This window comes from Parahaliea maris (assembly GCF_008064665.1).
GTDB classification, from domain to species: Bacteria; Pseudomonadota; Gammaproteobacteria; order Pseudomonadales; family Halieaceae; genus Parahaliea; species Parahaliea maris.
The window spans coordinates 573,615-688,957 of sequence record NZ_VRZA01000001.1 but is presented as its reverse complement, the minus strand read 5'-3'; the positions used below and the strand labels follow the sequence as shown (position 1 = coordinate 688,957).

100 protein-coding genes and 2 tRNA genes (2 of these 102 cut by a window edge) are annotated in these 115,343 nt (G+C 59.3%); 60 read left to right on the top strand and 42 right to left on the bottom strand.

Annotated features, from left to right (window positions below; genetic code table 11):
- The 10 genes from FV139_RS03060 to FV139_RS03015 all read left to right on the top strand — a co-directional run.
- Positions 1–144, top strand: partial view of a fumarylacetoacetate hydrolase family protein gene (locus tag FV139_RS03060; protein WP_148066749.1) — the 3' portion only. 852 nt of this gene lie to the left of the window's left edge; the window shows 144 of its 996 coding nt (coding positions 853–996); its start codon lies off the left edge, out of view; it ends in the stop codon at positions 142–144.
- A gap of 137 nt (positions 145–281) precedes the next feature.
- Positions 282–358 (top strand) — tRNA-Met (locus tag FV139_RS03055).
- A 110-nt stretch (positions 359–468) separates the two neighbouring features.
- Entirely contained in the window at positions 469–951 is a 483-nt protein-coding gene (gene rimP / locus FV139_RS03050) for a ribosome maturation factor RimP (protein ID WP_148066748.1), read from the top strand.
- Position 952: 1 nt separating this feature from the next.
- Positions 953–2,446 (top strand): transcription termination factor NusA, encoded by a 1,494-nt coding sequence (gene nusA / locus FV139_RS03045; protein ID WP_148066747.1) that lies wholly within the window; start codon positions 953–955, stop codon positions 2,444–2,446.
- A 63-nt stretch (positions 2,447–2,509) separates the two neighbouring features.
- Positions 2,510–5,248: a translation initiation factor IF-2 gene (gene infB / locus FV139_RS03040; RefSeq protein WP_148066746.1), complete on the top strand. Its 2,739-nt coding sequence runs from the start codon at positions 2,510–2,512 to the stop codon at positions 5,246–5,248.
- Between the two features lie 21 nt (positions 5,249–5,269).
- Positions 5,270–5,716 carry a 30S ribosome-binding factor RbfA gene (gene rbfA, locus FV139_RS03035; protein WP_148066745.1) on the top strand — a complete coding sequence of 149 codons (447 nt, stop codon included), beginning with the start codon at positions 5,270–5,272 and terminating at the stop codon, positions 5,714–5,716.
- On the top strand, positions 5,716–6,645 hold the full coding sequence (gene truB, locus FV139_RS03030; RefSeq protein WP_148066744.1) for a tRNA pseudouridine(55) synthase TruB: 930 nt from the start codon (positions 5,716–5,718) through the stop codon (positions 6,643–6,645). Before rbfA ends, truB begins: the two co-directional genes overlap by 1 nt.
- Before the next feature lie 101 nt (positions 6,646–6,746).
- Entirely contained in the window at positions 6,747–7,016 is a 270-nt protein-coding gene (rpsO, locus tag FV139_RS03025; RefSeq protein WP_148066743.1) for a 30S ribosomal protein S15, read from the top strand.
- Between the two features lie 63 nt (positions 7,017–7,079).
- A complete protein-coding gene (gene pnp, locus FV139_RS03020; protein WP_148066742.1) occupies positions 7,080–9,203 on the top strand; it encodes a polyribonucleotide nucleotidyltransferase in 2,124 nt (707 codons plus the stop codon).
- Between the two features lie 605 nt (positions 9,204–9,808).
- Entirely contained in the window at positions 9,809–10,444 is a 636-nt protein-coding gene (locus tag FV139_RS03015; RefSeq protein WP_187276373.1) for a TIGR04219 family outer membrane beta-barrel protein, read from the top strand.
- Positions 10,445–10,760: 316 nt separating this feature from the next.
- Here the strand turns inward: FV139_RS03015 and FV139_RS03010 are convergent, their stop codons facing one another.
- The 6 genes from FV139_RS03010 to FV139_RS02985 form a co-directional block, all read right to left on the bottom strand.
- Positions 10,761–11,948 (bottom strand): MFS transporter, encoded by a 1,188-nt coding sequence (locus FV139_RS03010; RefSeq protein WP_148066740.1) that lies wholly within the window; start codon positions 11,946–11,948, stop codon positions 10,761–10,763.
- 253 nt (positions 11,949–12,201) lie between these two features.
- Positions 12,202–14,376: a PQQ-dependent dehydrogenase, methanol/ethanol family gene (locus FV139_RS03005; protein ID WP_148066739.1), complete on the bottom strand. Its 2,175-nt coding sequence runs from the start codon at positions 14,374–14,376 to the stop codon at positions 12,202–12,204.
- Positions 14,377–14,816: 440 nt separating this feature from the next.
- The gene (locus tag FV139_RS03000; RefSeq protein ID WP_213004006.1) at positions 14,817–15,557 is read right to left on the bottom strand and encodes an SDR family NAD(P)-dependent oxidoreductase; all 741 of its coding nucleotides are present in this window, start codon (positions 15,555–15,557) and stop codon (positions 14,817–14,819) included.
- A gap of 78 nt (positions 15,558–15,635) precedes the next feature.
- Complete coding sequence (locus FV139_RS21360; RefSeq protein WP_148066738.1) at positions 15,636–15,956, bottom strand: YciI family protein; 321 nt, start codon at positions 15,954–15,956, stop codon at positions 15,636–15,638.
- A gap of 140 nt (positions 15,957–16,096) precedes the next feature.
- A complete protein-coding gene (locus tag FV139_RS02990; protein ID WP_213004005.1) occupies positions 16,097–16,870 on the bottom strand; it encodes an SDR family NAD(P)-dependent oxidoreductase in 774 nt (257 codons plus the stop codon).
- Between the two features lie 102 nt (positions 16,871–16,972).
- Positions 16,973–17,407 (bottom strand): SRPBCC family protein, encoded by a 435-nt coding sequence (locus FV139_RS02985; protein ID WP_148066737.1) that lies wholly within the window; start codon positions 17,405–17,407, stop codon positions 16,973–16,975.
- A gap of 267 nt (positions 17,408–17,674) precedes the next feature.
- On the opposite strand from FV139_RS02985, the gene FV139_RS02980 reads away from it, so the two are divergent.
- The 7 genes from FV139_RS02980 (at position 17,675) to FV139_RS02950 (ending at position 23,794) form a co-directional block, all read left to right on the top strand.
- A complete protein-coding gene (locus FV139_RS02980; protein ID WP_148066736.1) occupies positions 17,675–18,433 on the top strand; it encodes an SDR family NAD(P)-dependent oxidoreductase in 759 nt (252 codons plus the stop codon).
- A 245-nt stretch (positions 18,434–18,678) separates the two neighbouring features.
- Positions 18,679–19,338, top strand: a complete 660-nt coding sequence (locus tag FV139_RS02975; RefSeq protein WP_148066735.1) for a hypothetical protein — start codon at positions 18,679–18,681, stop codon at positions 19,336–19,338.
- 25 nt (positions 19,339–19,363) lie between these two features.
- Entirely contained in the window at positions 19,364–19,951 is a 588-nt protein-coding gene (locus FV139_RS02970; protein WP_187276372.1) for a TetR/AcrR family transcriptional regulator, read from the top strand.
- A 300-nt stretch (positions 19,952–20,251) separates the two neighbouring features.
- Positions 20,252–21,469 (top strand): acyl-CoA dehydrogenase family protein, encoded by a 1,218-nt coding sequence (locus tag FV139_RS02965; RefSeq protein WP_328592269.1) that lies wholly within the window; start codon positions 20,252–20,254, stop codon positions 21,467–21,469.
- A gap of 11 nt (positions 21,470–21,480) precedes the next feature.
- The gene (locus tag FV139_RS02960) at positions 21,481–22,521 is read left to right on the top strand and encodes a phosphotransferase family protein (RefSeq protein WP_148066733.1); all 1,041 of its coding nucleotides are present in this window, start codon (positions 21,481–21,483) and stop codon (positions 22,519–22,521) included.
- Between the two features lie 21 nt (positions 22,522–22,542).
- Positions 22,543–23,313, top strand: coding sequence for an SDR family NAD(P)-dependent oxidoreductase (locus FV139_RS02955; RefSeq protein ID WP_148066732.1), 771 nt, complete (start codon positions 22,543–22,545; stop codon positions 23,311–23,313).
- A 34-nt stretch (positions 23,314–23,347) separates the two neighbouring features.
- A complete protein-coding gene (locus tag FV139_RS02950; protein WP_148066731.1) occupies positions 23,348–23,794 on the top strand; it encodes a hypothetical protein in 447 nt (148 codons plus the stop codon).
- A 261-nt stretch (positions 23,795–24,055) separates the two neighbouring features.
- Here FV139_RS02950 and FV139_RS02940 read toward each other — a convergent pair whose 3' ends face one another.
- A complete protein-coding gene (locus FV139_RS02940) occupies positions 24,056–24,640 on the bottom strand; it encodes a TetR/AcrR family transcriptional regulator (RefSeq protein ID WP_148066729.1) in 585 nt (194 codons plus the stop codon).
- Between the two features lie 234 nt (positions 24,641–24,874).
- Here FV139_RS02940 and FV139_RS02935 point away from each other — a divergent pair, with 234 nt between their 5' ends.
- From FV139_RS02935 to FV139_RS02915, 5 genes are all read left to right on the top strand, one after another.
- Positions 24,875–25,672, top strand: coding sequence for an enoyl-CoA hydratase/isomerase family protein (locus FV139_RS02935; protein ID WP_148066728.1), 798 nt, complete (start codon positions 24,875–24,877; stop codon positions 25,670–25,672).
- A 48-nt stretch (positions 25,673–25,720) separates the two neighbouring features.
- Positions 25,721–26,539: an SDR family NAD(P)-dependent oxidoreductase gene (locus tag FV139_RS02930; RefSeq protein WP_213004004.1), complete on the top strand. Its 819-nt coding sequence runs from the start codon at positions 25,721–25,723 to the stop codon at positions 26,537–26,539.
- 130 nt (positions 26,540–26,669) lie between these two features.
- Positions 26,670–28,283 carry a class I adenylate-forming enzyme family protein gene (locus FV139_RS02925; RefSeq protein WP_187276371.1) on the top strand — a complete coding sequence of 538 codons (1,614 nt, stop codon included), beginning with the start codon at positions 26,670–26,672 and terminating at the stop codon, positions 28,281–28,283.
- A gap of 15 nt (positions 28,284–28,298) precedes the next feature.
- Positions 28,299–29,066, top strand: a complete 768-nt coding sequence (locus FV139_RS02920; RefSeq protein ID WP_148066726.1) for an SDR family NAD(P)-dependent oxidoreductase — start codon at positions 28,299–28,301, stop codon at positions 29,064–29,066.
- Between the two features lie 50 nt (positions 29,067–29,116).
- Positions 29,117–30,136, top strand: coding sequence for an NADP-dependent oxidoreductase (locus FV139_RS02915; RefSeq protein ID WP_148066725.1), 1,020 nt, complete (start codon positions 29,117–29,119; stop codon positions 30,134–30,136).
- Positions 30,137–30,491: 355 nt separating this feature from the next.
- On the opposite strand, the gene FV139_RS02910 is transcribed toward FV139_RS02915, so the two are convergent.
- The gene (locus tag FV139_RS02910) at positions 30,492–31,679 is read right to left on the bottom strand and encodes an acetyl-CoA C-acyltransferase (RefSeq protein WP_148066724.1); all 1,188 of its coding nucleotides are present in this window, start codon (positions 31,677–31,679) and stop codon (positions 30,492–30,494) included.
- Positions 31,680–32,662: 983 nt separating this feature from the next.
- Here FV139_RS02910 and FV139_RS02905 point away from each other — a divergent pair.
- From FV139_RS02905 to FV139_RS02895, 3 genes are all read left to right on the top strand, one after another.
- Entirely contained in the window at positions 32,663–34,894 is a 2,232-nt protein-coding gene (locus tag FV139_RS02905) for a TonB-dependent receptor (protein ID WP_148066723.1), read from the top strand.
- Between the two features lie 197 nt (positions 34,895–35,091).
- Entirely contained in the window at positions 35,092–35,442 is a 351-nt protein-coding gene (locus FV139_RS02900) for an EthD domain-containing protein (protein WP_148066722.1), read from the top strand.
- A gap of 23 nt (positions 35,443–35,465) precedes the next feature.
- A complete protein-coding gene (locus tag FV139_RS02895) occupies positions 35,466–35,837 on the top strand; it encodes a hypothetical protein (protein WP_148066721.1) in 372 nt (123 codons plus the stop codon).
- A gap of 533 nt (positions 35,838–36,370) precedes the next feature.
- Here the strand turns inward: FV139_RS02895 and FV139_RS02890 are convergent.
- Positions 36,371–37,390, bottom strand: a complete 1,020-nt coding sequence (locus tag FV139_RS02890; RefSeq protein WP_148066720.1) for an MDR family NADP-dependent oxidoreductase — start codon at positions 37,388–37,390, stop codon at positions 36,371–36,373.
- Between the two features lie 415 nt (positions 37,391–37,805).
- Here FV139_RS02890 and FV139_RS02885 point away from each other — a divergent pair, with 415 nt between their 5' ends.
- The 3 genes from FV139_RS02885 to FV139_RS02875 all read left to right on the top strand — a co-directional run bounded on the left by FV139_RS02885 (position 37,806) and on the right by FV139_RS02875 (position 42,323).
- Entirely contained in the window at positions 37,806–39,695 is a 1,890-nt protein-coding gene (locus FV139_RS02885; RefSeq protein ID WP_235898503.1) for a DUF3604 domain-containing protein, read from the top strand.
- A gap of 422 nt (positions 39,696–40,117) precedes the next feature.
- The gene (locus FV139_RS02880; RefSeq protein WP_213004003.1) at positions 40,118–41,773 is read left to right on the top strand and encodes an aldehyde dehydrogenase; all 1,656 of its coding nucleotides are present in this window, start codon (positions 40,118–40,120) and stop codon (positions 41,771–41,773) included.
- A gap of 52 nt (positions 41,774–41,825) precedes the next feature.
- Positions 41,826–42,323, top strand: a complete 498-nt coding sequence (locus FV139_RS02875; RefSeq protein ID WP_148066719.1) for a nuclear transport factor 2 family protein — start codon at positions 41,826–41,828, stop codon at positions 42,321–42,323.
- Positions 42,324–42,518: 195 nt separating this feature from the next.
- Here the strand turns inward: FV139_RS02875 and FV139_RS02870 are convergent, their stop codons facing one another.
- From FV139_RS02870 to dksA, 11 genes are all read right to left on the bottom strand, one after another.
- A complete protein-coding gene (locus FV139_RS02870; RefSeq protein WP_213004002.1) occupies positions 42,519–42,938 on the bottom strand; it encodes a PGPGW domain-containing protein in 420 nt (139 codons plus the stop codon).
- A gap of 65 nt (positions 42,939–43,003) precedes the next feature.
- The gene (panC, locus tag FV139_RS02865) at positions 43,004–43,888 is read right to left on the bottom strand and encodes a pantoate--beta-alanine ligase (protein ID WP_148066718.1); all 885 of its coding nucleotides are present in this window, start codon (positions 43,886–43,888) and stop codon (positions 43,004–43,006) included.
- 259 nt (positions 43,889–44,147) lie between these two features.
- Entirely contained in the window at positions 44,148–44,939 is a 792-nt protein-coding gene (gene panB, locus FV139_RS02860; protein WP_148066717.1) for a 3-methyl-2-oxobutanoate hydroxymethyltransferase, read from the bottom strand.
- A 7-nt stretch (positions 44,940–44,946) separates the two neighbouring features.
- Complete coding sequence (locus FV139_RS02855) at positions 44,947–45,630, bottom strand: deoxynucleoside kinase (RefSeq protein WP_187276370.1); 684 nt, start codon at positions 45,628–45,630, stop codon at positions 44,947–44,949.
- A 24-nt stretch (positions 45,631–45,654) separates the two neighbouring features.
- Entirely contained in the window at positions 45,655–46,155 is a 501-nt protein-coding gene (gene folK / locus FV139_RS02850; protein WP_148066716.1) for a 2-amino-4-hydroxy-6-hydroxymethyldihydropteridine diphosphokinase, read from the bottom strand.
- Positions 46,152–47,447: a polynucleotide adenylyltransferase PcnB gene (pcnB, locus tag FV139_RS02845; RefSeq protein ID WP_148066715.1), complete on the bottom strand. Its 1,296-nt coding sequence runs from the start codon at positions 47,445–47,447 to the stop codon at positions 46,152–46,154. The genes folK and pcnB overlap by 4 nt, the downstream gene beginning before the upstream one ends.
- A 560-nt stretch (positions 47,448–48,007) precedes the next feature.
- The gene (locus tag FV139_RS02840) at positions 48,008–49,453 is read right to left on the bottom strand and encodes a sigma-54-dependent transcriptional regulator (protein WP_148066714.1); all 1,446 of its coding nucleotides are present in this window, start codon (positions 49,451–49,453) and stop codon (positions 48,008–48,010) included.
- Between the two features lie 89 nt (positions 49,454–49,542).
- A complete protein-coding gene (locus FV139_RS02835) occupies positions 49,543–52,527 on the bottom strand; it encodes an ATP-binding protein (RefSeq protein WP_213004001.1) in 2,985 nt (994 codons plus the stop codon).
- Positions 52,517–52,693, bottom strand: a complete 177-nt coding sequence (locus FV139_RS21010; protein WP_187276369.1) for a hypothetical protein — start codon at positions 52,691–52,693, stop codon at positions 52,517–52,519. The genes FV139_RS02835 and FV139_RS21010 overlap by 11 nt, the downstream gene beginning before the upstream one ends.
- A gap of 65 nt (positions 52,694–52,758) precedes the next feature.
- Positions 52,759–53,667, bottom strand: coding sequence for a tRNA glutamyl-Q(34) synthetase GluQRS (gene gluQRS, locus FV139_RS02830; protein WP_148066713.1), 909 nt, complete (start codon positions 53,665–53,667; stop codon positions 52,759–52,761).
- Between the two features lie 39 nt (positions 53,668–53,706).
- The gene (gene dksA, locus FV139_RS02825) at positions 53,707–54,165 is read right to left on the bottom strand and encodes an RNA polymerase-binding protein DksA (RefSeq protein WP_148066712.1); all 459 of its coding nucleotides are present in this window, start codon (positions 54,163–54,165) and stop codon (positions 53,707–53,709) included.
- A gap of 201 nt (positions 54,166–54,366) precedes the next feature.
- On the opposite strand from dksA, the gene FV139_RS02820 reads away from it, so the two are divergent.
- Both FV139_RS02820 and sfsA read left to right on the top strand, forming a co-directional pair.
- The gene (locus tag FV139_RS02820) at positions 54,367–55,542 is read left to right on the top strand and encodes a pyridoxal phosphate-dependent aminotransferase (RefSeq protein WP_148066711.1); all 1,176 of its coding nucleotides are present in this window, start codon (positions 54,367–54,369) and stop codon (positions 55,540–55,542) included.
- Positions 55,542–56,246 carry a DNA/RNA nuclease SfsA gene (sfsA, locus tag FV139_RS02815; RefSeq protein WP_148066710.1) on the top strand — a complete coding sequence of 235 codons (705 nt, stop codon included), beginning with the start codon at positions 55,542–55,544 and terminating at the stop codon, positions 56,244–56,246. The genes FV139_RS02820 and sfsA overlap by 1 nt, the downstream gene beginning before the upstream one ends.
- A 10-nt stretch (positions 56,247–56,256) precedes the next feature.
- On the opposite strand, the gene FV139_RS02810 is transcribed toward sfsA, so the two are convergent.
- Positions 56,257–56,571, bottom strand: coding sequence for a Rieske (2Fe-2S) protein (locus tag FV139_RS02810; RefSeq protein WP_148066709.1), 315 nt, complete (start codon positions 56,569–56,571; stop codon positions 56,257–56,259).
- Between the two features lie 101 nt (positions 56,572–56,672).
- On the opposite strand from FV139_RS02810, the gene FV139_RS02805 reads away from it, so the two are divergent.
- A complete protein-coding gene (locus FV139_RS02805; RefSeq protein ID WP_148066708.1) occupies positions 56,673–57,380 on the top strand; it encodes a M15 family metallopeptidase in 708 nt (235 codons plus the stop codon).
- A gap of 119 nt (positions 57,381–57,499) precedes the next feature.
- Here the strand turns inward: FV139_RS02805 and ppa are convergent, their stop codons facing one another.
- Together ppa and FV139_RS02795 are read right to left on the bottom strand one after the other, a co-directional pair.
- Positions 57,500–58,039: an inorganic diphosphatase gene (ppa, locus tag FV139_RS02800; protein WP_148066707.1), complete on the bottom strand. Its 540-nt coding sequence runs from the start codon at positions 58,037–58,039 to the stop codon at positions 57,500–57,502.
- Between the two features lie 63 nt (positions 58,040–58,102).
- The gene (locus tag FV139_RS02795) at positions 58,103–59,365 is read right to left on the bottom strand and encodes a 6-phosphofructokinase (RefSeq protein WP_148066706.1); all 1,263 of its coding nucleotides are present in this window, start codon (positions 59,363–59,365) and stop codon (positions 58,103–58,105) included.
- A gap of 222 nt (positions 59,366–59,587) precedes the next feature.
- On the opposite strand from FV139_RS02795, the gene mpl reads away from it, so the two are divergent.
- From mpl to FV139_RS02775, 4 genes are read left to right on the top strand one after another with little or no spacing between them, the layout of a single operon-like run.
- Entirely contained in the window at positions 59,588–60,979 is a 1,392-nt protein-coding gene (mpl, locus tag FV139_RS02790; protein WP_148066705.1) for a UDP-N-acetylmuramate:L-alanyl-gamma-D-glutamyl-meso-diaminopimelate ligase, read from the top strand.
- Positions 60,980–60,987: 8 nt separating this feature from the next.
- The gene (locus FV139_RS02785; protein WP_235898502.1) at positions 60,988–63,636 is read left to right on the top strand and encodes an efflux RND transporter permease subunit; all 2,649 of its coding nucleotides are present in this window, start codon (positions 60,988–60,990) and stop codon (positions 63,634–63,636) included.
- A 1-nt stretch (position 63,637) separates the two neighbouring features.
- Entirely contained in the window at positions 63,638–63,895 is a 258-nt protein-coding gene (locus FV139_RS02780; protein WP_148066703.1) for a YkgJ family cysteine cluster protein, read from the top strand.
- A 5-nt stretch (positions 63,896–63,900) separates the two neighbouring features.
- Positions 63,901–64,506 carry an LON peptidase substrate-binding domain-containing protein gene (locus tag FV139_RS02775; protein WP_148066702.1) on the top strand — a complete coding sequence of 202 codons (606 nt, stop codon included), beginning with the start codon at positions 63,901–63,903 and terminating at the stop codon, positions 64,504–64,506.
- On the opposite strand, the gene rnt is transcribed toward FV139_RS02775, so the two are convergent.
- Together rnt and pyrC are read right to left on the bottom strand one after the other, a co-directional pair.
- Positions 64,503–65,138, bottom strand: a complete 636-nt coding sequence (rnt, locus tag FV139_RS02770; protein ID WP_148066701.1) for a ribonuclease T — start codon at positions 65,136–65,138, stop codon at positions 64,503–64,505. The genes FV139_RS02775 and rnt overlap by 4 nt on opposite strands.
- Positions 65,139–65,140: 2 nt before the next feature.
- Entirely contained in the window at positions 65,141–66,181 is a 1,041-nt protein-coding gene (pyrC, locus tag FV139_RS02765) for a dihydroorotase (protein ID WP_213004000.1), read from the bottom strand.
- Positions 66,182–66,485: 304 nt separating this feature from the next.
- Between pyrC and FV139_RS02760 the strand changes: the two genes are divergently transcribed.
- Entirely contained in the window at positions 66,486–67,706 is a 1,221-nt protein-coding gene (locus tag FV139_RS02760) for an argininosuccinate synthase (protein WP_148066699.1), read from the top strand.
- A gap of 55 nt (positions 67,707–67,761) precedes the next feature.
- Here the strand turns inward: FV139_RS02760 and FV139_RS02755 are convergent, their stop codons facing one another.
- A complete protein-coding gene (locus FV139_RS02755) occupies positions 67,762–68,223 on the bottom strand; it encodes a VOC family protein (RefSeq protein ID WP_148066698.1) in 462 nt (153 codons plus the stop codon).
- Positions 68,224–68,448: 225 nt separating this feature from the next.
- On the opposite strand from FV139_RS02755, the gene FV139_RS02750 reads away from it, so the two are divergent.
- Positions 68,449–70,143, top strand: a complete 1,695-nt coding sequence (locus tag FV139_RS02750; RefSeq protein ID WP_148066697.1) for a mechanosensitive ion channel family protein — start codon at positions 68,449–68,451, stop codon at positions 70,141–70,143.
- An 85-nt stretch (positions 70,144–70,228) separates the two neighbouring features.
- Positions 70,229–71,224, top strand: a complete 996-nt coding sequence (locus FV139_RS02745; protein WP_148066696.1) for an alpha/beta hydrolase family esterase — start codon at positions 70,229–70,231, stop codon at positions 71,222–71,224.
- Positions 71,225–71,248: 24 nt separating this feature from the next.
- On the opposite strand, the gene FV139_RS02740 is transcribed toward FV139_RS02745, so the two are convergent.
- The 4 genes from FV139_RS02740 to FV139_RS02725 all read right to left on the bottom strand — a co-directional run bounded on the left by FV139_RS02740 (position 71,249) and on the right by FV139_RS02725 (position 77,922).
- Positions 71,249–72,589, bottom strand: a complete 1,341-nt coding sequence (locus FV139_RS02740; protein ID WP_148066695.1) for a metal-dependent hydrolase family protein — start codon at positions 72,587–72,589, stop codon at positions 71,249–71,251.
- A 95-nt stretch (positions 72,590–72,684) separates the two neighbouring features.
- Complete coding sequence (locus FV139_RS02735) at positions 72,685–73,434, bottom strand: protein-L-isoaspartate(D-aspartate) O-methyltransferase (RefSeq protein WP_213003999.1); 750 nt, start codon at positions 73,432–73,434, stop codon at positions 72,685–72,687.
- 102 nt (positions 73,435–73,536) lie between these two features.
- Positions 73,537–74,760: an MFS transporter gene (locus tag FV139_RS02730; protein ID WP_213003998.1), complete on the bottom strand. Its 1,224-nt coding sequence runs from the start codon at positions 74,758–74,760 to the stop codon at positions 73,537–73,539.
- Between the two features lie 69 nt (positions 74,761–74,829).
- Complete coding sequence (locus FV139_RS02725; RefSeq protein WP_148066694.1) at positions 74,830–77,922, bottom strand: error-prone DNA polymerase; 3,093 nt, start codon at positions 77,920–77,922, stop codon at positions 74,830–74,832.
- Between the two features lie 139 nt (positions 77,923–78,061).
- On the opposite strand from FV139_RS02725, the gene FV139_RS02720 reads away from it, so the two are divergent.
- The 4 genes from FV139_RS02720 (at position 78,062) to FV139_RS02705 (ending at position 81,547) form a co-directional block, all read left to right on the top strand.
- Positions 78,062–78,517, top strand: a complete 456-nt coding sequence (locus FV139_RS02720; protein ID WP_148066693.1) for a GNAT family N-acetyltransferase — start codon at positions 78,062–78,064, stop codon at positions 78,515–78,517.
- A gap of 62 nt (positions 78,518–78,579) precedes the next feature.
- A complete protein-coding gene (locus FV139_RS02715) occupies positions 78,580–79,644 on the top strand; it encodes a PLP-dependent cysteine synthase family protein (RefSeq protein ID WP_148066692.1) in 1,065 nt (354 codons plus the stop codon).
- Between the two features lie 124 nt (positions 79,645–79,768).
- Complete coding sequence (locus tag FV139_RS02710; RefSeq protein ID WP_148066691.1) at positions 79,769–80,641, top strand: NAD-dependent epimerase/dehydratase family protein; 873 nt, start codon at positions 79,769–79,771, stop codon at positions 80,639–80,641.
- A 90-nt stretch (positions 80,642–80,731) separates the two neighbouring features.
- Entirely contained in the window at positions 80,732–81,547 is an 816-nt protein-coding gene (locus FV139_RS02705) for a hypothetical protein (protein ID WP_187276368.1), read from the top strand.
- A gap of 30 nt (positions 81,548–81,577) precedes the next feature.
- On the opposite strand, the gene FV139_RS02700 is transcribed toward FV139_RS02705, so the two are convergent.
- Both FV139_RS02700 and FV139_RS02695 read right to left on the bottom strand, forming a co-directional pair.
- Positions 81,578–82,570: a hypothetical protein gene (locus tag FV139_RS02700; RefSeq protein ID WP_187276367.1), complete on the bottom strand. Its 993-nt coding sequence runs from the start codon at positions 82,568–82,570 to the stop codon at positions 81,578–81,580.
- Positions 82,567–83,913: an MFS transporter gene (locus FV139_RS02695; RefSeq protein ID WP_148066689.1), complete on the bottom strand. Its 1,347-nt coding sequence runs from the start codon at positions 83,911–83,913 to the stop codon at positions 82,567–82,569. Before FV139_RS02695 ends, FV139_RS02700 begins: the two co-directional genes overlap by 4 nt.
- A 147-nt stretch (positions 83,914–84,060) precedes the next feature.
- On the opposite strand from FV139_RS02695, the gene FV139_RS02690 reads away from it, so the two are divergent.
- Positions 84,061–85,227 (top strand): aromatic ring-hydroxylating dioxygenase subunit alpha, encoded by a 1,167-nt coding sequence (locus tag FV139_RS02690; protein ID WP_148066688.1) that lies wholly within the window; start codon positions 84,061–84,063, stop codon positions 85,225–85,227.
- Positions 85,228–85,287: 60 nt separating this feature from the next.
- On the opposite strand, the gene FV139_RS02685 is transcribed toward FV139_RS02690, so the two are convergent.
- From FV139_RS02685 to FV139_RS02665, 5 genes are all read right to left on the bottom strand, one after another.
- On the bottom strand, positions 85,288–85,977 hold the full coding sequence (locus tag FV139_RS02685; protein WP_148066687.1) for a Crp/Fnr family transcriptional regulator: 690 nt from the start codon (positions 85,975–85,977) through the stop codon (positions 85,288–85,290).
- A 102-nt stretch (positions 85,978–86,079) separates the two neighbouring features.
- Positions 86,080–87,051: a hypothetical protein gene (locus FV139_RS02680; protein ID WP_148066686.1), complete on the bottom strand. Its 972-nt coding sequence runs from the start codon at positions 87,049–87,051 to the stop codon at positions 86,080–86,082.
- Between the two features lie 85 nt (positions 87,052–87,136).
- Complete coding sequence (locus tag FV139_RS02675; protein WP_148066685.1) at positions 87,137–88,132, bottom strand: alpha/beta hydrolase family protein; 996 nt, start codon at positions 88,130–88,132, stop codon at positions 87,137–87,139.
- A complete protein-coding gene (locus FV139_RS02670; protein ID WP_148066684.1) occupies positions 88,132–88,944 on the bottom strand; it encodes a red chlorophyll catabolite reductase in 813 nt (270 codons plus the stop codon). Before FV139_RS02670 ends, FV139_RS02675 begins: the two co-directional genes overlap by 1 nt.
- A 106-nt stretch (positions 88,945–89,050) precedes the next feature.
- Positions 89,051–89,677 carry a hypothetical protein gene (locus tag FV139_RS02665; RefSeq protein WP_187276366.1) on the bottom strand — a complete coding sequence of 209 codons (627 nt, stop codon included), beginning with the start codon at positions 89,675–89,677 and terminating at the stop codon, positions 89,051–89,053.
- Between the two features lie 88 nt (positions 89,678–89,765).
- Between FV139_RS02665 and FV139_RS02660 the strand changes: the two genes are divergently transcribed.
- Positions 89,766–90,566 (top strand): SDR family NAD(P)-dependent oxidoreductase, encoded by an 801-nt coding sequence (locus tag FV139_RS02660; RefSeq protein WP_148066683.1) that lies wholly within the window; start codon positions 89,766–89,768, stop codon positions 90,564–90,566.
- A gap of 1 nt (position 90,567) precedes the next feature.
- Here FV139_RS02660 and FV139_RS02655 read toward each other — a convergent pair whose 3' ends face one another.
- Both FV139_RS02655 and FV139_RS02650 read right to left on the bottom strand, forming a co-directional pair.
- Positions 90,568–91,884 (bottom strand): MFS transporter, encoded by a 1,317-nt coding sequence (locus FV139_RS02655; protein ID WP_235898501.1) that lies wholly within the window; start codon positions 91,882–91,884, stop codon positions 90,568–90,570.
- Between the two features lie 58 nt (positions 91,885–91,942).
- Positions 91,943–92,605 carry a hypothetical protein gene (locus FV139_RS02650; RefSeq protein ID WP_148066682.1) on the bottom strand — a complete coding sequence of 221 codons (663 nt, stop codon included), beginning with the start codon at positions 92,603–92,605 and terminating at the stop codon, positions 91,943–91,945.
- A gap of 159 nt (positions 92,606–92,764) precedes the next feature.
- On the opposite strand from FV139_RS02650, the gene FV139_RS02645 reads away from it, so the two are divergent.
- The 5 genes from FV139_RS02645 to FV139_RS02625 all read left to right on the top strand — a co-directional run bounded on the left by FV139_RS02645 (position 92,765) and on the right by FV139_RS02625 (position 99,273).
- Positions 92,765–94,453 carry a carbon-nitrogen hydrolase family protein gene (locus FV139_RS02645; RefSeq protein ID WP_148066681.1) on the top strand — a complete coding sequence of 563 codons (1,689 nt, stop codon included), beginning with the start codon at positions 92,765–92,767 and terminating at the stop codon, positions 94,451–94,453.
- A 97-nt stretch (positions 94,454–94,550) separates the two neighbouring features.
- The gene (locus FV139_RS02640; RefSeq protein WP_235898500.1) at positions 94,551–95,306 is read left to right on the top strand and encodes a hypothetical protein; all 756 of its coding nucleotides are present in this window, start codon (positions 94,551–94,553) and stop codon (positions 95,304–95,306) included.
- The gene (locus tag FV139_RS02635) at positions 95,303–96,598 is read left to right on the top strand and encodes an acyl-CoA dehydrogenase family protein (RefSeq protein WP_213003997.1); all 1,296 of its coding nucleotides are present in this window, start codon (positions 95,303–95,305) and stop codon (positions 96,596–96,598) included. The genes FV139_RS02640 and FV139_RS02635 overlap by 4 nt, the downstream gene beginning before the upstream one ends.
- Before the next feature lie 4 nt (positions 96,599–96,602).
- Positions 96,603–98,048, top strand: a complete 1,446-nt coding sequence (locus FV139_RS02630) for an aldehyde dehydrogenase family protein (RefSeq protein WP_235898499.1) — start codon at positions 96,603–96,605, stop codon at positions 98,046–98,048.
- 40 nt (positions 98,049–98,088) lie between these two features.
- Positions 98,089–99,273 (top strand): MFS transporter, encoded by a 1,185-nt coding sequence (locus FV139_RS02625; protein WP_148066679.1) that lies wholly within the window; start codon positions 98,089–98,091, stop codon positions 99,271–99,273.
- A gap of 39 nt (positions 99,274–99,312) precedes the next feature.
- On the opposite strand, the gene FV139_RS02620 is transcribed toward FV139_RS02625, so the two are convergent.
- Positions 99,313–100,251: a hypothetical protein gene (locus FV139_RS02620; RefSeq protein ID WP_148066678.1), complete on the bottom strand. Its 939-nt coding sequence runs from the start codon at positions 100,249–100,251 to the stop codon at positions 99,313–99,315.
- 22 nt (positions 100,252–100,273) lie between these two features.
- On the opposite strand from FV139_RS02620, the gene FV139_RS02615 reads away from it, so the two are divergent.
- The 4 genes from FV139_RS02615 (at position 100,274) to FV139_RS02600 (ending at position 105,234) form a co-directional block, all read left to right on the top strand.
- A complete protein-coding gene (locus FV139_RS02615) occupies positions 100,274–100,987 on the top strand; it encodes a hypothetical protein (protein ID WP_148066677.1) in 714 nt (237 codons plus the stop codon).
- Positions 100,988–100,990: 3 nt separating this feature from the next.
- Positions 100,991–101,635, top strand: a complete 645-nt coding sequence (locus FV139_RS02610; protein ID WP_148066676.1) for a hypothetical protein — start codon at positions 100,991–100,993, stop codon at positions 101,633–101,635.
- A 242-nt stretch (positions 101,636–101,877) separates the two neighbouring features.
- Positions 101,878–104,577: a TonB-dependent receptor gene (locus FV139_RS02605; protein WP_148066675.1), complete on the top strand. Its 2,700-nt coding sequence runs from the start codon at positions 101,878–101,880 to the stop codon at positions 104,575–104,577.
- A 270-nt stretch (positions 104,578–104,847) separates the two neighbouring features.
- Entirely contained in the window at positions 104,848–105,234 is a 387-nt protein-coding gene (locus FV139_RS02600) for a DUF2141 domain-containing protein (RefSeq protein WP_213003996.1), read from the top strand.
- A gap of 10 nt (positions 105,235–105,244) precedes the next feature.
- On the opposite strand, the gene FV139_RS02595 is transcribed toward FV139_RS02600, so the two are convergent.
- Positions 105,245–106,756 carry an aldehyde dehydrogenase family protein gene (locus tag FV139_RS02595; protein WP_148066673.1) on the bottom strand — a complete coding sequence of 504 codons (1,512 nt, stop codon included), beginning with the start codon at positions 106,754–106,756 and terminating at the stop codon, positions 105,245–105,247.
- Between the two features lie 131 nt (positions 106,757–106,887).
- Between FV139_RS02595 and FV139_RS02590 the strand changes: the two genes are divergently transcribed.
- A complete protein-coding gene (locus FV139_RS02590; protein ID WP_187276365.1) occupies positions 106,888–107,526 on the top strand; it encodes a glutathione S-transferase family protein in 639 nt (212 codons plus the stop codon).
- A 38-nt stretch (positions 107,527–107,564) separates the two neighbouring features.
- Here FV139_RS02590 and FV139_RS02585 read toward each other — a convergent pair whose 3' ends face one another.
- The gene (locus FV139_RS02585) at positions 107,565–108,845 is read right to left on the bottom strand and encodes a hypothetical protein (protein ID WP_148066670.1); all 1,281 of its coding nucleotides are present in this window, start codon (positions 108,843–108,845) and stop codon (positions 107,565–107,567) included.
- A gap of 171 nt (positions 108,846–109,016) precedes the next feature.
- Here FV139_RS02585 and FV139_RS02580 point away from each other — a divergent pair, with 171 nt between their 5' ends.
- The 6 genes from FV139_RS02580 to FV139_RS02550 form a co-directional block, all read left to right on the top strand.
- Positions 109,017–109,586, top strand: coding sequence for a hypothetical protein (locus FV139_RS02580; RefSeq protein WP_148066669.1), 570 nt, complete (start codon positions 109,017–109,019; stop codon positions 109,584–109,586).
- 121 nt (positions 109,587–109,707) lie between these two features.
- Positions 109,708–109,784, top strand: a tRNA-Met gene (locus FV139_RS02575).
- A gap of 138 nt (positions 109,785–109,922) precedes the next feature.
- Positions 109,923–112,298: a penicillin acylase family protein gene (locus tag FV139_RS02570; RefSeq protein ID WP_187276364.1), complete on the top strand. Its 2,376-nt coding sequence runs from the start codon at positions 109,923–109,925 to the stop codon at positions 112,296–112,298.
- 521 nt (positions 112,299–112,819) lie between these two features.
- Positions 112,820–114,274: a hypothetical protein gene (locus FV139_RS02560; protein WP_148066667.1), complete on the top strand. Its 1,455-nt coding sequence runs from the start codon at positions 112,820–112,822 to the stop codon at positions 114,272–114,274.
- A 111-nt stretch (positions 114,275–114,385) separates the two neighbouring features.
- Complete coding sequence (locus FV139_RS02555) at positions 114,386–114,772, top strand: c-type cytochrome (protein WP_148066665.1); 387 nt, start codon at positions 114,386–114,388, stop codon at positions 114,770–114,772.
- Between the two features lie 166 nt (positions 114,773–114,938).
- Positions 114,939–115,343, top strand: partial view of an ion transporter gene (locus tag FV139_RS02550; RefSeq protein WP_148066663.1) — the 5' portion only. It continues 420 nt past the right edge of the window; only the first 405 of its 825 coding nucleotides appear in the window; the start codon lies at positions 114,939–114,941; its stop codon lies beyond the right edge, outside the window.

Genomic DNA, 115,343 nt, shown 5'->3' with positions numbered 1-115,343 from the left:
ATCCGCATGATCGAGACAATCGCCAGCGGCGCGCCGAAAACGGGCTTCATGGCCTACGGCGACCGTGTCCGCATCGAGATGCTCGACGCGGCTGGCAGCTCCATTTTCGGGGCGATTGATCAACAAGTGTGCAGTCCGCAATAAATGCGGAAATAAATCCCCGAGCCGGTTGACCGGCATAGGGGGCATACCTATAATGCACACCCTCGAATTCGGGCACTGGCAGCAACGCAGAGCCCGCTGAGAAGCGCCAAGGGGCCTTCTCTTCGAGAACGTATTGATGCGGGGTGGAGCAGCCTGGTAGCTCGTCGGGCTCATAACCCGAAGGTCGTCGGTTCAAATCCGGCCCCCGCTACCAATTACGTGTCACCCGCTCCTAAATCTAGGTGACACGTGCGAGAAGCCCCTTTTCAGGGGCTTTTTCGTATCTGCGAAAAGTACCGGCCAGCCGGTGGGAGCACAACACAAATGGCGACGAAAGAGCAGGAACTCCAGCAGTTACTGGCGCCCTCTATTGAGGCGCTGGGTTTCGAGCTGTGGGGAATCGAGTACCTGTCACAGGGTCGTCATACTGTGCTGCGCATTTATATAGAGAGCGAACAGGGCATCAGCGTGGACAACTGCGCCGATGTCAGTCACCACGTCAGCGGTGTGCTGGACGTGGAGGACCCGATTACCGGCGAGTACACCCTGGAAGTGTCCTCTCCGGGTGTGGACCGGCTCCTGTTCAAGCTCGACCAGTATCCGGCGTATGTCGGGGAGTGGATTGAACTGCGTCTGCGCAGACCCTTCGATGGGCGGCGCAAGTTCAAGGGAACCCTGAAAGGGATCGAGGGCGAGGACGTGGTAGTCCAGGTGGACGATCACGAGTACCTGCTGCCCCATGGCGCAATCGAGAAAGCGCGTATTCAACCCCGCCTGGCCGGCGGGAATCGAACAAGCGAGGCTTGAGATGACAAAGGAAATTCTGTTGGTGGCGGAAGCCGTCTCGAACGAGAAGGGTGTCTCTGAAGACATCATTTTCGAGGCGATTGAGCTGGCCCTGGCGACGGCCACCAAGAAGCGCTACGACGAGGATGCCGACATCGAGGTCACCATCGATCGTGCCACCGGCGATTACGAAACCATTCGCCGCTGGCTGGTTGTGCCCGACGACGAGATTGCCCTGCTGGGGACCCAGTTCACCACCGAAGAAGCCGCCGAGAAGGATGTGAACCTCAAGCCCGGTGACATCTACGAAGAGCAGGTGGAAAACGTTGGCTTTGGCCGCATCGCCGCCCAGACCGCCAAGCAGGTGATCGTGCAGCGCGTGCGCGATGCCGAGCGCGCCCAGGTGGTCGAGCAGTACATGGACCGCGTCGGCGAACTGGTTGCCGGCACTGTCAAGAAAGTCACCCGCGACAACGTCATCGTGGATCTCGGCAACAACGCCGAAGGCCTGCTGCCCCGCGACCAGCTGGTCGGCCGGGAGACCTTCCGGGTCAACGATCGTGTACGCGCAGTATTGAAAGAAATCAGCACCGAAACCCGCGGCCCGCAGCTCATCCTGAGCCGCGCCTGCCCGGAAATGCTGATCGAGCTGTTCAAGATTGAAGTGCCGGAGATTTCCGAGGAAGTCATCCAGATCCGCGCCGCCGCCCGCGACCCCGGTTCGCGCGCCAAGATCGCGGTGAAAACCAACGACCAGCGCATCGACCCGGTCGGCGCCTGCGTCGGTATGCGCGGCTCACGCGTCCAGGCGGTATCCAACGAGCTGGACAACGAGCGCGTGGACATCGTCCTGTGGGATGACAACCCGGCCCAGCTGGTGATCAACGCCATGGCGCCCGCCGAGGTAGAGTCCATCGTGATGGATGAGGACAGCGGCACCATGGACGTCGCCGTGTCCGAGGACAATTTGGCCCAGGCCATCGGCCGCTCTGGCCAGAACGTGCGTCTGGCCAGTGAGCTGACCGGCTGGACCATCAATGTGATGAGCACCGAAGAGGCGGCTGAGAAACACGAGGCTGAATCCGGTGAGGTCATCCAGGCCTTTATGGATCAGCTGGATGTCGACGAGGATGTCGCCGAGATCCTGGTGGAAGAGGGCTTTACCACCCTGGAAGAAGTGGCCTACGTGCCGCTGGAAGAAATGACCGCGGTGGAAGGCTTCGACGAAGATATCGCAGAAGAGCTGCGTGCCCGTGCCAAGGATGCCCTGTTGACTCAGGCGATTGCATCCGAAGAGCAACTGGGCGCGAACGAGCCTGCCGAAGATCTGCTCAACATGGACGGCATGGACCGGCACCTGGCCTACATTCTGGCCAGCCGGGAAGTGATCACCATGGAAGATCTGGCAGAACTCGGTGTGGAAGACCTGATGGATATCCCGGAGATGACAGAAGAGCGTGCCGGTGAACTGATTATGACGGCGCGCGCACCCTGGTTTGCCGAGGAGGCCGAGTAAGACCACAGCAAACGTGGCACGGCATAACGGCAACCAGGAAACGGGATTTAAGGAGATTATTGAATGGCGCAGGTGACAGTACAGCAACTCGCAGAAACTGTGAATGCCTCCGTGGAACGTCTGCTGACGCAGATGAAGGACGCCGGGTTGCCGCACAAGGCAGCCGAGGAGGCCGTTTCCGAAGAGGACAAGCAGACTCTGCTGACCTACCTGAAGCGCAGCCATGGTGAAGCCACCGAGGCACCCAAGCGCATCACGCTGAAGCGCAAGACCATCAGCACCCTGCGCACCAGCGGTTCCCAGGGCAAGAAGACGGTCAACGTGGAAGTGCGCAAGAAGCGCACCTACGTGAAGCGTGACCCGGAAGAGCTGAAGGCCGAGGCGGAAGCCGCTGCCGCGCGCGAAGCGGAAGAAGCTGCCGCACGGGAAGCCGAGGAAGCCGCCGCTCGCGAAGCGGAAGAAGCTGCCGCTGCCGCGGAAGCCGCCGCAGAGCCGGAAGTGGAAGAGGCGCCAGAGCCGGAAGTCGAAGCTGCACCGGTAGTGGAAGCGGAAGCTGAGCCGGAACCCGCGCCGGAGCCGGTCGCGTCCGAGCCGGAGCCTGTGAAGGAAGACCCGCTGGAACTGGATCCCGAGATCCTGCGCCAGCGCGCGGCCGAGCGCCGCAAGAAGAAAGAGGCCGAGGAAGCCGAAGCCCGCCGCCGCGCCATCGAAGCCAAGAAGGCCGAGGAAGAGCGCCAGAAGGCGGAAGCTGCTGCGCGCGCCGAGAAAGAGAAAGAAAAAGACGCCAAGCGCCCCAAGCGCCTGCACGATGCGCCCCAGCCGGGTGCTGGTGCTGCCGCGCAGAAGGAAGACCAGCGTCGCAAATCCGCCGGCAAAGGCCGCCTCGAGCGCCCGGCAGGCCGCGGCAAGCAGCGCGGGCACAACCTGTCGCTCAGTGACCTGGAAGCCGCCGAGGGCTACGGCCGTCGTCGTGGTGGCCGCCGCAAGCTGAAAGGATCCCACGCCGAACACGGCAAGCACGGATTCGAAATGCCCACCGAGAACCAGGTGTACGAGGTGGAGCTGGCTGACATGATCACCGTGGCCGGCCTGGCTGGCCAGATGAAGGTCAAGGCGGGTGAGGTCATCAAGGAGCTGATGAAGCTCGGTGTGATGGCTAACATCAACCAGATGATCGACCAGGATACGGCAAGCCTCGTGGTCGAGGAAATGGGTCACGCCGTCAAGCTGATCAGCGCTGACGCGCTGGAAGAAAAGCTGGAAGAGACCCTGTCCCAGCACGAGGGCACTCCGGAGCCGCGCGCCCCGGTGGTCACCGTGATGGGCCACGTCGACCACGGCAAGACCTCTCTGCTGGACTACATCCGCAAGAGCCACGTCGCCTCCGGCGAGGCGGGCGGTATTACCCAGCACATCGGTGCCTACCATGTGGAGACCGGCCACGGCATGATCTCCTTCCTGGACACCCCGGGACACGCCGCGTTTACTGCGATGCGCGCCCGCGGTGCCAAGAGTACCGATATCGTGATCCTGGTGGTGGCCGCCGACGACGGCGTGATGCCCCAGACCGAAGAGGCGGTACAGCACGCCAAGGCGGCCGGTGTGCCGCTGATCGTGGCGGTGAACAAGATCGACAAGGAAGGGGCCGACCCCGACCGCGTCAAGAACGAACTGTCCGCCAAGGAAGTGATCCCCGAGGAGTGGGGCGGCGACACCCAGTTCATCAATGTCTCCGCCCATACCGGCGAAGGCATCGAGGCCCTGCTGGATGCGGTACTGCTGCAGGCGGAACTGCTGGAACTCACCGCGCCGCGCGACGTTCCTGCCCAGGGCATCGTTATTGAATCGCGCCTGGACAAGGGCCGCGGTTCGGTGGCTTCACTGCTGGTGCAAAGCGGTACCCTGCGTCAGGGCGACATCGTGCTGGCGGGCCTGCAATACGGCCGGGTGCGCGCCATGCTGGACGAGAACGGCCAGCCCGTTGACGAGGCCGGCCCGAGTATTCCGGTGGAAATTCTCGGCCTCGACGGCACGCCCGATGCCGGTGAACAGTTCGCCGTGGTTGAGAGCGAGCGCCGTGCCCGCGAGCTGGCGGACTTCCGCCAGGAGAAGCAGCGCGACAACAAACTGCAACGCCAGCAGGCGGCCAAGCTCGACAACATGTTCGAGAGCATGACCGCCGGCGAGAAGAAGACCCTCAACGTGGTGGTCAAGGCCGACGTGCGCGGCTCGCTGGAGGCGATCCAGACCTCCCTGCTGGACCTCGGCAACGAGGAAGTCCAGGTGAACATCGTCGCCGGCGGCGTCGGCGGTATCGCCGAGACCGACGTGACCCTGGCGATGACCTCCAACGCGGTGATCTTCGGCTTCAACGTCCGTGCCGATGCTTCCGCCCGCCGCCTGGTTGAGGGTGAGGGTGTCGACCTGCGTTACTACAACGTGATCTACGACCTGATCGACGACGTCAAGCAGGCCCTGTCCGGGATGCTGGCGCCGGAGATGCGCGAGGAGATCGTCGGCATCGCCGAAGTGCGCGATGTGTTCCGTTCACCCAAGTTCGGCCTCATCGCCGGCTGTATGGTGACCGAGGGCACCGTGTACCGCGCCAAGCCCATCCGTGTCCTGCGTGACAACGTGGTGATCTACGAGGGCGAGCTGGAATCCCTGCGTCGCTTCAAGGACGACGCCGCGGAAGTGCGCAACGGCATGGAGTGCGGTATCGGTGTGAAGAACTACAATGACGTGAAGGTCGGTGACCAGATCGAAGTCTACGAGGTGAAGGAGATCGCCCGCTCCCTGTAAGGGACGGACGCTCCGGCAAAGATGGCCAAGGAATACAGCCGTACACAGCGCGTTGCCGACTACCTGCAACGCGAACTGGCCGCTCTCGTGCAGCAGGAGTTGCGCGACCCGCGGCTGGGTATGGTGAGCATCACCGGTGTCGACGTGAGCCGCGATCTGGGCTACGCCAAGGTGTACTTCACCCTGTTGGGCGCGGACTCGAAAGAGGACGCGGCGGAATCCGCCGGCGTGCTGAACAAGGCCGCGGGCTTTTTGCGCTCCCAGCTGTCCCGTGACAGCAACATGCGCAGCGTGCCGCAACTGCGCTTCTACTTCGACAGTAGCGTGGGTTACGGGCGCAACATGGAAGACCTGATCAAGCGGGCGGCGGATGCCGACCGTGAGCTGGGCCTGCGTGAAGAAGGCGCCGAGTCGGACTCAGACGCCCCCCTTGACGCAGGTCAGGGCGACAAGGGAGACGACTCCTAGTGGCACGACGGCGTCGCGGGCGGCCTGTCGACGGAATCCTGGTGCTGGACAAGCCCGGTGGGGTGAGTTCCAACCGGGCCCTGCAGCAGGCCAAGGGCCTGTACTTTGCCGCCAAGGCGGGTCATACCGGCAGCCTGGATCCGCTGGCGACCGGCGTGCTGCCGTTGTGTTTCGGGGAGGCCACCAAGTTCTCCCAGTACCTGCTGGATGCCGACAAGGGATACGACAGTACCTTTGTCCTGGGTACTGCCACCGCCACCGGTGATGCCGAAGGTGAGGTGCTCAGCGAAACCGATGCCTCCAACCTCGACGAAGCCACTGTGCGTCAGGCGCTGGAGGCCTTCCGCGGTGAGATCGAGCAGGTGCCGTCGATGTACTCGGCCATCAAGCAGGATGGCCAGCCGCTCTATAAACTGGCCCGGCAGGGCGTGGAAGTGGAGCGCAAGTCCCGGCAGGTGACCATTCACCGGCTGGAGCTGAAGGCCTTCCGCCCCGGGCCGAAGGCCGAGGTGGATATTTCGCTGGAGTGCAGCAAGGGCACCTACGTGCGCTCCGTGGCCGAGGATCTCGGTGCAGCCCTGGGCTGCGGTGCCCACGTGAGCGTATTGCGCCGCACCAAGGCCGGGCCGTTTACTCTGGCCGACGCGGTCTCCATGCCGACGCTGGAGGCCCTGAAACAGAATGACCAGCTGGCCGAAATGGACCAGTTGCTGCTGCCGGCGGATACCGCCTGCCGCGCCATGCCGCTGGTGGAGCTGACCGCTTCCGGCGGTTTTTACATGCGCCAGGGCCAGCCGGTCCAGGTGCCAAACGCGCCCTGTAATGGTATGGTGCGCGTCGCCCTGGAGACCGGTGAGTTTCTGGGCGTAGGCGAGATATTGGACGACGGGCGCGTGGCGCCCCGTCGACTGATCGTCACCGGGAGGTGACACCGAACCTGTCTGTAGATCTGCACGGACAGGCTCTTTTCATTCATGCACGGCAACACATTGAAAGCCGTGCCAGGCAGATTCAACAGAGGAATAGAGAAATGGCTTTAAACGCTGAAAAGAAAGCAGAAATCGTCAAGGAGTACCAGGTAGCTGAAGGCGACACCGGTTCCCCCGAAGTTCAAATCGCGCTGCTGACCGCAAATATCGAGCAGCTCCGGGACCACTTCGCCGAGCACAAGCAGGATCACCACTCACGTCGCGGCCTGATCCGCATGGTGAACCAGCGCCGCAAACTGCTGGACTACCTGAAGCGGAAAGATGTGACCCGCTACGCCGACCTGATCAAGCGTCTGGGTCTGCGTCGATAAGCTGCAAGACCACATACCGGGGCTAAGTGCCCCGGTTGTCATGTTAAGAATTGGAGAAAAACTGTGAATCCAGTAACTAAAACCTTCCAGTATGGCGGCCAGACCGTCACTCTGGAAACCGGCCGTATCGCCCGTCAGGCGACCGGCGCGGTTCTGGTGACCGTGGAGAACACCTCCGTACTGGTTACCGTGGTGGCGGAAAAAGCGGCCAAGGAAAACCAGCCCTTCTTCCCGCTGTCCGTACACTACCAGGAGAAAACCTACTCCGTCGGCAAGATTCCCGGCGGCTTCTTCAAGCGCGAAGCACGTCCCAGCGAGAAAGAAACCCTGACCTCGCGCCTGATCGACCGTCCGATTCGCCCGCTGTTCGCCGATGGCTTCATGAACGAAGTGCAGGTGGTGTGCACCGTGATGTCCGCCGACAAGCACATCGATCCGGACATCCCCGCCATGATCGGTACTTCCGCTGCCCTGGCGATTTCCGGTTGCCCCTTCAACGGCCCGATTGGCGCCGCTCGTGTCGGCTTCAACGAAGCCGAGGGCTACCTGCTCAACCCGACCTACGACAAGCTGAAAGAGTCCAAGCTGGACATGGTCGTTGCAGGTACTGCCGACGCGGTACTGATGGTTGAGTCCCAGGCCGACCAGCTGTCTGAAGACCAGATGCTGGGCGCCGTACTGTTCGCTCACCAGGAAATGCAGGCCGTCATCCAGGCTGTCAACGAGCTGGCCGCAGAAGCGGGCAAGCCGCGTTGGGACTGGCAGGCACCGGCCATCAACCAGGAGCTGCTGGCTGCTGTTGAAGGCCAGGTCAAGGCCGACCTGGGCGAAGCCTACCGCATCACCGAGAAAGCCCTGCGCTACGAGCGCGTGGGTGAGGTCCGCGACGCCTGTGTTGCCGCCCTGGCTGTTGAAGGCGGCCCTTCCGCCGACGACGTGAAGGATATCTTCAAGAAGGTCGAGAAGGATCTGGTACGCAAGCGCATCCTGGCTGGTGAGCCGCGCATCGATGGCCGCGACAACCGCACCGTTCGCGGCATCGCCTGCGAAGTGGACCTGCTGGCCAAAGTACACGGTTCCGCCCTGTTCACCCGTGGTGAGACCCAGGCTATCGGCGCCGTAACCCTCGGCTCCACCCGTGACGCCCAGATCATCGACGCCCTCGAAGGCGAGCGCCGTGATCCCTTCATGCTGCACTACAACTTCCCCCCCTACTCAGTGGGTGAAGCGGGCCGCATCGGTTTCACCGGCCGCCGCGAAATCGGCCACGGCCGCCTGGCCCGTCGCGGCCTGGCCGCGGTACTGCCCGGTGAGGAAGAATTCCCCTACACCGTGCGCGTGGTCTCCGAAATCACCGAGTCCAACGGTTCCAGCTCCATGGCTTCCGTGTGTGTCGGCTCCCTGGCCCTGATGGCCGCCGGCGTACCGCTGAAGGCTCCTGTAGCCGGTATCGCCATGGGCTTGGTCAAGGAAGGCAACCAGTTTGCCGTTCTGACCGACATCCTGGGTGACGAAGATCACCTCGGCGACATGGACTTCAAGGTGGCCGGTACTGCCGAGGGTGTTACCGCCCTGCAGATGGACATCAAGATCGAAGGCATCAACGAGCAGATCATGGAAATCGCCCTGGAGCAGGCCCTGCACGCCCGCCTGCACATCCTGGGTCAGATGAACGCCGTTCTGCCTGCCGCGCGCGAAGTGACTTCCGAGAACGCGCCGAGCATGGTCACCCTGAAGGTCGATTCCGACAAGATCCGCGACATCATCGGCAAGGGCGGCGCAACTATCCGCTCCATCACCGAAGAGTCCGGCGCCACTGTCGATATCGACGACGACGGCACTGTCCGCGTATTCGGTCAGGATCAGGCAGCCCGTGACAAGGCTGTGGCAATGATCGAAGAGATCACTGCAGAAGCAGAAGTTGGCGCGATCTACACCGGTAAGGTAGCCCGTATCGTCGACTTCGGCGCCTTCGTTAACATCCTGCCCGGCAAGGATGGCCTGGTCCACATTTCCCAGATCGCCAATGAGCGTGTGGAGAATGTGACCGACCACCTGAGCGAAGGCCAGGAAGTACGCGTAAAAGTTCTGGACGTTGACCAGCGTGGCCGTATCAAACTGTCCATCAAGGAACTGCTGGAAGATGAGGCTCCGGCCGAGCAAGCGCAGGAATCTGCTGATTCCTGATATCGCCTAAACGGCCGTTGATACAGGGGAGCTCCCGCGAGGGTGCTCCCCTTTTTTTCGCTTGCCCGCTGGAACATCATAGTTCGAACTGTCAATCACGCTGGGGCGCTATCAGTTTTCGCGCGTACCAAGGGGGAAGCTCTGTTTTCGTTCGGGGGCAGCGCCTGGACCGCAGGGGCATTCCGCGACACGCTGTGAATACGTCCATGTACGCTTCTACTCGGCATCCATGCCTCATAGAGTCGCTGCATGCCCCTCCGGTCCAGGCGCTTTTACTTCAGGCGTAGGCACGCTGGCACAAGTGTAGGCCCAATTAATTGTCCATGAAGCCGTTAGCTCGCTATTGCCCCCGTGGGCGATGTGGCAACCAATCAGGCGTCGCAGGCCCCGGGTGGGGTGAGGGACCGTCGGCAGCATGGATGCTGCCGTCGAGCCTACATGGACGTATTCACGGCGTGTCCTGAACCCCACCCGGGGCCTGTGATGCCGGGCTACGAAGCCCCATCCTGATTAAAGCGAAGTTCCCTCGGATCGAGGTTGACCCTCACTCGCACACCCCATACTGTACCGCCCAACTTTCCCATGCCACCCGGAGTGCCATCACCGTGAAACGCCTCGCCACCGCCCTGTGCCTTCTCGCCGCCCCCGCCATCGCCACTGCCGACGTACTCGCCTTCAAAGCCGGTGCTGCCGCCTGGCTGGCCGAGGGCAGCGGCCCCGCGTTCGATGCCGGCGAAGAGCAGCAGCTTTCATTGACCGCCGCCTTCGAACACCCCGTCCCCCTCATTCCCAACATCAAACTGCGCTACTGGGACTACGCCGAAGAGGATCGCAACCGGCCGCTGGAGCTGACCACCCTCGATGCGATTCTCTACTACGAAATACTCGACAACCCCCTGATCGACCTCGACCTGGGTGTCAGTGCGACCAACTTCCAGGACGGGAGGGCGCCGGGCCGGGGTTCCTTTGAGGGCTGGTTGCCGCAGCTGTACGGAACCGTACACGTGCCGATCTTCGGTTCCGACCTCGGTGTCTATGGTGAGGCGATGGCGACCAGCTGGGATGACACCAGCGCCTACGACCTCGAGGCCGGTCTCGCCTACACCCTGGACATGCCGGTGCTGGACCTGTCCCTGCGCCTCGGCTACCGGCAGGTGGAAAACGACTTTGATGACTTCGACGATTTCAGCGGCAAGGTCGAATTCAGAGGCTGGAGTCTCGGGCTGCTGATCGACCTCTGACAGAGGGAGTTCCGCTCAGCTGCGCGGCGCTTCCATCGGGGAATATCCACGCCGAGACGCTGCAGGCGGCTGATGTCGATGCCTTTCCACAGCCAGTTCAAAAGTCTGCATGCCAATGGTGGTGTTATATTGCTCGGTAATAACATTCGGATTCTTAAAACCGACAAATTTTTCCTCCCAAATGAGGAGAAATTCAGGGCATGGCAACACGCGGGTTCGAATCGCTAGCGCTTTATCATTTATGCATTCAAGCTTCCGATTAAATAGTCGCTACTGAATAACCAGGACGGAATTAGTGTTAGTCCAGGTGAGTTCCTCAGGAGTCAGCCGGAGTATTGCTATCACTGGTCTTTGCCACATGCGTGGTAGCGGTACCGTGCAATAATGAAGCAACATAAAGGCAGCCGATAGACAGCATCGCCAGTACGATACTGCTGTTGGCTGCCATTTGTTTCGATGCGACCCCGATGATTTGAGCTGCGAAGATAGGCCCAAAGGCAACACCGGAAAGTTGTGCTGTGCCAATGAATATTGCGCTGCGGAGACTGGGATCTAGCTCAATCAGCAGAGGCAGCTGAAAGGGGGGCACAAACATCCACACAAAGGAAAAAACGATTAGCGAACTGTAAAGCACGAGTGGGTGGCTTATGGTCATGAATAACACAATCGAGCCGATAATCAGCAGCGCACCAATAACGAAAACGCGGAAAGGCTTGAGCGCTGTAGACAGGGCTGTAGCGCACAGACCGGCGATCACCTGAGCCCCGATAGCAATGCTAATCACACTGTTAAGACTGTCGGTCGAGTAGCCGAGACTCTTTCCGATAGGAATAATATAAACCCAGAATCCGAGAATGCTCGCCAGCAGCAGCGTGATCGATAACAACGCCCAGAGGCCATGTATCGGGGGACGAGAAAAGCGATTTTCGCTTTCGATAGTTGTGTAGCTGGCAGGCATGACAAGCGCAGCAGCCATCAACACCAGGTTAGCGAAGGCGATTATGAGATACCCGCCGTCGGCCCCGGCGACGTCAACCAACCAGTGAGTAATTAGGCTAGATAATATGAATGAGGCAATAGCTTGAGCGGTGACATAAACTGCGAACGCGCGTCCTGGTGACGCCGATCTGGAAAGTAGTCCCAGTAGCACCCACAGAAGCACGCCGGAGCAGAGTCCACTGATACCGCGAAGGACGACAACCTGAATACCGCTGCTTATGACGGTGAGGCTGTTGACCACTAATGCTCCCAGCAGGGCGATGATGGTGATCGGCTTTAGCCTGTTGGGCTTTAACAGGATCGCTGCCACTGTTGTAGCGAAAACCATGCCCAGCGCTTCCGATGTGGCAGACTGTCCAATTTGCACGACGTTGAGGTGGCCGCGGTCGAGGAGACCGCCCAATAGCAAGGGCTGTAGTGCGGGGATACAGCCCGAAATAACACCCATGCTGATAACAACGGAAAATTCGACTGGCGTGAAACTTTGGGTAAGACTTGATGACATACTGTTTTCCTGTAATGGCGCTTGGCGTAGGAAAGCGTTTTGAATGAAGCAGCATCGGCAGGACGCGCTATTTTTTTAGCAGATGCCTCCTACGTTTTGCGACATTCAGGCGCCTGATACTACAAGCTGAAGCGATCGTCAGCCTATACATTGACGGGTCTGGTACATCATATTGCCGATATACCGAGACACTATTGCTATTGATGTGTAGTACAGCAGAACAAATATCATACCCGCAATTTTTGCCGGACATTCAAGCCCCAGGAACACTCAACTTCGGAACTTTTTTTTGGCTTTCGGCGTCGTAAGGGAATGGTCGCTGATCTCCCTTGCGTGAACGTTGAGCCCAATCAACGAGATAGGCACGAATCGCTTTGGTATCTTCTGTGTCTAGTACGTCGCCGAAACTGGCCATACCGCCAGCTTCCATCAAACCCTGAAGAACTATCAAATCAAACGCATCGAATACACCCTGTGACATTCGTCGTAAATCTGGCACTACTGTGTCCTCTCCTACGACGCCATGACATATAGCGCAGTGCTGCTGATAGCGTGCAACACCCTCTGCTATCAGATCGGCATCTTGTGGTTTGTCGTCGCGCATAAATGGCTGTAATTGAATTTTGTCGGCGGGTTCTACCTCGCTACCATCAAGTTTTAGTACCACCAGACGCCCTGCATTGGAGTATTTACTCGTCGTGTCCGGACCTAGGGGTTCGGCCTTTGGACCATTCCACCCGACCCCTAGAGCGATATATTGTTCGTCGCCAACAGAGTAACTGATCGGTGGCGCGATAATTCCGGTTCCGAAAAATATCTCATGTAGTTGTTCACCGTTCTTCGCGTTGAAAAACCGTAGGTAGCCGTCTTCAGATCCGTTAATAACCAGATCGCCCGCGGTGGCAAGCACACCGCCATTGGTCAGCGTGTCAAACTTCACTGTCCAGGCTGCCCGTTGGAGAACCGGGTCCCATGCCAGTAATTGCCCATAGAGTTTTCCTTCAAGGTCACGGTCGGTGAGCGTGGATACGTCGTGTCCAGTCATAAACCAGGTGATTCGATCCGAACCCCAGACAAACCCATACTCGCGGGCAGGAATATATACGAGCCGGGTTTCCGGGCTCCATGCCATCGGTGGCCAGTTGTGGCCGCCATAGGCGGAAGGGAATATCAGCCGTGCCTGATTTTCAAAATTGGCTTCTTCGGTCAGAATCGGCCGACCCGTGGTCATGTCAATTCCCTCGGCCCAATTAACATACGCGTAATTATCAGCCGAAATCAGCTCACCGGTTTCACGGTCGAGTACATAGAAAAATCCATTCTTTGGCGCTTGCATTAGCACCTTTCGCCGTCGGCCTTCGATCTCAAGATCTGCGAGTATCATGTGCTGGGTGGCAGTGAAGTCCCAGCTTTCGCCAGGTGTAGTCTGATAGTGCCAGGCTAGCCGTCCGTTATCTGGATTGATCGCCAAAATCGAGGACAGAAACAGGCCATCTCCGCCTGCAGGATTCCAGCTACCGAAAGGCCCGCCATTGCCCGTTCCGACATAGAGCAAATTCAGTTCGGGGTCAAAAGCGAAGGAGTCCCAGGGGTTTCCGCCACCGCCGACCGACCAATCGCGATCCTGGTTCCAGGTTTCCATCGCCATTTCCATTTCAGGATGCTCGAATCCGTTCGCTGGATCTCCCGGAACTACGTAAAAGCGCCACAGTAGTTCGCCGCTCTCTGCACTGTAGGCGGAAAAAAAACCACGAGTGCCATAATCTCCACCGCCGTTACCAATAATGACTTTTCCGTTGACGACTCGGGGTGCGCCAGTAATTGTCAACCATGGTTTAGAGTCGGTAGTATTGGCTGACCAGATCTCCTTGCCAGTTGTGCCGTCGATGGCGATAAGGCGGCCGTCGTAAGCTCCGACAAAAACTTTTCCCTTCCACACCGCTACGCCGCGATTTACTGGTTTACAGCAACCTTGTCGGGCCCAGGCTCCCGGTACTTTTGGATCATACATCCACAGTTTTTTACCTGTGCGCGCGTCAAAAGCGAAAACGCGGCCCCAACTCGAGCTGACGTACATTTTCCCGTTTACAACGATGGGTGAAGCCTCAATTCCAAACCGATGGCTTTGCAGATCGGCTTGCCACGCCAAGCCAAGTCTTGAAACAGTGGAGGTGTTGATACTATCCAGTGGTGAGAACCGTTGCTCGCTCCAAGTCCGGCCGTGGCTCCACCAGTTTCCCGGGTCTAGTTCCAGTTGGGGCACGGTGGAAGCGTCGACAGCAGCCAGTGGTATTTTTGGCTGATGAACCCTAGCATCGGCTAGCGAATTTTCCTCTGCGAAATCCGATGTGTCGAATGATTTGCAAGACTGTAGTGTGAGCACCAGCGGAATAAGGAACATCGCCAGGCAGACTCTGATAATTCTCATGCAAATATACCCTTCAATTTTTATATGTTCGAACTGTTATCCCGCAGTGCAGCGAAGTCACCTCGCAGATAATAAACCGACCGGGCGGTTTGGTCAATGACATCTAACTTTGTGTTTGTTGCAAGTGATCGGGTTTGGTAGGGTGAGGTTCGCCCGTTCCAGCGTTCGAATGTGTGTTAATAGCGCGTCGTTTTGGCAAGACAGCGGGGGCTGGCATCGGCAGAAACTCGTGGATTACTGCTAGCTGCTGCGAAGACACTCTTGGTGAATCAGAAAAGTCCTCGCGGCACCATTGCTAAGCGCAGTTCGAGCAGTGCCGCAGCAACCAGTGTAACATGCAGTATCAGGGCTGTAGCTAGTTAAACAGCTCACTGTGCGGGTGATCTGGCTGATCTTGCCCGACATCGCTCACGGCGGATATCAGTTCGCCGAGTGTTAATTCAGGCGGCCGAATAACCTCCATCGACTGCTAGAGCAGTACCGGTAATAAAGCTCGCCTCGTCTGAAGCCAGAAAGGCAATAGCATTAGCCACTTCTTCAGCGGTCCCGAGGCGATTCATTGGATATTTTGTTACGAGTTCCGTATGCGCCACAATCTTACTGTCGCCGCTGAGCCGGGTCTCGAGGTGTCCGGGGCATACTGAATTTACTCTAATATTATACTCTGCGTAATCTAGAGCTATTGAACGGGTAAGATTTACGACAGCACCTTTGCTAGCGCAATACGAAGTAGCTCCCGTAGTGGAAACGAGCCCCATTACAGATGCGGTGGCGACGATAGAGCCTCCGCCGCAACGTTTCATGGCCGGTATAGCATGTTTGGCACAGAGGAAAACGCCGGCCACATTGACGTCCATTACCTTCTGCCAGTTCTCAAGATCACAATCTTCCGCCTTGCCTAGACCCGGTACACCTGCATTGGCGATCATGATGTTCAGTGTTCCCCAGCGGTTTTCGGCCTCTTGTACCATGCGGAGGACATCACTTTCAATTGCGACATCACCACTTTGAAATATCACCTCCAGACCTTGTTTGCGTAGTTCGCGAGCAGACTGTTCACCGCTATCGCCTCGATCCACCAAGAGTACACAGGCACCTTCTTTGGCCAGATGTCGAACAGTAGCGAGTCCGATGGAACCAGCACCACCAGTGACGATTGCCACTTTGTTTTTGAATCGCATTGTATCTGCCTCCAGAGAAGTCATAGATATTTGGTCGTCGAGGAATACTCGGTAATCGTGAAATCGTCGAATTGGCTTCTAATGTGATAGTTCCCATTCTATTAGCGGAATCCGGTTCAGGGCTGGGTTTACCTGCTTAACGATGATCTGATCATATACATCCCATTTGAAGAATGGCTCATGGGATATCCAATCGCGAACGACACGCTCGCAAGATGCCTCAAAAATGTAGATTGAACCGGTCTGATTGTTACTGTCGTCGGTCATGGCACCAGCGAATTTGATTAGAGAATCCCGGGCTAACACATAGGTACGGTGGTCCGTCCTTAATTCGTTCCGCCTCGGCATGTTATGTGGCTCCGGATCAAGCCCGATTACGAGATAAAACGGCACGTTCATAGCCTCCCGATGTTCATGGACATCCACTGGTATCGACCGGATACCTATTTGTCAAAAAACCACGCCTGGCTGGTGACAAGGTGACTGTTCACTGTGAATACAGACTCGATTCAAGTTGGTACCGAGCCTTGCTAAAAACATTACTCAATCCCTATTACGCGCATGGCGTCTGACACGCTCTTCATACCGCAGTGACCGGTATGACCCCCGTCCACGGGGATTTCCGCTCCAGAAATAAAGGTCGACTCATCCGAGAGTAAATACACAATCAGACCGGTAATGTCTTCGGGCTGTCCGAGCCGTCCAAGTGGGGTCTCGCCGACAAGCTTGTCAGTCACTGAAGCAGGTACATTGCTTGTCATGGGTGTCTCGATTGCGCCCGGCATTACGGTATTGACACGAATTCCCTTTGGTCCTAGTTCAAGGCTGGCGGCGCGTGAAAGTCCGCGCAGAGCCCATTTGCTGGAGCTGTAGGCCACAGCGTAGTGGCCTGTTATAGCTGCAATGGAAGCGATATTTACGATAGATGAGCCTGCACTCATTAGTGGTGAAAGTGTCTGTATAGCCAGTAGTGCTCCGGTGCAGTTCACAGAAAACGCCTGATTCCATTCTCCCAAACATACGGTACCCAAGCGATCCCGATTGGATATTCCTGCGTTGTTTACAAGTCCGTCGAGTTTTCCGTACCTGTTCTTGATCCATTCCCTGAGCTGGATCCAGTCTGCCTCGCTGGTGACATCCAGTTTATGCTGGCTTATGCCGGCCGAGTTATAGGGAATCTTCGTGAGATCCGCAGCGATAACGTAAGCGCCTTGGTGAGCAAGCGTCTGTGCCAGCAGAGCGCCGATACCTCCCGCCGCGCCAGTTACAACGATAACTTTTTTAGCTAGGCGGCGGTACATGAATTCATCCAAAAGTGGCATCCGAAGAAAAGTGTCAGGAGACTGTGCAGTTCACAAGTTTCGCTACCGACGTTCACGGTCTCCAACAAAGGCGGAAGTCATAGCGCGCAGAATTCAACTGCTCGCGTTGCGCAGCCCGGCAAACATTCGATCCCAGGTAATGCGGATATTCCTTTCTACCTTTTCCTCTACACGTTGGTCGCAGGATATGTAGCCACGGTAATCCAGCTTGCACTCAGACTCGGCTAACGCAATTACTTTTCCTATCGCCACATAGGCATCGATAAGTCCAGGGCGATCCCCCACTATTGAGAGGATCAAAATTTTGTCTACTGCGTCCTGATAGTCCAGTCGCTCACTGACAGGCTTTTCCATTCCATGGTTATAGATATGGCGGATCATGCCAACACCTTCACCTTCGCATTCGACACGTTGAATCGTGATTAACCCGTCTGTCGGCCACCAGTTACTAATCGCACTGAAATCTTCCAGCAGCGACCAGATTGTGCTGGCGGGAACATCGAATCTTGAGCTGGCTGAAATTTCCATGAGTATTGTCGGTCAGTCAATTTGTGAGCGATATGCCTGAGGTGGTATGTGTATTGTGGAGCCTTGATTAGTGTAGTATAGTCCGACCGGACGGTTTGGTCAACGGGCCGAGATGGCCAGGAGTTTTCTATATTTTTCAAATTCAGGGCGTGTAACGATGCCAGTTCTGGTGTGGAACACAGTGCGTCAGGCACTAATTGAGCTGGCCTCCTGAGGGAGGAAGCTGGATCCAGAGAGCCTGCTGGCACGGCAGCTGGAGGTAAAATTATGGCGGATAAACTTTTTGATTTCACATCCAGAGTCGTGTTGATTACGGGAGGAAGCCGTGGACTTGGGAAAGCGATGGCACTCGCATTTGCTGAGCGTGGCGCCGATATTATAGTTGCGAGCCGCAAGTTCGATCAATGTGAAGCGGTCGCCCGAGAAATCCGGTCTATGGGGCGCAGGGCGCTAGCTGTTGCCGCCCACGTTGGAAAATGGGGAGATCTTGAATTTCTTGTATCGGCAGCCTACGAAGAATTCGGTCAAGTTGATATATTGATTAACAATGCTGGTATGTCGCCACTTGCTGATTCCCTTCTCGACGTTAACGAGGACCTTTTTGACAAGATAACTGCGGTCAATTTCAAGGGGCCATACAGGCTGGCCTGCCTTGTGGGTAGCCGGATGGCTGAAGGGGAGGGTGGTTCCATCATCAATATTTCCTCAATCGGAGCGCAGTTGCCTTCGCCGTATTTCGGGCCCTATGCCGGCGCCAAGGCAGCGCTTAACGCGGTATCGACAGCCCTGGCCATGGAATACGCACCGAAAGTCAGAGTGAATGTCATTTCGCCAGGCGGATTTCTTACCGATATCGCGGGTGATTGGGCTGATGATGACCAGGGCTTGAGCGGTGTGATACTTCGTAGATTTGGTCATCCCGAAGAGATCGTTACAACAGCCCTGTATCTAGCAAGTTCGCATTCTTCCTTCACCACTAATGCCAATATTCGTGTAGACGGTGGTTGTCTCGCGGTAAAAGCCTGAGTACTGCTGTATGCCATTGCTTCGCTTTTTGCTGATGTATGGTTAAGGCCGTTGAATAGAACCTCTAGCGGAGCCGCCCTGTGAAGAACGAGCATGGAATCATACAGCTTAGTTGCTTTTCTTGTGGCTATTCTGGCCAGCTAGATCAATGCTTTCTGAAGAGGCAGCCGTTTGTAAGCGGACAACTGTTACAGGCTTTACTCGCGGCCGGAATTGTATCTTGCCCTTCCTGCAGGGACGATCATGTGATTATGGTTAGTCCAGCAGGTGAACTGGAGAAAAACCCTGTAGTGGTCTGCCGCCGCCCCTATTCCATTGGCGAATTGGCTCGATCAAAAAATGTAGAGATACATGGCGGTTCCACATCTGTATTCATCCCCTATGGCATGGATGGGAAGGACGCATCAAGGCGGGCGCCGTATTGCGATCTGAAGAGTGCACCGGACGCGCTACAACAGTTGCCCGAAGTGGTGTACTCGAATGAGTTGAGTGATTGTTATGGCGGCAGTAGTCAGCTAGAGCAACTACTGCGGCAGGTAAACAGCTTTCCTTCCCTCACTTCACTTGGGTGTGGATTGGAAGTGTCTCCTTACGACGGCGGTTACCTGGCCTACGGGTACCTGGATCTCGCTCGTTTTCCACTGGAAAAGAACTCCTTTTCCAGCACAATGCAACTGGCGCAGCGTCTGATGGCAGTTCTTGGTGAGTTTGCTTGCGCGTCCAAGAAGTTTGTTATAACTGTAAAAGTAGGTATATACGAGCTGCGCCCGATTTTTATACTTGATGTTGAGGCGGTAGGCGCTGGCACCACGGCGGGAGATGCATTCAATAACTGGGAAGGTGGCTTGCATCTAATCGGCGATGCGCTAAAGCAAGTTGAGGATGGCTGGCATTTTATTCGCTGACGGGAAAATAGGGAGTAACGCATTTATGGAAATGACTGACACTTACGTGAATCGTCAACAGGAGATCATTCGTGCCAGTGCCGCGTTGTTTGATCGTGTTGGCTACCACGGTGCCTCTATGAACATGATCGCCGAGGCAGTAAACCTGGGGAAACCGACACTGTATCACTACTTTCGCAGTAAAAGTGAAATCCTATTTGCGATGCACAGAGAATTGATGTCCGTTCTCGTGGATGCCCACAATGCCAGGCAGCAAGAGACGTCAAGACCCGATGAGTTGCTGAGGGGGCTGTGCTACGACACGATCAAGTTTATTGTCGAGCATCCCGGTTATACGAGAGCATTTTTTGAGCACTATCATGATCTCGACGAATCGCAGCGTAGCGCCCTTTCCGAGCATCGCAAGAGTTATCTCAACATGGTGATCGAACTGATTAGGTCCGGAATAAAGGATGGCTTGTTCGCGGAGTGCGATGTGAGAAACACCGCACTGGCCTTCCTTGGCGCGTGTAACTGGACCTATCAATGGATGCCAAGCGATAGGCGGCTCGATGTGTCTGCTGTTGCCGAGAATCTATCCAGACTCTTTCTAAGTGGCCTGATGCGAAGATAACCGTTTTCTGCGTCGGCTGATCCACGGCGTCTTGTCGTAGCCTTTCATTCTTTGGCTATATCAATTCCCTCTCAGATCTCATTTCTTGCAATAAAAAATCACCTCTGCTTCTGCGAAATTTATCCTAGGCAGTAATAGTCAGCGATATCTCACCTTGAGCTCACTTACAGGCCAGTCTTTCGGGTCTGAAGGGAAATTGCGCATGACCGCGACAAAATAGACAAACCGACTGGACGGTCGTGTTTTAATTGGCTACTATCCACCACAGTGCCAGTGTCTATTGAGACAGGAGTGAAGATCGTGATTGAGTTTTCGCAGAAATCCAGGCTGCTTCAGGAACAGCTGACAGCCTTTATGAATAAGCATATTTACCCCAATGAGGGTGTGTATATCGAGCAGCAACAAGCACTCGCAGACAAGTGGGACAGCCCGCCAGTGATGGATGAGCTGAAAGCGATTGCGAGGAATGAGGGTCTTTGGAATCTGTTTCTTCCAGAAAGTCAGGAAGGCGCCGGCCTTAGTAACTACGAATATTCGCCTTTGTGCGAAATCATGGGGCGCTCTCCGATTGGTCCGGAGGTGTTCAACTGCTCCGCTCCGGATACAGGAAATATCGAGGTGATCGAACGCTATGGCACCGAGGAGCATAAAAAACTATGGATGGAGCCGTTGCTTAACGGAGAAATCCGGTCCGCATTCGCGATGACAGAGCCAGATGTGGCATCGTCCGACGCGACCAATATAAATCTGCGCGCAGAGCGTGATGGTGACGAGTATGTCCTGAACGGCCGCAAATGGTGGACTTCAGGTGCTCTGGACAATCGCACCAGGATATTCATTACGATGTGCAAGACCAATCCAGAGGCGCCCCGTCACCAGCAGCACTCAATGATCCTTGTACCAAAGAATACACCGGGTGTCAGTGTATTGCGCTCACTGCGTGTGCTTGGATATGAGCATGCACCTTGCGGTCATGGTGAAGTGGAGTTCAAGGACGTTCGTGTTCCCGCTTCAAACGTCCTTCTGGGACCTGGTCGGGGTTTCGAGATTGCGCAAGGCAGGCTTGGCCCCGGTAGGATTCACCACTGTATGCGGATGATTGGTGTGGCCGAACGCGCTTTGGAGTCAATGATCGTGAGAGCGCGTAAACGTATAGCCTTTGGAAAGCCCCTCGCTGAGCAGGGAGTCGTGCGGGATGCTATCGCCAAGTCGCGCTGTGAGATTGACCAGGCACGCTTGTTGACACTCCATGCGGCACACCTGATGGATACGGTGGGCAATAAGGCTGCGCGTAGCGAAATAGCGATGATCAAGGTGGTTGCGCCCAGCATGGCACATAGGGTCCTCGACCGCGCCATCCAGGTACATGGTGGTGCTGGTGTTTGCCAGGATTTCGGTCTTGCAGATGCGTGGGCTTTGAGTCGTGCTGTACGGCTGATGGACGGACCAGACGAAGTGCATATGGATACGATCGCCAAGCTGGAGCTTCGGCGTGAGCTTTCGGAAAAACCCTGGTAGCTGGTGCCGACATGTCAGAAGCGATAGTAACGGACGTACGTACAGGTCATCATTTTAGTACGGAGAGACTGGAGTCCTATCTCGAACATCATCAGCAGGGTTTTACCGGACCACTGCGGATTCGTCAGTTTGAAGGCGGGCAGAGCAATCCAACTTTTCTCCTGGAATCGCCTTCGGGAAAATATGTCTTGCGCAAGCAACCCCCTGGCGAATTGCTGCCATCGGCTCACCAGGTGGACAGAGAATACCGTGTCATGTCTGCTTTGGCGCCAACCAATGTTCCGGTACCAGCTATGCGCTGTTTGTGTATGGACAAAGGCGTCATCGGTGCGAACTTCTACGTGATGGACTACGTGCCTAGCAGAATATTTGCGGACGCTTCCCTGCCGGGCGTCGAGCCCGAGCACAGAAAACTGATCTACTCCGAATTGGCACGAAATTTAGCTGCACTGCACTCTCTGGACCCCCGGTCTTTGGGTATTGGTGATTTTGGTCGCGCGGGGAATTATTTCTCACGCCAGATAAGCCGATGGGCTCGACAGTACCGGGCAACCGAAACCGAAACCATAACTTCGATGGACAAGTTGATTAACTGGTTGCCAGATAATGTGCCAGCCACTGAAAAGATGGCGGTCGTGCATGGCGACTACCGGATCGGTAACTGCCTCATAGACCCTATCGAGCCTGCAATAGCAGCCGTAATCGATTGGGAACTATCGACACTGGGAGACCCGCTTGCCGACCTGGGATACGTTTATCAAATGTATTACATCTCTACATTCGAATTTGGTCTTGGAGGTAAGAGCCTGGAGCAACTGGGAATACCGAGTCAGGAGGAGTTTATTTGGGAATACTGTCAGCATGCCGGTATTGATCGGGTTGACAACCTCCAATTTTCGGTTATCTATAATTTGTTCAGGCTCGCGGGAATCAGTCAGGGTGTCTATAAACGAGGTCTTGAAGGAAATGCGAGTTCTGAGATTGCTCTGACATTTCGAGAAGTAGTCAGGGATTACGCAGATACCGCGTGGAATATGGTGGAGGCGCTGTAATTGGAGCCTGGGAGAGAAGGTATGCCGGAGCGGGAGGCTCAACACGTTGGCTGTCGTAAGGTTGCAATTGTCACTGGAGCCGCGCGTGGTATCGGACGGTCGATAGCCGCCAAGCTAATTGAAGCGGGCTGCAAGCTTGTTATTACCGACCTGGACCGCGAGGAGGGTATAAAAGCGGCGAGAGCGTTGGAGGCGGATTTCTTCGCTCACGATGTCGCTGACGAAGACAGCTGGCGCTCCCTGATGTCCCACGTTTCATCCAGCTATGGTCGCCTGGACGTCCTGGTCAACAATGCAGGGATATACAGGTCGGGTAGCATCGAAGATGTCTCTCTAGAAGACTGGATGGTGCTTCAGAGTGTGAATGTCGCAGGTGTGTTTCTAGGTTGTAAGTTCGCCATTCCACTGATGAAGGCCTGCGGTGGAGTAATCATCAATATGTCATCTGGCGCAGCACTGCGGCCCAACTCTGGAGCGGCGTTGTATAGTGCAAGCAAGTCAGCTGTCTGGAATTTGACCCGGACTACCGCACTGCATTGCGCAGAGCAGGGCTATAACATTCGATGTAACTCTATTCATCCAGGTATGGTCGATACGGAAATGGTTGCTTCGATGGCCGTTGGAGAAGAAGCACTGCGAGAACTGTATACCAAGGGTGCTGCATTGCACCCCCTTCGACGGATGGCATCGGTAGAAGATATCGCGGCAGTGGCCGCATTTTTAGCGACGGACTCAGCGGAGTATCTTACGGGAGTCGCTTTGCCGGTGGATGGAGGCTACGCGATCAACTGATCGTGGCGCTATTCAGTCCTATGTGCCGGCCTTGATGGCGATCGCATTTCGCTATGTCGGTCCCGTGGTTGCTAAGTATGGTTTCCTATTAGCGAAAGTCTCATTTCCTCCCGAAAACATCATCGGGGAGCACTACTGGGCTCAGGGCCTTTTCGAGCCGGGCGCGCGTGAACTGATGCGCATAAAGGAATTTGGCGCACACCGCCGCGCATATCTACACTCCAATGTACTGTTTATGGATAAGCTCGCGGCGATGGAAACACGGGTCATGGCACTTGAGCTTCTCGAGTACAGGCACGTGGTGGAACTGGGAGTAGGGAAGTCCATCGTTGTTACGGGGGCGATTACCAAGCTTCTGGCATCTGAACTTCGCAAAGATATTTATGGAATGTCTTACCGCGTAGAAGGGAGGTCGTCTATCGAGTTTCACAACCTGTATTTGAATGCCGCTCTCCCAAGGGATGTCCGGGTAGCGACTTGAATTGGTCGCTGCTCCCAGATACTTGAATATGCGAGCCGAGTCGATTTATGGGGGCTCGAGCGAGGTAAAGCGAGAGATTATCGCAAAGGCCATCCTGGATCATCACCAGACACTTGATAACTCAGTATTCTTGGTGGGTGCCGGGTATACAAAGAGATTCCGTGGCCACTGCCTTGGTTAGTGACATTCGTTGGTAGTCAGCTTAGGTGACAGAAAGTAGAACCGAAGGAAGATATGGAACTATCGAGATCGTCGCTTGCTTCAGGTTCTGAGGCCATCCAGGTAGATCGCGCAAAGTGACTTGGCAACCTTCGTAACTGAATTCCTTTTTTCCCTTGGAAGCCATTTGTAGGTCCAGTTCATCATACCCATAAATCCCAGTGTGGCAAGGTGAGGATCACAGTTCTTGAAGGCGCCGGACTTTATACCATCCCTGATCACGCTGGTGGTGAGTCGCATGTACTCGTTGCGCTGGTCGCGAATTTCCAGTTTTTGAGCATCATCCAGCTCGTCGAAATGTTCAAAAAAAGCTCGTACATACCCCGGATGTTTTTTGATAAACGTCAACATATCCAACGCCATTCCTTCAAGCAGCTCGTCTGGCTGGAGGCCTTGGTCGACCCGTTCGAGATGCTTGTCAACAACGTTAGAAATAATTTCCTGGTGAATTGCATAAAGAATCTCAGTCTTGCTCCTGAAGTAATGGTAGAGCGTGGGCTTCCCGAGACCGACTTCGTCAGCAATCATCTGCATTGACGCTCGATGATAACCAACCTTCTCGAACATGCTTGCGCTGGCCTGAACAATTTCTTCTTTCCGATTAGATCGAGCCTTGGTTTTCTTCATTTGGGTTTCTTCCGGAAATACAAAAATAATCCAAGTATTCAATCACATTTCTTGTGGTTTCGAAATCCCGCTAAGAAGTGTTGGAGAAGCTATTGACTCGGGCCGGAAGATGGGGCAGTATCACTAAACCGAACGGGCGGTCGGTCTTCTGGGTAGGCTCCGGGATCGTGCCTGGGTTGCTCCAAAGTCCGGCGGAAAGATATAAATGACAATATATTTTCTTGGAGTTTTTATATGACTAAAGAAAACGATGTAATTCAGTATGAGCTGGCTGAAAATGGAATTTGCACCATATGGTTGAACCGGCCGCATAAGCGAAATTGTGTAAGCCCTCAGTTGTTGATGGAGTTGGAAGCCGCGGTAGATCGCGCAGCTAGCGACCCCAAAGCGCTTGTTGTAGTGTTTCGCGGTAGAGGAAATACCTTCTGTTCGGGTGCCGATCTTGATCAACTTGTAGGTCCTGTTCTCGGTGAATCCAAGACCTCGCTGCGACTTGCCGAGGATTCTGCCAGGACCTATGACAAAGTGTTCAATATGGGTAAGCCGACGATTGCCGCAGTAGAGGGGTATGCTGTCGCTGGAGGCTTTGAGTTGATGATTTCCTGTGATTTTTGTCTGGCAAGTGATGATGCCCAAATCGGCGACTTTCACATCCGCCGGGCTCTGTTTGGCGGCGCGGGCCCTATTTACCGCCTACCTCGCTACATTGGAATTCGTAAATCAAAGGAACTCATGCTTACGGGTAAGTTGCTGACCGGCAAGGAGTGTGTGGAATGGGATCTGGCCAATGCTTCCGCGCCAGCCGACGGGTTTGACGAGCTTATTCAGGAGTTCTGTGAACCCATGTTGAATTTGAGCCCATTTTGCATGTGGGCAACTAAAAAGGCGGTGAACCGTGGTTTGGACGCTGATACGGATTCTCTTATTACACTCGAAACCATGACTTGTAACGTGGTTCACCATTCCGAGGATGCGAAAGAAGGTGTGAGTGCGTTCCTTGAGAAGCGTAAGCCCGTCTGGACTGGCAAGTAAAATCGACCGACAGGTCGTTGGCGCTGTGTAATAGTCTGATTTTACTCTGTGGCTGAAGGTGAAATGATGAATGATGGAACCATCACCCGCGGTTTCCTGCAGCGCCTTGAATCCCTGGCGGGCTGTAACGCCATTATTGTCGGGGGCCATGGTGAGCTGGCGCGGGCCTTGGGGGCCGCGCTGGCGGACCGAGGTGCGAATGTGGTCTTCGCGGCACGTAAACAGACTGCTTGCGTCGATCTGGCGAGGGAAATATCCGATGTTTTTGGCGTGAAAACCGCCGGCGTAAGATGCGATATATCCGACGAGGCGAGTGTTTCGTCAATGGTCGACAATGTAGTAAATGACTTTGGCTCTATAGACATTCTCGTCAATAATGCGGGAGCATCCTGGTCGGGAGCGCCAGAGGACATTCCTCTAACGGGCTGGCAAAAGATTATTGACGTCAACCTCACCGGTGCGTTTGTTGCCGCCCGACAGGTAGCCCGTCACATGATTAAACAGGGTAAGGGTTCGATCTTATTTATCGCTTCTACGGGTGCATTTAGTTCGTTCACCCCAGATTTGGCACAAATTGTTCCGTATACCACTAGTAAAGCCGGTGTCGTACACCTGGCGAGGGATCTTGCGGCTCAATGGGCCGAAAAAGGTATACGAGTCAATGCGATTGCTCCCGGTCAGATTCGCTCAGGCCTGACTATGACAGTTCCTGAGGATCGGCTTGAGGTCGTACGGGAGGGTATCCCCATGAAGCGGCTCGGCAATCCCGAGGAGTTCGCAGGTGCTGTAGCGTACCTGGTATCTGACGCAGCCAGCTATGTTACCGGCCAGACCTTGATAATTGACGGCGGTTTGACCTTGTCCTGATAGCGCCAATATGCGCGCAGAACTTCGAGTATTCCTGGCGATAGCGCGTGTCCAATTGACAGCACTTTAATGAAATAAGAAAGAAGTAGAGGTTCAGTTGATGCGAGGAGTAAGTGTTACGAGTTACCGCGTGAGTGAGAGTCTTAGCGAAGAGTACTATCAGAAAGGCTATTGGTCGCAGGACGACTTTTGGACATCGTTCACAGCGGTGGCAGACCGTTTCCCCGGGAAGGTGGCATTGGTCGACCGGGAAAGCGAGGTCACCTTTGCCGAACTCAAATCGCGAGCGATGCAGTTCGCTGCCAGTGCCTCACAGGCTGGTCGCCAGCCCGGCGATATAGTGATCCTTCACGGCCGGCATTGTATCGAAGCTGTGGTGGCAATTCTCGGCTGTTCCCTCTTCGGCCTGGTTCCGGCTTTGTTGCCGGCAATGTTCTCTCAAGAGCAGATTAAAAGGATTATCTCTCATACAGGTGCTTCGTTGCTGTTTAGCTTTGGGGAAGAAAAGGAGCTTGAGCGCGCGCGTCTCGCGGTGCAGGGCGAGGAGGTTACCGTAGTGGTTCCCGACGATGCGCTGGCTGGCGGCGACGCATTATCGTGGACAAGATTCCTGCAATCCGGTCAGGGAATAGCGGCGCCACGCAGCGAGATGGATCCGGACGAATTGATGCTGCTGATTTATTCAAGTGGAACTACTGGAGCGCCCAAAGGCGTAATGCACTCCGCCAATTCTGCGCGCTTCTCCGTAATGGCCTATGCCGATATGCACCGGGTTACTGATCAGGATGTGGAGTTGGTCATTACGGCCTTTGGCTTTGTAGGAAGTTCACTATTAGGGTTCTATCTTACTCTTCTCAAAGGCTGCAAATCAGTTCTGATGCGGAACTGGTGTGCGGAGGAAGCTATAGCACTCATGGAACGCTATCAGGTTACACACTTCCTGCTCATGCCGACCCATGCGATAGACATACTCGCCTGTCCCGCTCTCGATACAATCAATAGCGACTGTGCGAGCCGTGCGGTAGTGGCGGGAGTAGCTCCTAATTACCGTATTGACGCCAGAAGCCGGCTTTGTGGAACCCCATTTCCTATGTACGGCATGTCTGAATCACCGGCGCATGTCACCGGTGGTATGACCGACGACTGGGATAACTTGTTGACGACGGAAGGGCGGAACTTGCCCGGCACAGATGTATTGATCTGTGACGAGAACGACAATCCAGTTGCAGTCGGGGAGCAGGGCGATATCCTGGTTCGCGGCCCAAATCGCTTTTTGGGTTATTACAGGGCAGATGACCTGAATGAGATGGCCATCTCGCCGGAGGGGTATTTTCGCACGGGCGACATCGGATTTTTTGACGAAAAGGGCTACATGACTTTTGTCAGTCGCAGCAAAGATATTATCCGCCGCGGTGGTGTAACGATTACACCAGCCGAAATTGAGACCGCTTTGAGGTCGCATCCGGATATCACTGACGTCGCGGTTATCGGGCTTCCAGATCCCCGATTGGGCGAGAAGGCTTGTGCCTGTGTGATTACTGCGAATTCGCATATTACGCTAGAAGACGTGACGGTATTTCTTCAGGAGAAAGGGTTGGCGCGTTATTTGTGGCCGGAGAGCCTTGAGATCTGTAATGAATTCCCCAGAACCCCGTCGTTGAAGGTTCAGAAGAATCAACTCAAGGAGCGTGTGCTGCAAGCACGCTCAGACAGTACCACAACGTCAAACCAACACAGCCAATGACTCCAGGTAGCCCAAATGCAGCAGGAATTTTTTAATTTATCGGATGAAACCATACTGGTCACCGGGGGCGGTACGGGATTGGGGAAGCAGCTGGCCAAGACCCTGGCTAGTGCTGGAGCAACCGTCTTCGTGTGCGCCCGTCGTCATGACAAACTGGAAGATACGGTAGAACAAATCCGCGAAAGTGGGGGAGTCGCTCATGCACTTCCACTCGACGTCACCGATTCAAGCAGTGTGATTGAATGCCTCAGAAACGCCAACGCAATCTCTCCGGTAACGGGGTTAGTTAACAACGCGGGTGTGGGGACTGACCTGCTTTTGAAAGACATGCCAGAAAATATGTGGGATATGGCTCTAAACACAAACCTTAAGGGGGCTTGGTTGTTGGCCCGTGAGTTAGTCAATGATCTGATTCGCCGAGAGCGTGTAGGATTTGTTATCAACATTTCCTCGGCACTCGCTACCAGTGTGCAAATGGGTACGGGCGCCTACGCTGCAGCCAAGGCGGGACTGAATCACCTGACGCAAGCCATGGCGTATGAATGGGCCCGGTACGGCGTGAGGGTAAATGCTGTAGCGCCCGGCTATTTCAGGACTGAACTGGCTACGGAGTTCCTGGAATCTGATTATGGAAAAAAACTTGAGAAACGTATCCCTCAGCGCCGGCTGGGAAATCCTGCAGATCTCGACGGTGTGATTCTGCTGCTCGCTTCGAAAGCGTCGAGCTACATGACGGGTTCGGTTATAACCGTTGATGGCGGTTTAACAATGTCAACCATTTAAATATCGAGTACCTCCAAATCGCGGTTTCGCTAAAAGCTTGAGGCGTAGAAATGACCGGAACATGGAAAAATCGCGCCATCGTGCTCGCCCGTAGACCAGTGGGTACACCGCAATGCGGCGATTTCAGGCTAGACAAACTTGCGTTACCCAAACCCGAAAAGAATCAGTTTGTTGTCCGTGTTCTGTACTGTTCTTTGGATCCCGCTATGCGGCGGTGGATGGACTATCGCAGCTATAGCGTTCAATTAACAATAGACAAACCGATTGCTTGTCTCGTCGTTGGCGAAGTTATGGAAAGCAGGTGCGAGGGCTTTCCAACCGGCCAATATGTTTGTGGTATGGGGGCTGTAGCGGATTACGTTGTCATGGAGCCCGGCGTGTTTACGCGCAGAATCGAAATTCAAGACGACATTCCACCGACTGCTTACCTCAACGCGTTGGGGCCTATCGGTTTGACTGCGTATAACGGATTGATTCATGTCGGTAAGCCAAATAAGGGCGACACGGTGCTGATTTCCGGGGCGGCGGGCGCAGTTGGGTCAATCGCTGGTCAGATTGCGAAGATCCGGGGGTGTCGAGTGGTTGGAATTGCTGGAGGTTCGGACAAATGTGACCTCTTACTGAATTTTTTCGGTTTTGATGGGGCGATAGATTACAGAGGGAAAGACGCCGACGAACTCGCTGCGGCGATAAGCAAAGTCTGTCCTGAAGGGGTGGATGTATTTTTTGATAATGTTGGAGGTGATGCTCTCGATGCCACCCTGGCAAATATCAATCAGCACGCCAGGCTCATAGAATGCGGAATGATCGCGCAATATAACAGCGTCGAGTTACCGCCTGGTCCCCGTAATATGTGGCAGGTGATAGCAAAAACTGCCACTATCCACGGTTTTTTGAACCGCTACTACAGTGACTTTTTTGAAGAGGCCTATACAAATCTTGAGCGCTGGTTCTTACACGGCCAAATAAGGGCTCGAGAACACATCGACGAAGGAATCGAGAATTTCCATCAATCCTTTACGCGTCTTTTTGAAGGTAGTAACCACGGAAAACTAATTCTGAAAATATAGCCAGAATTGTAGATAAGATTATCATGATCCCCACGTATAGAAGGGCTAACCGTTATTAAATAAGAACTACATCTTTCTCGTGTTGCCATTGATAATGGACACGTTCGAGGCTTCATAATCATTGGTCACGAATCAACTGTACTGATGTACTATGCAGCGTCGGATTTCAGTACTTCAGGACGAGAGCGGGCAATATCTTTTGGCAGGGGGTGTCCTTCCTTAAACATCAAAGTTCCTGCGACGAGCTACGAGCCAATTCGCTAGATCCAGTTCCGTCAGCCTTGAACGGGAAGTAAATGTCTTAAAGAGTTACCCTCACTCGTACCTTGAAATCAGTCAGCGGTACCCTCCGAATTCAGGCGACTTCGAACAATCCGGCGGCACCCATGCCTCCACCGACGCACATGGTGACAACGACATATTTTATCCCTCTTCGTTTACCTTCAAGTAGGGCATGACCTACCAGTCGCGAGCCCGTCATACCGTAAGGGTGGCCGATCGATATACCCCCGCCATTGACATTGAATAATGCCGGATCAATTCCTAACTGCTGCCGACAGTAGAGCGCCTGGCAGGCAAAGGCTTCATTAAGTTCCCACAATCCAATATCGTTTACCTTGAGTCCATGCTGTTTTAACAGCTTGGGTACGGCATAGATTGGACCAATGCCCATTTCTTCGGGTGCGCACCCCGCCACTGCAATGCCACGATAGACTCCCAATACGTCGATGTTGCGCTGCTGTGCGAGTTTGCGATCCATCAGTACACAAGCAGAAGCGCCGTCTGATAACTGACTGGCGTTTCCCGCTGTGATGGAGCCGCCCTGGACGATAGGGTCAAGCCGTTCCAGGCTTGCAAGCGTAGTGTCTATTCGGTTGCCTTCATCCTTTGTGATAGTCACTGGCTGGTAGGTTATTACTTTCGTCTCCTTGTCCATAACCGCCATCGTTGTATTGAATGGCACAATTTCATCATCAAAAACCCTGTTTTCCTGCGCTGCCGCTGTTCGTTGCTGAGAGCTCAGCGCATACTCGTCCTGGAGGTTTCGAGATAGGGCGTATTTTTTTGAAACATACTCAGCGGTGAGCAGCATTGGCATGTACGCATGCTCGTTGTGTTTGAGCACGTTTTCATCGACACCACTACTACCATTCCATTCGAAAAGCTTTTGCTGCACCTCGGAAATATTCTCCTGACCTCCGGCAACGGTCACTGACATGCCATCGACAATGATTTGTTTGGCAGCTGTAGCGATCGCCATTAAGCCGGATGAACACTGGCGATCTATGGTTTGACCGGGGACGCTACTGGGTAACCCTGCAGCCAGAGCGGAAGTGCGTCCTACGTTCATACCCGCACTGCCTGCGTTAAGGACGGAACCCACCACGACATCTTCGATTTCGCCGGGTTCAATGTCTGCTCTGGCCACCGCATGTTTTATGGCGTGGCCTAGCAACGTTGGCGATTTAGTGTTGTTGAACGATCCTTTGAACGCTTTTCCAATTGGCGTGCGCGCAGTTGAGACGATTACCGCTTCTTTCATATATAACTCCTGTGAGGAAAATACGGTGTGGGTCAGATATTCTGGGCTAAACGGCTATAGCGAATTGACGACATGTGCCGTCAGGTAATACGCGTACTCTTATCATGCGGGACTGCTGAAACCGAAAATGCCATAGCCTCACGCATTGTGGGTAGCTGCTTTTGGCATGAGCATTTGGTTAACAGAACCAAAATTTTATCGCCGGTGCGCAATTTGGCTAGCTCAGTCATTTGCCTCTCGGCAATTCTTGGTGAACATTTTTCAAACTTCGCTGCAAAAACAGACCGACCGGTCGGACTGAATATACCGAATTTTGTTATCCCTCGTCAACCGAGGAGTTTGCGAATATTCTCGAAAACAACCTTTAAGAAACCAATTAGAAGTGGATGCATTTTCTTTAACATGGTTGCAGGATTTTGCCTGCGATTGCCGCATGGGGAAGCAGATCTTCTGCTAACCAGAATAGATGTTGGGGAGAGTGGCAGACGGAAATTTTGCACCCCAGATGTGCCGGAACGAGGATTTGGGGTGGCTGTGCCGATGGGCCCGGGTAGTTAAAACGTCTGGATGAGGGCGCTAGGGTTTGACTGCTCAGCGTGGCCAAGCGCTTTTCAATATTTCGCGCATATCCAGGTATCGTCTACCCGACTCGCAAGGTGAGTGAGGCACCGCTGTACAGGGCCTTGCAAGCAACGGAGGCACTGTGTCCGGCGTAATGTCAGGGCAGCGCCCGCGCTTACATTGGTCAGTAGGCTCCGCGCAACATCCGGAGAGCTGGAAATCTGGAGAAGAATTTTAAACGCTTGCGTAATAAAAATAAGTTTTAACGCAGATATTGACAGGAGTGGCATTCAAATCTAGAGTTAAACACACCCGACCGGTCGGTTCGGTTGGGAGTGGTTCGCAACATGCGATGTAGCACTGAAACCACAATCGAACTCATATCTACAAACCGGCAAGGTATAATAAGAGGGAATTAAACAATGCGGCTATCTAAAGGGTATCGAAAAAGACTTGCTGCGGGAGTTTTCGGATCACTAGTGGCTAATGTTTGTCAAAGTACGTTAGCACAGAACCTGGATCCGGCTGACAAAAAAAGCCCATCCAAAACACTCGAAGAGATTATCGTTACTGCGCAAAAAAGAGCAGAAGATCTACAGGACGTTCCTATTTCGGTATCGGCCTTCACAGGTAGTGCGCTCCAAAATATGGGAATATCGGACACTCAAGAGTTACAAATGGTGACTCCAGGGGTAGTGTTTACAAATTTAGGGCCGACGGGGAGCCCATATATACGTGGTGTCGGTACACGTCTCGCAATTAACGGTTTGGATCCCAGCATAGCCACCTATATTCAGGATCGCTATTCCCCGAGAGTTTCAGCGAGCATCATGGGATTGGGTGCCGATGTTGAGAGGGTTGAAGTGCTGAAGGGACCACAAGGTACTTTGTATGGACGAAACGCGACTGGGGGTGCAGTTCGTATCATTCGAAAAGATGTAGTAGATGATCTTGAAGGCGATCTTAGAGCGAGTTATGGAAACTATAATGCAGTAGATATGGCGGGTACGGTAAATATCCCTGTGTCTTCGGATTTGGGTGTCCGCCTTTCGGGACTCTATAGCACTAGAGACGGCTACGTCGATAATCTCGCGCATGGCGTAATCCCTGGTGTGCTCGAGGAGTTTGACGACAGGGAACTTAACTCTGTTAGTGCCAGAGTACGTTGGAATATTAGTGATAGTATGACGGCAGATCTACTTGTCGATTATTGGACAAAAAATGATGCTGAAGGACTCCATCAAAATGCCTTGCCGCCAGTGGAACTTAATTTCGGAATTTCGAATTTTGGTGGTTTCACCGGCCGTAAACCTAGCGAGACAGCGACAGATCTCACGGATAAGTCAGATACTGAAGATCTTTCTGGACAACTCCGAATTGATGTAGATCTCGCTTCTCTGGACCTGGTCTCGATTACTACCTTTGACGACTTCAGTAATGACTGGTATGGAGAAGTCGATGGGAGTAGTGCCTCAGTCCTTACACCTGGGGATTTCCCTGAATCCTCGGAGACTTTCTCTCAGGAGATACAATTTATATCAGACCCTGCCAGTTCAATCGAGTGGATTGCAGGTGCCTTTCTTTATCGAGACGAACATACTTCAGAGGTTTTTGTTGATAGCTCAACCATTACCATCTCCCAGGGTAACCAGGAAATGGAGACAACAGCCTACGCGTTGTTCGGCCAGTTGACTTGGGATCTTAACGAAAATACAGCAATCACAATTGGTGGTCGCTATTCCTTCGAACATCGCAAAGTCAGTTTGGAGCAAACAAAGCGACCGGGATACTTCACGCCAGGAGTTCCATTCTATGCTGACAGTAGCTGGAATAAGTTTACTCCCAGGATCGTATTGGAGCATCATTTTGGAGAATCACTAATCTATGCATCGTATTCGCAGGGATTCAAAAGCGGTGGTTACAATTACCCGGCATCAACGACGCCAGAGAGTTTAGACCCAGAGACCCTGGATATGTACGAACTAGGATTGAAAGGCGACTTCTTGAATCACTCCTTACGCTTGGCAACTTCGATTTATTATTATGATTACAAAGATCTTCAAGTGACACGAGCCGCTTCAGGGACGATTGGTATTGTTACAACAGAAAACGCGGCTGATGCAAAACTTTATGGCCTGGATCTAGATGTCACATGGATCCCAACCAATTCACTGTCAATCGATTTTGGATTAAACCTTATCGATTCCGAATACAAAGACTATGATGCTAACGCTAAGGTCTTCCGTGAAACCATAGGTATTCCTGGGTTTGGGGCGATGGTGGATGTGCCGTATGACGCCAGTGGAGATTCCATGCTCAGAGCATCTGAGTTTTCCTACTACGTCAGTGCAAACTATGAGTTCAATCTGTCACATGGAACAGTACCGGTTGTCCTAACCTACTCATATAAAGATGATTTCCTTTTCGATTTTATAGCAGATCCCGCTGCTAAACACCTCCGCCAGGATGGCTACGGCCTTCTAAATGGTCGCGTAAGTTATTTGACTGAAGATGTACAGTGGCGATTTTCGATTTGGGGAAGAAATCTGACCGATGAAAAATACTTTGATGAAGTCGCAGCTAACGGTATGGGTATTCGTGGGAGTTACGCCTCGCCAAGAACCTATGGTGTAGAGGTCGAATACCAATTTTGATTTACAAATAGAGACTGTGAATGAGTTCTCGGAAGTCTATGCATATGTTGTGACATGCTGAATGCGAACCTCTGAATAGAAAATTGACCTATGTAAAGAAGATAAATAGCGTTTCTGTCTTCTTTTACATATTACCAGCGATTCGAGGTTCGACGATGTAAGTTGACAGTGGGAACTGGAACAACAAGGAATCTAATATGAAAATTGACACGCATCCAATTTACTTGTTCGGAATATATAGGTGGTCTGGAACTACACCAGAGCAATTTAAGGAACATTATTTGGCGCATCACGCCCCCAATATTGGAGCTAAGATACCAGGTGTACGATGGTATTACACGTTCCTGAATAAAAACCCCTCTGTGGCGCAGGAGGGGCCTCCGCGTCCTGACGCATTTGCGGTTATGTGCTTTGAATCAGAAAAAGCTCTGAGCAAGGCACCCAGCACACCAGAATGGGCTGAAGCAATAAGCGACAATATCGGATTTGTAAGCAATTTCGATACGTTTGAAGTGGAGCGTGTAACAATAATAGCTGAACCGCATTAGAGGATCCGATTGAGGGCACTGGAATGGAAGAAAATACTAGTATCCGAATAATTGTTGAAATGGAGATAAACAATGACGTGCCAGAAAAAAAACTGAAAGAATGCTTGAGTAAACTTTCAATGCATGCGATGGAGCGTAACCCTGAAACAATGGAATACAGTTATTTTATCAATCAGAATGAAAAGAAACTTGTTGTATTGGAGAGATATAGTTCGCCGAATGCAGTTATCGACCATCACAATAATAACGACAAGAAGTTAATTGAAAAACTAATGTCTTACGCCGTGGTCACTTCTATCAAAATATTGGGATCGGTATCTCAAGAATTGAAACAGATTGTAGAATCTTTTGGCGATATTGAAATATATCAGTATGTTGCGGGCTATTCGAGGTAGCGGGGGGGATGCCCCCCCACTGGTTTGAATGCGATAATTTCCTACCTACTCATCCGCGTAGAAGTGGATCGCTGTTCAGCTCGTCGCGCGGGGACTTGCCATTCAAAATAATACCCCTGATGTCTGACAGCCTGGGAAGCCACGATCTACTGCCTCGCGGTGCTATGGAGAACCGGATCAGGGATCAACCGATGGAGCTCTTCGCCGGCCGGCCTCCAGCCACCACTGGTGGCGTACCGTCTGAGCTTCTCATAATCCCTCCCGAGTGCTGCCCCAGCACGTTGATCAACAATGGCGGTTGAGGGAGGCGTGCCTGGATTTTGGGAATTCAAGTCAAATCACCTCTCTAACTGGCTGTTATCCACAGATCGAGAAAATCTCCGCGGAGACGCGGCCAGATAGGATCACTCGTGAAATATCCGGGCTAATAAGGGGCTACCTACAAAAACGACCAGGTCAAAAGGGTCCATACGGCGTAGAGCGGTCTGGTGTTATCCCGGTGATCAATGAGAATGATATAACTGCGGCCTGTCTTACACTAAATCAATTTCTACGAGGGCTTTCCCGCTGGTAGAGCCAGACATCAATCGACGGAATGCTGCCGGTGTCTGTGCAATCCCGGTGGTGATATCTTCTGATACAGTGATTTTTCCATCTGCTATCCAGGTGGCCAGTTGCTTTCTGGCCGCGGGAATTTCGTTATGGTAGTAATGTAAGAGAAACCCTTTCATAGTTAATTGTTTTGCTACAACTTGCCAAAGATTTGTAATTGGATTGGGATTATCGGTTCTGTTGTAGTCGGAAATCATGCCACAGCAGATAATCCGGCCCTGTATTTTCATCGTTGTTAGCATTGCGTCCAGGATGGGCCCGCCTACATTGTCGAAATAGACATCAACGTTTTCGGGAGCGAGTTCCAATACAGCAGAAGCAAGGTCTGGGCAGGTCTTATAGTTGATCGCAGCGTCCATACCCAGTTCGTTTACAATACTATTCGCTTTTTCATCGCTGCCAACGATTCCAATGACTTTGCAGCCTCTAAGTTTAGCTATCTGTCCTACCATACTTCCCGTTGCACCTGCCGCTGCGCTCACGACAACGGTCTGTCCCGAGGATATGTGGCCGATTTCATGAAGTCCTACATAGGCGGTAGTTCCTGATCCGCCTAGCGGTCCAACGTAGTAGGATAGAGGTGTATTCCCATGAATGGTAAGTTTCTCCAGTAGAATAGTGTTATCGTCACAAACGGAAAAGTCTTCCCATCGATTGAGTGCGAAGACAATATCGCCCTCATGAAAGTGTGCATTATTGGATGTAATCACACGGCCCACAGTCGGTCCTCTAACAACACCATTGATTGGGATGGGAGGAAAGTAAGCCTCCTTTCCCTCGAGCCAGCCCCGAATAGCCGGTTCAAGTGAAAAATAGAGATTCTGAATCAGGAATTCACCGTTAGCCAGGTCGGGTATACCACCCTCGATAATCGCAAAGTCACTTTCTTTTGGGATGCCTTGAACGTGAGACTTTAGAATAATCTGTCTGTTTCTTTGCATGGTCGACTGAGCCCTCGTAGGAACGATTTAGGAGGCAATGACCGACCGAACGGTCGATTAGTGTCTATAATTTCATTTGTTGAGAGGCCTGTCAAACTGTCAGTTAAAGAATGAAAGGTAAACATACCATCGAGATCACAGTTGCTTGCGCTGCTAGCGCTTGACGTGTGCATTGTACTGGGTCTAAAGTGGACCGCCTGTTCGGTCGAATTATTCGCAAGTGGAGAGCTGAGCTCGTTGTCATTCTCACATATTGCAGAAAAGCTAGAGCATGGTGTTAATCGATAACTTATAGTCGATGTCTCAACAATGCCGAAGACTGGGCTTGCGAAAAATTCATTATTAACAAGGCAACGGTAATACATACTGGGCAAAGCTATAACTAAAGCCATAACTATCGCCTTAGGTGAACGAAATGATCAGATTCTCGCTCAATCCTCCTTCCGCTATTGCTCTGACTACTTTCGTATTCATGTCCTTGAATACGTACTCAGCGGAAACGGGATTACTAACGGACGAAATCTATTCACCGCCGGTAAGGAATCAGCCTGATAAGTTTGTCTACTGGGGTGATACTCATGTACATACAAACCTTTCGGGGGATGCTTTTAGCCTCGGCAATGAAAGCCTGTCTACTGAAGATGCTTTCAGATTTGCCAGCGGAGAAGAGGTCACTTCAAGTTCAGGCCAGCGGGTGAAGCTGCAGCGACCCCTGGATTTCCTTGCAGTCTCAGACCATGCCGAATACCTGGGTGTTTTCGCCCTTGCTAAAGCAGAGTCACCCGCTCTAAAACAGTGGAGCATAGGAAAACGTTTGATAGATGTAATCAGCAACGGGAATAACAATGAGCTTTTACAGGAGTTTGCCAAAGTAACGTTAGGTGGCAAGCCTGAAAGCAGAATGCCAGATGAATTGCTGAGTTCAATCTGGGAGCAGGTGGCAAAGACATCCGATGCATTCAATCAGCCTGGAAAGTTTACCGCCTTTTCTGCTTATGAATGGACGGCAATGGTGACGGGAGATAATCTTCACCGTGTTGTACTGTTTAAAGATAGCGCTGAAACAGTGACTGGAAAATTGCCGTTATCAGCACTTGCCAGTCCGGATCCAGAATCACTTTGGAGCTATCTAGAAGCGTATGAAAAGTCAACGGGTGGCGAGGTACTTGCAATACCGCATAACGGAAATCTCAGTAACGGAAGAATGTTCTCGCCAATCAGATTGAACGGTACAGAGATTGATGCTGAATACGCTCGGAAAAGAGCCCGCTGGGAACCAGTAGTCGAGGTAACGCAAATGAAAGGAGACAGCGAAACGCATCCTTACTTGTCTCCGGATGACCCATTTGCCAATTTTGAGCGGTGGTGGGACAAGACTAACGTTGGGTTTACACGACCAAAAGAGCCCTGGATGCTGAAGTATGAATACGCACGCTCGGCATTACGAGAGGGGTTGCGGCACCAGAATGGAGTTGGTTCCAACCCGTTCAAGTTCGGAATGATAGGTAGTACTGACTCGCATACCTCCCTGTCGACAACAGGAGAAGACAATTACTTCGGAAAGTATGCAGAGGGTGAGCCAGGCCCGGGAAGAGCCGAAATGATTACAGGGGGGCACTATGGAAATGTTTGGTGGTTAGGGGCATCAGGTTTAGCGGCGGTCTGGGCGGAGCAGAACTCTAGAGAATCACTTTTTGAATCTATTAAACGCCGAGAGGTTTATGCCACTACCGGAACTAGAATTACTTTGCGATTTTTTGGCGGATGGTATTTCGAGGACGACGATATTAGTCGATCAAACTATGCACAAATTGGCTATGAAAAGGGGGTTCCAATGGGCGGTGATCTTGTAGCTCCAGATCCCGGCCAGGAACTGCAGTCTCCTCGTTTCCTCGTCATGGCACTGAAGGATCCGGACGGAGCCAACCTGGATCGAGTCCAAATCGTTAAAGGCTGGAGTAAAGGTGGCGAAACCTACGAGAAAATATACGATGTCGCTTTGTCGGATGAGCGGATTATTGATCCACTAACGCAGGAGGCACCTGTTGTCGGGAGTACTGTTGACCTTAAGCGTGCGCGTTACACGAATTCTATCGGCGCGGTGCAGTTGATGGCAGTATGGGAAGACCCTGAATTCAATGCGGAGGATTCTGCGTTTTATTATGTCCGTGTATTGGAAATACCGACGCCGCGCTGGACAGCTTATGATTCCGTCTTTTATAACCAACCCAAGAAAGCCGGGGTGCCTATGGTGATTCAGGAGCGCGCATATTCGTCACCCATATGGTACAAGCCCCCAGAATAGAACTTAAACTAATCAATTATCAAAAGCATTCGGGCATAGTGCCTTGTTCCTTCGACAATTGAGTGATGCCTGAAAGCTGCCCCCCTCCCCTGGCGTCAATATAATGAGTCATTGGTTCGCCTCTATATTGTCGTGTTTCTCACTTCCTGGGGTTTCTCGTCTTTAGGGTATTCTGGTGAAGGTGGCCCTCATTCAGGCGTGGTTGGTCTCGACGCATTTTATGTGTAAGCGTCCGGCAATCACACCTTGTTAGGCGACACCCATTTGTGTGGCAGCAGTTCAGCGATCGCACTGGCCTTTTTTGCGTTGCGGGCGTTGACTTTAAGCATGGTGCTTGCTAACTTTAAACCAAACCGACCGGGCGGTTCGCTTTCGGCCTCGGTGTGTTGATGTGGTCGAAAGTGCGCGACGGGAAAGCAGGGATGGCTGAAAGCCTCTATTTTCGGTCGTCGACAGTACGTTGTATTGATCCACCATACCTATCCGTCCTAAATAAAATGAGATCACTGATTAATGGAGATAGAGTAGCAATGTTGGAACGAGATTATTCCGGTTTCTATATTGACGGCCGATGGCAAGAACCCGATTCGCGAGCCTACCAAGATGTGATTTCACCTCACAGTGAGCAGGTTATCGGCCGCGTACCAAGCGCGTCCGAGAAGGATATCGATACGGCCGTCAGTGCAGCTCGGCAGGCGTTTTACAATACGGATTGGAAAACTCGGCCAGTTGCGGAGCGCGCTGAAATGTGTGAGCGACTTGCATCGCTTATAGCTGAGCGGCGACCAGAATTTCGCGATCTGATAATAGATGAACTGGGCTCGACCTGGTTTCTGGCAGATGTTTACCAGTCGACGGCACCTACCTTACATTGGAATTACCACGCCGCGGCCGGGCGTAGAACACGCTTTGCCGAATTAAGGGAATCCGACATGACTTCGCTTGCCGGAGGTGCTGGAGGAACCATTGTCAGATACGCTACCAAGAGTTTGGTATTCAAGGAGCCAGCGGGCGTAGTCGCTGTGCTATGCGCCTACAACTTTGCTTTGCCGTGTGTGGGGCAAAAGGCATGCCCTGCTCTTATGGCGGGTTGTACAATTGTGCTTAAAGTTCCGGAACAAAATCCCTTGGCGATTTTTGCCCTGGGGGACCTGATTTCCGAAGCTGGCTTTCCACCAGGTGTCATTAATATTGTCGCTGCAGGCGCTGAGTCTTCACAATATCTGGTTGAACACCCCGGAGTAGATATGGTGAGTTTTACGGGGTCTACAGCAGTAGGAAAGCGGATTGGCCAGTCCTGCGCGGAACGAATAAGGCCGTGCGTTTTAGAGCTGGGTGGTAAGTCTGCTGCCATTATTCTCGATGATGTGGATTTGGATAAGATAATTCCTACGCTCGTTGGAATCAGTGTCGGTACTAGCAGTGGCCAGAGTTGCGTATGTATGAGTCGATTGATAGTGCCCAGGACCTGCTATGAAGAGTTGGCTGAGAAATTAGCGAGCAGTTTTGGTGCTCTAAAAGTGGGAGACCCCCATGATCCTGATACCGCAATCGGACCTTTGATTTCCCGGCAGCAGCGCGACCATGTCATCCGTTTACTCGATGAAGGAATCGCAGAGGGGGCTGTTGTACGAGCCGGTGGCAAGATTCCGGACCACATGAAGCAAGGATGGTACTTTGAGCCCACACTACTCACTGACGTTACGAGCGATATGTCAGTTTCACAAGAGGAATTTTTCGGTCCAGTGGTTGTAATGATTCCTTACGATGACGAAGAGGAGGCTATCCGAATTGCGAATGATAGCAAGTACGGGTTAGCCGGTTGTGTTTTTACCAGTGATACTTCGCACGGTTTTGAAATCGCAAAGCGTATCCGTACCGGCGTATTCTCTGTTAACACCTTTGCAGCCGACTTCAATTCCCCGTTCGGTGGATTTAAGCATTCCGGTATCGGTCGTGAACACGGTCCTTATGCGATCGAGGAATATCTGCAGTATCGAACAATATCGATCGAACCAGACGAAGAAATGCCTGCAGAGGTGATAAATGGCATCGAATGGCAAGAACCGCCATTTTAGCTTCCTGTTAACCTGACAGTGAATCGTTGTCTTTGTAGATGAGTAGGTGATCATGAACGGTATTCCCAACAATAATTCCGATCGAAACATTCAACTCGTATACGAATATCTTGAGGCGCTGAATTGCTGGGATTTCGATAGGTTGACTGAACTGACAACTGAGGACGTGGTATTTGAGGTTCCATTTCGCCCCGTGGGCTTTGAGCGCACTACCAGTGGTCGGGCGAATTACATAGCCTTACTGATTCAGGCGTCTACCGTGATGATTGATGGGTCGGAGAATCTGTACGATATAGAGGTGGACACTCTGTCGAGTAACCCGGACGAATTATTGGCCTCATACCGGAGCGCAATGAAGCTCCGCTCTGGTGCTGACTATAGAAACGAATATCTTGCGCGATTCTCAGTGCGCGATGGCAAGGTTTGCCGGTTTGTCGAGTACACCGATCCGATCCTTTTGTTTACCGCCATGGGCGGAAAGGTCGATAGCGTCGCGAACCTGACTCAGCCCGAACTGTTACCCCAATCATTACATACAACAGTCTCATGACAGTAAGAGTTCGGGGCATCTGATGTACTACGCAGGACTATTTTTACAGAATTCAAACAAGAAGCCGCCAGTCTGCCAATGGTAGCAGCCCCGGGTTCGACGCCGGTGAAGAGCAGCAACTACCACTGGGCGCTGCTCGAATTCAGCGGCTGGAGTCTCGGGCTGCTGATCGACCTCTGACAGAGGGAGTTCCGCTCATCTGCGCGGCGCTTCCATCGGGGGGTAGCCGCGCCGTTCACGCAGCCAGTTGATGCCCTTGAGCACGCCGGTTCTCTGGGCGATATGCCGTTCCAGCCGGTACTTGCCGGGGAAGTTCATCAGGGCCACGCCGGCCAGCAGGGTCAGCAGTCCCTGCCCGGGCGTGAACAGCAACACCACACCCAGCAGGGCCAGTGCCAGGCCCAGGCAGTTTTTCAGCACGATCAGCACCAGGTTCAGCAGCGGGTAGGGCGTGATCCGGTGCCACGCCTGGCGCCGGGGGCGATTGAAGTAGTCGGCCGGTAGCAGGGTGACGGCCCAGGGGAGGGTGATAAGGGTGCCGACCAGTGCCAGCAGGGAGGCCGCGCTGACCCACAGCAGAATGGCTTCCCAGTGGCTTTGCAGGAATTCCAGCACTAGGCCAGTTTCACTCTGAAGCGTGGCGGGATGGTCACTGTTCGGAGCTTCCCGCCACAGCCGTGTCAGTGCGCGGCGAGCATGCCCCAGTCGGAGGCCGGGTTCACCGCCAGTCGCACATTGTCGATGAGTCGGGTCTTGCCGAGCCGGGCCGCGGCCAGGATGGCAATTTCCTCGGTGTTCTCATCCACCGCGCGCAGGGTGCGGGCGTCGCGAATGGCAAAGTAATCGGGCTCGAAACCGGCCTGCAGTAACTGCATGCGGGCGTGGGATTCAAGTTGCAGGAAGTTGTCGAAACCGCAGGCAATGGCCTCGCGGCAGCCCGTCAGGGTGGCGTGGATCACCGGGGCGATCCGGCGCTGCTCGGCTGTCAGGTAGCCGTTGCGAGAGCTCTTGGCGAGGCCGTCCTCGTCCCGGGCGGTTGCCACACCCTCGATGTGGATGGGCATGCACAGGTCCTGCACCATCTTGCGGACGATGGAGAGCTGCTGGAAATCCTTCTCGCCGAACACGGCAACATCCGGCTGCACCATGTTGAACAGCTTGTTGACGATGGTGGTCACGCCGTTGAAGTGGCCGGGGCGGCTGCTGCCGCAAAGGGTCTCGGAGAGGTCCGGCACCTGCACCTGGGTGTGCTTGTGCATGCCCTCGGGGTAAATCTCTTCCACGGTAGGGGCGTACAGGGCCTGTACGCCTTCGCTGAACAGCTTTTCCTTGTCGGCGGCCATGGTGCGGGGGTAGGCGTCGAGGTCTTCGTTGGCGCCGAACTGCAGCGGATTGACGAAGATACTGACCACGACGACATCACACAGCGCCCTGGCTCGTCGGACCAGATCGAGGTGACCTTCGTGGAGATTCCCCATGGTGGGTACGAAGGCAATGGATTGGCCCTGCCGGCGGCAGTCGGCCAGTGCGGTGCGCAGTGCTGTGCAGCTGGTATAAGTTCGCATATCTACCATATCCCTCGATGTGGAATGGGTGACGCTAAACCGATCGTCAGTCAGTTGTCCGTTGCGTCAGCCGATCTTGCTGGCTGGCGGGTGAGGCAGTATGCCCCAAGCGTTTGTTACGGGCAACGGGTTTTGCTGAAAAATCGACCACCGGGTGTTACCAAAAGAAGCACTACAGAAACCTACTTAATGTGAGTGCTCACATACCCGGCAGGCATTTAAATTAGTGGGCTTTTTGGGGTGGTTTGGGTGAAAAAGGCTAGCTGTAACTGTGTTCTTCGCCCGGATATGCACCAGATTTGACCGCCTGCACGAAGGTTCTGAGTGCATCCTGAACGCTGGCCTGCCCGTCCATGAAGTTCTGCACGAACTTGGGGCTGTGCCCGGACAGGCCCAGCAGGTCGTGCAGTACCAGCACCTGGGCGTCGGTTCCGGGGCCGGCCCCGATGCCGATGACGGGGATGTCCAGCTTCTCGCTGATATCGGTAGCGAGGTGGGAGGGCACACACTCCAGCACCAGCAGGCTGGCACCGGCGTCCTGGATTTCCACCGCGTCGGCGAGGATGGACTTGGCACTCTTGGGAGTGCGCCCCTGAACCCGGTAGCCACCGAACACGTTGACTGACTGTGGGGTCAGGCCGAGGTGGGCGCAGACTGGAATGCCCCGCTCAACCAGCATGCTGATGGAGTCACTGAGCCACACCCCGCCCTCCAGCTTTACCATCTGCGCCCCGGCCTGCATCAGCGTCGCGGCATTGCGCAGGGTCTCTTCCGGCGTGCTGTAGGCCATGAAGGGGAGGTCAGCGATGACCATGGCGTCGGTGTTGGCACGGCACACACAAGCGGTGTGGTAGGCCATATCCTCCATGCGCACGGGAATGGTGCTGCCGTGGCCCTGGATCACGTTGCCCAGGGAGTCCCCCACAAGGATGGTTTCGGCACCGGCCTCGCTGACGAGGCGGGCGAAAGTCGCGTCGTAGGCGGTGATGCAGACAAATTTCTCGCCGGCGGCTTTCATCTTGTCCAGGGTGCTGACGGTAATCTTGCCCATGGCGCTGTTATCCAAAGAAGGTGGGGTTGAAATAGTGGCGGCCGCTGCGAATGTCCAGCAGGTAGTCGACCAGGTGGTGGTAGTCGCGGTCACCGTGGGCGAGATCGATCTCGCTGGCGTTGACTATCAGTAACGGGGCGCCATCGTAATACAGAAAAAACTCACTGTACACTTCGTTCAGGCGCTCGAGATAGGCGCGTTCAAGGCCCTGTTCGTAGTCCATTCCTCGCTGTTCGATACGCGACAGCAGTACGTCGGTAGAGGCCTGCAGGTAGATCACCAGGTCGGGCCGGGGGGCGTCAATGGTCATCTGTTGGTAGACCCTTTCGTAGAGCTGGAATTCGTCCTGCTCCAGGTTGACGCGGGCGAACAGCGGGTCTTTGTCGATCAGGAAATCGGCCACCTGTACCGGTTCGAAGATATCGGCCTGGCGCATCTGCTGGATTTTTTCGGTGCGCTGGAACAGGAAGAACAGCTGGGTGGCCAGCGCCGCCTGTTTACGGTTGCGGTAGAACTTCTCCAGGAAGGGGTTGTCGCCGGCGTCCTCCAGCAGGGTCTGGTAGTTGAAGGTGGTTGCAAGGCGTTTGGCCAGTGTCGTCTTGCCCACCCCGATGGGCCCTTCCACGGCGATATAGCGCGGTGGCTGCCGTCCCTTCAGGTCGAGTTTGATGGTTGTGCTGTCACCGCTCAAGCTGCGACTCCCTTCCTGTCAAAATCAATGCGTTCTCAGACGAATCCGGGTGCGCTCCAGGCGCCCGCTCGGGCAGCGCTCCGCTAATGTAGCAAGATCAGTGCCGTCGGGCAGCTTGTGCCGCGGGTCGCAGATATCCATCAGGGGAACAAGGACAAAGTTGCGCTCGGCCAGGCCCGGGTGGGGGATCTGGAGTCGTGACTCGCTGACCAGAAGATTGCCGTACAGGAGGATGTCGAGGTCGATACAGCGGGGGCCCCAGCGCTCCTCGCGTACGCGCCCCTGGGCGTTTTCGATGCCCTGCAGGGCGTCCAGCAACGGCAGGGGTTCGAGTTTGGTGACCAGCGCCACCACCGCATTGAGGTAATCCTGCTGGCCCTCGGGGCCCATGGGGGCGCTGCGGTAGACGGGCGAGGCCGCCGCCAGCCGGGATTCGGGTATCTTCCCCAGTGCGGACAGCGCCTGCTGCAGCTGGCGTTCCGGGTCATCAAGGTTACTGCCGAGGCCGAGGTAGCAGGTGATCACGCCGCATTGCTCGGGCGTTTGCGGCGGGGGCGACGGCGGCGCGAGCGCGCCGGCTTGTCCTGGGCCACCTGCTGCAATTGCTGGTTTTCCGGCAGTGTCTGAAACTCAGTCCACCAGGCACCGAGGCCTTCCGTTGTCTCGCCCGCTTCCTCCCGCAGAAGCAGGAAGTCGTAGGCAGCGCGGAACCGTTTGTGCTGCACCAGTTCCACCGCCTTGCGGCCGCCGCGCCGCTCCAGGCGCAGCTGAAACTCCCATATCTCGCGCATCGGCTGGCTGAAGCGGCGCGGAATGGACAGGTACCGGGAGGCCTCGGCGATGGTCTGTTGTGCGGCGCTGTTCATCGCCTGCATTGGCGGTTCGCCGCGGTCGCGCAGACGGGCTGCGGTTGCGCAGGCTACCGGCCACAGCAGAGCGGCCAGCAGGAAGGCCGGGGTGACCGGCTTGTCCTCACGGATTCGGAGGTCGGTGCTGCGCATCGCCGCCACGACCAGTGCTTGCGCGGTGTCGTCTTTGCCGAGCAGGCGGGCACTGTCCGGGAACAGGTACTGGAGCAGGCGATGTTGCTGCAGCAGGAGCAGTGTGGCCTCTGCGTTACCAGCCAGGAACAGCTTGAGGAACTCGTCAAACAGGCGGGCGGCAGGTATCTCGCCCAGCAGCGAGGCGCATTCCGGGATGGCCCTGGCGGTGCCCTCATCAATGGAAAAGTCCAGCTTGGCGGCAAAGCGCAGCACCCGCAGCATGCGGACCGGGTCTTCGGTGAAGCGCTGGACCGGATCGCCGATGATGCGGATGTGGCGCAGCTCGAGATCTTCCAGGCCCTGGACGTGGTCGAAGACTTCAAACGTCTTGCTGTCGTAGTACAGGGCATTGACGGTGAGGTCCCGGCGTACGGCGTCTTCCTCGAGGGTGCCGAATACATTGTCCCGCAGCAGCAGGCCGCTGGACGACTGGCGCGAGTGGCTGGAGCGGTTCCTGCCCTCGTCGTCGTCGCTGTCGTGGTGGCCGCGGAAGGTGGTGACCTCGATGATCTCGCGGCCGAAGCGGACGTGAACGATGCGGAAGCGACGGCCAATGATGCGCGAGTTGCGGAACAGTTCGTGCACCTGCTCCGGTGTGGCGTCGGTGGCGACGTCAAAGTCCTTGGGGTGGCCTCCGAGCAGCAGGTCGCGTACCGCGCCACCCACCAGGTAGGCCTGGTAGTCGCTGCCGCGCAGGCGCGCCATCACCTTGAGTGCGTTATCACTGATGTTCTGCCGGGATATACAGTGCTGATCCCTGGGAATGACCTTCAATCGCGCCGCCTGGTTCAGAAAGTTGACGCTGCGCAGTCTACCACAGAAGACCGGGCCGGGTGGGCTGGTGGAATCGGGTGGAAGCAGGGGGAAACAAGAATAAGACGGGGAAAACAGCTGTTTTCCCCATCCAGGTCTCAACCGGTTATTGTTATGCGCTAGCCGTATTTATTCTTATTGGCAGGCGGTAGAACTATTTCGCAATTGCGCTGCCAAATTGTTAGTTCTGGCGAGCCGTTGTGCTGGCCGCCTGGGGCATATCCCTGATTGGATCAGCCAACCTGGCTGGTAATCAAAGGGTATTCCCTCAAGTAACTGGAACGAAGGGGAAGAGAACTTCCCCCACCAGGTCCATAGTGAAGTATCTTATTTTTATTAAGGCAGATTCTTATTTTTATTGTTGTAGCCGACTTGATAATTGCATGGCGTGTGCCAATTTTTGAAAAAGTGTTATAAAACAGCAAGTTAAGAAATTTCGCGGTTGGCCGCTCGACGTTTAATCCGAGCTGTTGTTACCTTTTTACTCCGGAAATTGTTACAGAAATGTGACCGGGTAACGCTTAGCTGGCGGCTTTCTTGCGCCGTGTGCCACTGCTGCTTCCCGCCTTTTTTCGTGGAATATCAAAGCGCTGCCGCCGTTCCCACAGGCACTTGCGGCTGATACCCAACTTCTGGGCCAGCTCGGTCTCGCTCATGGAGTCCTGGTGTTCCAGAACGAAACGCTGGAAGTAGTCTTCCAGGGACAGGTCTTCGGTGGGGTCGGAGCTGATGCTGCGGGGTTGCTGGGCGGCTGGCGTGGTGCTCACGCCGCCACCCTGCTGGCCGCGGATGCGGTTGATATTGACCAGTTCGAGGTCGATGCCCAGTGTCTCGTTGTCGATTTCATCGCCTTCCGAGAGGATGACGGCGCGTTCGATGGCGTGTTCCAGTTCCCGCACATTGCCGGGCCACTGGTAGGTCGTGATGGCCTGGATCGCCTTCGGCGACAACTCCATGGGACCTTTGCCCAGGCGCTCCAGCTGCACCTGCATCAGGTGTTCGGCGAGATGCAGGATGTCCTTGCCGCGCTCGCGCAATGGCGGCAGCGACAGGCGCAATACGTTGATACGGTAGTAAAGATCCTGGCGAAACTCACCCTCGGCGGCGAGGGCCTGCAGGTTGCGGTGGGTTGCGCAGATCAGGCGGACATTGACCTTGCGGGAGGTGACCGAACCGATGCGACGGATTTCTCCCTCCTGGATGAAGCGCAGCAGGCGGGCCTGGGCCTCCATCGGCAATTCGCCGATTTCGTCGAGGAACAGGGTGCCGCCATCAGCCGCTTCGATCAGGCCCATGCGGCTGGCATTGGCGCCGGTGAATGCGCCTTTCTCGTAGCCGAACAGTTCCGACTCGATCAGGGTGTCGGGAATCGCGGCGCAGTTGACCGAGATCAGGGTGTTGCCCGCCCGCTTGCTGGCCTGGTGTACGCTGCGCGCCACCAGCTCTTTACCGGTACCGGTCTCTCCGAGTACCAGCACGGTGGAATCCGTGGGGGCCATTTTGCGAATGTTGCTGAACAGGGTCTGCATCGCCTGGCAATTGCCGATAAAGCCGGTGGCCTGCGGATGGCTGTCCTCGGCGCTTTGCGGGCTCCGGGACGACTCCGCGCGGGCCGTGGGGTGGTCGGCGATGATGCGCTCGACCGCACTGAGCATGTCGCTGTGATCGAAGGGTTTGGCGATGTAGTCCACCGCTCCCATGCGCATGGAATCCACGGCCGAACGCAGGCTGGCGTAACTGGTCATGATCAGCACGGGTACGTCGCCGGCCTTCTTGATCAGGTCGGTGCCCGGGGCGCCGGGCAGGCGCAGGTCACTGATGATCAGGTCGAAGTCAGTGAGGGTGTGCTGGGTTTCCGCTTCCTGTACAGAGGCGGCCTCGGACACATTGTATTCATTGCGTTCCAGCAGGCGCCGTAGCGCGGTACGGATCACGGATTCATCTTCGACGACGAGAATCTTTTGCATCAAGCGTTACCGTGGGAACTTGGGTGACACAACATACCCTGCCCCCCGGCAATTTTCCAGTCGGGGGCAGCGGGCGGTGTCACTTGCCGTTACATTTCGAGGCGGAATTCACTGTCGTAGCGGCCCAGCGGCAGCTGCAGCGTCATGCAGGTGCCCGGCTGCGGTCCCTCGAATACCGGGCTCTGCAAGTGGATGCTGCCGTTCATGTCTTCCATGATGCTGTACACCAGGGCGAGGCCCAGGCCAGTTCCCTCGCCGGGGTCCTTGGTGGTGTAGAAGGGCTCGAACACCTGGCTCTGGATGTCCACCGGCACCCCGGCGCCATTGTCCTCCACCTCGATGAAGGCAAAACCCTCCAGGATGCGTTCGCGGACGCGGATGTAGCCGTCGTCGCCACAGGCGTCCCGGGCATTGCCCAGCAGATTGATAAACACCTGCAGCAGTTTCTGGGTATCGGCCAGTACCACGGTTTCGCGGTTGCACTCGTTGATAAAGTTCACCGGCTTGGCCTGGTGATCGAGCTCCAGCAGGTGGACCGCTTCGTCCACGCAGTCGGCCAGGTTGCAGGCCACCAGCTGGGTGTCGCCGGTACCGGAGCCGGTGTGGGAAAAGTTGACCAGCGACTCCACGATGCGGCTGACCCGGTCGGTTTGCTTGAGAATGTCGCGGGCAGTGGCGCGCACATCCTCGGGCTCAAGGTCGTAGTCGAGGTTTTGCGCCAGGCAGGCGATCCCGGTAATCGGGTTGCCGATTTCGTGGGCCACCCCCGCTGCCAGGCGGCCGATCGATGCCAGTCGTTCACTGTGCAGCAGTTCGGTTTCGAGGCGTTCCAGGTCCGAGATATCCTCCACCAGCACCACTTTGTCACCGCTGTTGCCGCGCCCCTCGGCCGAAGCCTTGTGCAGGGAAATCCAGCGGCTGCTGCCGTCTGCGAGCACCACCTCCTGTTTGAGCAGGGCCTCATTGTCGTCGGTCAGGAAGTCGCTGAAGATGCGCCGCCAGGGTTGGGGCATGAAGGTCTGGAGCGAACCCAGGGTGCGGCGAGCCGGGATCCCGGTAATTTCCTCCATGCTGCGATTCCACAACAGGATTTCCCCGTCCGGGGCGGTGGAGAATACCCCGATTGGCAGGTTGTCCAGGGTCTGGCGGTAGTGGCGGCGCAGGTGGTCGAGCTCCGCCGCCAGGCCGGTGAACTGGCCCTCGGCCTTGTCCAGCTGGCGCTCGATCAGGTACAGATCGTCGGTGCCGCCGTTCATGTCGGGCTGGAAGGGTACGCAGCGGTTGAGGATATTGTGGGCCACGGTCGGCCCGAGCAGCCCCGACAGATTGGCCTCGATGCGCCCGCGCAGACGGCGCAGGGCGTAGGGGCGCGATTCGGTCTCCTCGAACTGCAGTTCCAGCAGCGCCCGGCGTACCTCGGCCCGGGCCGTGCGATCTCCCAGGGCCGGCGCCAGGGCGTCGATGAACTGCCCCGCGCTGGTCAGGCCCAGGCTGCGTCGCATGGGGCGGTTGAGATCATCCATGGAGCAGATCTCGGCTGCCACCCGCTCTTCGTCGCTTACGCTGGTGGCCATCGACACCGCAAAAAACAGTGCCACGTTCAGCCCCAGCGAGAGCACGCAGACCACGGCCCAGGCTTCACTGGGGTCGCTGAACCAGTCGATCGCCAGGGCCGGCAGCCAGCCCGGTTGGGGTGTGCCCAGGATCGGCAGCAACAGGGTGGTGGCCCACAGGCCCAGGCCGCCGGCAAGGCCGGTGAGAAGTCCCTTGCGATTGCCGCCATGCCAGTAGGGCGTGGCGATGATCCCCGGCAGAAACTGCAGGGTTCCGGTGAAGGCTACCAGGCCGAGCTCCGCCAGGCTCTGGCGACCGTTCACCGCCAGGAAGCAGCCGTAGCCCGCCAGGATGAGCAATGCGATCAGGCTGCGGCGCAGCAGTTTGAGGTGGGAGTAGAGGCTTTGCTCGCGGCCGATCTGGATCACATTGCGGGGCAGAATAAGGTGGTTGAGGATCATGTTGGCCAGGGCCAGGGTGGTCACGATGATGGTCGCGCTGGCAGCCGATAATCCGGCTACGAAAGCGGTGGCTGCCACACCCTCTGATTTGAGGCCCAATCCCAATGCCAGCCCGGTGTATTCCCGTGGCAGGTCGTGCACCAGGCTCATCCCCGCCCAGGTAATCGGCAGTACCGGCAGGCTGATCAGCAGCAGGTACAGGGGCAGGCCCCAGCTGGCCGCCCGCAGGTCGAGGCTTTCCTTGTTCTCGGCAAAAGCCATGTGAAAAATGTGCGGCATGCACACCGCGCCGGCGAAAAACACCACCAGTAGCAGTCGGGTGGCACCCCCCTGCAGGGGGTGCCCCATCATGTCGCGCGCCTCGGCCGACTGGGCGAGCCAGTCGGACATGGCTTCGAAGCCGCCAAACACCTGGTAGACGGCGGCAAACATCAGGCCCAGCAGCGCCATCAGCTTGACCAGCGACTCGAAGGCGATGGCGGTCACCAGGCCGGTGTTGCGGCGTTGGGAGGCGATATTGCGGGTGCCGAAGAGAATGGCGAATACCACCATGATCACGCAGAACAGCAGGGCCAGGCCGTCCTCGCGCTCGGCGGCGGGCAGCAGGCTGTCGGTAGCGCCAGCGAGGATGTGAATGGAATCCGCCACCGCCTGGATCTGCAGTGCCAGTAGCGGCAGCAGGGTCAGGCTCATGGCCAGGCTGACGCCTGCGCCGACCCACTGGCTGCGGTAGCGGAAGGTGAGGACGTCGGCCAGCGAGGACAGCTGGTAGACCCGGCACAATCGCAGCAATGGCAGCAGCAGGAGGGTGGCGATGAGGAACATCAGCACGCCGCCCAGGTAATAGAGCAGGTAACCGTAGCCGTAGCGCCAGGCCAGTTCGAAGATGGCATTGCTGGCCATGGCGCCGGCAAAGACCCCCAGCGACAGCACGTAAGTGGCCGGGTGGTGGGTCAGCCAGCGCGGCAACAGGTCGCGGTCGGCGAGGTGGGCGACAAGAAACAGGATGCTCAGGTAGGCGACGATCGCCAGGACGATCTGGGTCAGGCTAAAGCTCATCCGGATACCTTGAGCGCTGGTTCCACCAGCCCGCCGCAATGGCTGCCAGCCACAGCAGGTAGGGGCGGTACCATTCGGTGGGGCTTTGCCACAGCCAGTTCTCGATGGCGGGCAGGAAGATCAGGGCCAGGCCCAGCAACAGTAGCAATGCCCGGTTGATATACATGGTGGCGGGATCCTCGACGGCGTGCGCTGATACTACTGAAGCCCGGCTGGACGGTAAAGCCGGTGTCAGGGTGGCCGGCTGAGGTGCGTCCGGCTCCGGTGAGGAGGCAGGCTCAGTCCACCCGGCATCTGTTCCGGCTGCCAGTGCTCGATGGCAAAGGGGAGCAGCTCGTCGGGAGCGCGCAATTCCTCCGGTGGCGCCGCCTGCCCCAGGTAGTCCAGGGCGCGCCTGAGGTTGTCACCGGCCCTGGTGTCGTCCAGGGCTGGGGCATGGGTCTGCTTGCTCAGTTTCTGCCCCTCGCGGTTGGTCAGGACCGGCAGGTGACCATAGCGGGGGTGGGGACAGCCCAGCAGGGATTGCAGCCAGAGCTGCCGTGGCGTGGAATCCAGCAGGTCGGAACCGCGAATAATGTGGCTGATAGCCTGGTAGTGGTCGTCCACCACCACTGCGAGCTGGTAGGCAAACAGCCCGTCTTTGCGCCGTACCACGAAATCCCGCAATTCGTGGCCAATTGGCCAGTGCTGGGTGCCCTGCCACTGGTCCTGCCAGTGGGCGACATAGTCCTTATCTACCGGGACGCGCAGCGCCACGGGGGCGGTCGGGGTTTGCTGGCGGCAGCTGCCGGCACAGTTGCCGGCGGGGTCGGTTTGCGCCCGGCTGCAGTTGCAGCTGAACAGGTAACCCGCGGTGCGCAGTTGCTCCAGCGCCGCCCGATAGGCGTCGCTGCGGGTGTGTTGCCAGAGCACGGACTCGTCCCACTGCAGGCCGTGTGCTTCCAGGCTGTGCAGAATGGCGTCGGCGGCCCCGGCCTGCTCCCGGGGGGGATCCAGGTCTTCCATGCGCACCAGCCAGGTACCCCCTGCGCTGCGTGCGTCGAGGTAGCTCGCCAGGGCGGCAATCAGGGAGCCCTGGTGTAGCGGTCCGGTGGGGGAGGGGGCGAAACGACCCCGGTAGCTGGGTGCTGGGGCGGACATCGGAGAGGCCGCCCCGTGGGGGCGGCCGCAGGGTGGGGCTTAGCCCAGCTCCTGCTTCTCCTTGATTTCGTCGAGGGTTTTGCAGTCGATGCAAAGGGTGGCGGTAGGGCGGGCTTCCAGGCGTTTGATGCCGATTTCCACGCCGCAGGCGTCACAGAAACCGTAGTCGTCCTGGTCGACGCGCTCGATGGTGCTGTCGATTTTCTTGATCAGCTTGCGCTCGCGGTCGCGGGTGCGCAGCTCCAGGCTGAACTCTTCTTCCTGGGTGGCGCGGTCCGCCGGGTCGGGGAAGTTGGCCGCTTCGTCTTTCATGTGAGTAACGGTGCGGTCCACTTCCTGCATCAGGTTGGACTTCCAGTTGAGGAGGATGGAGCGGAAGTGAGCCCGCTGCTCCTCATTCATGTACTCTTCGCCCTTCTTGGGCTTGTAGGGTACAAAGCTCTTGAACTCGGAAGAATCCGCTTTCTTGGCGGTCGTTTTTTGCGCTGCTTTTGGCATGGTCAATATCCCATACTGCACGGTGGTTCAGGCGCTGGAAGCCAGCGACCCCGGCAGCCTTCAGGCCGCCGCTCTCAAGCGCGGAGAAACTACCAGATATCAGTGGCCTGTGCCACAAAAATGTTCAGGCCACTGTGCGCCTTGCCAGCGGGCCTCGGGGCGCTGTTAGAATGGCTCGCCCAGACCATTTTGGAAGCCCGGATGCCCAGTGTCTTCGAGCGTCGCGGCAGTGCCGCCCGCGTGCGTGATATCGAGCCTTTTCGCGTGGTGGAAATCCTCACCCGGGCCACGGAGCTGGCCGCCGCCGGCCGCGATATCGTCCATATGGCCGCCGGCGAGCCCGATTTTGCCACCGCACCGCCCATCGTCGAGGCCGGCCGCGCCGCCCTCGCTGCCGGGGCAACCTATTATTCCCAGCCCGCCGGCCTGCCGGCCCTGCGGGAAGCCCTGTCCCGCTACTACCAGGACGAATACGGCCTCGATATCCCGCCCTCGCGCATCGTGGTGACCCCGGGTGCCTCGGGGGCCCTACTGCTGTTGTCGTCCCTGCTGCTCAATCCGGGCGAATCGCTGCTGATGAGTGACCCGGGCTATCCCTGCAACCGCCACTTTCTGCGGCTGGTAGAGGCCCGGGGCCAATTGGTGCCGACCGGCCCCGAAACCCGCTACCAGCTCACGCCGGAATTGCTGGCGCAGTACTGGCAGCCCCACACTGCCGGCGCCTTGCTGGCTTCACCGGCCAACCCGACCGGCAGCGTGCTGTCCCGGGAGGAGCTGGCGGCCCTGTCGGCGGCGACCCGTGAGCGCAATGGCTACCTGCTGGTGGATGAGCTCTACCACGGCCTGGGCTACGACGTGGCGACCCCCTCGGTGCTGGAGGTGGACCCCGACGCCTTCGTCATCAACAGCTTTTCCAAGTATTTCGGCATGACCGGCTGGCGCCTGGGCTGGCTGGTGGCGCCGGAAGCGGCGGTGCCGGAGCTGGAGAAGCTGTCCCAGAACCTGTTTATCTCGATGTCGACCATGGGGCAGTACGCCGCCCTGGCCTGTTTTGAGCCCGCCACCCGCGCCATCCTCGACGAGCGCCGGGAGTTGTTCCGCCAGCGCCGGGATTTCCTGCTGCCCGCCTTGCAGGACATCGGTTTCGAGGTGCCCTGTACCCCCCAGGGGGCATTTTATATCTACGCCAACGCCTCCCGCTTCACCGATGACAGCCAGGCCTTCTGCCGCCAGCTGCTGGAGGACCATGGCCTGGCGCTTACCCCGGGGCTGGACTTCGGCCATTACCGCGCCAGTGAGCACCTGCGTTTCTCCTACACCACCGGCCTCGAGCGACTGGAAGTGGCGGTGGAGCGCCTGGCGAAGGTGCTCAGTTGATGGAGTTCGGCAAACTGGTACAGGGCCGGCTGCTTCGGCGTTACAAGCGCTTCCTGGCGGATGTCGAATTGCCCGGCGGCGAGGTCATCACCGCCCACTGCCCGAATACCGGCGCCATGACCGGCTGCATGCCGGAAGGCGCGCCGGTGTGGTTGTCGGTCAGCGACTCGAAGACCCGCAAATACCGGCACACCTGGGAGCTGGTGGATACCCCGGCTGGCATGGCCTGCATTCACTCCGCATTGGCCAACAAGGTGGTACGGGAGGGTTTCGAGCAGGGCCGGGTGCGCGGCTTCGGTGACTACCCGGCGATTCGCAGCGAGGTGAAGTATGGTGAAAAAAGCCGTGCCGACCTGTTGCTGGAAGGCGAGTCGGGGCGGGTCTTCGTGGAGGTCAAGTGTGTCACCCTGTGTCGCCAGGAGGGCTGGGGTGCTTTTCCCGATGCGGTCAGCGAGCGGGGCCGCAAGCACATTCGCGAGTTACAGGCGGTGATGGACAGCCAGACCCGCGCTGTCCTGTTGTTCTGTGTGTTTCACAGCGGCGTACAGAAGGTGTGCACCGCCGGGGACATCGACCCCCGCTACCGCGAGGCGCTGGCCGGGGCCATGGACGCCGGCCTGGAAGTGCTGGCCTACGCCACCGACGTGACCACCCGTGGCCTGAGCCTGGCGCGGCCGCTGCCCTTCAGCCTGGACTCGCACTGAACCCGGGTCGTCAGTCCAGGTAAATATCGCCGTTGCTCAGGGTGAAGGGGATGGCTTGCAGACGCTCCCCCAGGCAGGGGCCGGCCACGCATTCGCCGGTGTGGCTGAGGAATTCCGCACCGTGGTGCTGGCACACCAGAATCATGCCGTTGGCAGTGGCCACCGAGCCCCCCATGGGATCCAGCTCCGTGCCGGCGTGAGGGCAGTGATTCTGGTACAGGAACAGCTCGCCGGCTTTTTTCACCACCAGCAACTGGTGGAAGTCCACCTGGATGCTGGCACTGGCATTGTCTTCAAAATCGTCGATGTGGCCGATCCGGCTCATGGTATCGCCTCGGGGTGTTGGTGCTGCACTGGCTGTTGATTGTTGCGGCTTGCCCGCTGCGCTATTGTGCCGGTTCATCAGCCATTCGCAAATTGTCTCCCATGTTGAGTATCGATCAGCTCACCGGTGTCGATGAGCGCCACCTGACCGACCTGCCCGGAGGCCATCGCCTGCACCCGGAGGCAGCCCGGGCCTGGCAGGCCCTGGTGGCGGCTGCCCGCGCCGCCGGATTTCAGCTGCAGATCGCCAGTAGCCATCGCTCCTTCAGCCGCCAGAGCGGTATCTGGAACGCCAAGGCCGCAGGCAAGCGAGCGGTTCACGATGATTGCGGGCAGCCCGTGGCCATGGCCTCGCTGTCACCGCGTGAGCAGTTGCACGCGATCCTGCGGTTCTCGGCCCTGCCGGGTACCTCCCGACATCACTGGGGCACCGACCTCGACGTGTTTGACGCGGCGGCCGTGCCTGCCGGCTACGCGGTGCAGCTGACCCCGGAAGAGGTCGCGCCGGGAGGTCCTTTCGACGCCCTGCACACCTGGCTGGACCAGCGCATGGCCGCGGGGGAGTCCCAGGGTTTTTTCCGGCCCTACGCCCGCGACCGCGGTGGCGTTGCGCCGGAGCGCTGGCATCTCAGTTACGCGCCCCTGTCGCTGGGCTGCGGCGAACGGGTGGGGCCTGAAGCATTGCGGGCCTGCTGGGACCGGCATCTGCCGGGGGGCTTGCTGTTACGCAGTGAAGTCGAGGCGGAGCTGGACAGCGTGCTGGCGCGTTATGTCGCCGTGGGCGAGGGATGGTGTCCCGCAGTGACCTGAGCGGGTGTGCCCGGAAGCCCTGGAATGCGTGGAAGGGGTCGTGAAAAGGTGTAGCGAAAGTCTGTTCGGGGTGCCCGGGAAGGCGTGAGGGGCCGGCGGAAGCCGGCCCCGGCAAAGGCTCAGTGGTCTTCGGCCTTGGCGTAAGCGGCAACCGCAGCTTCGATGGCGGCGCGGGCGTCGGCGGCAGTGCCCCAACCCTCTACCTTCACCCACTTGCCGTCTTCGAGGTCCTTGTAGTGCTCGAAGAAGTGGGTGATCTGCTGAATCAGCAGCGGCGGCAGGTCAGTGGCTTCCTGCACGTCGTTGTACAGCGGGCTCAGCTTCTTGGTCGGTACGGCAATCAGCTTGGCGTCTTCACCGGCTTCGTCGCTCATCTGCAGGATGCCCACCGGACGGCAGGGGATCACACAGCCGCTGACAACGGTATGAGGCGTGTGGACCAGTACGTCCAGGGGGTCGCCGTCATCCGCCAGGGTGTTGGGGATGTAGCCGTAGTTGCAGGGGTAGAACATTGCCGCGGACATGAAGCGGTCGACCATGATGGCGCCACTGTCGTGGTCCACTTCGTACTTGACCGGGTCAGAGTGGGCGGGTACTTCGATGATGACGTTGATTTCGTCGGGGATGTTCTTCCCGGGGGGTACCAGATTCAGGCTCATGGCTTTACCTACAGTTCACTATGGACAAAAGGATCAAAATGGGGGCGCGGATTATAGCAGGGCTCAGACCTTGAATGTACTGCGCAGCTTTTTCTCCACCGGGACCAGCTTCAGGCGGGTGTAGACCGGCAGCCCGTTGCGGTACCCGGGGTAGGCTTCGCCCGAGATCAGCGGCGCCAGGTACGTGCGGGCTGCTTCGGTGATGCCGAAGCCGTCACGGGTGATAAAGCTGCGGGGCATCATCTTCTCGCGGTTTGCCACCTCTGCCAGGGGGGCCTCGCCGATCGACCAGCTGTAGCGCTTGCCCTTGCCGCGCACAATGGCGGGCATCACCGCATTCTTGCCGGCCACCGCGAATTCCACCGCCGCCTTGCCCAGCGCGTAGGCCTGGTCCAGGTCGGTCTGGGATGCAATGTGGCGGGCGGAGCGCTGCAGGTAGTCGGCCACGGCCCAGTGGTACTTGTAGCCGAGTTCTGACTTGATCATCTGCGCCAGCGACGGCGCCAGGCCGCCGAGCTGCTTGTGGCCAAAGGCGTCCACCACGCCGGAGTCGGCGAGGAAGGTGCCGTCCTTGTACTGGGCGCCCTCGCTGGCCACGATCACGCAATAGCCGTGTTTTTTGACCGTGCGCTTGACCCGGGCCAGGAACTTATCGCGGTTAAAGGCAATTTCCGGAAACAGGATGATGTGCGGCGCATCGCCGTCCTGCTCCGCGGCGAGACCCGCCGCGGCGGCAATCCAGCCGGCGTGCCGGCCCATCACTTCGAGGATGAACACCTTGGTGGAGGTTTCGCACATGGACGCCACATCCAGTGCCGCTTCGCGAGTGGAGATGGCGATGTACTTGGCCACCGAACCGAAACCGGGGCAGTTGTCGGTCAGGGGCAGGTCGTTGTCGATGGTTTTCGGTACGTGGATGGCCTGGATCGGGTAGCCCATGGACTCACTGAGCTGGGACACCTTGAGGCAGGTGTCGGCGGAGTCACCGCCGCCGTTGTAAAAGAAGTAGCCGATGTTGTGGGCCTTGAACACTTCGATCAGGCGCTCGTACTCGGCGCGGTTCTCGGTGAGGCTCTTCAGTTTGTGCCGGCAGGAACCAAATGCGCCCGCAGGCGTCGTAAGCAGTCCGTGGATGGCCGACTTGCTCTCCTTGCTGGTGTCGATCAGTTCTTCGCGCAGGGCGCCGATGATGCCATTGCGGCCGGCATAGACCTTGCCGATCTGCTTGCGGTGTTCGCGGGCGGTTTCAATGACGCCGCAGGCGGAGGCGTTGATCACGGCGGTGACACCGCCGGACTGGGCGTAAAAAGCGTTTTTCCTGGCCATGGGTGGGGTCCGTGGTCGGTTTCTGGAGGTGGTTGAACCGAGAGTTTGGCGCGCCCCTGGGCGCTCCCGGACTACCTTTGAAAAGCGCGAATGATACGCGAAACGGGGGGGTAATTGCACCGTATTGGGCAGTATTACCGCTCGCTGTGCCCCGTAGGGGTGAAGCGCTGCGGCGGGTTCGATGCTGCGTGCTACACTCGCCGTTCGAACAAGGAGTGCCTGTTGAAAGCACATATACATATCCTCGGCATCTGCGGCACATTTATGGGCGGCATCGCCCTGCTGGCCCGGGAACTCGGTTACAAGGTCACCGGCTCCGATGCCAACGTCTATCCCCCGATGAGTACCCAGCTGGAGGCCGCCGGCATCGAATTGATGCAGGGCTATCTGCCCGAGCACCTGCAGCCGGCGCCGGATTGCGTGGTGGTGGGCAATGCCATGACCCGGGGCAACCCGGCGGTGGAGTACCTGCTCAATCGCGGCCTGAATTATGTTTCCGGGCCGCAGTGGCTGGCGGAGCAACTGTTGCATGGCAAGTGGGTGCTGGCGGTATCGGGTACCCACGGCAAGACCACGACCAGCAGCCTGCTGGCGTGGATACTGGAATACGCCGGTATGTCACCGGGCTTCCTGATCGGGGGTGTGCCGGCCAATTTCGGCCAGTCGGCCCGCATCGGCGATAGCGACTTCTTTGTGGTGGAAGCCGACGAGTACGACACCGCCTTCTTCGACAAGCGCTCCAAGTTTGTGCACTACCGGCCGCGGACCCTGGTGATCAACAACCTGGAGTTCGACCACGCCGATATTTTCCCCGACCTGGCCGCGATCCAGCGTCAGTTCCACCACCTGGTGCGCACGGTGCCGGGGGAGGGACAGGTGGTTTGTCCGGCCCAGTCAGCGGCGGTGGATGATGTCCTGGCCCAGGGCTGCTGGACGCCGGTGACCCGCTTTGGGGTGGGCGATGCAGGGGACTGGCGGGCAGAGCCATTGCAGAGTGACGGTTCCAGCTTTCTGGTTCGCGGGCCCGACACCGAGCCGGTCACCATCGACTGGGGCTATCTCGGCCGGCACAACATCGAGAATGCCCTTGCGGCGGTGGCCGCAGCGCGCCACGTGGGGGTGCCGCCGGAGGTCGCCGCCGCGGCACTGGCGGAGTTCCGCGGGGTCAAACGGCGCCTGGAGCTGCTCGGCCGCCCGGGGGGCGTTTATGTCTACGATGACTTCGCCCACCACCCGACGGCGATTGCGACAACGCTCGAGGGGCTGCGGGCTCATGTCGGCGAAAAGCGGGCCGGCGATAGCCGGGTGATTGCCCTGGTGGAACCGCGCTCCAACACCATGCGCATGGGCGCTCACCGGGATGCCCTGGCGGCGTCCACCGCGAGTGCGGACGAGGTCTACTGGTTTCAGCCCGCGGGCATGGACTGGTCGCTGGAGGGCGTCGTGCAGGCCAGCCCCGTGCCAGCCCACCTGTTCGAGGAGGTCGACTCCCTGGTGGATGCGGTGGCGGCACAGGCTCGCCCCGGAGACCGTATTGTCATCATGAGCAATGGCAGCTTTGGTGGCATCCACCAGCGCCTGTTACAGCAACTGGAAGGTGAGCAGGCGGAATGAGCCGACTGATGAAACTCTTTGATCGCTGCGTCTTGCAGTACCCCTGGCTGTGGCTGGCCCTGGTGGCGGTGCTGCTGGTGGCCTCGGCCGCGCAACTGGGCAAGCTCAAGCTCGATGCTTCTGCCGATTCGCTGATGCTGCAGGGAGACCCGGCCCTGGATTTCTATCGCGAGATCAGCAGCGAGTACAGTTCCGAGGATTTTCTGCTGATTACCTGGCAGCCGGATTCGCCGCTGTTGAGTGACGCCTCCCTCGAGCCGCTGTCGCGAATGGCCGACCAGCTGCGGACGCTGCCCGGTGTGTCCTCGGTAACGACGGTGCTCGACGTGCCCTTGCTGGAGAGTCCGCCGGTCAGCCTTTCGGATATCACGTCCGGCGACCCATTGCCCAGCCTGCGCGATCCCGACATCGATCGCGAGCTGGCACTGAAGGAATTCACCACCAGTCCGATCTACTCCCAGCTGCTGGTCAGCCGTGACGGTCAGCTGACGGCGGTACAGATCAACCTGCAGCGGGATGAGCGTTACTTCGACCTGCTGGGTCAGCGCGAAGCGCTGCGCCAGGCCCGCAATGTGCGGGACCTCAGCGCCGCGGAGGCCGCGGAGCTGGCGCGAGTGGAGGTCGATTTCAAGGCGCATACCGGCGCGATGCTGGAAGCCCAGAGCGAGCTGGTCCAGTCGGTGCGCGATATCGCCGATGACTATCGCGATCACGCCAAACTGTTTGTGGGCGGGGTGCCGATGATCGCCGCCGACATGGTGGGCTTCGTCCGCAGCGACCTGGTGCTGTTTGGCAGCGCGATCCTGGGGGTCATGCTGCTGGTGCTGGCGGTGATCTTCCGGCGGGTCCGCTGGGTGGTCATTCCCCTGGTGACCTGCACGGCCTCGGTGCTGGTGATGCTGGGAATCCTCGGCTTCTTCGACTGGCGGATGACGGTCATTTCCTCCAACTTCGTGGCGGTGCTACTGATCATCAGCTTGGCGATTTCCATCCACCTGATCGTGCGCTACCGGGAGTTGCATGCGGCGGACCTGGCCCAGGGCACCGAGGGTGACATCCGTCACCGGGTCAGCGAAACCATACGCCTGATGGCGGTGCCCTGTACCTACACGGGCATCACGACCATTGTCGCCTTTGTTTCCCTTGTGGTGTCCAGCATTCAGCCGGTGATCGATTTCGGCTGGATGATGACGACAGGCATCGTGGTCTCGCTGATTCTGGCGTTTATCCTGGTGCCCTGCCTGATCCTGGTCTGGCCCAAGGGACGTCCGCACCGCTACGCTGCCGAAGGTCAGCCGCTGACGGTCTACTTCGCCCGGGCCACCGACCATTTTCATCGCAGCATCATCGCGGTGACCGTAGTGCTGTGTGTGCTGGTGCTGGTGGGCCTGTCCCAGCTCAAGGTCGAGAACCGCTTCATCGACTACTTCAAGGACACCACAGAAATTTACCGAGGCATGGAGCTGCTGGATTCCCGCCTCGGTGGCACGATCCCGCTGGACATCCTGCTCAGCGCACCGGACGAGAGCGAGCCGCTGCCGGGGCTGGAAACGGTCGCCACCGGCGCGGTGCCGCCGCCGGCCGAGGACGATCCCTTCCTCGAGGAGAGTGAGGATTTTGCCGATGAATTCGCTGGCGATGCCTTCGCAAGCGACAACGGCAGCGACGCTTTCGATGACGGAGAAGGCGAGGGCGCAGACGAGTGGGCCGACGACGGCTTCGGTGAGGAAAGCTTTGACTTTGCCGGCCCGGGGGAGCACTTCAAGCCCAGCTACTGGTTCAGTCTCGACGGGATGGAGCGTATCGATGCCGTGCACGAGCTGGTGGATGGCCAGCCGGAAACCGGCAAGGTGCTTTCCCTGTCCACGGTGTTCCAGGTGGTGCGCAATCTGCTGGGCGATGATATCGGCAGCGTGGAGCTGGCGCTGGTGCAGAAGAGCCTGCCTCCCGAGATCGCCGGGATGATGGTCGACCCCTACTTCTCCGCCGACAACGAGCAGGCCCGGATCACCGTGCGGGTGAAGGAAACCAGCAAGGAGCTGCGCCGGGATGCCTTCCTCAAGCGCCTCCACGCCGACCTGGTAGAGACGCTGGGGGTGGAGCCCGACGACGTCCAGTTCACCGGGATGCTGGTGCTCTACAACAATGTGCTGCAGAGCCTGTTCCGGTCCCAGATTCTTACCCTGGGCGCCGTGTTCCTGGCGATTCTGTTCATGTTCGTGCTGTTGTTCCGCTCCTTCAGCCTGGCCCTGATTACCCTTGCGCCCAACATCCTGGCAGCGGGGATGGTGCTCGGTACCATGGGCTTGCTGGGGATTCCGCTGGATATCATGACCATCACCATCGCCGCCATCGTGGTGGGTATCGGCGTCGACGACTGCATTCACTACGTACACCGTTTCCTGCGGGAGTTCGAAGTGGATCGCAACTACCTGGCGACCATGTACCGCTGCCACTACAGTATTGGCAGGGCCATGTACTACACCACCGTGACGGTGGTAATCGGCTTTGCCATGCTCACCCTGTCCAACTTCAACCCCAGCATCTACTTCGGCCTGCTGACAGTGCTGGCCATGGTGGCGGCTGTGCTGGGGGCGCTGTTGCTGTTGCCCCTGCTGATGGTGCTGTGGAAACCGCTGGGGCCGGAGGGCCAGTGATATGGACTGCCGGCCCGGGTGCGGTGCCTGCTGTATCGCCCCGTCGATCAGCCAGCCCTACCATGGCATGCCCGAAGGCAAGCCGGCCGGTGTCCGCTGCGTGCACCTGGACGATCAATTGCGGTGCGGTTTGTTCGGTGACCCGCGGCGCCCGGCCGCGTGCTCCGCTTTCGTTGCCGAAGAGAGCTTCTGTGGCGAGAATCGTGAACAGGCCCTGGCGATTCTCGCCGAGCTGGAAATCCTGAGCCTACCCGATTGAACCTTATGGCTGATACGACTGAAATTCCCCTGTTCCCCCTGACCGGTGTGCTGCTGCCCTACGGGCGCATGCCCCTGCGGATTTTTGAACGTCGCTACCTGGACCTGGTGCGCGACTGCATGCGTGCCGGTACCGGTTTCGGGGTCGCCTGGATCCGGCGCGGCGAGGAAGTGGCCCAGCGCGGCCAGGCCAAACCGGAACTGGGGGACTGGGGAACCTATGCCCGCATCGTCGACTGGGACCAGCTCAAGGACGGCCTGCTGGGGATCACCATCGAGGGCGAGCGGCGGTTTTCGCTGTTGCGCAGCCACACCGCTGCGTCACAGCTGGTCATGGGAGAGGTGCAGCTGGAGTCGTCACCGTTGCCGCAACCGGTTCCGGCGGACTGGGAGTCACTGGTGGATGTGCTGCAGAGCCTCGAAGTACACCCCCACGTTGAGCGCATGGGGCTCGACATCGACTACGACAACGCCTGGCAGGTGGCCTACGCCCTGATCCAGCTACTGCCGCTGGAGGAGTCCCTGAAGTACTCCCTGCTGGGACTGGATGACTTGCACCGTGTCGGGGAGGCCCTTAACGAGGTGCTCAACCGCATCAGTGGCGAGGATTAATCGAACTTCGGCATCCAGCCGCCGCTTTCCTTCCAGCGATTGACGATTTCGCAGAACAGCTCGGCGGTGCGCTCGGCGTCATAGGCCGCCGAGTGGGCCTCGTTGTTGTCGAAGGCGATACCCGCTTCCGAGCAGGCCCGTGCGAGCACGGTCTGGCCGTAGGCCAGCCCCGCGAGCGTGGCGGTGTCGAAGTGGGAAAACGGGTGGAAGGGGTTGCGCTTGATGCTGCAGCGCTCTACCGCCGCGTTGACGAAGCCCGCGTCGAAGTGGGCGTTGTGCCCCACCAGAATGGCCCGGTTACAGCCCTGGTCGCGAATTTCCTTGCGCACGACCCGAAAGATTTCCGTCAGGGCTTCATCCTCGGACACCGCTTCCCGGAAGGGGTGCCAGGGGTCGATCCCGGTGAAATCCAGGGCGGCCTGCTCGATATTGGCCCCCTCAAAGGGCTTTACGTTGTAGCTCACCGTGCGGTGGACCGAGAGCAGTCCCTCGTCGTCCATGCGTACGATACTCGCCGCAATCTCCAGTATCGCATCGGTGCCCGCGTTGAACCCACCGGTTTCCAGGTCCACGACCACCGGGAGAAAACCCCGGAAACGCTCGTTGATGCGGTGTTCGCCGGTCTCCAGCAAGATCAGCCCTCGCTCACCTGCCAACCCACCGTGTCGGACGCCCGCATGGGGGTCAGGGGCTGGCCGCCAAGCGGCATGGAGGAGGGGACTTCCCAGGCGTGCTTCACCAGGGTGATGGCATCGGTGTTGCGCGGCAGGCCGTAAAAGTCGGGGCCGAAGTGGCTGGCAAAGCCCTCCAGCTTGTCGAGGGCGCCCTCGGCCTCAAAGGCTTCGGCGTAGAGCTCGATAGCGGCATGGGCCGTGTACACACCGGCGCAGCCGCAGGGGCTTTCCTTGGCACTGGTGGCGTGGGGGGCAGAATCCGTGCCCAGGAAAAACTTCGCACTGCCGGAGGTGGCGGCCCGCAGCAGGGCCTGCTGGTGGCTATTGCGCTTGAGAATGGGCAGGCAGTAGTAGTGGGGGCGAATCCCGCCCACCAGCATGTCATTGCGATTCAGCAGCAGGTGGTGGGCCGTAATGGTAGCCGCCACGTTGGCGGGGGTCTCCCCCACAAACGCCGCCGCATCGGCGGTGGTAATGTGCTCCAGTACCACCCGCAGCCCAGGGAAGCGCTGCACGATCGGCGCCAGGTGACGCTCGATAAACACCGCTTCCCGGTCGAAGATGTCGATCTCGCCGTCGGTGACCTCGCCGTGGACCAACAGCGGCAGGTCGTGCTTCTCCATCGCCTCCAGGGTCGGGTACAGGCCCGCCAGGTCGGCGACGCCCGCGGCCGAATTGGTGGTGGCGCCCGCCGGATACAGCTTGATGGCGTGCACAAAGTCGCTCTCCGCCGCGCGCTGCACCTCTTCCGCCGAGGTCTGGTCGGTCAGGTAGAGCGTCATCAGCGGCTCAAACTGCCGCCCCAGCCCGCTCATGGCCGCCAGGATCCGCTCCCGGTAGGCCGCGGCATCCGCCACGGTGGTCACCGGCGGTGTCAGGTTCGGCATCACGATGGCGCGGCCGAAATAGCGCGCCATGTCGCGACAGGTGTCTTCGAGGGCGGCGCCGTCGCGCAGGTGGACGTGCCAGTCGTCGGGGCGGGTCAGGGTCAGTTCAGTCACAGCGGGAGATTCGGGGCAGTTTGAAAGGGCGCATGCTACCACACCTGGGGCCGTCTGATGGAGCAGGTGGCTGGCCGGGGGAGGGGGTGAAGGGACCGTCAGCGGCATGGATGCCGCTGTCGAGCCCCCACGGACGGGTTCACGGCGAGTCCCGGAACCCCCTCCCCCGGACAGCCGCCGGGCTACGAAGCTCCTGTCCGGGTGTTCGCCGACACTTGATTGTTATGCTGCCCAACTGGCGTGAGGCCAATGCGGCAAGTAGAATATGCCCCCTTTTCCACCCACACTGCGCGGGAACCCCATCATGTCTGACATCAACAAGGTCGTACTGGCCTACTCCGGCGGTCTCGATACCTCCGTGATCGTGCGCTGGCTGCAGGAAACCTACAGCTGCGAAGTCGTTACCTTCACTGCCGACATCGGCCAGGGTGAAGAAGTCGAGCCGGCGCGCGCCAAGGCCGAGGCCCTGGGCGTCAAGGAAATCTACATCGACGACCTGCGCGAAGAGTTCGTCCGCGACTTCGTGTACCCCATGATGCGCGCCAACGCCCTGTACGAGGGCGAATACCGCCTCGGTACCTCCATCGCCCGCCCGCTGATCGCCAAGCGCCTCATCGAGATTGCCAACGAGACCAGCGCCGACGCCATCTCCCACGGCGCCACCGGCAAGGGTAACGACCAGGTGCGTTTCGAACTGGGTGCCTACGCCCTCAAGCCCGGCATCAAGGTGATCGCGCCCTGGCGCGAGTGGGACCTGAACTCCCGCGAGTCATTGATGGCCTACTGCGAGAAGCACAACATTCCCGTGGACTTCTCCAGCAAGAAGAAGAAATCCCCGTACTCCATGGACGCCAACCTGCTGCACATTTCCTATGAGGGCGGCGTACTGGAAGACCCGTGGATGGGCCCCGAGGAAGACATGTGGCGCTGGAGCGTGAGCCCCGAGGCGGCTCCTGACGAAGCCACCTTCATCGAGCTCGAGTACGAGCGCGGTGATATCGTGGCCATCGACGGCGAGAAACTGAGCCCGGCTACCGTCCTCGAGCGCCTGAACAAGATTGGCGGCGCCAATGGCATCGGCCGCGATGACCTGGTGGAGAACCGCTACGTGGGCATGAAGTCCCGCGGCTGTTACGAGACTCCCGGGGGCACCATCATGCTCAAGGCCCACCGGGCGATGGAGTCCCTGACCCTGGACCGTGAGGTCGCTCACCTCAAGGACGCCCTGATGCCGCGCTACGCGGAAATGATCTACAACGGCTACTGGTGGTCGCCCGAGCGCCAGATGCTGCAGACCGCCATCGACGAGAGCCAGATTCACGTTAACGGCAAGGTCCGCCTCAAGCTGTACAAGGGTAACGTGATCGTGGAAGGCCGGCAGTCCGCCGACAGCCTGTTCGACGAGAGCATCGCCACCTTCGAGGAAGACGCCGGCGCCTACAACCAGGCTGACGCCGAGGGCTTCATCAAGCTCAACGCGTTGCGCATGCGTATCGCCGCCAACAAGGGCCGCAAGCTGCTCTGATCCAGCGCTCGGTGCGGCGCCCGCCGCCCCGATCTCCCCACGTTGCGCGGAGTCCTCACCCTTTGGCGAATTCCTCCATGCGCCGCTTCAACTCCTCCTCTGGTACGTCCTCCACATGGGTGGCGAGGGTCCAGACGTGCCCGAAGGGGTCGCGGAAGGTGCCTGAACGGTCGCCGTAGAACTGGTCGGTCAGCGGCTGCAGCTCTTCTCCGCCTGCGGCAAGTGCTTCGGCGAAATGGGTGCCCACATGGTCGACATAGATCATCAGGCTGACCGAAGTGCCGTTGAGTGTGGTCGGGCTGGCATTCCCCATCTCGGGGAACTCGTCGGCCAGCATGATGATGGAATCGCCGATTTTCAGTTCGGCGTGGCCTATTTTGCCTCCGTCCATTTCCAGCCGGAACAACTCCTCGGCGCCCAGCGCACGCTGATAGAACGCGATGGCCTCGACGGCATTGCCAACCGTGAGATAGGGAGTGACTGAGTGGTAGCCGTCGGGGATGGGTTTAACGCTCATGGCTGGTCTCCTCGCAACAGATAAAGGGGTGGCTTCCGGGAACCCGCTGGCGACCGACCCTTGGTGATCGGCAGGCAGTGCTCCTGAGCAGTCTGAAAAGCATAGTCGCTAATCGCGCACGCGCCCCGGCGGTCAGTGCAGAAGCGCATTTGTCAGGTGCAAACTGATTCCGATCGGGTTATATAGGTCTCTCGGTTGACAGGTTCGGCTACAGGGGGAAAACACATGCAGAAGCGGTGGAACGGGTTGTTCCGGATAGCCCTGCTGACGCTGTTGCTGCAGGTTGCCTGGCCTGTCGGGGCGCAGGAGGCCGGGGGCGGCACCGCTGTCCATGAGGTGGCGGAACAGCGAGCGACAGCCCAGACCCTGGAGGGGCTGTGGCAGAACGACGGCCTCCGTGTCGCCGAGGTCAAACTCGATGGAGCCCCCCTGTTCCGGGTGCGGGGTGTGTCCTCCTATCCGGCCCGGGAGCGTGCCGGCACGATTCGGGACCGCATCATCGAGCTCGCGGAGAACCCTGATATCGATCCGTTGGTCAGGGCCGCGATCAAGCTCGATGACCGCTATCAGATCACCATCGACGGCGAACAGATTACGTGGCTGTTCCCGGTGGATGCCGAAGTGGAGCAGGTACCCCTCGCCGTACTCTCCGAAGTGGTTGTCCAGCGCGTAGGCCTGGCCATGGTCAAGTACCGCGAGTCTCGCAGTCCGCGGAGCTTGCTACGCAGCACAGGCGTTTTGCTGGTCATGACGATCCTGACCTTTGTGCTCCTGTACGCACTGCATGCGTTGTTCGGCTGGTTGAACGGTCTCGTAGAGCGGGCGGTGAAACGCCGCATCGAAAAAATCGAGAAAGCCTCCCACCGGGTGATAGATGCCGCCCAGTTGTGGAGCTGGTTTGGCGGTGCGCTGCGCGGTGTGCGAGCCCTGACCCTGGCAACGATCGCCCTCACCTGGCTGAACACCTCCCTGGGGTTGTATCCCTGGACCCGCCCCTTTGCCACCGATATTTTCCGTCTGCTGCTCAACCCACTGCAGAGGATGGGTTCGGGCATCATGGAATCCCTGCCCGACCTAGTGTTCCTGTTCGTCCTGTACTACATCGTGAGGTTCCTGCTGACCGCGACGAAAACCTTTTTCGGGCGCGTCGACCGCGGCTGGATCAGGCTCCAGAACTTTGATCGCGACTGGGCGATGCCAACCTACCGCATTGTCCGGATCCTGATCGTTGCCTTCGCCCTGGTGGTAGCCTATCCCTACATCCCCGGCTCGGATTCCGAGGCCTTCAAGGGGGTGAGCATTTTCCTCGGGGTGGTCTTCTCCATCGGTTCCTCTTCGTTCATCGCCAACATGATTGCCGGCTACAGCCTGACCTATCGCGGTGCCTTCCGGGTGGGCGACCGGGTGCGGATCGGAGAGCATATGGGGGAGGTGGTGGATGTCAGGGCCCTGTCGACACGCCTGCGCTCGCTCAAGAACGAGGAGATCAATATCTCCAATTCCGAGGTCCTGGCCAGTACCGTGGTGAATTACAGCACCTTCCAGCGCGAGCAGGGCATCATCCTGCACACCGATGTCGGCATCGGCTATGACACGCCCTGGCGCCAGGTGGAGGCGATGCTGCTGGAGGCGGCGGGGCGCACCGAAGGACTCGAAAAGTCACCGGAGCCCTTTGTACTACAGACCTCCATGGGTGATTTCACCGTGGTGTACCAGCTCAACGCTTTCTGTCGGGACGCGACCGGCATGATGAAAATCTACAGTGCGCTACACGCCAATATCCAGGACGTGTTCAACGAATACGGCGTGCAGATCATGTCGCCGAACTACGAACAGGATCCGGCCGAGCCGAAAGTGGTGCCAAAGGACCAGTGGTACGCCGCGCCTGCGCAAGCGCCGGAGGCAACCGGCGACAGCTGACCCCCTCCCCCTGTCACGGGCTGGCAGGTGTGCGGCCTCTCCCGCATAATGATCCGCAAACGATTACAACAAGCGGGGGTGGGAGATGCGCACTTTTTTCCTGTGGCTGGCGGGTGCCATGGTGGTGGTCCTGTTTGCCACCATGGCCACTGGCTGGTGGTTTCTCTCATCAGATGCTATTGATCCACCCGAACTGGGCGGGCAGCGCATAACAGGCCAACTGGAATGGGGTGGTCTGGCGCGCAATTACCAGGTCTATGTGCCGGAGGCATTGGAGGATGGCGCCCCGCTGCTGTTGTTGTTGCACGGGTCCCGTGGCAGTGGCAGTGACATGGCCGCCCTGAGTTTTTACAGCTTCGATGTGCTGGCTGAGCGGGAAGGCCTGCTGGTAGCGTACCCCGATGGCGTGGATCGGCACTGGAACGACTGTCGTGGCAGTGCCACCTATACAGCCAATCTGCGCAATATCGATGATGTAGGTTTTTTGCAGGCGCTGATCGCCCGGCTGGCCGAACAACACGCCATTGATACAGGTCGGGTCTACGTTGCCGGTTTTTCCAACGGCGGGCATATGGCCTACCGCCTCGGGCTGGAAGCGCCCGACACCGTGGCGGGGCTCGCTGCCTATGCCGCCAATCTCCCCGTCGCGGACAATCTGGATTGTTCAGCCGCTGGCACCGCACTGCCAACGCTGATCGTCAATGGTTCGGAAGATCCTGTGAACCCCTATGAGGGTGGGCTGGTGGAACTGCTAGGTGATAGCAGCCGAGGTGAGGTCCTGTCGGCAGTGGACACAGCGGCCTACTGGGCCGCCCTTGCCGGGTACAGCCGCGACGGCCAGCACAGCGACTGGCCGGACCAGGTCGCGGATGATGGCACGACCGTGAGTACCTTGCAGTGGCACGGCCCCGGCCGGCCCAGTGTGGCCCTGGTGACGATGACCGGGGGTGGCCATGTCATGGCCAACCCGGTGTTCCGCCTGCCGCGCCTGTTGGGGCCCACCAGCCATGAGTTCGATACCGCCAGGCTGACCTGGCAGTTCTTCAGTGAGGGGCATGTGAACCAACCCGAGGCCGAGTGACGCGCTGGCCCCGGGCCCGGGAGTTTATTGCTGCTTGAAGACCTTGCCGCCCTTCATGACGAAGTCCACGTCGAGCAGTGCCTCGATATCGTCCAGCGGCGAGCTGTCATAGGCGACGATGTCGGCGTGCCTGCCGGCTTCCAGCGTGCCCAGGCTGTCACTCATGTCGATCAGGTCGGCGGCGCTGACGGTGGCGGCCACCAGGATGGCCATGTTGTCCATTCCCGCCTGTTTCATCAGCACCGCTTCCTTCGCGTTGTCGCCGTGGGCCGATACACCGCTGTCGGTACCGTAGGCCACTTTGACGCCGGCTTTGTAGGCCTTGCCGAAGTTATCTTTCATGTCATTGCCGACGCGAATCGCTTTTTCACTGATGGCCGGGCTGAGGAAATCCGAGGTTTCCGCCATGGTCTTCACGGTATCTCCCGCCAGCAGGGTCGGGACAAGGTAGGCGCCCGTGGACTTGAACAGCTTGATGGCTTTGGGCCCGGCATAGGTGCCGTGCTCGATGCTGTCGACGCCGGCTTCCAGGGCGGCGATGATGCCGTCTTCCTGGTGGGCATGGCTGGCCACCTTGCGCCCCATGCGATGGGCGGCGCGAACCACCTCGGTCAGCTCGTCCATTTCCATCTGCTGGCCGGTGCCCGTGTTGCGATCGGTCAGTACCCCGCCGGTGGAGGTGATCTTGATCAGGTCGGCGCCGTACTTGATGGCATCGCGGGTGGCGCGGCGGCAGTCGTAGGGGCCGTCGCAAATGGAGCGGTCGGTGTAGAGCTCCAGCAATTCATGCTTCATGCCGGAAACGTCGTTGTGGCCACCGGTAATCCCCACGCCGCCAGCGGCGATAATCCGCGGACCGTCGATCCAGCCGCGCTCGATGGCGTCGCGCAGGGCGTACATTTCCTGGTTTTTGGAGCCGGCGTCGCGCACGGTGGTGAAACCGGCGTCGAGGGTGCGCAGGGCGAACATCAGCGAGCGCATCTCGATTAGTTCGTCGGAAAACTTGAGATTATCACTGTCGCCGTTGGGGCCGAGCTCGCCCTGCAGGTGCACGTGCATATCCATCAGCCCGGGCATCACGAAGCGATCCTTCAGGTCGATCACCTCGGCGTCTGCGCCGAGGCCTGCGGGCAGCTGGTAGCCGTCCAGCACCTGGCTGACGCGACCGTCTTCGATCACCAGGGTCTGTTCGCTGGCGGGTTTCTCGCCCGGTACCGCCAGCAGGGTGCCGGCGTGGATGATAACGGTGTCAGCGGCCGTCTGGGCTGCTGCCTGGGGTATTGTCAGGGTTACTGCGAGAGTACTGGCGATCAGTGCTGCGGTAGTGGTGCGGGCGAATACCGAAAGGGTTGTGCTGAGGGGCATGTAAGCTACTCCGAAGGAAAAACCCTCGCAGCCTATGCAGCGCTGTTTCACTTGTCAAAAGAATACCCCGGCCCGGTAACAGCGCGGGCCGGTGCTCAGTGGTCGCCGGTCAGGGGGACGAAGGCCACCGGCAATACGGCCTTCTGTTCCAGTTCGCCCCCGGCGGTTTTTTCTACCAGCATCAACTCCTGCGCCCCGTGCACCGGCCCCACCGGGATTACCAGGCGCCCGCCGGGTTTCAGCTGGTCCACCAGCGGCTGGGGGATCTCGTCCGGTGCGGCAGTGACGATGATGCCATCGAAGGGAGCGTACTCCGGCCAGCCAGCGTAACCGTCTCCGGTACGCACCGTGACATTGTCGTAGCCGAGTTCTGCCAACACGACCCGGGCCCCGTCGGCGAGAGCGGGCAGGATTTCTATTGTGTACACCTGCCTGACCAGGCGTGAGAGCACCGCCGCCTGGTAACCGGAGCCGGTGCCCACTTCCAGTACGACGTGATCCGGCCCGGGTTCCAGCAGGTCCGTCATTAATGCCACGATCAGCGGCTGGGAGATGGTTTGGCCTTCGGCGATGGGCAGGGGGCGGTTCAGGTAGGCCAGCTCTTTGAGGTGTGCGGGCACGAAGGCTTCCCGCGGCACCTCGGCCAAGGCGGCCAGGGTACGCTCATTGAGTTCGGCACGCCCGGTGTAGGCGGCGGACTCGCGCACCGAGCGACGTATCTCGTCCAGCATCATCTGTGAGCCCTCCGCGCGGACTTGCGCCACAGAGCCCGTTGCCGCCAGCAGTGGGAGCACGAGCCCCAGCAACACACTGTTACAGGTGGCCGATCTACGGGCTGTGTGCACGGCGCTCCCTCCCACCCTGTTGGCACCGCTCCTGACACTCCTCAGTGTAGACCGGGCAGCCCGCGCGCGCCCCGCGTGACAGGGTGGGTTGTTCTGGCCTCGTCAGGCAGTACCCGCCGCGCGTGCGCGTGGTGCATTCAGCCAGAGCGCCAGCAGGATGGCTGAGACCATCAAGCAGGACAGCAGCACCAGCAGGTTCCAGCCCCAGGTGTTGATCACCCACCCCGAGCTCAGTGCCGCCACGGCCTGGCAGCCGAACACAGCAAACTCGTTACAGGTCTGGACCTTGAAGCGCTCTGCCGGCCGGTGGCAGAGCGGCAGCAGGGTGGTGCCGCCAACGAACAGGAAGTTCCAGCCCACGCCCAGTAGCACCAGCGCCCACCAGTAGTGCAGCAGCTCGCGACCGGACAGCGCCACCCCAATACAGGCCAGGTAGATGAGTGTGCCGGCGACGATGACCCGGGTGGGACCCAGCCGGGCGATCAGCCAACCGGAGAAAAACGACGGCGCAAACATGGCGACAATGTGGGACTGGATGACCCACTTGGTGTCCAGCAGGTTGTGGCCGTCCACGCTGTGCATGTGCAGGGGAGTGGCCGTCATTACGAAGCTCATCATGGCGTAGCCCATGGCGGCGGCGATCACCGCCAGCCACAGCTGGCGCTGGCGAAAGATTTCCCGCAGGGGGCGGCCCTCGGCGTGGTTGTCCTGCGCTACGGTGCCGCGGTTACGGTAGGCGAGCGCCAGGATGAGCAGTACCAGCAGGCCGATCAGGGCCATCAGCAGGAATCCGCCGATAAAGGCGTTGTGTTCGGAGGCCGCTCTATCACCCGGCAGGGCGTTCACGGCCCACTCGCCCCACACTACCAGTTCCGGACCCAGGTAGGCCGACAGCAATCCGCCCAGCAATACCCGCGAAGTGGCGGGGCCCACCTGTTCCGGCGCTACGGCCTCGATGGCGGCAAAGCGATACTGGGCCGTCACCGCAACGCTGGCACCGGTCAGCAGCCCGGCCAGGCAGAACAGCCCGAAGTGGGCCTGCATGAGTGCCGTGGCTGCGAGCAGGGCGCCCGCTGTGGCCAGGGCGGCGCCTCCCAGGAACACCGCCCTGCGGCCGAAGGTGTGCATCAACCGGGTCAGTGGTACCACCGACAGGGCGGTACCCAGAATCACCATGGCCACTGGCAGTGTAGCCAGGGCCGGGCGCGGGGCCAGGGCATTGCCGGCGATGCCGCCGGCGAAGAAAAACAGCGGGGCAATGGACATGGACAGGGCCTGAAGCACCATCAGTAACCAGATGACGCCGGGCAATCGGTGTGCGGCCATAACTGAGTCGGTTGTGTGCGGGTGAGAACTGGAGGGCATTGTAGTGGAAGTTGCCACTTCCCGGTGCACTTAGTGGAAATCCCGCGAGTTGAGCTGCAGGCTCTGCAATTCGCTGCTGTAGTCGTACAGTGCCCCGGCGATGATATGGGTTACTCCGTCGGTGGTCTCCAGGGTGCCTTTGACCAGCAGCAGCTGGGCGCTCATCAGGGCCTGGCGAAACTGCTGCTGAGTACGCTGCCACACCACGATATTACTGTTGCCGGTTTCGTCCTCCAGGGTGAGGAACAGTACGCCCGAGGCGGAGCCGGGCCGCTGGCGGCAGGTGACCAGCCCGGCAATGCGCACAAAGCCCTTGTTAGGCACGGTGTGCAGTTCGGTGTGGCGCTTGCAGTGGCTGAAGGGGTAGCGGTCCCGCAGCAGGCTCATGGGGTGGGCGCGCAGGGTAAGGCCGGTGGCGCGGTAGTCCGACAGTACCTCTTCCGCGACTTCCGGGGCGGGCAGTTGTACGGCGTCGTCAAAGTAACTGCTGTGCTGGTGTAATTCGTCGCGGAGCAGGGGGCGCTCGGCTTCCAGCGCCATGATCTGCCACTGGGACTGGTGCCGGTGCCCGCTGAGGGAGGCCAGGGCATCGGCGTCCGCCAGGGCTTCCATGTCGCGCCGGTCCAGCTTCGCCCACTGGCGCAGCTGGCTGACCTGGCGAAAGGGGGCCTGGCGGCGCGCTGCGACCAGCCGCTGGGCGCCCTCGACACTCAGCCCCTTCACCAGCCGCAGACCCAGGCGCAGGGGGGGCTGGTTACTGCCTTCGGCGGACAGCAGCTGGTGATCCCAGAGGCTGTGATTGACGTCTACCGGCAGTACGTTGACCCCGTGGCGGCGGGCGTCCTGCACCAGCTGGGAGGGGCTGTAAAATCCCATGGGCTGGCTGTTCAGCAGGCCGGCAAAGAAGGCGGCGGGGTGGTGGCGCTTGAGCCAGGCCGAAACGTAGGCCAGCAGGGCGAAGCTGGCGGAGTGGGACTCGGGGAAGCCGTAACCGGCAAAGCCCCTGATTTGCTTGAACAGCCGCTGGGCGAAGTCTTCGTCGTAGCCGCGTTCGATCATGCCCCGGGTGAGCTGCTGCTCGAAGTGCAGCAGCTTGCTGTTGCGCCCCCAGTTGGCGATGGCCCGGCGCAACTGGTCGGCCTCGCCCCCGGAAAAACCCGCCGCCACCATCGCCAGCTTGATCACCTGCTCCTGGAAAATGGGTACCCCCAGGGTGCGCTCCAGCACTTCGCGGATGGCGTCACTGGGATAGGTGATGGGCTCCAGCCCCTGTTTGCGGCGCAGGTAGGGATGGACCATGTCGCCCTGGATGGGGCCGGGGCGGACGATGGCGATCTCGATCACCAGGTCGTAGAAGCAGTTTGGCTTCAGCCGCGGCAGCATGGACATCTGGGCCCGGGACTCGATCTGGAACACGCCGATGGTGTCGGCCTGTTGCAGCATGCGGTAGGTGGCGGCGTCCTCTTTGGGTACATCGGCAATACTGGCGATAGAAGGGTGATCCCGGTGCACCAGGGCCAGGCTCTTGCGAATGGCCGAGAGCATGCCCAGGGCCAGCACGTCCACCTTCAACAGGCCCAGCGACTCGATGTCCTCCTTGTCCCACTGGATCACCGTGCGCTCGGCCATGCTGGCGTTTTCCACTGGCACCAGGGCCGAAATGGGGCCGCGGGAAATCACAAAGCCACCCACGTGCTGGGACAGGTGGCGGGGGAAGCCCAGCACCTGCTGCACCAGCTGGTAGAACAGTTCCGCCTGGTGACTGTGGCCGGCCACTCCCTGCTCCTCGAAACGCTTGGCCAGGTCCGCGGTGCGGTCCCACCAGGCCATGGACTTGGCCAGGTCGTCCACGAATACCGGATCCAGGCCGAGGGCCTTGCCCACGTCGCGCACCGCGCTGCGGGCGCGGTAGGTAATGAGGGTGGCGGCCAGGGCGGCCCGGCGGCGGCTGTACTTGCGGTAGATGTACTGGATGACCTCTTCCCGGCGCTCGTGCTCGAAGTCCACGTCGATGTCCGGGGGCTCGTCCCGCTCCCGGGAAATGAATCGCTCGAACAGCAGGGTGATCTGCTCCGGCGATACCTCGGTAATGAACAGGCAGTAGCACACCACCGAGTTGGCGGCGGAGCCGCGGCCCTGGCAGAGAATGTCGCGCTCCCTGGCAAAGCGCACCAGGTCGTAGACGGTGAGGAAATAGTACTCGTACTGCAGTTCGCCGATGAGGCCGAGCTCCTCCTCGATACGCGCGGTGATCGCGGGGGGCACGCCATTCGGCCAGCGCACGGCGCTGCCTTTATCCACCAGTTCGCGTAGGTACTGGTTGGCGCTGCGTCCTTCGGGAACCACTTCCTCCGGGTATTCATAGCGCAGCTCATCCAGGCTGAAGTTGCACAGGCGGGCGATGCGCAGGCTCTCCTCCAGCAGGGCAGCGGGGTAGAGCCGGCGCAGCCGCGGCAGGGCCCGCAGGTGCTGCTGGCTGTTGCCCAGGCGCCGCCGCCCCAGCCGGGCGATGCTAGTGTTGTGGTAGAGGGCGGTGAACATGTCGTGCAGGGGTTTGCGGGCGGGGATGTGCATTTGCACGTTGCCGCAGGCTACCAGCGGCAGCTCGAGATCGCGGGCCATATTCTGCAGGGTAAGAAAACGCTGGTGCTCGTTGTTGCCCAGCAGGTGGCTGACACCCAGCCATACCCGCCCTTTGCACAGGCGGGCCAGCTGCCGACCGTAGCTGTGGGTCGCTTCGCTGTCATCCTGCGGCAGCCAGATCAACAGGCAGCGCTTGAGGTGGAAGATCACATCCCGCAGCGCCGCCCGGTATTCTCCCTTCGGGCTGCGCCGGCGGGCGCGGGAGATCAGCCCCGACAGTTCGCCGTAGGCCGCCCGGCTGGGGACCAGGGCGACCAGGGTGACCTCCTCCTCGAGCCGCAGTTCACTGCCGATGATCAGCGGCAGCCCGGCCTCTTTTGCCGCCACATGGGCCTTCACCACGCCGGCCAGGGAGCACTCATCGGTAATGGCCAGCGCCCCGTAGCCCAGCTCAGCCGCGCGCTCCACCAGTTCGTGGGGGTGCGAGGCGCCGCGCAGGAAGCTGTAGCATGAGAGGCAGTGGAGTTCGGCGTAGGGCACGGTGGTAACTGACGCGGGTTGTCCGGTGGGGTGTGAGGTCTATACTGTATAAATATACAGTATACCTTTTTGGCGCAAGTGCAAGGCTGCGGCTCGCGGAGCCGGGCAGGTGTAGACTGGCGAAAAGAGGACGGCGATTATGGACAATTACACGGTGAACTTTGTCGTCGCCGGCGACGAGGCGGAATGGCGGGAACTGTTCAGCGGCTACGCGGAATTTTACGGCACCCATCTGGAAGCGTCGGTGGCGCAGACGGTCTGGGGCTGGCTGCTGGACGCCGGGCATCCGCTCGAGGGGCTGATGGCCCGCGATGCTGTCGGCAAGGCAATAGGCATCGTCCATTTCCGCGCCTGCCCGCGTTCGCTCAGCGGCGGTGACATCGGTTTCGTGGACGATATGTTCATCGATCCTGCGGCGCGGGGAAGCGGCGCCGCGGATGCGATGGTCAGCTACCTGCAGGGGGTGGCCAACGAGCGAGGCTGGCCCCTGTTGCGCTGGATTACCCAGCACTTCAACGCCCGGGGACGGGCCCTCTATGATCGCTACACCGGCGGTCCCAGTGATTTCATTATGTACCAGCTGCCGATAGAGTAGGGGCCGCCCCGGGAGCAGTACTAGCGGGCGGGGTATGACAAGAGAGGCCTGAAGAGCAGAGCATGAGCCAGCAGTGGATCAGTAAAGCCATTTCCATTATCGAAGCCGACTTCCAGCGCTCGTCGGATACCCACCTGCTGAAGGTGGAATTACCGGCGGTGGAGCATGTCGACCTCTACCTCAAGGACGAATCGACGCATCCGACCGGCAGCCTCAAACACCGTCTGGCGCGTTCCCTGTTCCTCTATGGCCTGTGTAACGGTCTGATTCAGGAAGGCACGCCCATCATCGAGGCCTCCTCCGGCAGCACCGCCATTTCCGAGGCCTATTTTGCCCAGTTGCTCGGTTTGCCCTTTATTGCCGTCATTCCCAGGGCGACGTCGCAGGAAAAGATCAACAAGATCACTTTCTACAATGGCCGGTGTCACCTGGTGGAGGCGAAGGACATCTATGCCGAGTCCGCCCGCCTGGCGCGGGAGATGAACGGGCATTACATGGATCAATTCACCTACGCCGAGCGGGCGACCGATTGGCGGGGCAACAACAATATCGCTGAATCCATCTATTCCCAGATGGCCTTCGAGCCCTCGCCCATCCCCGATTGGATTGTGGTGGGGGCGGGCACCGGTGGCACCTCGGCGACCATCGGCCGCTTTATTCGCTACAAGTGTCATCCCACCCGGCTCTGTGTGGCGGACCCGGAAAATTCCGTGTTTTACGATTACTACCACACTGGTGATGCGGCACTGACATCAGAGTGTGGTTCGCGCGTGGAGGGTATTGGCCGGCCGCGGGTGGAGCCGTCGTTTGTGGCCTCGGTGATCGACAGAATGGTGAAGGTGCCGGACGCCGCGTCCTACGCGACCATCCATTTTCTCGAGAAAATTCTCAATCGTCGTTGCGGCGGTTCTACTGGCACCAATGTTTATGCCGCTTTCCAACTGGTGGCCGAACTCAACGCCGCCGGGCACAAGGCCAGCGTCGTGTCGATGATCTGCGACTCGGGTGAACGCTACCTGAATACCTACTACAACCCGCGCTGGCTGGAAGACAACGGATTCGATATCGCCCCTTACCAGCAGCAGCTGGCAACCTTTTACGGCTCTGGTCTGATGCCGTCACTTTAAGGCTGGCGCCGTGCGGATAACTGCTGCACGAGATTGACTAACATCAAACATGGCGCACACCAGACGGTTAGCATGGCTTCCGTGACGTCCGCGATAGCCGGACGACGGAGTGGAAACGACGGCCATGAAGCGATTATTGATTCTGGGAATGGGGCACGTGGGCAGTGCAGTCGCGCAGGCTGCCCGGCAGCAGGGATACTCCGTGGTGGGTACGACCACCACGCCAGACAAGGTGGAGCACCTGTCGACACTCGCCGATGAGGTGGTGGTGCTGCGTGGCGAGGATAGCGCCGCCGTTGCGGCCACGGCGGCGGGTTGCGATGCCATCGTCGCCACCGTGGCGCCGCGGGTCGCAAAGGCGCGGACCCCCGAGGAGCGGGAAACAGAGTACCGCACGGTGCTGGAACGCTCACTGTTCAGCGCCAGCCAGGCCGCGAGCCGGGTGATATTCCTGTCGTCATTCTCCGTTTACGGAGACGGCGGAGAGGGTGGTGATTCGATCAGTGAGCAAACCCCCACAGCCAATCACCAGGAACCCTCGTCCAAATACTACCAGGCCGCTGAGGCGCACACCCTCTCGGTAGCCGAAGGTTGTGTGCTGCGGCTGCCGGATATCCATGGTGCTCCCGGGGACATGAGTTTTACCGACCGCGTGAAGATGGCGCGAGAACTGTTTGGCGGCAAGGCGGTGTTCAGTGCCGACGCGCCGCTGTACACCATTCATTTCGACGACGTGGTGCGCGCGGTGATGCACGCGCTCGAGCACAACCTGACCGGCGTCTACAACGTGTGTGACAACGAGCACCTGCCGGCCAGCAACCAGCAGGTATTCGACGCGATCTGCGACCGGGAAAACTGGCCGCGCCTCGAGTTCCTTGGCCAGATCAAGGCGCCCAAACGCCGCATCAGCGCTGACCGGATCTACGCGACCGGCTACCGTACCCTGCAGCCGGACCCGAATGCCGCATTGCTGGCCGGTGTGGGAGCTGCGCTGTGAGCGCGGTGGTGGTCAGCGGCAGCATCCGGCCGGCGCCCCGGTCATTCAATGTCTTCGGGCTTTAACAGCCGGTCCGATCAGGAGTTCTCTGTGCAAGCAAATCCGGATACCAAGACCATCGACCAGTTCCTGGCAGAGAATCCCGACGTGGATGTCTCCCGCGCCTGGGAGCGAAGCTGGGGCATTCTCACCGATATCAAGGCCCGTATCGCTGGGCGTTTTCCCGGCCTGTCCCTGCACCCGTCCTGTGCGGGACGGGAGTACTACACCTCGCCCACCGGCGAGTTCGAAGGTTCCTACCAGGCCTGGAGCGGTCCCGGCGTGGAATGGCTGGTGAGTTCCTGGCTGGGCAACCGCAAGGCCAGCATCCTCGACATGAACGCGACCGCCTTCCTCGATCAGCAGACCGATGTACCGCATTTCATCATGGTGTTCGGTACCATCCCGCGTCTGTTTTTCTACTTTGACCTGGTCCCCCGACGCGACATTCGCACCGACCGCGACTACCTCGAGCGCTATTACGGTGGTGCCGCGAATGAGGACTTTCTCTCCCTGCGCGGGCACCCGAATTTCCAGTGGTCAGTGAGCCATGGCACCTACATGCGGGCGCTGCTGTCACCTTCGGCCCAGAGTCTGTCGGCGGAACTGACCGACGGCAATATCGACATCCTGGAGGACTACGCCTATCGCTACCTGGAACGCTGGCTGGGGTGGCTCGACAATGCCTCGCCGGTGCCGGAACACGAGCGCGCCTCGCTGCAGCAGTACGATCACACCGTGCGCCGGCTCGGCTACGAACTGGACCCGATGAACAAGCTTGCCGAGCAGGTATTTGGTGCCGATGAAGTGGATCGCATGATTCAACTGCGAATGGGTGCGCAGCAGATGGCCGCGGTCGGCGGGTAAGCTGCTGATCTGCCGCGACCGATGTTACCGTTACCCCCGCCGCGGCGGGGGAGCGGAGCCTTTCAGCGTTGTCGTGGTTCGCCGCAACCAGAATCCGGCCCAGATCAGGGCCCCCATGGCCAGCACCAGGCCGTACTCCACCAGGGGAATCCGGATGACCGCAAGGAATTTCGTCCCCTCGCCCCAGTAGGCCGCCCCCACGGCACCGAGGTAGGTGAGGCCCGCCAGCGCAATCCAGCGTCGCTTGAGGCCCAGTCCGTGGATCTGGGTCACGATGAACAGGGCCATGAAGCCGAAGAAGAACATGCGCCAGACGCCGGTGGACTGGGTCAGGTAGGCCACTATACCGCCGTGCACCGCGACGAAACACTCCAGCAGCACGGTCCAGTAGCGGTTGCTGTGGTAACGGGTGCGTACCAGCGACCCCTGGAACAAAATGAGAAATGTGTAGAGCAGTCCCAGCAGGTGGCCGGCGTTGTCCTCGATCGGGTGGAACCAGAAGGTAAAAGTGATGGCCCAGGCGAAGTAATAGCCGTGGTACTGCCGCAGGAAGGCGCCGGGACGTTGCAGCCAGTGGAGGCGTTGGCCGAAGAACAGCCCCCGGCGCTGGTTCTCGAACAGCAGCACCATGACCAGCAGCAATACCACCGAGCCCTGGCTGGTCATCACCGAGGTATCCTGGGCGAGGCCATCGTAGAACAGCCGGGTCTGGAGGATGTGGAGCAGGATGAACAGGCCGTTGACTGCGATGGCGAGCCAGTTGAGTGGCTGCATCGCGCCGTCGCCACCTCGGGGTTGGGCACGAAAACGCGCAATCAGCCACCAGATGCTGACCTGGTGTGCGAGGTAGAGTACCCAGGCAGAAATCCGGCCTGCCGTGGTTTGCTCCGGCAACTTCCAGTAGTACCAGGTGGTGCCCTGGTCGGGCAGGAACTGATCGGGACTGCTGTAGGGGCCCAGTAACAGTACTGCAAGGACCAGCATCAGGCTGGCAAGGATGCCCCACAGGTGCACCCGGGTCATGTGTTGGGTGCTCGTGCAGGGGCGGGTGTCGCGTGGGTGCTTACACCCAGAGACCACAGGCACACCAGCGCATTGAGTGCGCCGAACAGGGCGAAGGGCGCGGCCGGCATGAAGGTTGCGAATAGCCAGCCCCCGCCAGCCGTCCCCACCAGAATGCCAAGCGCTCCGGTAACGCCAAAGAAGCCGATAACCGTGCCCCTTTGCGCCGCCGGCGCCCGCTCGCCCACCAGTGCCTGGCTGCTGACGAATGCGCTGATTTCCGCAATCCCCATCACAAACAGTAGCCCCATTACCCATGTTTCGCTGGGGTTACCTACGCACAGTACTGCCAGGTAGACCAGTGCCGCCAGCCCGGAAGCCAGGGTCACCGCACGAACACGGCTGATCCGGTCGCTGATATATCCCATCAGTACCGAGCCCACCAGGGCACCGACAACGGTAGCCAGCATCCGCGGAACAGCCAGTTCATACATGGCAGCACTGGGTGCCATGCCCAGTTCAGTCACACCGTACTGCACCAGCCACAAGCTGATGAAGGCACCGGTAATGGCGAGGTCGCCCCGGGAAATAAACGCGGCGCCGTAGGACAGGGCAATTCCCGGGTCGCGAGCCGCTGAAAAGCCTTCGCGCAGGGCTTCCGGCAGCGGTTTGCGAGCCTTGCCATCATGTGCACCGTGAATTTCGGCAAGGCCGCGCCAGGCGATCAGCGCACCGAGTACCCCGAGGGCGGCTGCGGCGCCGAAAGTCATCTGCTGGGCGACCCGCTCCGAGGCGCCGCCGGCGACCAGCGTGTGGGGCAGGCTGGCCAGTGCAGGCGGGATAAAGGCGCCGAGAGTGGCGAGTAATCCCTGCAACCCGTTTGCGCGGCCGCGGGTATTGTCGCGGCTGTAGTCGGCGATCACGGTGACCATCATGCCAAGTACCGCGGCACCGCCCACGGAGACCACGATTCGGAACAGGACCAGTTGGCTCAGCGAATCTGCCCAGGGGTACAGGGCGAATCCGATCGCAGTCACCAGCATCCCGAACACGTAGACCGGTCTGCGGCCGATGCGATCGGCGATCGCACCCACCGGGGCCAGCAGCAGGATAAGGACGATTTCCTGCAGTGCGCCCAGCATCCCGGTAATGGTGGCCTGGCGCTCTGCGGCAAAGCCCATGACCTGCAGCAGGCCTGACTGCAGCAGTGACATGGCGCCAGCGTAGCTGGAGGAAATCAGTGCCAGCAGGAGATAGGCCAGCAAATGCCGTTTACCGATCCCGTCGCTGAGGTCGACGCCGAGAAAGCGTCGGCTGTCATCCGGGGCGCGGTCCCGGACTGGAAGGCTCTGGAGTGTCTGCATGCTAACCTGCAAGTGATGGTGTTGTAGTGATGGTATTGCAGTGCTTTCCCCGGAGTTTGCGCAAAATCAAATCTTCGCTGTCTGGTCCATGCTGTAATGGATTGCGTATAAGCGGTAACTTCCAGAAAGTGGTGGAGTGCAAGAAGGATGTTGACAAACCTGTGGTACGTGGCCGAGTGGTCAAACAAGGTTAAGGACAAGCCGGTAAAGGCAAAGCTGCTGGGGCAGAACTTTGTGCTGTTCCGCGACAAGGCGGGAAAAGTTCACTGCCTGAGCGATGTCTGTATTCACCGCGGCGGCTCCCTGGCGGGCGGCTGGACCACCAAGCGCGACTGCGTGGCCTGCCCCTATCACGGTTGGGAGTTCAACACGGAGGGCAAGGTTGCCTTTATCCCCTCCCGCGGCGAAGGGGCGGACATACCCGAGCGCGCGCGCATCGACAGCTACCCCACCCAGGAGCGTTACGGCATGATCTGGGTGTTCCTCGGCGACCTGCCGGAAGAGGAACGCTACCCCATCCCGCCTTTCCCTGAATACGACGATCGCCAGAACTGGCGCCCGATCTATACCCAGTTCGACTGGAAGGGCTCTGCCGACCGGGTCGTGGAGAACGGCATCGACATTGCCCATACTGCCTTTGTGCACCCCGGTTTCGGTTACCCGGAGATGGCTGACAAGAACCACATCGCCAGCATTGAACGGACCGAGAACTCCGGTTCCTCGTCCTGCGTGCTGTACCCTCCGAAGCTCGAGGGCAACCTGGGCCTGATGCGGTTCATGCGCAAGGACAAGGCGGAAACCCATGTACACCCCGGCTTCTACCTGTCGGGACACTGCGTGCGCCTGCACATCCAGGTGAACTCCTGGATGGAGATGATTATTTTCGACGCCAACACCCCGATCGACGAAAAAACGACGCGCTCGTTTGTGGTCCAGGTTCGCAACTTCTTCAAGTGGGGCATTTTTGACAGCGGCTCCGTGAAGCGCACCCAGCGCGTATTTGGCGAGGACGCCGCCATCGTTGAGGCACTGTCGCCCAACTACCTGCCCGAGTCGCTGGAAAACGAGGTGTCGGTGGAGCAGGACAAGTTCATGGGAGCCTGGCGCAGGGTGCGCAAGGTGCACATCGAAAAGGGCTGGAAGATCGATACCAAGGCGATGGAGCCCTATGCGGGCGAGAAGGTCTTCACCATTCCGTCACCTGCCCGCCGCGCCACCCCGGGTCTGCGCTGGGCGCTCGACACCGTGCCCATGGTGCCGCCGGTGCGCAAGCCGCTGGAAGAGGTCCCCGAGTCCCGGGCCGATAGCGCCTGACACCAGCGCTTTGCCGTGAAGGTGTGTCTTCAGGGGGCTCGCTGGCCAGCCCGGGCGCTGCTATTCCGACAGCGCAAGTTCCTGCAGCGCGTCCGGGTCGAGGATTTCGACGGTGTGGGCGGAGTGGATGGCGATAATGCCTTCCTGTTTCAGCTTGGTGAACGCGCGGCTGACTGTTTCGATGGTCAGCCCCAGGTAGTCGGCGATGTCCTGGCGCGTCATCACCAGTTCCACGACGCGCGTGCGGGGGCCGCTTTTGCGATTCAGTAACTGCTGGATGAGAAAGCTCACCCGCTCGTGCGCTTTTTTTTGCCCCAGGGCAAACACCTGGTCGAGAGCGTGGGCGAGGATGTTGCCGCCGATCCGGCGGACGTTGTCCTTGAGTTGGGGAATCTGCTCCTGCAGCTCCATAAAGGCGCGCATGGGAAATTCCTTGACCGTCACCGGTGTCAGGGCCGAGACCGAAAATTCGTAAAACTCGTTCTGGGCGATCCCTATAAAGTTGCCGCTGAGGGAAAAGGCCACTACCTGGCGGCGGCCCGTGGCCGAGTTACGTTCCATCATCAGCACCCCTTCTTCCACGATATACACCGAGTTGGCTTCACTGTGCTGATGCATGAGAAAGCCCCCGACGGGAATCTGCCGGCGGGAGGAAATCTGGTTGAGGCGGGTAACTTCGGATTCGGACAATCCGGTGAACAGGGTGGTCAGCGGTGTTTTGGCAAATTTGATCGCGGTGGGGAGGGTCACGAGCCGATTCTCAGTAGCTTCCAGAACCGATGGTAAACGCTTCCGGGTAGCAGGGCCAGCGCCAGCGGGTAATGAGCTGGCCCGCTCCCCCCCGGGAGTTGTTCAGTCGATGTAGTGTGCCGCCAGTACGTTCTCGCCGGGCTCCCAGCGCAGCACGCCGAAAGTCATGTACTTTGCCTGCTGCGACTCGATGAACTGCCAGGCGCAGACCATGGTGTAATCTTCGTCCACCACGGTTTCGCGGGACCACAGCCGGCAGGCCTCGCCCAGTACGTGGCGCACCGAGTACAGGTAGCGGCCGTAGGATTTGCCGTTGCCGTGCAGGTCGGGGCCGTGGAACTGGTGGTTGCCGCCGGTGCGGTTGCGCAGGGCGGTCCACTTGCGATTGATCACCCCGCTGATTTCGATGGTCTGCTCCGAGTGCAGCAGGTTGATGGGGCGGTGGTGGACGGTCACGGTAGTGGTGCCCACTCGCTCCTGGCGGTCGTTGTAGACTTCGAACTCGCCGCGGAAGACCCCTGCGTGCTTCACCGGCAGGTTGAAGGGGCGTTTGGCGTCCTTCTTCTCCTTTTCCAGGAAGGCGGCGACCCGCTCGCGGGTTTCCGGGTTGCTGTCGTGATCCTGGGTCACCACGTAGAGTCCGTTGAACACACCCGTCAGGGTGTCGCCGTCGAACAGCTGGGAGGAGTAGACCTGCAGTCCCAGCTCCGGCACGACATGGTTGACGGTGCGTAACTGGACGTTCCAGCCGGGGGAGTAATAGGAGGAGTCCACCAGCAGGCCGTAGGGTTTGCCGGAGCCGTAAAAGTCCGGGCCTGTGTAAATGCGGTCGAGATCGGAGTCGATGACGCCGAACTCCATGCGCGCGCCGATTTCGAAGCGGTCCATCAGCGGTCCGCTGGCGTCGAATCGGGTCTCCATCCAGTAGGTGGTGCGGCCGTCCTTGAACTCGCTCGAGCGGTTGACCTTGTTGTAGCCGACGTGAGTGCCATCGGCTTCGAACAGGGAGGGGCAGCCGTGCCACTCACCGGTGATTGCCTGCTGCCAGTTACTGGGCTGTTTATCCTCTGCCATGGGGGATCCTTGATTGCATAAAGGGAACAGTGACATGGTCGCCCGGGGCCGCGGCCGGGGTACTGCGAAATGTCAAAATGCCGTGCTATCGCCTGGCGTATACCTGCCAGTTGTGGCGGCTACCCAACTGGCGTTCGAGTGCGGCCACGGCACGGCTGTCGCCCAGCACGCTGCCGCGCAGGAAGCGGCTGATCGCGCACAGGAGCTGGCGGCGCAAATGCGTTCCGGGGCGCGTGGCGGCAAGGTCAATAAAGGGACGGCCCGTGGTGCTGTCTTCCGGCCAGGCCAGGGAAAAGTGGTTGGCCCCGGTGAGGATGCCCAGGTAGCTGTCGTCGCCGTGGCGTTCCAGGGCGTCCTCGAAGCTGCGCTGCACCATGGCCGTGGGGCCAAAGGCGCCGTCTTCGAGGCCGTAGCGATGCAGGCTGTTGGCGATACAGCCGTCGCGATCGCCGCCCAGCATCAGGGTGGGAACCTCTGCCGGCAGGGGAAACTGGGCCGCGGGCGGATAACCGAGCTGGCTGGCGGCGCCGGCATGGGCGCCATAGCAGAAGGTCGCCTGTAGCCCGGGCAGCCAGTCGCGGCGAGCGTTCAGCAGGGCCACGCTGCCGCCGGCGGAATGCCCGCCCAACACCAGGCGCTGGAGATCAAGCGAGCCCGCCAGCTGGCCGCTGCTGTTCAGTGCTTTCAGCATTTCGCGAATTGGCGCCAGGGTCGTGGCGGAGGGGCGGGAGCCGTAGTGCTCCGGCAGCAGTGCCTGAACATCGAGCCCCGGCGTGAGGCTGGTATAGCCCGGCATTTCCTCGGCCACCATGGACGGCAGTACGCAGACAAAGCCCTGGGCTGCCAGCGCCCTGGCCAGCCAGGCGTAGGCTTCCGGGCCGAGATTGATCCCCGGCAGGAAGATCACCACCGGGCAGGGGGCGAAGGCCGGATCCGGCGGCACGCAACCGCTATTGCGCTCTTCCAGGCTGTCGCCGTAGCGCGCGGGATAGTAGATCTTCAGGGTGGCGCGGTCGAAGGGGCCGGGCTGGCCGGGCACCGCGACCGCGCGGTAAAGCGCGCGGACCCGCCAGTTGCGCATCAGGAGAGCCCGGGGCGCGGCAGTGTGCGATTGCCTCCCCACAGGGTGGTGACCATGGTGTCGGCGATGTCCTTGCCAAACAGGCGTTCCGCCAGCACGTTGGCCGGGTCGCGTTCACAAATGGTGCGCCGGATCAGCTCATCGCGCCGGGCCAGCGCTTCACGCTCCCCGGGCGCGGTGGCCTCGGCGGCATCGACCCAGCCGAACCAGCGCTCCAGGCGTTCCAGCGCAATGGTGCGCAGGTTGGCGATGACATCGTCATCCACTTTCGCGGTATAGCACACGGCGGTGGGGGTGAGGGCTACGCGGGTGTAGAGGTCCTGGCTGATGAACGGGTTCAGACGTTCGTCTGCCTGCAGGCGCAGGTATTCCTGGTTCATTTCGGTGTAGTAGTGGTCCAGGTATTGCGGATTTTCCGCGAGGTCGCAGCGCGGCAGGTAATCCATGTACACGAAAATGTCCGGCACCGTGCCAAAGGCAAAACCGAAGTGGGGCACGCGCGACTGCGGTCCCAGGCTCAGGGTGATGTGCATGTTGGTGAACGTGGACTCGGGCGAGCCAATGTAGGAGTGAACGTACCAGTCCACTTCCGGACCGCTGTAGGTGCTCAGCGAGCCCTCCGACTCACTGCCCAGTTTGCGGTAGTCGGCAAAGCGGTCACTGCAGGGGTCGCGCTGCAGTTCAAAGCGGTCGCGAATGCGCCGGTCCATTTCACCGAGAATGTCCCACAGCTGGGAAAAGACACTGCGATTATCGACGTCGGGAGTCTGTTCCACCATGTCGGCGATGGAGGTCAGGATACGTTCACTCATGGGGTCTCACTTGTGGAGGGTGATGCAGGCGTTGTGTTGATGATAAGGCCAGGTTGATACGGCAGCTTGATATTAGTCAATCATCGAACGTCGCCCGGCAGCTACTTTAGCCCGACCAGATGGACGACTGAAAAGGTGTCTCGTGCACCGGACCGTCACTGCCCCGGGGATCCAGGGGATGGCGCCGGGTGCAACTCGGCCACAGCCGCGTGCCCCGGGCGGTGAGGGTGCGAACCGCAGCGCCGTGTCGGTAGAGCACGGTATGGCGTATCCGCTCGCCGGGTGCGGTCAGCATGATGAAGTCCGGTTCCATGTAAACGTTGGTCGCACCGTCCAGATGGCGGGCGCTGAACGTGAGAATCCCCGGGCCGCCGGACATGCCGATGTTTTCGTAGGCGCCGGGGCCGAGAGAATCGAATACCAGCAGCCCGTCGCGCATGTAGCCGGCGAAGGTTTTGACCCCGGGTTCGCGTCCGCGGATGTGGATGTTGGTCAGCTGCAGGGTCTCGCCATCGAAGTCGATGTAGACCAGGTTGTCGAAGGGGCCCGGACCTGGAGTGCCGGCGCCAGCGGCGGAGTCGTCATCCAGCCGGCTGCCATCGAGATTGAACAGTTCGATGTGATCGTGCCAGACGCCGTGCAGCTGTTGCAGGGTGTGGCCGACTGAACCCACCGGGTAGACGTGTTTGATCCGGTCGGTGGAAGAGGTTGGGAGCGAGTCGCGCTGGGTCATGGAGTCGGTACCTTCAGGCCGTGGTAAAGATAAACAGATTCAACACAGGTATGCGGGGCGCACTGGCCCCGCTCACAGGGAGACAACTATGAAAATCATCGTGATCACCGGCAGTACCCGCGGTATCGGCCTCGGGCTTGCGCGCAGTTTCCTTGCGCTGGACTGTCGGGTGGTGGTGTCCGGGCGCAGCGAGGAAGCGGTAGCCGCGCTGGTGGCGAGCCTGGGTGAAGAATTTGGCGGCGGCCGGGTGGTCGGCGCCGCCTGTGATATCACCTCCCAGGCCGACCTGGTGAAGCTCTGGCAGGTGGCTGTCGACGCATTCGGTGGCGTCGATGTGTGGATCAATAATGCCGGAGTCAGCCTGCCCCGGCTGCCTTTGTGGGAGCAGGCCCCGGAGGCCTTGCGCCAGCTTGCCGACATCAATCTGGGCGGCATGCTGCTGGCCAACCGGGTAGTGCTGGCTGGCATGGTGGAACAGGGGCATGGCCAGATCTGGAACATGGAAGGTTTTGGCAGTGGCGGTCAAACCCAGCCGGGTATGTGCGCTTACGGGGCGAGCAAACGCGCGGTGAATTACCTCAATCGCGCCCTGCAGAAAGAGGTGCGCGGTACCGGGGTGCAGGTGAATACCCTGAGTCCCGGCATCGTGGTCACGGATCTGCTGGTCGGAGACTATGACACGTCCTCCCCGCAGTGGGAGAAGAGCAAGCGTATCTTCAACATACTCGGCGACAGCGTGGAAACGGTGACACCGTGGCTGGCCAGGAAAGTGCTCGCTTCCACCCGCAGCGGGGACACCGTAGCCTGGCTCACCGGTCCCAAGGCGTTCTGGCGCTTTCTCACTGCGGGCTTCAACAAGCGCGACCTGTTTGCCGGCATGGGCATCTGATTCAGGCGGTGGCCGCCGGTGCTGGTTGTGCCTCTGGCTGCAGTCGCAGGACCAGCGCCCAGGCGCATACCAGCGCGGCCACCAGGCCAAAGAATACGAAGGGACCGGTGTTGAGCCAGTGGTCGAACAGGTAGCCGCCCACGACCGATGCGATGAGTATGCCCACGGCACCGGCCAGGGTGAAAATCCCGACCACCGAACCGCGCAGGCGATCCGGCGCCTGCTCGGCAATCAGGACGCCACTGGTGATGATACAACCCACCTCCGCCATGCCGATCAGCACCAGGCAGACGATAGCAGCGCCGCTGAAGGGGCTGTCGAGGAACCACGTGCTGCCGTAGCCCACTGCGCCGATGGCGAGGCTGATCGCCAGGGCGCTCACCCGGCGCAGGCGGTCCGACATGATCCCGAACAGGGGGGCGCTCAGCAGGGAGGCACCGTAGGAGATCGCCAGCAGGCCGCCGCCCTTGCTCACTGCTTCCGCGGAGGTCATGCCCAGTACCGACGCGCCATAGATCGAGGCCCACAGGGTGTAGAAGGTACCCACCACTGCGAGGTTGCCGCGGGCCACAAAGGAGGCGGCGTAGGCCAGGGCGATAACCGGGCGGCGGGCTTCGCCCACCCCTTCCCGCAGCTGGCGCAGCAGGGGCGGGCTCGCTTCCAGCCGCTTCGCCACGCCGCCCTTGAGTCCCAGGAACATGGCCGCAGCAATGAGCGCGACGATCACCGTCATGGTGGTATAGGTTGCCCAGGCGGCTTGTTCCGCGTTCATCCCCTGTCCCTGGTACATCGCTGGTAGTCGCAACAGGAAAAGGGCGGCAGTCATTGCACCGAGACCGTTCATGACTCCCAGCAGGCCAGTGGCCTTGCCACGACTGCTGTCACTGGCGTAGTCCGCCATCAGGGTGATCAGCATGGTACTCACTGCGGCGATGCCGGCAGAGTAGATGATGCGGGCGAACAGCAGGCCGTTGAGGTCGCGAGTCAGGCCATACAGAAAAATGCCGGCGGCGATCAGCACAAAACCGAGCCCCGTGACCCAGCGCCGGCCTATCCGGTCAGAGAGGGAGCCCCACAGTCCAACGGTGGCGATAATGACAATCTCACCCCAGAAATTGAGGTTGCCGCTGACGACGCCCTGGCGGCTGGTTTCCAGCTGCAGGACCTCATTCAGCAGGAAGGGCTGTGTCTGTGGGATAAACGTGGCGAGCATGATGGCCGCATAGCAGGACAGGTAAAAGGTCAGCATATGCCCGGTGGTAGTGCCGGGATTCAGCTGAATGCCGAGAAACGTTCGCGCCGTGCTGGCGTCAGACATGGGTGAGTCCTCTATTGGTTTTTGCGGTATACGCGGTGTCGCGTGCTCCGGTTCTGTTTCAGATGAGGTGTAAGCCCAGGGCTGCGTTGATGAACAGTCCCGCCCAGATACACCAGACCCAGGGACGACAGCGGGTGATACTGTTTTGCAGGCTCGCGTTTGCCCGCTCCAGGTCTTCGCCGGCCATGATGGCGCCAAAGGCCGGGCCAAATGGTTTCAGCTGCACCCGAATGACCAGGCCACAGCACACCATTGCGCTAAAGATGAGAAGCTTCCAGCCCAGCCAGATTCCCGCGGCTGCGATGGCGCCGGCAAAGATGCTGGCAGTCAGCCCCAGCAGGGTGAGAACCACGGCAATGCGGAACCAGAAATCGATGGCGGCGATTCGGTGGGCGAGGGCCTGGCCCTCGCGCAGGTAGATGAATAGCACCATGCCCGCCCACAGCAGAGCCGCCAGCCAGATAGCCGGGAGCGCCCAGCCCGGCAGGGCCAGCATGCCAGCGTCCGACGCCAGCTGTAGCCCGATAGGAAGGATCAGCGGCATCGCCAGCTTGGGCCCCATGTCGCAGGCGAGCATGATGCCGAGGGCCGTGGCGCGCGCCTGGGGCCCGAGGTCGGTGCGCATCACCTGGCGGCTGGCCAGGAAGGTGCCGAGGTCGCCGCCCAGCCAGTACACAAAGGCGATCAGGTGGGCAAATTTGAGCGCGAGGTAGGTGCTCATGAATCTGTGCTCCGGGCTTGGCAAAAATCAAAAAATCGGCGGCTTCTGTTGCTACGATAGGTCAGTTCCATCGTCGCGGCTTCGCTGCGCGCCAATGAGCACATCCTGCTTGGCTCAGGGAGGTGGAGCTTTGATATTTATCAGCGTCGGGATCAATTTATGAAGCAGAGCGTGCGTGTCGCCGCAGCCCAGTTCCACGTCGGCGACGATATCGCCGCCAATCTTGCCACCTGTCTGCGGATGCTCGATGAGGCCGCCGGCTGCCGGCCAGACCTGATCGTGCTGCCGGAGTTCTGTAATCACCTGTCGTGGTACGAGAGCAGGGAGCACTGCTACGAAGTCGCGGTCAGCCTCGATGGCGAGTTTCTCGCTGCCATCGCTGCCAAGGCCGCAGGGCTCGGCGTTTATGTGGCCGTCAATTGCACGGTGAAGCGCCCCGGCGGCACCGCCACCGGCTCCAGCCTGCTTTACTCACCGCAGGGAGAGCTGCTGGCGGACAACACCAAGCAGATCTACATCGGTCACGAGAATGACTTCCTCGAAAAGTCCGAACAGCCCGGGCCTGTCGTCAGCACCCCGCTGGGTCAGCTGGGCCTTTACGCCTGCATGGACGGAGTTATCTGTGAAACCCCGCGCACCCTGGCCCTGAACGGCGCCCAGGTAATGCTCAACAGCTTCAATTCGTTCGCTTCGGACGAGGGTTCGCTGCATGTGCCGGTGCGGGCCGCAGAGAACAAGGTGTACGTAGTCGCCGCCAACAAGGTGGGCCCCCTGGTGCCTGAGGCGATACTTGAAGGCGTGAGCGCTGCGACAGGCATTCCGCCGCGCTTTCTTTGTGGAGCTGGCGAGAGTCAAATTGTCGCGCCCGACGGCGAGGTGCTGGCCATTGCCTCCATGGATACGGAAGAAATTATCTTTGCCGATATTGAGCCGGCACGTTCCGATGACAAGCGGCGGCCGGATGGCACCGATATTTTCCGCAGTCGTCGGCCGGAGCTCTACAGCGCCATTACCGCAGACACGGCAGGGCAGCCGCTACCGCCAATGGTCGGTGCCCGGGAACTGCCGGTGGCCTTGCTGCAGGTCTCCGGGATGCCGGACGCGAACACGCTCGGCGCTGAGGTGGCTTCCGCGGTAGCTGGAGGTGCGCGGCTTGTACTGTTGCCGCCCCTGGTCCCGGCCGGCATGTCTCCGGAGCAGGCCTGTGCCGCTGCAGAGCCGCTGCTCGAGGCGATACGCGCCAATGCCGGCAGCGCCTGCGTCGCCACCGCGGTGTGGCTGCGCACCGCGGCCGGACTGCAGCACTGTGCGGTGCTGGTGGATGCAGTCGGCTTGGCGCTGGTGCAGCCCCAGGTGCATTCCTCGCAACGTTTCGCTGACTCGGCTCCCCATGCCCAATTCAGCAGTCTCGAAATCCCCGGGGCTAGAGTAGCGGTGCTCACCAGCGACGATACGCTTTACCCGGAAACTTTTCGCCTGCTGGCCCTGCAGGGCGTGGAGGTGGTGCTGGTTCCGCTGGCGCCGCTGGAAGCCTGGGAATTGCGTACCGGGCTGGTAGAGCGCGCTGCGGAAAACCGGATCAATCTACTGGCCTGCGTGGCTGATGCCTCACTCGGTGGCAGTCTCGCCTGTAACCTGCAAACGGATTTCACCGTACTGACCGAATGGCGGGAGCGGGAGTTTGACGGCCTGTTGAGCCAGCCCGAGTTGACGCGTCTGCCGCCCGGGCCCGGTATCTATCGGTTGACACTGCGGCCTGCCAATGCGTCCAACAAGGTTGTGTCCGCCAATACCGACCTGCTGGCAGATCGCCCCTGGCGGGCCAGTGCGGTCATAAGCCGGCTGTAGGTCGCGGCATTTTGCCTTTTATCAAGATGATTCAGCCGCGGGGCCTGCACACTGACCCCCGATGATACTTGCACTGCCTGTTTGATTGGAGCGCGCTATGACGGACCTGGAGCAGTCCCTGCCGGGAACCCTTTTTAACCACACGCTGGATGCCATCATTTCCCGGTTCGACCTGCAGGAGCAGCTGAATCCCGAGGGAGGTCCCTGGCTGAGTTTTGAAAGCCAGTTGCCCATGGTGCAGGGCCGCGTGGGTTGCAGCCGGGTGTTCACTGGTGGGCCGCTGTTCCGGCTGGTTTCCTGCTCCCTCACCGCAGCGCCAATGCATCTGGATTCCCATATGCTGTTCGCCTTCACACCGGGTGTGTCCGCGGTACCCCATTTCACCCTGGACTCGGTCAAGGCGGGTGAGCACTTTGCATTCCACCTGGATTTGATTCCGCGCATGGATCTGGGCTCCAACCTGGTCTACATGGACGAGGTGTTCCTGCCGCTGACGGGTGTCTTCGAGGAGGCCCGGGACATGCCGGGTCTCGCTCGCGCTCACCTCTCGCCGCGACAACTGGCCATCATGTCGCCATGGATGCTCGCCCATCGCGCGGATGAATCGGCTTTTCGGGGTATCGAGGAAACCGTACAAGCCTACTTGCAGCACTGGTTCTCGGTAGTCGAGTCGGGCATTTCCGACAACGCCTTCGGTGGTATAAGCGGCGCGGCGCTGCAGCAGCGTAACCTGGCCAACAAGGCAATGCTGTTCAGCCCGGAGGTTGACCCGGTCTGGCAGCGTATCGAAGGATTGATTGGCGCCGACGCGGTTGCCGCCCAGCGCGCGCTGCTACTGGGAGAAGACGAATGACAACGCAGGCGAATATCGAAGCGGCGTGCTTGACGGGCGAGTATCTGGTTGAGCATATGACCTCCGCCGAAAAGTCTCGCGCCCAACGGGTGGAGTCGGTGCTGCCTGCACTGCGGGCCCAGGCGGCCATGGTGGATGCGCAGGGCGCGTTTCACCGACCTCACGTGCAGACTCTGTCCGAAGCGGGTTTGTTGGGGTTGATCGTGCCGGAACAGTACGGTGGCCTTGGCGGAGGGTTGCGCGATCTCTGCGCTGCGACCTTCGCCCTGGCGACTGCCTGTCCATCCACGGCGCTGACCTACTTTTTCCACTGCAGTTCGGCATCGCGGGGATTACTGGCACTGGAGGCAATTGACGCTGGCCTGATCAGCGAAGAGGAGCAACCGGCTGTCCGTGCGTTTGCCGGGCAGGTATTGACCACCATGGGGCGCGGCCAGTGGTTGGCGAATTTTGCCAGCGAGTCGGTCAAGTCGGAAAAAGCGGCAGTGACCATCAGCACCCGGGCCAGCAGGGTCGAGGGCGGCTACCGGCTCAATGGCGTGAAGTCCTTTGGCTGCGCCACGGGGGTAGCGGACCGCTACCTGGTTACCGCGAGCCTGGAGGGTTACGACACGGCCGAGGGGCTGTGCACGTTCTTCGTCGAACGCGATGCCCCCGGGGTCAGCGAGCGCAGCCAGTGGGATGCCATAGGCATGCGCGGTACCGCAACGCATGGCATTGTGCTGGAGAATGTCTTCGTGGCTGAAACCGAAGCCATGGCACTGCCCGGCGTTTTTACCCGCTGTATGCAGGTCAGTCGTGGCTCTTTTGTCGGCAACCAGGTGGCGGGCGTCAGCTGCTACCTCGGCGCTGCCTGGTCCCTGTACCAGTACACCATTGACCACCTGCGCAGCAAGCGCTTCGCCGACACCGACAAGTCGGTGGGTACCGCACCCTACCAGCAGGTGCTGATCGGAGACATGCTGACGGACCTGGAGACGGCGATGTTGTGGCTGCGTCGGCAGATCGAGATAGAAAGTCAGGAACCGCCCCCCCTGTCCAAGCAGGAAGTCGTGCAACGCTGGCGCCTGTGCAAGGGAGCTGTTGCGGAAGCTGCATTCCGGGTAGGTACGGCGTCCCTCAAGGCCTGTGGTACTGGCGGGACGACCAACGCCGGTGTGCCGGCGAGGGCGCTGCGCGACCTGGCCATGGGGCTGGTGCAGGCGTTCCCCGCGGAACGCGGCCGGTTGATGGCCGCGCAGATGGAAATCGAGGGGCGGGAGCAGGCTTCCTTTGGCGCCAGGTCGGGTTGATCCTGTGACAGCACCCGTTTCCCGTGTCCCGATGTGGCTCGGCGGCGAGCCTGTGGCGGCGCAAACTGACGCGTGGTTTGATGTGCTGGCGCCGGCCGATGGCACCGTACTGGCCCAGGTGCCGAGAGCCGGTCGCGAGGATGTCGATGCTGCCGTCACCGTGGCACGCCAGGGTTTTTTCACCTGGTCGGGCCAGGCACCCGCAGCCCGCGAGGCGGTGTTGCTGAAGGCCGCTGAGTTGATGGCGGGAGAGGGCGGCGCGCGATTCCTCGATACGCTGATCGACGAAAGCGGCAGTGTGATTGCCAAGGCGCGCAATGAAATCCGTTACTCAGTGGACTTGCTGCGCACCGCCGCCGGCGAGTGCCGGCGCCTGTACGGTGATACCTTCCCGAATGACAATCCCGAACGCCTGTCCATGGTGTTCAGGGAGCCGCTTGGCGTGGTGGGGGTGGTGTCGCCCTACAACGCACCGCTCTCCCTGCTGGTGAAAATGACTGCATTTCCCCTGGCGGCGGGTAACGCGGTGGTGATCAAGCCCTCGGAGGAAACTCCTCTTACGGCACTGGCTTTTGGTCAGTTGCTGCTGGATGCGGGGTTGCCGCCACAGGCCTTGTCGGTGCTCACCGGCTTCGGGGGCGAGTGTGGTGCGCCGCTGTCCGGGCATCCGGGTCTGGATTGTATTGCCCTTACCGGGTCGACCCATACCGGCATCGCTGTGGGTAAGGCGGCGATGGAGCATATGCGTCGCTGCCAGTTGGAGCTGGGGGGCAAGAGTGCCCTGCTGGTACTGGCCGACGCCGACCCCGAGGAGGCGGCCGCGATTGCCGCTGACGGGATATTTACCCATGCCGGCCAGATCTGTATGGCGAATTCGCGCATCGTCGTGGAAGCGCCGGTTTTTCGTGATTTTACTGCCGCCCTCGTGCGTCGTGCCGAGGCACTGCATCTGGGGGATTTACGCGATGAAAATAGCCGCTACGGGCCCCTGATCAATAGGGCGGCCCTCGACAAGGCGTTGGCGCAGGTGGCCGACGCGGTGGCGCGTGGCGCGACGCTGTTGACCGGCGGCGAGGCCTTGCATGGACTGACCATGAAGCCCACCGTGGTCGAGGCGCCGCCGCTGGACTGTGCACTGTGGCGTGAGGAAACCTTTGCTCCCGTCGTATCAGTGGTCAGTGCAGAGAACCTGGACGAAGCCATCGAGCTGGCCAACGACAGCGCCTACGGCTTGTCGGCAGCGGTGCTCACCCACCATCTCCAGCGCGGTCTCGCGGCGGCGCGACGTTTGCGCAGCGGGGCAGTACATATCGGTATGCACGCCTTTCAGAGCAATGCCCTGGCACCCATCGGGGGGCTGGGACTATCCGGGCTCGGTCGCAGCGGGGGCCGCTACAGCACTGAAGAATTCACCGAACTGAAATGGATCAGTGTGGAAGCGCCCGCCTGATTGACTGAAAAGCGCCTGAGCACCAGAGGAGCCTGCCGGCATGCTGATCATCTTTCTCGTCATCGTGCTGGACCTGGTCGGTTTCGGTATCATGGTGCCGATTCTCGCCTATTACGTTGTGCAACTGGGGGGTGGCCCGGAACTGGCAACCCTGTGCATGGCGCTCTATGCGCTGGGCATGCTGCTGGCCACGCCGATTCTCGGGCGCCTGTCCGACCTGCACGGGCGCAAGCCGGTGCTGGTGCTCTCCATGCTGGGAGCAATCGCCGGCTACCTGATGCTGGGCTTCGCGGAGTCGATCTGGGTGGTCGCACTCTCACGTCTGCTGGCCGGGCTGATGGCGGGCAATATCGCTGCAGCCCAGGCCTATATCACCGATATTACGACGGAGGCTGATCGCGCCAGGGGAATGGGGCTGATTGGCGCCGGGTTCGGGATCGGCTTTATTCTCGGGCCGGCGCTGGGAAGCTGGCTGGCCGGTGACGATTTTGCCACGGCCAATTTGCTGACACCGGCCCTGCTGTCCGCCGTGCTCGCTACCGCCGCCATGCTGGCGGTGTTGTTCCTGCTGCCGGAGAGCCTGGATCCTGAACACCGTGCGGCGGCACGCGCCGCCCCGCGTGTCGGGCGCCTGCGTGCGGCGCGTTTGCTCTGGTCCCGGGCACTGGTGCCACAGTTTCTAGTTGGCGTGCTGGTCTACAACCTCGGCGCCGGCATGGCCGAAGCCATTTATCCCCTGTGGGTACGCGACACCGGCATTGCCGCGGGCCCGCGGGACCTGACACCGCTGCTGCTGGTTGGTGGTCTGGTGTTGTCCCTGATACAGGGTGGCCTGATCGGCCCCCTGACCCTGCGCTTTGGTGAGCAGCGCCTGTTTCAATGGGGTGCGGTACTGTTTTCGCTGGCGATGCTGGCCACCGTCGTGGCTGGCAGCCATTCCAGTTATTACGGTGCCATGGGGGCTATCGTGCTGCAGTCGATTGCCTCTGCGCTGGTACTGACCTCCATGCAGAGTCTGGTTTCACGGCTGGCAGGGCCGCAGGAACGGGGTTTATTGCTGGGGGTGTACTCCTCGGCAGGTACTCTGGGAAGGGGGGTTGGAACGCTGGTTACCGGGGTGCTGTTTGTGCAGCTGGGAACGCAGGGGCCCTATTGGGCGGCGTCCCTGGCCATGCTGGTACTGGCCTTTATCGCTCGCAACGTCGCGAAGGCGCGGGCAGCCTAGGTGCTGGATTCCAGGCTGCTCCGGGTGCCGGGGTTGTGGCTAGCGAGTAGCCCGGGCGCGACCGGTCCGCTCGTCGATAGGTGTTGTCCACAGCAGGCGAATGCAGAAGATGTAGAGCAGCAGGACCACCGTCATTGCGATGGGGTGCTGGTCTGCCCGGAGATAGAACTCGTACAGTACTTCGTAGAAGGCAAAGGTCTCCGGAATGAACCAGGCAACGCCAACTGCGCCGATCCCGTAGCGAATCGCCAGGCCAGCTTCGCGCTGCTGGGTGCACTTGTACAGCAGGTAAAGGCCCCACAGCGACACCAGGGCACACAGGCTGTAGGTAACCGGGTGGTAGAGGCCGAACAGGCGTGGATCGATGATTGTGGTCATCAATGCGTACATGAACCAGGTCACGGCAAAGTACTCGAAGGCAGCGACCCGGGCCACATTGGGGCGATAGCCCTGGGTGGGTTTGCCGACGGTGTCGGCGAGGCCGATGCGACGGCGCACCCACAGCAGCATGCGGCAGCGTACATCCTTGTTCAGCATCAGGAAGAACATCAGGACGATGCAGTACAGTCCGCTCATCTCCAGAAAAATATGTTCGCCGAGCAGGCCAGCCATCACATTGCCCGTTTCCGGTATGGCGGCGGGAATCTGTGCCAGGCGCGCCATGGTAGGGTTGTAGGACTCAAACCAGGACATCCAGACCAGTACCGCTCCCAGATAGCCCAGCATCGACCCCTTCACCTCATCCTTACCCATGCCGCGCAGCACGAGCCAGACGCCGAAACAGCCGATAAGGCCGGGAACGACATATTTCCAGGGCTCAGGAAGCACGTAGATGGTGATGCCGGTGTAGGTATGCGCCAGCATTTTTTCGCAGAACATCATGGTGACGATCAGCAAGCCGAGTACCGGGGCCCGGCGCAGGGCCGCAAAGCGATCGGTCGTTTGCGGTGTTGTCAGGGTGGCGGCAGGACTGGACATGGGGGCTCCGTGGTAGGCAGTCGTGAGCGCGGAAGAGTATATCAGCGCCGCCCTGCATCGATTGATAAAGCGCAAGGAGCCTGAATTGTCGTCTGATGGGTTTTTCCTGTTTGCCGCACTGCATATGCTGATGCTCGCCCTGACCTTCGGCGCGCGCTTTGCCCCAGGCTGGCCTCTGGCCTTCCTGCGGGTGTTGTTGCTGTCACTGGCGACGGATAACACCGTCGTGGCGCTGGGAGCGGTCAGCCTCGAGGCGCCATGGTACGAGTTGCTCACCCGGCTGCGCTACGCCTTGCACGCCCTGGTACTGCCGGGGCTGTCGCTCTACGGCCTGGCATTGCCCGGGCCGCAGAAGCCAGCAATATGGCGGGCGGTAGTGTGGCCGCTGGCGCTGGGCTGCCTGCTCTATGGTGCCTGGCATGAGATTGTCGAGCTTGTCCTGCAGCCGGCAGGCGCTGGCCAGGTGCCGAGACTGGTGAGTACGCAGCCTGGTCCACCCTGGGCAACCGTGGTCGGCAATCTGGTATTTCTCGTGCTGAGTGGGGCTTGCTGGTATCGCAGGGGGTGGCCGTGGGCGTTTGTCGGTGGCCTGGTCATCCTGCTGGTTAATGGTGCTCTCGCAGGCAGTGCGTTGGCGCTGCCGGCCGGCGCCCTGGCAGAGCTCCAGTTTCTTTTGTTGCTGCTGTGGACCGAATCACGGCGTCCGTTCTTTACCCAACACGCTTTATCGAGGTAATTCATGGCTTTTATACACCGCGTTGTTCCCCTGCTGGGGATCCTTTCCTCCCTGTCACCGATGGCGCACGCTGCGCCCCTGTCGCTCAGCGACGACAACGTGTGTGCCTGGACGCTGCAGCAGGTGACCGGCAGTGAACTCGAAGCAGAGACGGTCGTGTTCGACAGCTACGATGAGTTTGGCGGCACCAAGGCCGAGGCATCACCCCTTCGGGTCAAGCAGTTCCGCTCTCCCGAGGGCGGGCCGGCACGTTCGGTTGCGTGCAAACTGAGTAGTGTCGAGGGACTGATCGAGAAAGCAGGAGTTGACCCGGCCCTGCTTGGCACTCAGCAGAGCTGTCGCGTAGCGCACCAGCGCATGCTGGATTCCATTTATCAGGCCCTGCCGCCAGCTGAGCGTCGGCTCAGTCCCGGCGATTTCGTGCTGGAAGAAGATGAAACCGCCTGGACCGGCCCAACGTGGCTGCGTCCCAACCCTTACCCGGCCCTCGTACCCCTGCCCGACGGACGTTACAGCCTGCGCGCCAAATCCCTGGCAGTGGTCAATGAGTGGTACGTCCCTCTGCCGAGCTCCATCAAGGGGGTTCATTACTGTACGTTGGTGGCACCGGAGTACCTGCGGGCAGTCTTGCGTGGGGATCGGCAGTGATCCCCAGAGCCTTTGATCAGAGATTTGATTTTTGTCATGAGTGCCCGTCAGCCAAATCGATATACATACGCTACCGAGAAGAACTTTGGCGCAGCAAAGTGATACGCAGCGCAAGGCAAAGTGGATCAGGTAATGGGACAGCGGACCGCAAGCGCCCCTGACCAGATGGCCGACGGAGCGAATTAAAACGACAACGCCCCGTTGACCAGTTACCCGTAATCGTCATCCCTGGGGGAGAGTGTATGTTCAAGAAAAATGCCATAGCCGCCGCTGTTGCTTTCAGTGCAGCCGTTGCTGGTGATCTGGCGCTGGCAGAGGATCGCCAGGTCCATGCCCTGCGCGGCGACGACTTTGTGCTCGACGAGGTCCTTGTCACGGCACGCAAGCGGGTGGAGAACCTGCAGTCGGTGCCCATTGCTGTAGACGCCTTTACCGAGCAACAACTCGAAGAGAAAGCGATCACCTCTCTGGCGGATGTGGCCAAGTATTCCCCCAGTCTGACCTTTGAGCAGGGGGTACTTCCCAACGATACGCGTCCAACGATTCGCGGTATGAATATCAGTCGGGGCCGGCCCAACGTGGCCATTCTGGTTGATGGCATCGACGTTTCCTCGGAAACTCTTACCGTCGCCGGCGGTGGCGCTTTCGTCAATATGGGCCTGATGGATCTGGAACGTATCGAGGTCATCAAGGGCCCCCAGAGTGTGACCTACGGGCGTTCGGCTTTTGCCGGGGCGGTGAACTACATCACCAAGCGGCCGGATGCCAGCGAAGGCTTTAACGGCTACATCGAGGCAGAGGTGAATGACTACGGGTACCTGAAGGGCCAGGGTGGTGCGAGCTTCGCCATTGTGCCCGATGTACTGGCCGCAGGCCTCACGTTTACCACCAGCGACTTTGATGGCTACTACGAAAACCCCAATACCGGCGGTGACCTCGGGGGGGTAGAGCAGGACGGTGTTGCGTTCAGCTTGAACTTTACTCCCGAAGGGATGTTCTCGGCCTATTTCCGGGCGGAGTACTCTGAAGACAGCTACACGCCGCGGGCGATTGCGGTATCGCCGTCCCTGAGCAATGCCAGTGCTCCCGGAGATTTCTTTCTATCGGGTAGTCTCGGAAAGGGGGCAGTGAATACCCCGATTCCCGGTGGAATCCGGGGGGTGCCCGAGCCGACTGCCGAGCAGTGTGCTGGATCCATGTCATTCGCCTATCTGTTTGGCCAACCCATTGCCTGTGCCTCCATGTTGATGGGGGAAGTCGATACCCTGGGTGAATCGGATATCGACCAGTCGCCCAACCCCTTGACCGGCAAGGACTTCGATGGCACCTCGATAGAGAATCTTCGAACCTCGCTGGAGCTGGCCTGGTCGCTGGACAGTATCGACATCGTGTCGTTGACGGCCTATTCCGACAACGAGACGTCCGTGTCTGAAGATTTTGACCTGACCAACTTCGATCTGGAGAGCCTGGGGCCGGGCTCTGCCAACTTCGATCCGCAGTACGCCTTCGCCAACCCTTTCGGTCCATTCCCTGATTTCACGCCGCTGGGTAACGACCCGACCGCTGCAATGACACAGTTCGGGGTTAACACCAACTCCGATACGTCCTTTGAGTACCAGCAGTTCTCCCAGGAAATCCGTATCAGCGGTGATGTGGGCAACCTGGAGTGGATGCTGGACGGCCTCTACTGGGAAGAGGAAATGGACGCGGTGATGAACCAGATGTGGTGGGCTCGTGAGTCCATGGATGCCACCTACTGGGACTCCATCCTGTCACGCTTTGCTGACCCGACGTGTGCGGTCCCGGGCAAGGTGGACACCTGTATGTTGTTCTCTGGCATACAGACTGAAATGACGCCGCTGCCGATTCCCATGAGTCGGGATACAGACCACTGGTCGATTGCCGCATCGTTCACCTACAACTTCACCGATGCATTACGGATGACGGTAGAGGGTCGTTACCTGGAAGAAACACTGGAGTATGAGAGCCTGCCGCTTGATACCTTTATCAACGGCTTCCTCAACATGCCGTACTTCGATCCTGTTACGTTCTCCTTCGTACCCGAAGTGCAGAAGCGCTCGCTGGATTACGACGCCTTTGTTCCACGCGTCAGTGTCGACTGGCAGGCGAACGATGATGTATTCCTGTACGCCTCGGTTGGTGAAGGTTTCAAGCCAGGCGGGATCGCCACCACCGACGGCAATGGTGACATTTCCACCGGCGAGTACGAGCCGGAGGAACTGCTGGCCTACGAGATCGGGTTCAAGACCGATCTGTTGGAAAACCGCCTGCGCCTGAACGCAGCGGCATTCTACAACGACTATACCGACCAACAGGTGCCGTTCTTCGTCACCAGCATGGCCGGGGTCAGTAATGTATCCGTAACCAATGCGGGCAAGAGCGAGGTGATCGGTGCCGAGATGGAGGCGATCTACCGTCCTTCGGCCAACTGGACTTTCCGCCTGGCCTACACCCACAACGAGACTGAGTACAAGGAGTTCAGTATCAGCGATGTAGGTGTGCCGGGGACTTATGACAAAGTGCAGTCGGGCAATCCGGAAGGTGACTTTGCCGGCAAGGCCTTCACCAACACACCGGAAGATCTGATGATCCTTTCCATCCGCTACGATGGCCAGTTCAACAACGGCTGGCACTACTTCACCGAGTTGTTTGGCAGCTACGAGTCCAAGGAGTACATGGATGCGGGTAACCTGAGCTACCTGCCGGAAGTCTGGCTGGCGGACTTCAGTGCCGGCCTGAGTAGCGACAAGTGGCAGGTGACGGCCTATGTCAACAACCTGACCGATGAAGATCGCGCACAGAGTGGTCTGGGTAACGTGAGTTATGGCTTCATGCCGGCGGGGCAGGTACCCCCGTTCTCGGTGAGCCAGATCCTGCGCGATCCGCGTACCTTTGGTATTCGCGCTCGCTTCAGATTCTGATTCCACTCCCGCCTGGATTCAGATGTTTAGACCGCCCTCCACGCGCGGTCTTTTTTTTGGCGCCAGGAAAAGGCGGTGGCTACACTGCGCCGCAGGTGCGTGGGTGGTCACTGCGGGGACGAGTAGCTGAGGCAGGTAGGCTGTCGTACTGCGGTATGTTCCGTTCACTATAAAGGGTAGTTGGAGTAAGGAGAGGATCCGATGTTACACAGGGAATCAGGCAAACTGCCGTTTGCTGCGTTGGCAATCGCCGCGTTATTGGGAGCGGCTGTGAGTCAAGCGGAGGAGGGGAGTGCCCTGCTCACCGTTGCGGTCGATGGGCTGGAGGCGGAGGGGCCGAGTGTCTACATCTCGGTCTATACAGATGCCGACAGCTGGCTGGGTGATACCGTCGTGGCTCGTGGCCGGGTCAACCCCGCCGAGGGAAGCTTCTCCACGGCAATTACCCTGCCGCCCGGGCGATATGCTTTCACTGCTTACCTGGATGTGAACGGTAACGGAAAGTTGGACAGCAATTTTATCGGTATTCCGAAGGAGCCTGTGGCACTGTCGAACAATGCAAAGGCCCGCTTCGGCCCGCCCAGGTTCGATGATGCAGTGTTTGAACTGTCGGCAGAGGGGGTGACCCAGACTATCAGGCTGGCAGTGCCCGAGTAAGTGTGGCGCTCTAAGGGGCGCCGCTGCCGCCAATCACATCCTGAGGGGAAACGCCCACCACGCGGGCGCCGGTAAAGAAGTCAATCGACTGGCGTGTTCCTTCTTCGCCCAGACCGGAGACGCCCCAGGCACCCCGCGGTGCGACACCACTCAGGGCGAGCAGGCTGAACCCGTTGATCTTTACCCCGCCACAGCGAATTCTGCGCGCGAAGACTCGCGCCCGCTGTTCATCTTTGCTGTACACATAGGCGGCCAGGCCATAGGCGGTACCATTGGCCAGTACCAGTGCCTCTTCCTCGGTGTCGAAGGTGTGGATGCAGGCCACCGGGCCGAAAATTTCCCCAAGGCTCTGTTCCGGTGTGCAACCGTCTACCAGAGTGGGTGCGATAAAGTAGCCGGACAGGTCGGGCAGCGGGGTGGCGCTGATGAGATTGCCGCCAAGGCTTTGCAGGCGGTCGATTTCGCTCTGCACCAGCTGGTAGTGATCCTTGTGGATAAGGGGGCCCATGTCGCTGGTCTCGTCCAGTGAGTGACCCATTTTTACATTGCGAAGCTTGTCTACGACGATCTCCAGCAGATCGTCCTTGACGGATCGATGTACCAGCAGGCGTCCCAGCGCCCTGCACCACTGGGCATTGAGGTTGGTCAATCCATAGACGATTCCCTCCGCTGCAGCATCCAGGTCGGCATCGGCCATGACCACCAGGGGGTTATTACCCCCCAGCTCCAGTTGCAGGGGTACGAAGCGCCCGGCGGTGGCACTGGCGATCGCCTGGCCACCGGCAATCCCGCCGGTGAAGGAGATCGCCCTGATACGGGGGTCTTCGACCATGGTCGCGCCGGTCTTACCGTTCCCGCAAACCAGCTGAAAGGTACCTCGAGGCAGATCAAGTTCGGCGATGACTTCCGCCATGATCAGCGCTGAGTGGGGTGTCCATTCAGACGGCTTGAGGATACAGGGAGCTCCCGCTGCGAGTGCGCTGGCAATTTTATGTGAGCCGATCGCCGTGGGCCCGTTCCAGGGGGATATCAGCAGTGACGGCCCCCAGGGCTTGCGAAAATACTCGACCTCGCCCGCCTTGCCGGGCAGCATCTGCTGCAACTCACCGCCGCGGATATAGGCTGCGGCACCGCGAAACACAAAGGGTACCAATGAGGCCATCAGGCGGGTTACCCGAATCGCAGTTCCCGTGGTCAGGGCATCCGCGAGGGCCATTTTTTCCGCATACTCCGGCGCCGCAAGGCGGTCTGCGATGAGCTCCAGCACCTGTGCTCGCTCGGCCGGGCTGTATTCCTCCCAAGCTCCCACGCGATAGGCCTTGTCGACGGCAGCGAGCGCGTCTGCGATCTGTTCACCGTCGCTGACGCGCTGATCCTGCAATACCCCTCCGGTATTGGGGTCGTGCAGCAAAGGTCCGGGCGCGCTGGCCGGTTCACTGAAACTGCCATCGATGTAATTGCGCGGTGAGGGCAGCTGGATTTCTGACACGGATACGGCGTTGTCTGGTTCTGGTATGTTCATGGCTGCAAGTCTGCGCGAGGGTGCAGTCGGCAGCATTGCGCTTTATCAAATTTACCGGGATGGTCCGCGCTAAGCTGGGCATCCTGATCCCCTGCCGGATCGCAGTCTCTTGTTCCTGCGGAAAACCCAGAATGAAACTCTACAATCTCGACAATTCACCCTATAGCGCCCGGGTGCGCATCCTGATACGCCAGCGCGATTTGCCAGTGGACATTGTGCCGCCGCCGGTAGCACTGCGTACGGACGCATTTGCGCAGCGCTTCCCGCTGGCGAAGCTGCCTCAACTGGAGTTGGATGACGGCCGGTCGATAGGTGAGTCCGCAGTCATTCTGCGCTACCTGAACGACATCTTTCCCGGTACTTCACCTGCAGACCCGTCGCCGGAAGCGCGAGCTCGAGACGGGATGCTGGCCTCCTTTGCCGATACCCATCTCGCCCCCGCCCTGTTTCCCCTGTTTGCTTCCCTGATTGGACGGGCGGACGTCGGCGTTGAATCCCAGCTGGACCTGGTAAGGTTGCAGTTGCAGCATCTGGAGGCCCTGCTCGCAAGTTGGCCGGGCGATATCGGGGAGCCCGATGTCGGTGATATCTGCCTGGCGACGGTAGTGGCCTACACGTTGGAGGTCGGTGGGGCACTGGGTGCGCCGGACCTGATGTCCGGTCTTGAGATTGCCAATGCCTGGTGGAATGGTGTGCGGCAGTGGCCCGCGGTAGAGCAGACCCTGACCGAAATGCTGGAGGCACACCGGGCGTTTCTGGCGGGCCTGTGAGCCTCCGGGGGCCAGGAGACTGGCTCCCCGGGCGCTAACTACTGGAGTGAAGAAGGCAGTCGCGGTGAGGCCAGCAACTGGTTGAATCGCTGCCAGCGCTGGTCATTGGTGGTCGTACCCCGCTCTACATAATCCTTCACCAGAGCCTTGCCCCAGTTGTAGTTGATGACATAGGCCCCGTAAGTGTCGATAAAGCGGATCGCCTGCTCAGCGCGGCTGCGGCTCATCGGTCCGTAGATCTGTTTGAGCTCAATGGCTTTTTCGCGATCAATTTCCCCGTTCAGGTACTGGCGGGCGATTTCATTGCCGGTAAAGCTCAGTTCGGCGGTCAGCTCCATCACCTCGTCGTACCTGGCGGCGGTGTCCGGATCCAGCCCCGCCAGCGGGTACAGCACCTCGCGCTCGAAATGCAGTTTTTCCTTGCCGGGGAATGCCAGTTCGATGCCGTAGTTGGCACTGCCCTCGGCAATCAGTGACTGCGGGCTGAACAGCGGATACACACTGAACTCCACCCAGCCCCGCTTCTTCGCAAACTCGGATTCGAGCAGGGAGTTGTAGGTGTGGTGGCCGGGGTAACCCTCGTGGCAGCCAAGGTCTATGGCCCGGTCGATACGTACCGGCAGGCCGGTGTTGACCTGGATCAGGCTGTGGGCATCGCCCTTGTACCAGTTGTAGCCGCTCCAGGGTTTATCGGTCACATATTCAAGCCGGAAACTCTCCCCTTCTGGCAGGGAAATGCGCTCCAGGGTGCGCTCGCGGCAGGCGTCGATGGCGGCCTGGAATACGGCGGGCAGACGGTCATTGGGGATGTCGTACTGCTGCTGAAAGGCGTCCATCCTTTCATGCAGAGGGGCGTCTCCCGGGAGCAGTTTGTCCAGGCGGTCGAGGATGTCATCGAAGGAGGACAGGCTGCGGTGAGGTGGCCGGGTGTCGTAAAGAGCGAGTGCTTCGGCGTCAAAGTCCCGGGGTCCGTCAGCAGCTGAGAGCTCCGCGTAGGCCTTGAGCGCGGAGAGTTGCGTGCGCAGGTAGCTGACCCTGAGGGACTCCATATCTTCGCCGCGGGTAGCCGGCGGAAGTTTGTCCTGCAGTTTGCCTGCAGCGACGGCAATGGCGGCCATAGAGGGCGTATTCACCGCCGCGGACTCACGCCAGTCACCGGGGCCGTAGTAGGCGTCGACGTAGCCCTCGTCGTGCTCACCCAGGGCCAGCACCAGGCGGACGTACTGCTCGGCGACCTCGTCGACGGTTTCTGCCCGGGATGCCGTGGTCAGCAGCAGGAGGGGGATGAGGGCAATCAGCCCGAAGATGCGAGATGGCATGAGGAATTCCAGGATTGAGTTCGGGCGCATTATGCCAACTGTGTCGCGGAATGCGCAAAGCGTCGCCCCGCCCGGTTGTCATTACCGTGTCGCGGCTGGACACGCGCTGCCGCGGCAGCTTATCTTTTTCGCGGTAGTGACTGATTCTCCAACCCCGACCGGGAGAGCCCGATGCGTGCGAGACTCTACTGCTTGACCTTCCTGCTGCTGCAGGCCTTGTCTGCCGACGCAGCGAAGTTGCCGCCGAAAATCGACGAGATTCCCAATGCCTGCGGCTACCTCACCGAGGAAATCGCCCGGTCTGTGCTGGGCCCGGAGGTGCGTCCCTTCCAGTCCAACGAGCATATCCCGGTGTTTTACAGCCAGTGCGAGTACAAGGGCACCGGGCCTGGCAGGCACTCACTGCGCTTTGTTTTCAAGTTCATGGTCAAGGAGATGTTCGACGTCGACAAACTGGCCCCGGAGCAGATCGACTTCAATGCCGGCTTTGCCGAGGGGGGGCAGACCTTCAGCGAAAAGCTGCAATATCCCGGCAAGCTTACCTACATCTTCCACGACAGGGATACGACTTCGGTGCTGGTCATCACCGGGGTGGATGGCCCCCTTGACGGTGCCGGACAACCCTCCGCCCTCATTTTCTCCTACCGCCTGATTGACGGTGACCGCACGCCGGAACAGCGGCGGGACCTGCTGATGAAGTTTGCCTGGAGGCACCTGATCGACCTCGCCAAGTCCCAGTGAGGCCGTGCAGAAGAGATTTTACCACGGTAACGGAATTCCGTGCCCGCAGGTGCTTGACTTGCCCACCGGATTTCCGGAAAATGCGCGCCTCGTTGGGACAGCACAGTCCCGCATCTGATGTGGCTACGTAGCTCAGCTGGTTAGAGCACAGCATTCATAATGCTGGGGTCGGTGGTTCAAGTCCACCCGTAGCTACCACTTCTCCCCAATTTCGTATCACTCGGCATCAAGCCAAAGCATTTCCGGCTCTACCCAATTTACGGGGGACGGGCATCCATCCGTAGCCGATTGATAATGGGCCAGCGGCGCGCCGGAAATACATGCCAGGGAAACTCAATGACACAACTCTTTCGCTCTTTATTTATTGGCGTAGTGCTGATTGCGCTGGGCCTTGGCCTGGCCGCTTACCTCACACTTCGCGCCAGCCTGCCCGCGCTTGACGGTACGGTGGAGCACGCCGCTCTCGAACGGCCTTCCAGCCTGTCCCGAGACGGCCGCGGTACCGCTATTATCACTGCAGAGACCACCGCAGATGCCATGTTTACCCTGGGCTACGCCCACGCGCAGGATCGCTTTTTCCAGATGGATATGTTGCGGCGTATGCCCGCGGGGGAACTGTCAGCCCTGTTCGGCGAGCGCGCATTGGAAGCGGACCGGGCCATGCGTCTGCACCGGATGCGGGCCGTTGCGCAGCAAGCCCTGGCGCAATTGCCGGCCACGGGGCGACAATTGCTGGAGGCCTATACCGCGGGTGTCAACGCCGGCCTGGGCAGTCTGGGCAGCCGCCCTTTCGAATACTGGCTTGTCGGCCAGCGGCCGCAGCCCTGGATGGCGGAGGACAGTTTCCTGGTGTCCCTGGCGATGATGGTCGACATGACCGGTAAAATTGTGAACCGCGAATATGCCCGCGAATTGCTGCTTCGCTTGGGCGGTGAGGAACTGCTGCAGTTCGTGCAACCGCGGGGTTCACTGTGGGACAGCGCCATCGACGGCAGCCGCTATCCGCTGCCCACCGTCGCCTCTCCTGCCACGCTGGACCTGTCACAGTCTGCGCTGCAGGTGGCCGGCCTCGCCGCCGGCCCCACGCCGATGAATGGTTCCAACAGCTGGGCGGTGAGCGGCTCCCTGACCAGTCATGGCGGCGCCCTGCTGTCGAATGATCCACACCTGGGACTGAATGTCCCCATCATCTGGTACCGCACCCACCTGCAGTACGAGAGCAGCGCCGGGGAAGCGCTGATGCTGACGGGGGTATCGGTGCCAGGCCTGCCTTCCGTCGCCATTGGCAGTAACGGGCGGGTGGCCTGGAGCATGACCAACACCGCCGGTGACTGGGCCGACTATATCGCGGTGGAACTCGACGGTGACAATTACCTGACGCCCGACGGCGCGGAACCCCTGCAGACCCGGACCGAGACCATCGAAGTGGCTGGGTCGGACCCGGTGGCCATGGAGATTCGCAGCACCCGCTGGGGGCCGCTGACGACACTCGATAGTGGCGAAACCGTGGTGTACCGCTGGCTTACCCAGTACCCGGAAGCGATCAACCTGATGCCCATGCTCGGTCTGGACACTGCAGCCACGGCCACCGAGGCCGCGACGATTGCCCGCCAGACCGGGGTCACCCCCTTTAATTACCTGGCCGCGGATTCACAGGGCAATCTCGAGTGGACCGTGCTCGGCCAGATACCCGAGCGCAGCGGCCTGGAGACTGATCGCATTATTCCCTGGCAGGAGGCGGATGCGAGCTGGCAGGGCTGGCTGGCGCCGCAGGCCTACCCCCGCGTCAATGCAAGCAGCAACCCCTATATCTGGACCGCCAACAACCGCGTTGTCGGCGGCGATGGCCAGCGCAAGATCGGTAGCTCGGGCTACGATCTCGGTACACGGGCCTGGCTGATCGAGCAGGATCTCAAGGCCCGGCAGCAGTTCGACGAGCAGGCCATGCTGGACATGCTTCAGAACGACAGGGCGGTGGTTGTGCAGGGCTGGCGGGACCACCTGGTGGAGCTGCTGGAATCACTCCCCTCGCTGTCGGAGGATGAACAACAGGCCCTGGTTTACCTGCGCGACTGGCGTGCGCGCGCTGCCGAAGAGGACGTAGGCTATTCCATAGCGCGCCTGTACCAGAAAGCGTTTACCGCCCATTTTAACGGCCTGCTCAATGCGGCCATGCGCGAAAAGGGCCTGCTGCCGGAGGCGGAGAAAGACCTGTGGTTGCTGAACGGGCACTCGGAAGTGGCCATGATCATGTTGCGGGATGAACGGCCAGCGCACTGGTTGCCCGCCGGCCAGGATAGCTGGGCGCAACTGCAGCGCCAGTTGCTTGTAGAAGTGCTGGAAGAGCTGCAACAGGACCATGGGGAGCTGGCGGATGCACGCTGGGGCGAGGTCAATGCCCTGCACATGAAGCACCCGCTGGCAGCAGCGCTGCCCGCCTTCCTCGGCGAGCGCCTGAACATGCCGAGGTCAGTGCAGTCCGGCGATGTTAACGTGCCGCTGGCGCAGAAAAACAATCACGGCCAGTCGATGCGTTTTATCGTCGCGCCCTCGCGCGAAGCCGATGGCATACTCGCCCTTCCCGGCGGCCAGAGCGGGCACCCGCTGTCCCCTTTCTACCGCGCCAACCACGACGACTACGTGAACAACCGCCGCACGCCGCTGCTGCCTGGCGAGCCGGTGCACCGGCTTCAGCTGGCGCCGGCTGGGTAAGCCTTTGGCTTTGTAGCGATTGAAGATCTTGTAGCCGGTCTTGCGGGAGATGCCGAACTCCCGGCATACCGGCGCCATTTTTTCGCCATCGAGGAGCCTGGCGACGAATCGGAGGCGCTCATCCATACGGTTACACTCATTCCAGGGCATCTGTGGAACCTCCCCAAATGCCTAAATTGTGTAACCTATCCGCCCGGAATAAAGTGGAACCTATGCGCCGCTAACCACGCTTTATAATTAATGCCCTGGAGACTTCTGCTTTAGGGTTGCCCTCGGTTATCCCATTGCTTTCCATGCGCAATCTTCTTTACGGATGTGCCGCGGAACAAGGCCCGCAGTGACCGCTCCCGATGCGGAGGGGGCGGATTAGCTCCCCAGATTGAAGGAATATAAATCCAGTCGTTAATAACGAAACATTCCCTTGAGTAAGCAGGCTATCAACTAGGCTGAAACTTCAACGGCCCTGTGTTTGGTGCACAGCTGAATCCGGAACATTCCGATACCCCGATAAGGAGTCGTCAATGAAAACGGACATTCGTGTGGTAGTCGCGGCCCTGCTGGCAAGTTTTCCGGTGCTTCAATTACAGGCGGCCGTGGAGGGCGATGAAATCACGGGCACGGTGATCAACGATCAGTTTCCCGGGCAATCGGACTGGCCAAGCCCGGTGGCAATCGTCAGTTTTTCTGATGTCGAGTTCAGTCGCGTCGACGCCAATGTCACTACGTCGGCTGACTTTGCCGAGCACACATTGACGCTGAACTACGAGAACACTTCCGCATTCCCAAACATCACTTACGCGCCGCTGGTATTTGTATTCGAAGATATTGCAGTCGACTCAGGGACTATCACTTCGCTGGCGGAAGTGAGCAATACCTTTAGCGCACAAATAGCGACGAGCTTTACAGAAGACTCGATCACAATAGAGGTGGATACGCAGAACACCAATCCGGGTGACGTCTTCACGCTGGTTCTGGATGTGGGCGAGTCATCAGAGCCGACAGCATACTCAGTGGAATTTACCGGTACCGTTTTCTCCGTGGGCTCCAATCTTGGTGACGAGATCATGGCGAATGACGCGGTCTATGGCTGTGTCGATTACAGGGATGGCATTGAGGACACCGACCCGAGTGAAACTGTGGGTCGCTACGTGGATGCCGTAACGAATTTCCAGCTGTCAGTGGGTGACGCGGCATCGTTTTCCGGGCAACCGGGTGTGATCACCGTTTGGGATGACGCCTTCAATACGGTGCAGGACTTCTTCTCGGCTTCCGTCATTGCTGAGGACCTGGGCGTAACGGTTGGCGGGGAGGACTTGTTGGGATTTCAGTTCGGGCTTGGCGGTCAGCCCGGGGACACCGACATTCTGTTCTCTGCCGATATTCCCTCGGCCGAAGAACTACTGGCGTTTGATTACTTCACCTCCAGTAATGACGTGAACTGGATGAGGTTCTCCGCAGACGGCGGGGATGGCGACCAGCAGAACAGTATCGTTCGCTGGAGCCTTGATTCGGTGACTCCCAGGGAGTCGGCATGTGCGGAAGAGCCGCCTGTCGAGCTGACACCGGAGGAAGCACTGGTTGCCCTGATGGCCGAGCTGTCCGAACTGGACATTCACAAGGGGGTGGCCAAGAGCCTGAATGCCAAATTACGTAATGCCCTCAGTCGTCTGCAGGACGGCAATACTGCCAATGACCATGCTGCCGCTAACAAGCTGAAGGCGTTCATCAACGCGGTCAGCGCCCAGAGCGGTAAGAAAATTCCTGAAGTGGATGCGGAGGAACTGATCGCGGCGGCGGAGGCGATTATCGCGGCTATCAATGATCCGGGATCAGCTGTCGTTGTCGTCCTGGGCCAGGACCCGTCTGAGCCGGGTCCAGAGTTCGAGCCCGAGTCGAAGTCTGAGCCCAAAGCCAAGCCTCAGGCGAAGTCCAAGCCTGAGCCCAAGTCCAAGTCCAAGTTCAAGCCTCAGAAATAAATCACCGGGGTGGCATTAAGGCCCCGCGGATGAGGCACAGCTGTTGATGGCTGTAGCGGAAGTCATCATCGTGGAGATTGAAGAAACGCTGTAAGCGGATATAGTCTGTATATGTCGATTAGCATTCAGGAGTCCGCCATCATGATCTTCCCTGTCAACGCCCGGATGCCGGTTCTGTCGTTCTCCTTGTTCGCGCTGGTAAGTGGTCTGGTTTTTGCCGGCCCGGCGGACCGCATGGCGGAAGGTCGCAAGATTTACGAGTCCACTTGTGCCGGCTGTCATGCTTCCGGGGTCATGGGGGCCCCTGTCATTGGCAAGACCGAGGATTGGGAAGGCCGCTCGGAGTTGTGGGAGGGTGTTCTCATGGGCCACGCCGAAAAAGGCTGGTTGGCCATGCCCGCCAGGGGCGGAAACCCCGGGCTGAGCGACTACGATGTCGACGCCGCGGCTGAATACATGTTGAACCAGTCACAACCCAACCGGAAGGGGGATTATTAGTCGTCCATCGGGCGTGTGCGTACCGAGTGCGCACCCCCGCGGTTGCTGACTAGCGGATCAAAACCTCGAACAGGCTGTCCAACTGCCTGCCGATTCCCTAGAATTCGGCTACCCCCGGCCTCAGGGGTCGGGCCCTTGATCCTTGTTCTCTCTGTCGTAGATTCCTATGCCCTTCAACACCGATGTATTGCAGGCGAAATTCGAGCGCCTGCGCAGTAACAAACTGTTCGAAATCCTGGTCATCAGCATCATCCTGGTCTCCGCCCTGGTGATCGGCGCCAAGACCTATCCACTGCCACCACTGGCCAACCAGCTCATTGTTATTCTCGACTGGGCGATCACCTTGTTTTTCCTGGTGGAGATCAGCATTCGCTTCCTGGGTGAAAGTGACAAGAGGCGCTTCTTTCGCAGCGGCTGGAATGTCTTTGACACCCTGATTGTGGTGGTGAGCCTGATTCCCATCGAGGACTCGGAACTGGCGCTGATCGGGCGCCTGGTGCGGATCTTCAGGGTACTGCGGATGGTGTCCATCATCCCGGAGCTGCGGACCCTGCTGAATTCCCTGATGGCG

What these genes read in the sequence shown, in the direction of transcription:
- panC (WP_148066718.1), bottom strand. Translation starts at nt 43,888, where the DNA reads ATGCGAACTTATACCAGCTGCACAGCACTGCGCACCGCACTGGCCGAC.
- FV139_RS02665 (WP_187276366.1), bottom strand. Translation starts at nt 89,677, where the DNA reads ATGACCCAGCGCGACTCGCTCCCAACCTCTTCCACCGACCGGATCAAA.
- ppa (WP_148066707.1), bottom strand. Translation starts at nt 58,039, where the DNA reads ATGAGCCTGAATCTGGTACCCCCCGGGAAGAACATCCCCGACGAAATC.
- gluQRS (WP_148066713.1), bottom strand. Translation starts at nt 53,667, where the DNA reads ATGTCCGCCCCAGCACCCAGCTACCGGGGTCGTTTCGCCCCCTCCCCC.
- rbfA (WP_148066745.1), top strand. Translation starts at nt 5,270, where the DNA reads ATGGCCAAGGAATACAGCCGTACACAGCGCGTTGCCGACTACCTGCAA.
- FV139_RS02560 (WP_148066667.1), top strand. Translation starts at nt 112,820, where the DNA reads ATGAAAACGGACATTCGTGTGGTAGTCGCGGCCCTGCTGGCAAGTTTT.
- FV139_RS02785 (WP_235898502.1), top strand. Translation starts at nt 60,988, where the DNA reads ATGAAACTCTTTGATCGCTGCGTCTTGCAGTACCCCTGGCTGTGGCTG.
- FV139_RS02745 (WP_148066696.1), top strand. Translation starts at nt 70,229, where the DNA reads ATGCGCACTTTTTTCCTGTGGCTGGCGGGTGCCATGGTGGTGGTCCTG.
- FV139_RS02700 (WP_187276367.1), bottom strand. Translation starts at nt 82,570, where the DNA reads ATGACCCGGGTGCACCTGTGGGGCATCCTTGCCAGCCTGATGCTGGTC.
- FV139_RS02780 (WP_148066703.1), top strand. Translation starts at nt 63,638, where the DNA reads ATGGACTGCCGGCCCGGGTGCGGTGCCTGCTGTATCGCCCCGTCGATC.
- FV139_RS02660 (WP_148066683.1), top strand. Translation starts at nt 89,766, where the DNA reads ATGAAAATCATCGTGATCACCGGCAGTACCCGCGGTATCGGCCTCGGG.
- FV139_RS02650 (WP_148066682.1), bottom strand. Translation starts at nt 92,605, where the DNA reads ATGAGCACCTACCTCGCGCTCAAATTTGCCCACCTGATCGCCTTTGTG.
- FV139_RS02625 (WP_148066679.1), top strand. Translation starts at nt 98,089, where the DNA reads ATGCTGATCATCTTTCTCGTCATCGTGCTGGACCTGGTCGGTTTCGGT.
- FV139_RS02690 (WP_148066688.1), top strand. Translation starts at nt 84,061, where the DNA reads ATGTTGACAAACCTGTGGTACGTGGCCGAGTGGTCAAACAAGGTTAAG.
- FV139_RS02595 (WP_148066673.1), bottom strand. Translation starts at nt 106,756, where the DNA reads ATGAACATACCAGAACCAGACAACGCCGTATCCGTGTCAGAAATCCAG.
- FV139_RS02960 (WP_148066733.1), top strand. Translation starts at nt 21,481, where the DNA reads ATGTCAGAAGCGATAGTAACGGACGTACGTACAGGTCATCATTTTAGT.
- FV139_RS02580 (WP_148066669.1), top strand. Translation starts at nt 109,017, where the DNA reads ATGCGTGCGAGACTCTACTGCTTGACCTTCCTGCTGCTGCAGGCCTTG.
- FV139_RS02810 (WP_148066709.1), bottom strand. Translation starts at nt 56,571, where the DNA reads ATGAGCCGGATCGGCCACATCGACGATTTTGAAGACAATGCCAGTGCC.
- FV139_RS02980 (WP_148066736.1), top strand. Translation starts at nt 17,675, where the DNA reads ATGGCGGATAAACTTTTTGATTTCACATCCAGAGTCGTGTTGATTACG.
- FV139_RS02605 (WP_148066675.1), top strand. Translation starts at nt 101,878, where the DNA reads ATGTTCAAGAAAAATGCCATAGCCGCCGCTGTTGCTTTCAGTGCAGCC.
- FV139_RS02915 (WP_148066725.1), top strand. Translation starts at nt 29,117, where the DNA reads ATGACCGGAACATGGAAAAATCGCGCCATCGTGCTCGCCCGTAGACCA.
- rimP (WP_148066748.1), top strand. Translation starts at nt 469, where the DNA reads ATGGCGACGAAAGAGCAGGAACTCCAGCAGTTACTGGCGCCCTCTATT.
- dksA (WP_148066712.1), bottom strand. Translation starts at nt 54,165, where the DNA reads ATGCCAAAAGCAGCGCAAAAAACGACCGCCAAGAAAGCGGATTCTTCC.
- FV139_RS02640 (WP_235898500.1), top strand. Translation starts at nt 94,551, where the DNA reads ATGACGGACCTGGAGCAGTCCCTGCCGGGAACCCTTTTTAACCACACG.
- FV139_RS02795 (WP_148066706.1), bottom strand. Translation starts at nt 59,365, where the DNA reads ATGGCCAGGAAAAACGCTTTTTACGCCCAGTCCGGCGGTGTCACCGCC.
- nusA (WP_148066747.1), top strand. Translation starts at nt 953, where the DNA reads ATGACAAAGGAAATTCTGTTGGTGGCGGAAGCCGTCTCGAACGAGAAG.
- FV139_RS02985 (WP_148066737.1), bottom strand. Translation starts at nt 17,407, where the DNA reads ATGGAAATTTCAGCCAGCTCAAGATTCGATGTTCCCGCCAGCACAATC.
- FV139_RS02670 (WP_148066684.1), bottom strand. Translation starts at nt 88,944, where the DNA reads ATGAGTGAACGTATCCTGACCTCCATCGCCGACATGGTGGAACAGACT.
- FV139_RS02620 (WP_148066678.1), bottom strand. Translation starts at nt 100,251, where the DNA reads ATGTCCAGTCCTGCCGCCACCCTGACAACACCGCAAACGACCGATCGC.
- FV139_RS02935 (WP_148066728.1), top strand. Translation starts at nt 24,875, where the DNA reads ATGACTAAAGAAAACGATGTAATTCAGTATGAGCTGGCTGAAAATGGA.
- FV139_RS02900 (WP_148066722.1), top strand. Translation starts at nt 35,092, where the DNA reads ATGAAAATTGACACGCATCCAATTTACTTGTTCGGAATATATAGGTGG.
- FV139_RS02880 (WP_213004003.1), top strand. Translation starts at nt 40,118, where the DNA reads ATGGCTGAAAGCCTCTATTTTCGGTCGTCGACAGTACGTTGTATTGAT.
- FV139_RS02675 (WP_148066685.1), bottom strand. Translation starts at nt 88,132, where the DNA reads ATGCGCAACTGGCGGGTCCGCGCGCTTTACCGCGCGGTCGCGGTGCCC.
- FV139_RS03000 (WP_213004006.1), bottom strand. Translation starts at nt 15,557, where the DNA reads ATGCGATTCAAAAACAAAGTGGCAATCGTCACTGGTGGTGCTGGTTCC.
- FV139_RS02895 (WP_148066721.1), top strand. Translation starts at nt 35,466, where the DNA reads ATGGAAGAAAATACTAGTATCCGAATAATTGTTGAAATGGAGATAAAC.
- FV139_RS02695 (WP_148066689.1), bottom strand. Translation starts at nt 83,913, where the DNA reads ATGCAGACACTCCAGAGCCTTCCAGTCCGGGACCGCGCCCCGGATGAC.
- FV139_RS02555 (WP_148066665.1), top strand. Translation starts at nt 114,386, where the DNA reads ATGTCGATTAGCATTCAGGAGTCCGCCATCATGATCTTCCCTGTCAAC.
- FV139_RS02680 (WP_148066686.1), bottom strand. Translation starts at nt 87,051, where the DNA reads ATGGCAGAGGATAAACAGCCCAGTAACTGGCAGCAGGCAATCACCGGT.
- FV139_RS21360 (WP_148066738.1), bottom strand. Translation starts at nt 15,956, where the DNA reads ATGAACGTGCCGTTTTATCTCGTAATCGGGCTTGATCCGGAGCCACAT.
- FV139_RS02655 (WP_235898501.1), bottom strand. Translation starts at nt 91,884, where the DNA reads ATGTCTGACGCCAGCACGGCGCGAACGTTTCTCGGCATTCAGCTGAAT.
- FV139_RS02585 (WP_148066670.1), bottom strand. Translation starts at nt 108,845, where the DNA reads ATGCCATCTCGCATCTTCGGGCTGATTGCCCTCATCCCCCTCCTGCTG.
- FV139_RS02740 (WP_148066695.1), bottom strand. Translation starts at nt 72,589, where the DNA reads ATGCCCCTCAGCACAACCCTTTCGGTATTCGCCCGCACCACTACCGCA.
- FV139_RS02720 (WP_148066693.1), top strand. Translation starts at nt 78,062, where the DNA reads ATGGACAATTACACGGTGAACTTTGTCGTCGCCGGCGACGAGGCGGAA.
- FV139_RS02715 (WP_148066692.1), top strand. Translation starts at nt 78,580, where the DNA reads ATGAGCCAGCAGTGGATCAGTAAAGCCATTTCCATTATCGAAGCCGAC.
- sfsA (WP_148066710.1), top strand. Translation starts at nt 55,542, where the DNA reads ATGGAGTTCGGCAAACTGGTACAGGGCCGGCTGCTTCGGCGTTACAAG.
- rpsO (WP_148066743.1), top strand. Translation starts at nt 6,747, where the DNA reads ATGGCTTTAAACGCTGAAAAGAAAGCAGAAATCGTCAAGGAGTACCAG.
- FV139_RS02890 (WP_148066720.1), bottom strand. Translation starts at nt 37,390, where the DNA reads ATGCAAAGAAACAGACAGATTATTCTAAAGTCTCACGTTCAAGGCATC.
- FV139_RS21010 (WP_187276369.1), bottom strand. Translation starts at nt 52,693, where the DNA reads ATGTATATCAACCGGGCATTGCTACTGTTGCTGGGCCTGGCCCTGATC.
- FV139_RS02755 (WP_148066698.1), bottom strand. Translation starts at nt 68,223, where the DNA reads ATGAGCGTTAAACCCATCCCCGACGGCTACCACTCAGTCACTCCCTAT.
- FV139_RS02635 (WP_213003997.1), top strand. Translation starts at nt 95,303, where the DNA reads ATGACAACGCAGGCGAATATCGAAGCGGCGTGCTTGACGGGCGAGTAT.
- FV139_RS02875 (WP_148066719.1), top strand. Translation starts at nt 41,826, where the DNA reads ATGAACGGTATTCCCAACAATAATTCCGATCGAAACATTCAACTCGTA.
- FV139_RS02730 (WP_213003998.1), bottom strand. Translation starts at nt 74,760, where the DNA reads ATGGCCGCACACCGATTGCCCGGCGTCATCTGGTTACTGATGGTGCTT.
- FV139_RS02610 (WP_148066676.1), top strand. Translation starts at nt 100,991, where the DNA reads ATGGCTTTTATACACCGCGTTGTTCCCCTGCTGGGGATCCTTTCCTCC.
- FV139_RS02905 (WP_148066723.1), top strand. Translation starts at nt 32,663, where the DNA reads ATGCGGCTATCTAAAGGGTATCGAAAAAGACTTGCTGCGGGAGTTTTC.
- FV139_RS02940 (WP_148066729.1), bottom strand. Translation starts at nt 24,640, where the DNA reads ATGAAGAAAACCAAGGCTCGATCTAATCGGAAAGAAGAAATTGTTCAG.
- FV139_RS02910 (WP_148066724.1), bottom strand. Translation starts at nt 31,679, where the DNA reads ATGAAAGAAGCGGTAATCGTCTCAACTGCGCGCACGCCAATTGGAAAA.
- infB (WP_148066746.1), top strand. Translation starts at nt 2,510, where the DNA reads ATGGCGCAGGTGACAGTACAGCAACTCGCAGAAACTGTGAATGCCTCC.
- FV139_RS02955 (WP_148066732.1), top strand. Translation starts at nt 22,543, where the DNA reads ATGCCGGAGCGGGAGGCTCAACACGTTGGCTGTCGTAAGGTTGCAATT.
- FV139_RS02835 (WP_213004001.1), bottom strand. Translation starts at nt 52,527, where the DNA reads ATGAGCTTTAGCCTGACCCAGATCGTCCTGGCGATCGTCGCCTACCTG.
- FV139_RS03010 (WP_148066740.1), bottom strand. Translation starts at nt 11,948, where the DNA reads ATGTCATCAAGTCTTACCCAAAGTTTCACGCCAGTCGAATTTTCCGTT.
- FV139_RS02775 (WP_148066702.1), top strand. Translation starts at nt 63,901, where the DNA reads ATGGCTGATACGACTGAAATTCCCCTGTTCCCCCTGACCGGTGTGCTG.
- FV139_RS02950 (WP_148066731.1), top strand. Translation starts at nt 23,348, where the DNA reads ATGGCGATCGCATTTCGCTATGTCGGTCCCGTGGTTGCTAAGTATGGT.
- panB (WP_148066717.1), bottom strand. Translation starts at nt 44,939, where the DNA reads ATGGGCAAGATTACCGTCAGCACCCTGGACAAGATGAAAGCCGCCGGC.
- FV139_RS02590 (WP_187276365.1), top strand. Translation starts at nt 106,888, where the DNA reads ATGAAACTCTACAATCTCGACAATTCACCCTATAGCGCCCGGGTGCGC.
- FV139_RS02570 (WP_187276364.1), top strand. Translation starts at nt 109,923, where the DNA reads ATGACACAACTCTTTCGCTCTTTATTTATTGGCGTAGTGCTGATTGCG.
- FV139_RS02885 (WP_235898503.1), top strand. Translation starts at nt 37,806, where the DNA reads ATGATCAGATTCTCGCTCAATCCTCCTTCCGCTATTGCTCTGACTACT.
- FV139_RS02805 (WP_148066708.1), top strand. Translation starts at nt 56,673, where the DNA reads ATGTTGAGTATCGATCAGCTCACCGGTGTCGATGAGCGCCACCTGACC.
- FV139_RS02750 (WP_148066697.1), top strand. Translation starts at nt 68,449, where the DNA reads ATGCAGAAGCGGTGGAACGGGTTGTTCCGGATAGCCCTGCTGACGCTG.
- FV139_RS02970 (WP_187276372.1), top strand. Translation starts at nt 19,364, where the DNA reads ATGGAAATGACTGACACTTACGTGAATCGTCAACAGGAGATCATTCGT.
- FV139_RS02760 (WP_148066699.1), top strand. Translation starts at nt 66,486, where the DNA reads ATGTCTGACATCAACAAGGTCGTACTGGCCTACTCCGGCGGTCTCGAT.
- FV139_RS02645 (WP_148066681.1), top strand. Translation starts at nt 92,765, where the DNA reads ATGAAGCAGAGCGTGCGTGTCGCCGCAGCCCAGTTCCACGTCGGCGAC.
- FV139_RS02920 (WP_148066726.1), top strand. Translation starts at nt 28,299, where the DNA reads ATGCAGCAGGAATTTTTTAATTTATCGGATGAAACCATACTGGTCACC.
- FV139_RS03005 (WP_148066739.1), bottom strand. Translation starts at nt 14,376, where the DNA reads ATGAGAATTATCAGAGTCTGCCTGGCGATGTTCCTTATTCCGCTGGTG.
- FV139_RS02820 (WP_148066711.1), top strand. Translation starts at nt 54,367, where the DNA reads ATGCCCAGTGTCTTCGAGCGTCGCGGCAGTGCCGCCCGCGTGCGTGAT.
- FV139_RS02710 (WP_148066691.1), top strand. Translation starts at nt 79,769, where the DNA reads ATGAAGCGATTATTGATTCTGGGAATGGGGCACGTGGGCAGTGCAGTC.
- FV139_RS02840 (WP_148066714.1), bottom strand. Translation starts at nt 49,453, where the DNA reads ATGCAAAAGATTCTCGTCGTCGAAGATGAATCCGTGATCCGTACCGCG.